This is a genomic window from Amnibacterium flavum (genome assembly GCF_003097495.1).
Taxonomy (GTDB): domain Bacteria; phylum Actinomycetota; class Actinomycetes; order Actinomycetales; family Microbacteriaceae; genus Naasia; species Naasia flava.
This window is the reverse complement of sequence record NZ_QEOP01000005.1, coordinates 1-114,573: the sequence shown is the minus strand read 5'-3', so window position 1 is coordinate 114,573 and position 114,573 is coordinate 1. Positions and strand designations below refer to the sequence as shown.

The window sequence follows — 114,573 nt, the reverse complement described above, 5'->3', positions numbered from 1 at the left end:
TTGTGCGCGGTGGTACCCAACGGGAGGTAGGTGACACCCATCAGGCGGTGGTGGGTCACGACCCCGTCGCCTGCTGACCAGACGTGGGGCAGCCCGGTGCGCATGGCCTCATCGACCACGACGGCGCCGCCAGCGCCCAGGGTGGCGCCGGCACGCTCGAGCAGGTCGGTGTTGGGGCGCACCCCGACAACAACCAGAACCAGATCGGCGGTCCTGCTGATCTGTTCGCCGTGTTGGTGACCATGCACCACCAAGCCCTCGGCGTGTTTCTCGACCTCCACGATGGTGGTGCCGGCGAGGACTTCAACGTGGTGGTCGGTGAGTTCTCGGTGAACCAGGGCGCCGAGTTCGGGATCGAGGGTGGAGAGAACCTCGGGTCCGCGCTGGATCTGGGTGACCTGCAGGCCGCGCACGGTGAGCGCCTCGGCCATCTCGAGTCCGACGTAGCCGGCGCCGACGATGATGGCGGTCTTCGGGTCGCGGTCTTCGAGGTGTCGGTCGAGAGCGAAGGTGTCACCCATCGAGTGGATGACATGCACGCCATCGTCAGGCCCCAACGTTCCGAGACCCGCGATCCCCGCGAAGGAAGGCAGGGCGCCGGTGCCGACCACGAGCTCGTCGTAGCTGATCTGCTCCTCAACGCCGTTTTCCGCTCGGACGGTCAAGCTCTGCCCGGCGACGTCGATGCCGGTGGCGAAGGTATTGAGTCGCAACTGCATCCCCGTGGCCTCAAGATCCGCGTGGGTGCGGTGGGCGAGGGATTGCCACGGCTGGACTTCTCGGGAGAAGTAGTAGGGGATCCCGCAGATCGAGAAGTTCGGGTACGCGTCGGCGACGACGACGGTCACCTCAACGGACGGGTCGAGTTCGCGGGCGCGGAGCGCGGCAGAGATGCCGGCGTCGCTGCCGCCGATGGCGACGAGATGCATGGGTGATGGCCCTTTCAGGAGGTGGAACTGATGGAAGAAGGGATGACCGCTGCGCCGGCGGCACGGCCGACTAGGGGATAGAGCAGCACGATCAGGGCAGCGCCGACCGCGGCGCCCACGAGCTGCGCGCCGATATAGGGAAGAACCGAGGTGGGGGCGATGCCGGCGAATGTGTCAGAGAAGACGCGACCAATCGTGACGGCAGGGTTCGCGAACGAGGTGGAGCTGGTGAACCAGTAGGCCGCGCCGATGTAGGCGCCAACCGCCGGTGCCGCCCATGCGCCCCGATCGCTCCGCGCCAACGCGAAGATCAGGAAGATCAGTCCCGCGGTTGCGACAACCTCACCGAGCAGGTGACCGGTTGTGACCCGGTCTGTCGTCGCGATCGCTGCCGGAACCTCGAACATCGCATTGGCGAGAACAGCGCCACCGATCGCCCCGACGATCTGAACTACAACGAAACCCGCAAGCTCGACCGGTCGGAGACCGGCGCCGTGTCGCCGACCAAGTACCCAATCAACGGCGGACACCACCGGATTGAAGTGAGCGCCAGATATCGGCCCAAGCGCGAGAATCAGCACTGTCAACCCGATAGCGGTGGTCGTCGAGTTCTCCAGCAGCTGCAGTCCGGTGTCCGCAGGCGACAGGTTTTGGGCGGCAATGCCGGAGCCGACGACGACCGTGACAAGCAGGCCGGTCCCGAGAAACTCGGAGGCCAGTTGGCGCAGCAGCGGAGAACGGTGAGAAGTCATGGCTGGCCCATCTTGACCGCTGGCGTTCACTCAGTCAAGATTGAGTCAATGAACAAAGAGCGAAATTCCCTCGAGGTGCGGGCTGCGAAGCACGCCGCCCTCGCCGACCCGGCACGGCTTCGCATCGTGGACCTACTCACCCTCGGCGACCTCTCACCCCGCGAACTGCAAGACCGGCTCGGCATGCCCTCGAACCTGGTCTCTCACCACCTCGGAGTGCTCGAGCGAGAAGGAATCATCAGCCGTCACCGCTCGGAAGCGGACAAGCGGCGCAGCTACGTTCGACTCGAACCCGTCGGCCTGGAAGGGCTAGGACCGTCAGCGGGAGCAGCTGCCCGACGGGTGCTATTCGTCTGTACCGCCAACTCCGCCCGATCTCAGATCGCCGCCGAGCTATGGCGGCGAACAAGCAGCATCCCCGCCGTCTCGGCAGGCACCCGTCCCGCCGAAAAAATCGCCTCAGGCGCGATTGCAACCGCTAAACGGCACGGAATCGAGCTCCCCGATCTCGCACCACAGTCTCTCGGCGATATTGCCGACGACACCGACCTCGTTATCACCGTCTGTGACTCCGCTCACGAAGAACTCGGCACCGGCGCACTGCACTGGTCGATCCCAGATCCCGTTCCGGCAGGAACCGACGCAGCCTTCGATGCGGCGTTCGACGAAATCGCGCGCCGCATTCACGGCCTCACAGAACGAGTCAGCGCTACGGATTGGATTCGGACGCCTTCACCCAGAGGCTTGCCCATGCAACCGATGTCTAGCTAGAGAGGGTCGGGCAGATAGCCGCCCAGACTGCGCCAGTGGCTTGCGAGTTCTGATTTTGGGGCCTGCGCGAGTTGGGCGTCGACTTCTTTCACGGCCTCCGAGATCGCGGCCTCGACACTGGTGTCAACCCGTGCGTTCAACTCGCGGGTTTGCTCGGTCCACCCCGGCAACAAGGCTTCCATCATGGGACCGTTCACTTCCTCGAGACGCGTGTGAGCTGAATCGGCGTCATGATGCGTCTTGATCATCTGGCCGACTCGCACGTACTCGCCGACAGTGCCTCCGTCGACGACCAAGCCGCTGCGCACGGGTAGGCCGAAGCGGACCGCGAGGCGCACGAGCGTCGCGTCAACTTTTAGCTCAGCTGGCTTCCAGTCGAAGGTCTCCAAATCAAGGTCGTTCTCCAAAGCAAATGATGCGCTGATCGAGCGAGGAAGATCGAGCCACCTCGCTTCTCCGGTGGGCATCAATAGATACAGCATTGGGATCACTCCATTCGTGTCACCTGCGGACAGGTCGCCGAGATCACTATGAGGGTCACCGCCGACACGCCGCACTAGATAGACCTATGTCGAAACCTACCTAGGTATGTTTTCGGTATGAAGCTCACGCCGAACCTCGTGGCCGTCGCTGCCGAACTTCTGACGGCACCGGAAAAGCGCCATTGGGGCTACGACCTGTCCAAGTCCACTGGCATCCGCTCCGGGGTTCTGTATCCGCTACTTGGTCGGTTGTACGACGAAGGCTGGCTCGACGACGGTTGGGAGGACCCCGTGGAGATAACGACAAAACGCCCGCCTCGTCGCTATTACACGATCAGTCAATACGGGCTCGAGCAGCTGGGAGCAGTCGCCGCGAAGGCTGCGCATGATCGCCGGTTCGTGGCGGTCCAGCTGAGGCCGGTGGCATTGTGACCGAGATTGTGGACCTCCTGTCAACCACGCCGCTGGCCGCGCTGATATCCATCGGGACCCTGGTGCTTGTTGTCTGGGGCATCGCCCCTGGCCTCGTTCTTCGGCTTGCTTCACTCTGTTTCGAAAAGGAAGACCCTAAGCGACGAGAAATGATCGCTGAGCTCTACGTGGTGCCCCGGTGGGACCAGCCATTGTGGGTCGCGCAGCAGGTGGAGCGTAGCTTGATGGACGGGCTCGGTGGCCGTGTGATTGACGCGGGTCGCGGTCGACTTTGGGATCGATGGGAGTACATGGACGGCATAGCGATGAACGCGATGGCTCCCGACACATTCGAGATTCCAGAACAGCGCCACAAAGACCAAATCCGTGTCGGAGATCTAGTGAAGGTTGGCTTCGACAGCTTCCGTGAAGGCGGAGAGCGCATGTGGGTCGAGGTCACCAAGGTGAAGGGCGACCGATACTGGGGGACACTCGCCAATCAGCCCGCCGTCGTGTGGGGAGTGCACTACGGCTCAAGGCTGCGTTTTCGCGGCAAACACATCATCTCTCTGTACGAAGACGAACAGTTTGAGCGTGCCAACCTGGCGCCTGCCGCTGGTCTCAGCCGATAGGGCTGATCCTCGCGGGGGAGTGTGCAGCATCGAGATGAATGTGTCCTCGCGGGTGACGCGAGAATCCCAGCGGCGGAAGCGGAGACATCGATGGTTGTCACGAATCTGACATAATAGTTATTATCGGTCAAACGTTACACCTGATCAAAAGCCCGTTTGGATGATCGATTTAGCTTGCATGGCATGCGTAAGAGATCCTCTGAGCCCGCGTCGGGTTTTAGACGCGCGGCGCGATGGCTGGGTGATCGGCTCAGTGGGTGAGCGCCTTGGCGAACCTGAACGCCATGCGACCATGGGCGAACCCGCCGCCTACGCGAATGGCTGAGGCCACCCATGATGCTTCGGCGATCTCGCCCATGGTGGCGCCGGCGGCTACGGCCTTCGCAGTGGGCGCATCGAAGCCGACCCCGCCACGTTCGTGGGGTAGAACGACCCCGGACCTGGTCTTTGCCCTCAGTGCGATACCGGAACGAATCGTCCTGCGGAATGACTTTTGGCGACGGCATTGGCAGCGAAGACTGTCCCGTGCATGACGATGTACACCCCTGCCGGCAAGGTCCGCGCGGCGATGATTGCGGCGCCGAGGTTGAAAGCGGCATCACTGCCGATCATCGATGCTGGCCGCATGGCTCCCGTCAGAACAACGGTTCGGTCGGCAACGACTCCGCTCTCGAGTAAAGCAGCAGCGGTATCCGTCATCGTGTCCGTGCCGTGAGTGATGAGTAGCTTGGTCGCCTGTCGGCTACGCACGTGATTGACGATCGTCGCTCGATCAACATCGGTGAGGGTGAGGGAATCTTTGGAGAGGATGCTTTCGATCGAGATTTCGATTCCCGCCGCTGCCAGGAGTGCGGCGGCCGCTGGTGGGCCGATCTCGAGTTCCCCGCGAAGGCCGTAGACCTTGTCGATTGTGCCTCCCGTGGCGAGGAGGAGGATTTCTTCGGCGTCGATCACGAACGGCCCTCATCGAAGATCGTGGTCATGCGGTCGGCCGATTTCAGTCCGGATCCGGTGAGGATCACCACCGTGGTCTGATCGGGCGATATCTCGCCGGCTGCAAGGAAGCGGTCCAGTGCGGCTGCCGCGACCGCGCTGGTGGGTTCCGCGTAGAGTCCGCGAGCAGTCAGGGAACGCACGGACGCCCGGATCTCGTCGTCCGAGACCGACACGGCCGCACCGCCGGAGCGGCGGACAGCGGCGACGGCCTCGGGAAGCCGAATGGGGCGAGCAATCGATGCACCCTCCGCGATCGTCGGGACGCGCTCACCGCGAGATGCGGGGTCGATGCCGTTAATCGCGTCGGAGATGGTGCCCCAGTGCTCCGGCTGGCCAACCAGCAGACGCGGCAGCCGCTGGATCTGGCCTGCATCGAGTAATTCCCGGAACGCCAGGTCGCAGCCAAGGATGTTGCTCCCGGCGCCCGCGACGAGCACGACGTTGTCCGGTGCCCGGAATCCGAGCTGCTCCCAGATCTCGTAGGCGATCGTCTTGACGCCCTGCAGGAAGAAGGGATGCCAGTTGTGGCTCGCGTACGGGATCGTCTCCGACTGGCGGATCGCCTCGTCGGAGACCTCGTCACGGGTTCCGGCGACGAGTTCGATCTCAGCCCCGAAGGAGCGGGCCTGCATGATCTTCGCGGGCGAGGTGGCTTCGGGAACGATGATCTTCGCCGCTACCCCTGCCGCGGCGGCGTAGCAGGCGACCGCGGATCCGCCGTTGCCGGAGCTGTCCTCGAGGACGTGCGTGGCACCCTGGCTGCGCAGGTGCGACATCATCACGGAGACGCCCCGGTCCTTGAAACTCGATGTGGGATTGAACCATTCAAGTTTGAATCGGACGTCGCCTGCGCCCCAAGGGACGTCGATCAGGGGAGTGAAGCCCTCTCCGAGGCTGATGCGGTACGACCGCTCGACGGGCAGGGCGCGAGCGTATCGCCACAGGGAGCGCTCGCTCGCGTCGATGTCGGTCGGCGTCAGACCCCGGATCGGAGTGAGTGCCAGCGGTGCGCCGTCGTCGCCCCGCCAGCGCCGGTCGGTGAGCGGATGCAGCGCGCCCGAGCGCTCGACGAGCGCGACGTCGGCGAATGGATCGGGTCCCATCGTGTCGGCGTAGGTCATGTACGGGTCCTCTCGTTGTCGGCACGACTGATCAGGGCGTCAGCCAAGGTGAGGTCCTGAAGCGCGAATCCCGAGCTGTCGAACACGGTTATCTCCTCGTCGCCTGTTCGCCCTACCCCGACGCCGTTCAACACGTCGCCGAGCGTCGTGATCGCCACGCCGTGCGGTGCGTGCTGGAACTCGCCGATGCTGCGGGATTGGTCGATGACATCGCAGAAGAGCCGCGCAGACGCGTACAAGCCGGAAGGCAGTTCCTGCTTCCCGGGTCCGTCGGCTCCCATCGCCGACACGTGCGTACCGGGGCGAATCCACTCTGCGTCGAACAACGGTTCCCTCGCGGTGGTGACCGTCGCGATGATGTCCGCCTCCCCGCACGCCTCTTCCACCCCCGCGGCTCGCGCCCGCACGCCGGTCTCGACGTGCACCCGCGCGGCCAGGGCCTCCGCCGCTGCTCGGTTGCGGCCGGCGATGAGGATCTCGTCGATCGGTCGAACGCGGGCGACGGCACGCGCCTCGTACCGGGCCTGGTTGCCGGTGCCGAGGACCGCGAGGATCCGGGCATCCCGGCGGGCAAGGATCTCGACGGCGACCGCGTCCGCTGCTGCCGTGCGATACGCGTTGCCGGCGCCGGCTTCGACGACAGCGGCCACGCGTCCGGTGGATTCATCGAGCAGGATGACCGTCGAGCTGTGCCGAGGTAAACCCGCAGCCGCATTATTCGGCCAGAAACTGCCGATCTTCGCGCCTGAAAGACCGGATGCGGAGCCCGACTTGATCGTGAAGCGGTTCTGCGTGCCGGCCACGAATCCGACCACGACGGGGAAAGGCGTCGAGCCACCCACCGAGGTCAATGCCAGCCGCGCTGCCTCGAGCGCCAACTCCTCCGAGACCAGACTCGCCGACCGCTCTTCGGTCATGACGATCACCACGATGCCTCTTCAGCGAGCGAAGACAGGTGATTGACCAGCGCAGCGCTCATGCCACGCGCTCCTTGACGCGGTCCACGATGCTCACGAAGTCCTCGTCGTAGCCGAACGCGCGGGGGCCGACGACGGCAAGAGCGCCTTCGGTGCGGTAGCGCGGATCGCACGGGGCCGCAATGACGCGGGTCCGCACCCCGTACCGCAGCGCCTCTGTGGTAACCGCCAGGCCCGATGCCGCATCGACGATGATGATGAGATCCGGCGTCGTAGCCAGAGTCGCATCCGCCGTGCGGATGAGGAGGTGCTCGTTCTGACTCTCGATCTCTGCGGTCCGGCCGAGGCTGGGCCCTGTTCCCTCGAGGAGGGTGCGAACGAACGTGAACCCTCCTTCGGTACGTCGCTGAAGGTCGATGACCTTGCCCTCGAAGACCACCGTGCCCTCGATCCGCTCCGCCACGGCAGCGGCGGCATCCTGATGGTCGCGCGATGCGTTCCGGACGAGCGCCCCGAGATCCGCTGCCCGGCTGAGCGAGCCGGCGATCGTGTGCGCGAGCACCTGTTCCGCGTCGACCGGGTAGAGAGCGATGAGAGCTGCGGCACCCATGGCCACGCAGACTGCGCGGGCAAGGCGTTCGGTGTGAGCGTTGTCGTCGGACCTCAGCACCACCGTGTTCGCGAACTCGTCGGCCAGGACCATCGGCGTCGCCGAGACCCCGGCGAGCGAGGGGATCACCATCTGAAGTTCCGGGAAGGCGCGGCCCATCATGTCGGCGTCGACGAGCGGTAGCCCCAACTGCGCGGCGATGGCGATCGGGATAAGTGCGGCGATGCCACCGATCTCGATCGGCATCAGGTGCGTGGGTCGTCGACCGGCGGCATCGGCGAAGGCCCGGATGAGCTCCTCGACCGGCTCGAGCGAGGGGAGCTTCTCGTTCGCGGCTGTCGGTGCACCCATCGTCGCGACCGGCAGCACGAGGCTGTCGGGGGCGAGTTCTTCGGGAGTGACGACCGTGACGGGGCCGTGCCGGCGCAGCGCCTCGCGCGCGATGAGACGACCGAGAGCGGGATCGCCTCCTCCTCCCGTACCGAGCAGCGCAGCCCCGATCGCGATGTCACCCAGATCATGCTCAGTGAGTTGGTACACCGGCTTCCTTTCCTTCCAGCGGCCCGACCACACGCACCCGAACGCGGAATCGCCCACCGCCGAGGTAAGGGACGACGGACTCCTCGATATCTACGACCCGAAGGCCCGCCTGGTCGGCGCCCAACGCCCGCGCTTGCGCGCGTGCGGCTTCCGTGACGGCGGCCATGGCCGATGCGCGTTCGGAGTCGGTGTATTCCAGGAGCCGTTCGACCGTTGCACCGATCTCGCCGGTGGCGGCTCCGATCGCGTTGGCCACGGCGAGATGATCGGGTCGGATGACTCGTCCGATCCCGGCGAGGGAGTCGGAGACGAGGATCGAGCCGCCCCCGGCGAGCACCACCGCGGGGCGGCCCGCCCGCAGCTGCGCCCGGTCGACGGCCGCGGCGACATCATCGTCTATCTGGCGAAAGCCGCGGCTTACGAGGTCGGCAGGAAGGTCCCGGACGCGGGCGGGATCCCCGATACGCGCGCGTCCGCCCGCTACCGCGAGATCGGTCGCGGTGAGAGTGTCGCCGCCGAAGACGAGTGCGCGCTCCAACAGCCGGTGGCCGACGCTGCGTCGGCTGATCGGTCTCTCACTGTCGGGCTCGACGACACTCCCCCCGCCGATGGGCAGGGAGACCACGTCGGGCAGGCGGAAGTTGGTGGCGACGCCGCCGATCTCAGCGGTGGTGGACGTTTCACGAGGGAACCCATCCGCGACGACGCCGATGTCAGCGGTCGTCCCGCCCACATCGACGACCGTGCAATCGCTCAGGCCCGAGAGGAATGCGGCGCCCCGGAGTGAATTGGTCGGGCCGGAGGTGAAAGTGGAGACAGGGAAGCGACGTGTGGTCGCGAGATCAGCGAGGGTGCCGTCGTTCTGGCTCATGTAAACGGGTGCCTGCACCCCGATCTCCGTCATGGCGGAGTGGATGGCCGCCACCGTGGAACGAGCGAGCAGACGAAGAGACGAGTTGATGACTGCCGCGTTCTCTCGAGCCAGGAACCCGAGCTGCCCAAGATCTGACGACACAGTGATCGGGATTCCCGGCAGATGGGCCGCGAGCACCGCAGCCGCGGCCCGCTCGCTGCTCGGTTCAAGAGGCGCGAAGACACCCGTGAGGGCCACGGTTTCGAGGCCGGCGCGACGGATGCGGTCGGCCACTCCGATGAGCTCGGCCTCGTCGAGAGCGGTGCTCGGACGCCCGTCGAACTCCCGACCGCCGCGGCAAAGGAACCATTCCCACGGGATCGCCGCGGAAAGCGTCTCCGGCCAGTCGCTCAAGGGCGGAACCGAGGTGGTGGCCGGATAGCCCAGGCGGACAACGGCGACCGAGGCGAGGTCGCGCGCCTCGACGAACGCGTTCGTGAAGTGAGTCGTGCCGACCATGACGGCCTCGAGGTCGGTCGGCGAATAACCGCTCTGACCGAGCAGGGTCGCCAGTGCCGCCACGATGCCCGAGGTCACATCCTCGGTCGTCCTGTCCTTGTGGACCGCGACGACGTGGCCATTGTCCAGGAGGGCGGCGTCGGTGTGGGTGCCTCCGACATCGATGCCGACACGGATGCCGCTCGTCACCGCGCCTCCGACAAGGCCAGGTCTTCATACCCCACCGCGGTGCGCCGAGTCGGCGCAGGGTAGCTGCGCTGTGACGGCGCGAGGCCGAGTTCGGACAGTGCCTCCGCGATCTTCAGCGTTGTGGGGGCCGGATCGATGACCGGGATCCCCGGGTAGCCCTCGGCTGCGAGGTGCTCGCGAATCGCGTCGGCCCAGCCCCGCATCCCTGTGCATCCGAACACGACGGCATGGGCTCCGTCATCGCGGACGGCAGCAAGGGACTGCGCGAAGAGCGCGGTCCGGAGGCGCTCCTCGTCGTGAAGATCGAGTACGGGAACCTCGACGGATCGAATCGACCGGAGTTTGTCGCTGAGCCCGTACACCGTGACCAGGTCGGCCAGTACGGGCACGACCGCAGCGCTCGTCGTGACGATCGAGAAGTCGTGCGCCAGGAGGGAGGCGACCATGATCGAGGTCTGCGCGGCCCCGAGAACGAGCATTCCCGTCGCCTCGCGGGCCGCACCCATGCCGGGGTCGGTCATGCAGTCGATCACTGCGGCATCCGCGCCCTCCTCGCGCGCGACGATGAACTTGCGCAGGAGGTCGGGGACGGCGAGTGCCTCATCGAAACGCGATTCGAGCGAAGCTGGCCCGGAATCGAGGATGTCGTGGGTCAGTGAGGTCTCGGGATTTGCATAGGGGGCGAAATCCGAAATCCCGGACAGCCCGGGGGTCGTGATGGGGGCGACGATGTGGATTCTCATTGGGTGTCCTTCTGTAGGGTCATTTGCCGCGACGCGCCCAGGCGTCCACGCCAACGGCGAGGAGGATGATCACGCCCTCGACGATCTGTTGGAACATCGGGTCGACCTGCATGAGGTTGAATCCGTTGCTGATGAGGGCGAGTAGCAGGACGCCGAGCACGGTCCGCCAGACTGCGCCTTCGCCGCCGAGCATGGAGGTGCCGCCGACGACGATGGCCGCTACGGAGCCGAGCGCGAGTGACGCTCCGACGTTCGCCTGCCCGGTCGCCACTTGGGACGCGGACAGCACCCCGGCGATTCCCGCCGCCAAACCTGACAGGGCGTACGCGGCCGTCCTCACCGTCGTGACGCGGACGCCCGAGAGCCGTGCGGCCTCGGCATTGCCGCCCACGGCGTAGATGTGCCGACCTAACGCGGTGAAGGCGAGGATCAGCCCGCACACAATCGCGAAGCCGATCCAGATGAAGGTCTGCAGGTAGATTCCGAGGAATCGACCCGTGCCGATGGCTCGGAATGCTTCGTCCGTGACATTGATGAGGCGCCCCTGGGTGAGAAGGAACGCCAGGCCTCCGATGACGATCGATGAGGCGAGCGTTGCGACCAGGGGATTAATGCGTCCCACGGTGACCAGCAGACCGTTGCACGCGCCGATGAGCGTTCCGACCAGCGCACCCGCCGCCAGCGCGATCGGAGCTGGCAGGACCGATGCCGCCATGGCGGCGACGACTCCGGAGAAGGCGAAGTTGGCTCCCACGGACAGATCGAAGCCGCCCGAGATGAGCAGCAGGGTTCCTGCGCAAGCGATGAGCCCGACCGAGGTGGCCTGGAAGAGGAGATTGCCGATATTCGCGGCGGTGAAGAACACGGGGCTGAGCAGAGCGAGCGCGACCACGAGCAGACCGGTGGCGGCGACGATCCCATAGTCGCGAACGCGTTCGATGACGTGTCGGGAGGACCGGGTGGGCTCCGCGGCCTCGGGGGTCTCGGTGAGCGTGGTCGTAGCGGTCATGACAGGTCTCTTTCGTCGGACGTCGCGGTGGTGTCGGCGGCACCGAAGGCAGCTCGGAGCACTGCCTGCTCGGTCGCTTCGGTGCCGGTTAGTTCGGCCTGGATGGCGCCGTCGCGCATCACCAGCACACGGTGGGAGAGGCCGAGCACTTCCTCGATCTCCGAGGAGACGAGGAGCACGGCGTTGCCGTCGGCCGCGAATCGGCGGATGAGGTCGTAGATGGTCTGTCTCGAGCCGACATCGACGCCGCGGGACGGCTCGTCGACGATGAGGACGCGCGGCGACCCCATCAGCCATTTGGCGAACATCGTCTTCTGCTGGTTGCCACCGGAGAGGCTGGAGACGGACTGGGTTGGGCTCGCGCCTCGTACGCCAGCCGACTTGATCGCCGCGTCGGTGCTCCGGCGCTCGCGTCCGAGACGAAGAACACCGGCGACGCTCAGTGCCGAAAGGTGCGGAAGGGCCACGTTGCTCCGGATGGACGCCAAGAGGAGCAGGCCGTCGTCCTTCCGAGATTCGGGGATCATCGCCATGCCCGCGGCGATGGCCGGCCCGGGACGTCGGACACGGCGCTCGACGCCGTCGATCCGGATCCGTCCGCCGCGCGAGGGGTCGGCGCCGAAGATGGCTCTCACCAGCTCGGTCCGGCCCGCGCCCACGAGGCCGGCCAGGCCAACGATCTCCCCCGCGCGCACAGTGAGCGACACCGGCTTCGTGCTTCCGTTGGCGACGATGCCGTCGACCTCGAGCACGGTGGCCGCTGAATCGGCGACAGGGGCCGGGGCGCTGAATGTCTGGTCGAGTGATCTGCCGAGCATCGACTCGACCAGCGAGTCCGCCGTCTCTCCCCCGGTCGTGCCCTGGCGCACGATGTGCCCGTCACGCATGACAGTGACGGTGTCGGCGACGGCGAGCACCTGGGAGAGGAAGTGGGAGACGAAAATCACAGTGCGGCCCTGAGCGCGGAGCAGGCGGATGACGTCGAGCAGACGGTCGGCCTCCGCCCCCGTGAGGCTGGCGGTCGGTTCGTCCATGACGATGAGCCGCGCATCGCGCGCGATGGCGCGGAGGATTTCGACCTTCTGCTGGTCAGCGATACGCAGATCGCCGACCGCGACATCAGGAGGCAGGTGGAATCCGGCCGTCTCGCAGAGCGCCTCGTATCGGGGCCTGAGGCGTCGGCGGGTGACGGCATCACCTGACGTGCCGAGGAAGACGTTCTCGATCACCGAACGGCGCGGGACGAGCAGCAGCTCCTGAGCGATCATCGTGATCCCGTCAGCGAGAGCCTGCCGAGGTGTGCTGTAGTGCACCGGGTTGGTGTCGATCAGGATCTCGCCGGAGGACGCCGCGTGCACACCGGCGATGAGTCGGCCGAGGGTCGACTTCCCTGCTCCGTTCTCCCCGACGAGTGCGTGCACGCGCCCGGCCTCGAAGGTCGCGTGCAGGTCGTGGAGCACTTCCACGGATCCGAACTTCTTCGTCACCGCACGCAACTCAACCGCCGCCCCGGCGCCGGCCGCCTCCGGGAGGGGCCTGAACGAAGCGCCCCTCCCGAATGGACGTCTGATCATCAGACTCAACCCTCGTACTCTCCTACAAAGTCCACGCCGTCACCCGTGCTGAGGGTTTCCTTCGTCGCGATCGGACCGATCGGCGAAAGGTCGAGCGAGTTGAGGAACGGCGGGACGTCGCCTTCGCCGAGCACGGCTTGGATGGCGTAGCGCGTCGAGTAGACACCCTCGCTGTAAGGCAGAGCCACGATGTCGGCGAACAGGCTCCCGTCACGCACCATCTGCACCGTCTTCTCGCTCGTTCCCGCCGAGATGACTTTGATCTCGTCCTGACGTCCGGCGTCCTCGACCGCGGACACGATGCCGAGCGCCATCTGGTCGCCGGGCGTTGCGAAGACGTCGACACCCGGGATGGCGAGCATCGTGTCGTTCGCGGCCGCCTGGGCGGCGGCAGTCTCGAAGTTCCCGTCAGCCGAGGTGTGGAGGACGATGTTCGGGTAGTCCGCGATGACGGCGGACAGGGCGTCGATGCGTACCTGCTCGGACCTCTGGTTGAACGACCCGGGCATGTATACGGCATCGCAGGGGTCGATGTCTTCGCACCCCGACACGATCGCCTCGGCGATGTACTGACCCTGGTCGCCGAACGGCTGCGCGACGACCGAGGTGATTCCTTCGACCTGCGGCTCGATGGAGGCGAGGTCGGACCCGATGTTGTTCCAGTCCGCCACGACCACAATGCCAGCCTCGATGGCCTGCTTGACGGTGTCGGCGACAGCGACACCGTTGACCGGCATGACCACCCATGCGTCGTACTGCTGCGACGCGATGGCGTCCTGCATCTGACTGATCTGCGTCGCCTGGTCGAAATTGGCATCAAGGCTGGTGACGGTGGCGCCCCACTTGGCCGCCTCGTCTTCGACGCCCTTCAGGTTGGCTGCTGTCACCACGTTGGCGCCGATCGGATTGAAAAAGCCAATCCGCACGACATCCTCGCCGGTATCGGACGCATCCCCGGCGGACGGACCCCCACTGCTGCACGCGGTGACACTCAAGGCCATCACCGCCAAGACTGAGGTGGCGATCGCGCGATTGACTCTCATGTCTCCTCCTTCGCGACCGGACGTTCCGTCGCTTGAAGCAGAGTGGAACAGGTGAAAAGGATCGTCAAGCAATTTACCGAGTCTGGTCAATAATGTTTACCATCACGAAACAAACGATGACCAAACTTGGCAGTGCTACGCTCAGGCGAGTTGGTAAGAGAGGGGCGGACGGCATGCATGATTTCCGGCCGATCACCCCCTATCGCACCTTCGAGCAGGTGGTCGAACAGATCGCGCGAGGCATCCGGCTTGGTGTGCTTCGCGTAGGCGACCGCATCCCCTCCGAACGCGAACTCGCGACCGAGATGCAGGTAAGTAGGCCGACCCTTCGCGAAGCGATTCGAGTGCTGGAGGACGTCGGCGTCATAGAGGTGCGCCGCCAGCCGTCCCCCGGCATGTTCGTCGCGTCGACGAATCTCCCTCCTGATCTCCTTCAATCCAAGGTGGAGATGCGAGGAGAAGAGGTGCGAGGGGTCCTTGAGGCGAGACGCATGTTCGAGCCGCGCGTCGCCCATCTCGCTGCTGCGCACGCAGGCGAAGAGGACTTCGCGCGCATGCAGGAAACCATAGATATCCAGCTCCAGATGCTTGCAGACGGCAGCCATCGCGAGGACACCGACAAGTTCCACGGGCAAGACGTCCTTTTCCACCACCGCATGGCCGGTGCCACCCATAACTCGACGATCGTGCAGCTGATGGGCATCGTGCAGGGCAAACTCGTGTTGGCCCGTGATCTCATCTCGCACCAGCACCACAATCAGGAATGGGTCATCGACATCCACCAGCGCACGCTCGCTGCTATCCAGCGCGCCGATCACGCTCTAATCGAGACGGTGATGGAAGAGCACATCCACGAACTTGAGATGGCGTGGGAACGCTCGAGGGACATCGCCCTCGTGAGAACACTCCCCGAGTTCATGGTTCCTTCGAAAACCGACGCGTAGCACCTCGCGCTCAAGCGTGCCCCGCTGACCGCGCCTCGGACCTATGGTGGCTAGCTCGGTATATGGAGTCGGTCCGGTCACGATGGACGCTCTCGGTGAGGTCTCGCCTCAGCTCTCGTGCGCCTCATGTTGCGGAATTTGAGCTGTGCATCCACCCACAGCGTTCACCCGCTCGCCCCCCACTGCTGGCGCCAGCGACGGAGATGCCCTAGGGAAACCAGCCCTCTGGTGGTTCTACGTATGGGAGCGGTTCGCCGGGCGGATTAGCGTCCTTAGCGCGCGCGAATGGACCTTCCGGGCTGAGTAGAACTCCCATGTGGTGGTCTGCATGATCAGCCCACCAAGTACTCGCGCCGGTGGCGCCATCTTGCCGCAGGTGTTCCCACGCGCGCCATAGTGCTTCGATCCTCGCGACGGCCTCCGGGTACCTCCACCAGTCGGCCGCCCACCTATAGCGAGCATTACCCGGACCTACCGGCCGGGTGTACATATACCGGAGGTACTCACGGACGAACTCATCAGCCGACTGGTACACCAACGCCGCAGATCTGCGATGGCCCGAAGCAACAGAGTGTTCGTCGCGGAACTGGTCGAGTGCGTCATTCATCCCGACGCGCCCCTGGTCTGGGAACGGGAAGAGCCGCTTGGTCGGTGCGTTGCGAAGCGGTCAGAGTCGTGGCATGGGGTCCTTGCATCCAGGGAATTGTGATGACGAGGGTTGCAGGGGCGCCGGATGAGAGAACCACCGCCCTCCCCCGTGGCAAAGCGCCTAGATCAGCGACATCGAGCGTACGTTCGCGCTGTAAAGCGTGTGAGGACGACCTCGTACCGCGGCCAACGTTGGTAGAGGTGGTGTGGCGTTCGAACTCCCCGATCATCTGCGACAGCTCGTTGAGAAACTCCGGTTCCCTCACACCTCCCCCGTAGATGGCGACGTTGGAGGCGCTCCAAAGTTTCCGCATGCCGTCGCGTCCCCAGACATGGGTGCCCTGCGACCAGGACTGCAGAATGGTCATTAGGACCACACCGCGGGAGCCGTAGTGGCTGTATAGATCGGGAAGGTCCTTCCAGCGGCACACGTTGGCGGCTTCATCCAGGACCCCCAGCATCGGTACCGGGAGGCGCCCGCCAGAGTGTTTTGTCGCGTACTCCTCGGCTGCTTCCACGGTCGCCGCAGTCAGCGCGGTCACCAGAGGACCAGCGGTTCCTTGCCCTTCTTTCGAGAGGCTGTACAAAGTGTCGCTACTGCGCGCGAAGGCCTGCGGATCGAACTGAGGTCGCCGATCGAGCTCGTCACCTTGTGGGGTGACCCACCTTGCGATTGCTCGGACTTTGAGGCAGGCAGCCATCTGTGATGCGGTGCCATAAACGCTGTCCCGACGCCGAGATTCGCCGTTGACGTGCCCCGAAACGGAGTCGGCCATCTGGTCGTAGCCGAAGCGGCGCAGGATGCTCACGGGTTCGTCGTCGCCCGGACTCGTCGTCCACGTGAAGGCGGTCGTGATCGGAAGGTTCTCGAGTGCTGCCGCTAGCAAGAACCCGGCGAGGAGGTCTTGCCCAGCGCCGTCAAAGTACGCGTCACCGCGACTGTCCGAGGCTCGAGATCCTGAGGCGAAATGGGCGGCGAGTTTTGCGGCTTTCACATCGTCAGTGACGTAGCTGAGCGGGTTCCACCACCAATTAGCGGGCTCTGCCGCGATCTGTTGGGGATCGAACACCCACACGTTGCCTACCTTCGAGCGCAGCCCTCGCGTCACATCGAGGACATCGCGTTTGTTAGAGGTGGTCAACACCGCGCCGGGCGCGTCAGCGATGGCGGGGATGACGTAGGCCGTGGACTTCCCGACCCTTGGGCCTGCGATCAAAGTCAGCATGTCCTCCGGCGAGGCGTACAACCGCTGCCGACCAGCGACAGAGATCCCGAGGAAGACGCCGACCCAGTTCTGCACGCCCAACCGCTCCGCAGTCGCCTTAGCGCCAGCCAAGCTCAAAGATCGGAGCTGCTTGCCCTTACCCATATGAGGCGCGGCGGCATCAACCGCCGTCCGTCGTTGCCCTCTCTCCCTGAGCAAGAAACCTGCCCCCAACCCCAGGAGGAGGATGACGGCGGCGATGGCGGCCAGCACCGCCGTCGCTGACGCGGGCCAGGTAACCGTTCCGCTTAGCAGGCCGAGGGTGACCGCGAACGGATCGGCAGGGAGCGCACCGTTCACCCCATCCATGCGCGAGCCAACGTCAACTGCCGCCCACACGCTCCCCACGATGGCCAGTGCGATGAGAGCCAAGACCAAAGGTGCAGCTTGGGTGCCTCCCGGATGTCGGCGCCGGTGGGTGGCGCTCACGGAAGTACTTCCACATCAACCTCTGATGGGGTGCGACCGGCTCTGGATCTCGTGTGCCAGAGCTTGTTGGTGTCGTTGACCGCGAGCTCCGCACTGGTCAGCTGGACACGAATAGGGATGCCGGGTCTACCGCCGACTTTGATGAGAAACTTTCCGCGACCAGGGGGCTCGGCCTCGTGTCCTGAGACGGGATCCCATGCAGGCGGGTCTTGCCACGAGGTCAGCATGTCCTGCTCGGCCCGCGACATCGGGACCGCAGAGGTGAGCATCGGCATCTCAGCTCCCGGGAGTCCCCCGCAGATCACCATCCCAGATCGCTCGACGAACCCCCGCGCCTTCATCTGATCCTCGGCCGTGGCCAAAGCCAGCAAGTCGCTCATGGTGTGGGAGATCATCGCGAGCCCCACTCCCCGGGCTCTGTTGAGCCGGGTGAGCGCGTCGACGCGGTCGACCATCCCCCGTCCGGCCCGCAGTGCCCGCCACAACTCGTCCAGGATCACGAAGTAATGCCGACGCGGTTCAAGCTCCGCGTCCGCCAAGGCGGAGGCGACATTCACGGTGCCAAAGCCCGCTGACCAGCACGCGAGCAGGATTGCAGCCTGCAGGTCGCCCTCGGAGTCATCGATGGAGGAGACGTCGTAGACCACCGGCCGGTCACGCCGCATCGGGGTTGTCGTGGGCCGGGAGAAAATCTCGCCCAGTCGTCCCCCGCTGGTGAGCCCAATCAGGGAGGCCTCGAGGTTCTCAGTGATTGCCTTGTACCGAGCAAGGTCACCGCGATCGAGGGCAACTTGGCGCACCTCATCGGGAGCGTCCTGAATCACCCGAAGCAGATCCGCCAGCACCGGGACGCCCTCGTGGTGCTCATCCAGCCACTTCAAGGCCCGGTCGATGATCGTCTCCTCCCGATCGGTGGGCGGTTCCGATCGGAGGATGGTCAGCAGGGCCGCGACCATGGTGTGCCGGCGACCATGAGCGTCCGCCAGTACCTGCAAAGAGAGCCGCTGCAGCTTCTGACCGCGTCGACGCAGCTCCCCGATCGAGTCGGCCACCTCCTCAGCGGTCGGACTCTGTTCAAGCTCAGCCGCCTCGGCTAGTGCTTCATTGGCTTCTGCGACTAGCCGGCTGGCGGCCTGGGTTGCCTCTCCCGGGTCGAGGATGTTCAGGTATCCGCGCCCTCGACCAAGCGTGATCACTTGCCCGTCGAGGGCTTCGATCAGGTCCACGTAGTCGGGCTTGAGGTCGCCCAGGACCAACGGGATACTGCCGTACCCGGCTAAACCTGTCGCCATTCGCCGAGTGAGTGAGGACTTCCCCAGGCCCGGTTTCCCTAGGACGAACATCGATGGGTTGCTGATGAGGTTGGCGCGTTGGAACCACGACACTGGATCGCAGCACACGCTCGCGCCAGTGGCCAGGTTCTTGCCCAAGGGCACCCCGATCATCGGAGTGCCGGTACCAACAGAGAACGGGTAGAGACCGCAAACCTGCACCGTTGTTCCCCGGAACTCATCCGCCGCCTGCACATTCACCGCCTCACCGCCGCCGCGACCCAGCCACCCTCGAAGAGGCGGACGCAACGGGCGAACCACGGTCGCCCGCTTAGAAGGCTTCCCCCCGCCCGCATGGGGAATGGTGCGCTTCTTCTTCCCACTCCCGTCCACCGCGCGAGGAAGTTTGCGCTGCCCGGAGGCCGGCTTGTCATCCGTGGTTCGTTCGTCGGCGGCAACGTAGTTGACCTTTGCCGGTAGGGCCGCTGGGCGGTCGGGGTGCCAGAACGGGTAGTCGTTGGTCGTCATAGCGACTCACGCACCTCCGTCGGCAGCCGCAGGTGTCGAGGCAACACCAACCCCAGGGGCAGCGCCGCCGCAAATGCAGTGTCCTGGGACCCGTAGGCCGGACGCATCTGCAGCCGGGCCGCCGCCGTCAGGGTGTCCACCGCCGCGCTCGCATCCGCGACCCGAGCGAGATCAGTGGAAGTAGCGGTGACGATGAGACCGAAGTTCAGCAGCCCAGCTCCAGCTGCTTCCTCGGCCGCGGTCGCCTGCGCTGATCGAGTGGACATCGTCGACCGTGCGGTGGGTTTCGAGCTCGAGCTGGAGTTGAACGCGGCCGCATTCAGGTCCGCCTCAACGATCGCCGCCGTGCGGGCAGGATCGATCGGCCGATACAACAAGGTCACTCGCTTCCGAGCAATATCTCGGTGCGGAGCCAGTAGGCGTCCGAGAATGCCCGACTGCACCACCCCACGCGGAGGGCTCGTCATCGTCCACGACGTCGACGCCGCAGAATCATGCCGATAAGAACCCCACGACGCCTCTGCCGCCGCCGGCCCCACCTCCGACCAACTCAGATCAGGGGTCTCCCCCGCGGCCCGCGCCTCATCAATCAGCGCAGCGGCCGCTGGGTCATAGGCGACCCGAATTACCTCGCACAGCTCCTGCGCACCTAACGGACGGGCAGCACCCGCACCCGTCGCACCAAGCGACGACGTCAGACCCGGCAAGCGGGCAGCGAGATCCCGCCCCATCTCCTCTGCATCCCGCCGCTTCCCACCCAGTCTCGAAGACGCAGAGAAGGTCAAGGAGATGTAGGCGCGAATGGTGGCTGACCCAATCGGATACGCCTCGACCACCTCGAGAAGCATCGCCTTCGCAAACTCCGGGGCCTCCGCATCCATGGCGCCATGGACCTCCGACCGCAACCGGGTGCCCGTGTCAGGAGACGTCTCGATCGTCACCGCGGCCGCCTCAAGGCCCGGCTCATCCCCCAGATTGGCAAGCCAGATCCCGTACTGCGCTACCTGCGAGTCCACCTCCGCCTGATCAACAAGCGCCGCACCGTCCGGTTCAGTCGCAATGACCACCGTGAAGTGACGGGTCGCGGGCGTATGAATAAGGGCGAATGCGCGCCCGTGCGAGTCGTGATGCTCCGAAAGGCGCGACCCAGCGGCAAGGCCCGGGAGTTGATGAGTTCCCCACTTCCCCCGCCCCGCGGGGCCTGAGCGGTACAGGTTCGCTCCCGTGATCTTTGTCCGCCACCAACTCACGCGATTCACCGTTCTTCCCAGGGCCGACTGGCCGTGCTTGTCCTTCACCGCCACCATCAACAGCACCCCACCAAAGAGGCCCGCCACGACCAGAGCCGTCCCCAGGCCGCTGAACATCACCGCCAGAATCGACGACGCGATCCCCGCGAACATCACCCCGGTCGCCATCTGCCCCAGCGCACCAAGACCAGCCGTCGTCGGACGACGCCAGTTCCCATACGTCCGAGGCCCCGTATCCAAAGAAGTCACGATCCCTCCCTACCGGTTCTCGCTGCCAGTGGCATCGTCAGCAAACGACTTCGCCGCCGCACCGGCCTGCTTCGCGCCCTGAGCTACCTGACCCGCAGCCAGCCCAACAGCCATACCCGCCGCCATCCCAATCGGCCCCGCCCCAGCGCCGGCAGTCGCACCACCCACCGCAGCCGAACCACCACCACTCGCCGCACTACCCACGGACGCAGCGCTGCCCCCACCGGTGGCCACTCCCCCGCCGCCGCTCGGACCTGTCGGAGGCGCAGGAGAAGACGGCGGAGCCGGGGTGCTGCCACTCGGCGACGAACCGAAGCCCCCGCCACTTCCTCCGCCCGACCGGATCGCTCCCGTCGCCACCGCCCCGGCAGCGGAAACACCTGCACCCACAAGAGCCAGCGAGGCTCCCCCGCCGCCCCCACCCGACATCGCACCAACTGCAGGGACAACGAAGCGCATCAACGCCGGCAACGCCACTAACGCGATCAGCATCAACGCGAGACCGGTGAGCAGCTGCACCAGCCCCGATCCATCAGTCACGAACAAGTCGGCACCCGTGAGCCGGAACGCCGTCGCATAGACGATCGCCGCCGCGGGCTTGTAGAGGATGAACGCGATCGTCCAGCCCAAAGACCGGCGGAACCAGTTCCGACCCATCTCCGTATTGGTGAAGGATGCAGTGATCGGCAGGATCCCGGCCAAGACCACCAACATCCCGCCTCGAACAATCATCAAAGCGATCTGCCCGAAGGTCATCAGCAGAGCAATCAACCCAAGACAGAACACCGCGATGACTCCCAGCGCGTTCTGCGACCCCGCCGTCAGCCCAATCATCATGAACACGTTCGTGCCAAAGCAGTTCGACTCCGAGTTCGTGACATCGCAGTCAGTGGAGTTGTTGAGGATCCAGACCGAGAACGCATCCGACGCCATGACCGCCAACACGATCCCCGTCAGCCCGGCACCAGACACTGCAATGAGGGTGAGTAAGGACTGCAGGAGCTCACGTGCCGGTTGGGCACGCTGCGTCCACGCCATCCGGGCAGCGGCAATCAGCACCGACAAGACCGCGAGGCCTCCGGTGTACCACCACAGCTGATTCTGGATAAAACCAACCACGGATGAACTTCCCGCAGGCGCCGCGCCAGGCAGAATCCCGGCAACCAACGCCGACGCAGAAGAGACCAAGATGACCGACGCCAAGATCACCCCAACTCGACCCAAATGAGCCTCACCATCCCCGCGACGTCGACGAGCTGCCATTAGAGCGCCCGCAATGATCAGCGAGACCACCGCGATCCCAAGCGACACCCACACCACGTACTGCAGCAGCGTCTCGAACCCACCCGAAGCAGGAGGGGCACCCTCCACAGCCGCGCCACCAGCGCCGGACGTGATCGTCACAGGCGAGGGAACAAGCACCCACAGCGTTCCAAGGCTGGCAACCGCCTTGCCATACCCCTCCAGAATCCGATTCACGAACTCCTGCAACGCATCATTCGACGCTTGCGAAATGACGTCGCCGGCAAAGCTGGAAGACCAACAGGTCCAGTCAGTCCATTCGCACGTACTGGACTCTCCGCCCATCACAGACCCGACCAGGGGACGTAACCGCCGAGACTCTGGAGAAGGACCGGTCGGTAGGGTGGCTGGCCCTTGTCCGTAAGGAGGACTTTCCAGTCGCCCTCAACCCACCTGAGGGCGATCGCAAAGCCGACGAGCTCGCCAGTCCTGAGCTGAAACGCCGTGTCGACCACTGCCTCGTCCTCGGTGTAGCTGAGTACCTGCACTCCCGCGATTTGGCCGGAGATACCGCGATCTCCGCGGACGGTCTCGGCGAGGAGCGCCGCGTCCCTCCCCGGGCCCGGCACAGTCATTCGGTCCGAGAGAAGCGGTGTCAGGCGTGCGTCCGATCCCATTGCCCAGATGTTGGCTGCTGCGAAGGCTGCACCTTCGGCGGAGTGCGCGAAGCATCGACGAACACCGTCTACGTCCTGCAGACCTGGACCAGACGCTGACGAGGCTGGAGCCGCCATCGTCCCGACGATCTCCCACTCCGCGTCCGGGGCTTGCGACAGCGACCTCTCCAATGAGTCACCGGTAAGTCCGCAGATGCTGCTGGCGGGGCCCTCCACTCTCCCTGTCGAGCTCGTGGTTGGTTCCGGGATGGGACCGGCTTCAGGTGCGTCGGAAGCGGCGGCCACCGCTAGCGCAATTGCTGCCAAGACAATCAGTGCGACGACGAGCGCACTCAATACGTATCCACGGCGCTGGATTAGACGCGCGATTCGCTGGTTAGCCATTTCTATGTTTCGCCAGCGTCCTAAGTGCCGACGAGGAAGCCAACGAGGGTGGCTGCCGAGGCGATGATGATCACGCCGATGAGGATGCGGCCGAGCCAGCCGCCGATTTCCATACCCTCGCCTCGGCGGGAGCTGATGGCCATGGTCGCTCCGAGGATAAGGAGGCCGATGACGGCTACTCCAAGTGCGAGCCATTTGATCCAGCCCATGATGACGACGAAGCCCTCGAATCCGGGGGGCATTGTTCCATCTCCGGGATCTGGGACCGCCGCAGGAAGCGCAGTGAGAAGGTCGGCGGTCAGCGTCAGAAAGGTCATCGCTCGGGTGCTTTCGGGTCAGTTATTCGCGGGGTAGGTGGAGTGGATCAGCTCAGGACGAGGGGGTCATCGGTGTAGGCGACGTCGAGGTGGAGGTGGTCGCAGCTGTCCGTGAACTGGGTGAAATGTTGAAGCGCGGTTGCGGGGCGGCAACCGACCTGTCCGGCCCTGGTGCCGGCGGGCACCATCGGGTCGAGGATGGCGAGAAGCTGCAGGGACCGCGCGTCGCCGCCGGTCACGGGAAGGCCCGCCAGGGAGTAGAAATCAACCGCCCGGCCACCGTTACCGATCCAGTGCGACGAGGTCGTGCCGGCACCGAGCAGCATCCCGGTGCATTGTCGGTTCAGATCCGAGACACCAACGCGGGTGAAGTTCTTCAGCGCGATGGTGATGATCTGAAGGGTGCGGACGTCGAGTTCGCAGTTAGGGGTCGCCGTTCCGTCCGCGACATCGCGTATCTGGTCGGCGTAGCGAGGTTCGACGATTGTCAAAGTGCCGTCCTCGATGGCAGTGACCAGGTCAGTAGCAAGTGTTCGAGCGTCGCCCGCGACGTCGCACGTTGCCGTCGGGGCGGAGGGGGTGCCGGGCGTCTTTCCGGTTTGCAGCTGTGCGAGGTAGCTGACGACACCGGTGGCCACTGTCCGGTAGGGCTTGTAGTGGGAGGGGTCGGCGTTGCGCTGCACTGAGTTGATCGCAAGCGATGGCTCGAGGGACTCCCAATCGGTCACGCGTTGAAGCGCGGCGAAGAAGTTCGTGGCCGACACCGTCGGGTCCATGCGGTCCTCGTAGCTACCCCAAGCGCCGTTATCGCGCTGCTGAAACAACCCTCGAGAGTCCGGCCCTGCAACGTCGCCCGAGTCCAGCACGCGCAACGAAGACTCACCCAGCGCGGCCTGCACACCCAAAATCTGTCCGGCGGAGTCCATGCCGAGGGCGATGGCGGCGTTGACGATAAGTGCAGCGTTCACGATCTGCTCGCGATCCAGATCGCCAGCGGAGGCATCCGTAGGAAGTCTTGCGACGTCGATGGGCTGTCCGACGCCGGGCGCGCAGGCTGAGGCGGAGTTAGAACCGAAGAACATCACGAAGATCGCCGCCCCGAACACCAGAACCGGGACAAGAACAAAGGAAAGAACGACGCCACCTCTCGGATCCACGTCACTGCCCCGCCGCCGGGCGGATCTCGTTGACAGCCCACTCATCACTGAGCTGCTCCCGGTGCAAATAGACCTGGTACTCCCCCGCATCAGTAGGCACCATGACCCGCATAGTGAAAGCCCCGTCACCATTCACCGGATTAGCTGACCCGGTCACCTCTCCGCACGGAACGTTCACCGGATCGACGGTCTGAAGAGCGAGCGCTGCCGATTGAGTCAAATACGGGTACAGGTCCCCGATCCACCGTCGGCTCTCGAGCTCAGGACGGCAGTACTTCGCCACCACTTCCAAAGCGAGTGAGGACGACTCCTCGAACGCCGACTCAACCGGGCCCGCCTCGCTGTCACCGCCCACCCGCTCAGGCAGCGAGACAAATTCTTCGGAAGAGGATGCCGTGGCAGGTACCGAAACCGACGCATCAGGTACCGCTGTGCAGCCAGCGAGAGCGAGGCAGATGGCGAGCCCAGACGCAGCTATCCCCGCGGTGCGCGCAAGAGGGCGCTGCTGGGTGTTGGGGAGCTGGGTGAGCAAGGTGGGGGGATCCTCACATCGGGCCACCCCACATGTGGCCAAACGAGTGCTCCGGCATCCCCTCCGGGAGATTCACGCCATCGCGAATCTCGGCCCTCAGCATATGACCACCCGCCACGACACCAAAAACCTATCCACAGGATGAGCTACACAGCGTCATAATATTACTTGCACGCTAATATGGAGCACGGAGGCGGACATGAGCGCTGCAACACTGGTCAAGCAAGCACGCCGTGCGGGCGGGCTCAACAGGAAAGAGCTGAGCGCACGCAGCGGCGTCGCGCAGTCCTCCCTGTCCCTACTGGAATCCGGACAACGCAACCCCAACACCGACACTCTCGAGCGTCTACTCGCCGCTGCCGGCCACCAGCTCATCGCTATCCCGACGCAAAGAACCGACGCGGCAACCACTGCCGCACATATCGCTGACAGCCTCAGCGACGGGCGCCGCAACGACGCTGTCCGGCACTTCATCCAGTTGGCAGACAACCTCGCTGCCGAACACGACGAGACCAGATTCGCGCTCACCATCTCCGCCCCAGACAAGACCGGTGAAAAGCGGTGGGACGCCGCTATTGCTGCACTGGTGGAGCACCGACTCGAAGAAGAGCACCTCCCCCTGCCCCGCTGGACCCGCGACGAAGCGCGCACCCTCACCCGGTCGTGGATATTCGGGACAGGTCTCTACGACATCCCCGTCGAGCGCTCTCGTGTGCCGGCAGCGTTTCTGCGCCACGGCGTCCTCATCGACCCCGACACCCTCGCCAGCATCTGATGGCACTTCTCACCCGGGACGACCTCCTCGAGGGACTGAACGAGCTCATCGACGAACTCGCCCACAGGGGTGTCCGCGGTGGCATTCAGATCATCGGTGGTGCCGCCCTCGCGCTTCGCTACTTCGACCGATCGAGCACCGAAGACATCGATGCCCGATTCCAGATCACCGGCGACGCATCCGCAGCAGTCGCAGCGATCGGACAACGCCACGGATGGGGCGGCAGCTGGCTCAACGACGCCGGCGCCAAATACATCCCCTCATACGGAACCAGCGTCGATTGGGAAACGCTCCTCGAGCGCGACGGCCTCACGATCCAAGTCGCCTCCGCTGAGGCGCTTCTGGCCATGAAACTCGGCGCAAACCGGCCCGGACGAGACAACGACGACATCGCCCACCTCATGGTCATCTGCGGCATCAACACGGCTGCCGAAGCTGAGGCGCACTTCGAGCGTTTCTACCCCGGAGACGCCCTCAGCGACCGCGCCGAACGAATGGTGGAACGCATCCTTCTCATCGGACTTCCCCCGCTCCCCCACCCGCCGACGGCCGCTAGCTGACCTATACCTCGGCTGCTACGAGTTGCTGAACGGGTACAGCGCCGCGTAGCCCGCCCTGAAAAGGACCGCGATCACGAGCGGCAGTGATTCATCGCGCCTTCAGAAACAAGGGACACGAGACTGGTAGGGGCGACACGCGCCGCAAATGCTGAGCCGTATGCATACACACGAGCAGTATTGCCGCATGGCTGCACAGTTTGGTCGCGCACGACGCCCCGACAACGTCCCTACAGTCCTCCTGCAGGGCCGCGTCGCACCCGACGCGCGCGAACGAGTTGCCCAGGCAGCCGAGGAAAGCGGCGTCTCAGTCTCCTACTACCTCGAGCGTCTCATCAGAGACCTCGTCATGGAACACGGCGCCTTGCCCCTAGTCGACAAGCCCGTCCCCCAGCGTGAGGAGCTGCCCATTCCCGCAGCTTAAAAGCAGGAAGCCCGTCCTTGGCGGGACGGGCTTCCAACAAGTCTTTCGATCCGGTTTCGCTTACCAGGCCCTAGGCCGGATCGATATGTGAAGAACTCGGTTGGCGCCGAGGCCTTCGTTGTACCCACTGGAGACGAATCCTGAGGTGACCACATCGTAACCCGACAGTCTGAAACTTGGCGAGCATTTAGCGCAGACACGCGTGTCGTGTCCCCAATCGACCCAGCATCCGCCTGGGACCTCACCCGTACCCTCAGCCCCCGCAGCCGCGTCCGCATCGCAGCGCGCATGGCCAGCGGCGAGATCCTCAACGACTACAGCGGCCTCGACTGGTCCCTCAGCGACCCCCTCCCCACAACGCCGTGGGCGATGTACCTCGCCGGTGACCGCACCCGATTCGACTTCATCTGCTTCGACCTCGACAGCTCCCGCGGCAACGCCCCCTACGACGCCGGCCGCCTCTCCCACTGGCTCGACGAGCTCAACATCCCCCACCTGGTCTGCAACTCCGGCCCCACCGGCGGCCGCCACGTCTGGCTCGGACTCACCGACCCCGCCGACGCAGGCCAGGTCAGAACGGTGGCACTCCTGGCAGCCCAACTGCTGCCATCCCTTGACCCCACACCTCTGTCCAACCCCGCCACCGGATGCGTGCGTCCTCCCGGCGCCCCCCACCGGCTCGGCGGAACCTCCGAACCCCAGGGGCCCCTCACCCCCCTCACCAGCACCCCCGTCGCCGCCGAGTCAATCCAAGACCTGCTGGCATTCCTCGTCGACGCCGGCGCCGAACTGGCAACCCCCACAGGGGCTCTGCTTCGAGGCATGACTGTCGACCCCGATGGGCACCCCTACATCGCCGGCCCCAAACGCGAACTCAGCACCCGCGTCGCCGCCCTCATCGACACCGCCACCACCGGAGACACTTCCTACACGCTCGCCGCAGTCCTCGCCGGCTGCGCCCACGCACGCTGGCGATACTCCGACATCCTCACCCTGGTCGACACCCCCGCGTTCGAACACATCCGAACCCTCCGCGGCAAAGCCGGCAACGAACGTGTGCCCCGCACCCCCGCCGGCCGCATCCGCGCGCTCAACTCCGCCTGGAACAGCGCCGTCCGCTACGTCGCCGCCCACCCCCTCAACGGCACCGGAAACGACGCCGACTACCAAACACGCCTCACCACCGTCCTTGGCAGCATCGAACGCGCTCAAGAACGAGCCGACGCCATGCCCGGCCTCTGGGGCGCCGACCGAGCCTCCTCAGCCAGCAGAACCCGCCGAGGAACCCACAGCACCCGCGCCGTCCTCGACGCCCTGTGCCTCTACCTCGCCCAATCAGCCCAACCCGTCATCGAAGCCGACCTGCGACGCCTCTCAGCCGACACCGGCTACGGACGCAGCACCGTCCACACCGCCCTCCGGACCCTCACCACCTCAACCTCCGACGACCCCGAGTCGGCATGGGTGATTCCCATCGGTGACGCCGAATCCCCACACGGACAGCGATACCGCCTCTCCAAGAGGTTCTCCACAGAGGCAGAGAGTACAAACCGGACACAAGTGCTTGCACGCCCGGCCGCTCTCTCCCCCGCACCCAACCTCAGCTACTGGACCACACGCTTAACCCAAGAACTCCAGCCACTCAGACAAGACGTCTTCGCAGCTCCACGAAGCCTCGGACGTACCGCAGGACTTGTGTTTAAACACCTCGCCGAGAACGCTCTGGCCACCGTCGACGACCTGACCAAACGCACAGGCCTAGACCCTGCTCGAGTCCGCTCCGCCCTCCGCCGGCTGCACTCCAACCGAATCGCACAGCGACTCCCGCACGGCTGGACCCGTGGACAAGACACCGCAACCGACAGAACCGCCGACGCACTCGGAGTACACGGATACCTCCAACACCGACGGGACCGCTACAGCTTCGAACGGGCCGTCTGGGGATGGTGGCAAGCCGAATACACCTGGATGACCAAGACCGGCAAGAAACGTCGAGGCCGCCGCTCCCCCACCGGGGTCGCACTCTTCACACAAACCGACCGACCCGAATACGCCCGCTACCCGCGAGGCCCCGGCCATCGAGGCGATCACCGCGAAGCCCGACGCCTCATCGAAGCCGGCGCCCTCAGCACCCCCACACTCGCAGCTGCCTAGAAACCATCAGCTCACCAAGGTGAGGGCACGGCAGATCGGCGGGGCGTAGCAACCAGTGTGTAGGCGTTAGTGACGATGGGGAGCCGGTGTCTAGGTCCCAATGAACTCGACTCCCTGTCCGCTAAGTCACCTCATCTGGGGGGACCAGTGACCTGGCCCTGTCTTCGGGTCTCCGGTTCACTTAACGGGTGACTTTCGGCGCAGACGAGATGTCCCAGGTGTGGGAGCAGATGGAGGCGACTCTGCCAGCCAGAGCGCCCTGGCTCTGGGAATCGTTCAATCCGCCCGCGAGCAAGGATGACCTACTAAGCCTGCAGCGGGCTTTCGACCCAATACCGGTCCCGCCTGCCCTCCTTGCATACCTCGCCAGGGCTGACGGACAGCGTCTCGAAGGAATTCCACCCTGGTTGCCCTCCCTGGATCTGGGACGGCTTCTCTCGGCACGAGAGATCATCGCTGAGTACCAAGACCTCTTCACCTATGTGGAGGACTGGCAGTGGAGCCGGCGGTGGCTTCCCATCAGTCGTGAGGGGTGGTGGAGTGCTGCTGTAGAGATGGTTGACACGCGGCCGGCCATGGTTCTGAACGTCAGCTGGCCCGACGCCCCCTCGCTCAGGGCGCCATCTCTTCCTGCCCTATTCGCTGCGACACTCGCGCTCGTGGAGGATGGGCTAGTACCTCACCCAAGCTCCGATGAGGCGCTCGTGCTCAACGATCCCGAGACATACAAGGTCCACCTGAAGCGCGTGGAGACCATCCTTCAGGAAAGCTACCGAGCCATGTGGGGCACCCCACCGTTCCCACCCGGAGCCGCAATCGACTCAGCTCAGTGGATCCAAGCCTGGGGCGGACCGACACCGCCTCCCTGGCGGGTCTGACCTGCCTGAGCGACCTCAAAGGGTGGGGCTTGTTGCTTCAGTGGCTGGTGGTCGATTGAGCCGCTCCCGCCTGCGACGTCGGTAGCGAGACGACCCACCCGGCCGAAAAGGCCCACGGTGCCACCCCGCTCTCGAGACGCTGCGCACTTGTTGTGAGCGGGCAAGGCCGATTCGGGATTGGGTTGCCCCACCGCGCCTGATCCGGCGCGGGCGAGGGGCCGAGCCCCTCGCGCACCCCGGGTCGGCGCACCGACAGCGGGCCGGCGCTAAGAGCGCCGGGCGTCTATGCCCTGACGGGCATCAGTTTTCTTGCCGTGAAGCCTGCGGCAGCATACGGTCCCCCGCCCGTCGCGCAAACGCCCCTGCGGGCCGCCGGTTCCGCCGAGAACCTCGGTACGCGGTCGCCTGGCGGCTCCCTTATTTCGTCCCGAAGTTCTCTCCCCCACCGCCCTACGGGTTGCACTCCGACCGGCCTCCCTAGCGGCGACTCTGTCGCCTTCACGGCAAAAAAACGTGGAGGGGACGAGATACGAGGGAGCTAGCCATGGTCCGTAAGGTCGCCACTCAGAAGAGCATCGAGGAACGCCGCGAGCAGGCCGAGGCGCTGCAAGCCTCCATCGGCGTACAGGTCGAGCAGCTGCGCCAGTCCGAACAGTGGACGAGGTTCCTGCAGTTCGCGCAGGCATTCCACGCCTACAGCCTCAACAACGTGCTGTTGATCCTCAGCCAGAACCCGACCGCGACCCGCGTCGCCGGTTTCCGTAAGTGGCTCGAGCTGGGCCGAGCGGTTCGAAAGGGTGAAAAGTCCATCAAGATTTTCGGCTACCGCGAACGGAAAGTGACCGACGGGGACGACCACAACGACGCCGTCGACGTGCTCGGAACCGGCGAACGAGTGGTGCGCTACTTCCCGATCCTGTCGGTGTTCGACCAGTCGCAAACCGACCCCACCGACCCCGAGGCCGGAGACCCGACCCAACTAGCGCAGCAGCTCCACGGCGAAGACCCCACCGGGATCCTCCAAGCAGTCACTGACTACCTCACCGGACAGGGCTGGACCGTCACCCGCGAACCCATCGCAGGATCAGTCAACGGCTACACCACGACCGACGGCACCCGCCGAGTCGTCATCGACGCGAGCCTCTCCCCCGCCCAGGCCGCTAAGACCGGACTGCACGAAGCCGCACACGTGCTCCTGCACGCCGAGGAAGACCACACCGAATACATTGAGCACCGCGGCGTCAAAGAGACCGAAGCCGAAAGCGTCGCCTACATCGTCGCCGGAATCCTCGGCCTCGACACCAGCAGCTACAGCATCGGCTACGTCGCCGGATGGAGCCACTGTGACCCCGAAACAATCCGGAACACCGCCGCACGAGTCCTCCGCACCGCCCACACCCTCGCCGACGCCATCACCACCACCGAGGAACACGACGCCGACACGGCATAGGGCCGAACGGAGTGGGGCACCCTGCCCCACTCCCCCACCTCCCAACTCTGGAGTTGCCGCACCAATCGGAACCGCTCCGCGGTGCTCTACTCTCACCGAGACGACTCATCGTCTCCGCACCACACCCAGTCCCCACTGCGGCAAGCAAGGCAGGAGCAACGGCGGGCTATCACGCAAGCACAACTGCCGCACGTAACGCCATAAGTACAGCCATAAAACGTGCCAGCCATCACGCGGTAAAGTGGGCAGTAGCGCCCGCTTTGAAGGTAACCCGTCATCACGCCATAACAACAACGCTCTATACGGAGGGAGCAACTGCGCTACGTGAGGTGTAGCGCCCCGCATCAACACTTGTTTGTTGATCCACGGCGTGGCAAACAGGGGACCTCGCCACAACACGGGTGAATAGTCCTGCACACCAGGAGGCACCATGGCAGTCGGCCGCACACTCGTATTCGCCCAAGGCAAAGGGGGAGTGGGTAAGACCACTCTCACCAGCAATACCGCCGCTCTCGCCGCCAGTGCCGGCCACCGAGTGCTCGTCATCGACCTCGACCAGCAGGGCAACGTCGCCCGCGACCTCGGCTTCCCACCCAACAGCGGTGACGACCTCATGAGCTCACTCCTCACCGCAGCCCCACTGCCCATCAGCAAAGACGTCCGCCCCAACCTCGACGTCGTCGCTGGCGGCCCCGCCATCGGCGACGCCGCCTCCGTTTTCGCCTCCCGCAGCGCCCGAGGAAGCAGCGACCTCGCCGACGTCCTCGAAGCCAAACTCCGCCCCATCGAAGCCGACTACGACCTCATCCTCATCGACACCCCACCAGGGGACCGGATCCTCGTCGAAGCAGCCCTCAGCGTCGCCCTCGCCGTAGCAATCCCCACCCGCATGGACGAAGCCAGCATCGACGGCGTCACCCGCATCGCCGAACGCTTCCTCGCCGTCACCCCCCGAAACCCCCAACTACGCCTCGCCGGCGTCGTCCTCTTCGCCATCTCCTCCCGCACCACCCGCCTCGAACGCGACGTCCGCAACGCCCTCGCCGAAACCCTCGGCGACGCAGCCCCCGTGTTCACCACCCGCATCCGCCACCTCGAATCCGCCGCCGCCGACGCCCGCCGCCGAGGCCTCCTCATCCACGAACTCGAACAAGCCGCCGTCGCCGACCGCACCGCCCGCATCAACGCACTCCGCAACAAAACCAGCCTCACCGACGGCCTCTACGCCCGCGACGCCAGCGGCCTAGCCGAGGACTACCAAGAACTCACCCGCGAACTCCTCACCCGACTCATCGAAATCGAAAACGAAGCGGTAGTCACCACATGACAATCGAACGCCCCCACCTCGCCGACGCCTTCAAACCCCAACCCACTAAAAAAGAACCCGTCGACCGAAGCGCCGGCCTCGCCGGCCTCCTCCCACCACCCCGCCGCGTCACCCCACCCGCCGCCCCTGCCGTCGAAGCACCCGCCGAAGCGGCACCGGCAGCGGGGGAGAAGGCGCCCGAACCCAAGCCCGCCACCGCAAAGAAACCCCGCGCAACCGCCGCTCGCCCGCAGGCCACCGAGACTGACGTCACCAGCAACGTTGCGGTCTACCTCGAGCCCGACCTCCTCGAGCTCGTCAAGACAGCACGACGCACCCGCGGCCTCAACTACGACGACCTCACCGTCGAAGCCTTCGCCGCCATCAGCGACGACACCCTCCGCAACCACTTCACCCAAACCCGGACTGCCCAGACCAGCGGCGGCATGCCCACCCGAGTGCGCCGCCCCCGCGGAACGTCCGGCATCCAAATCCAACTCCGCCTCGACGGCACCCAACGAGCCTGGCTCGACCAAAAACAAGAAGAAGTCGGCGCACCCTCACGCAGCGCACTCGTCGCCGCAGCCCTCCGCCTCCAACTCGGCTAAATCTCCGTGACTCGCACTGCGTGGTCTTCGCGCTGTGGCGGGGACCGGAAGCATGCCCTGCGGTGGTCAGGGGTGGGCTAGGGTAACCGACACAGAGATGCATCCTCTGGGTTAGATTCACCACCGCAGCTGCATACAACGTGCCTCCAATCGGGCTCCTCGCTTCAACGTTGCAAGAGTCGTCGTCGATGATTGGCGCAACCCGCATCCCCACGTAGCAGGCCAAGAGACGCCGCAAACTGCCGGCCTCGACGAACAGGCCATCCTCGGCGTGCATCACCGCTACCAACGCAACTGCGTGTCGATCACACGCGACGGATACCGAGCCCTAAACTGCGGGCCTGATCCGGTCGGTGACGCGGCGATCCTGGCACACATGCGCACCCTTCATAAAGGAGCACCGTTGCGTCCCTTCACTCGAATCCGATCCACCCTTCTCCCCTCCCTCCTGGCCGTCACCCTGGTCGCGACCCTCGTGGGCACTACCGCACCCACCAAGGCTGATGCGGCCGTCCTCCCCGGTAACTGGTCACTCGCCAGCTCCGCCGCACCTAACCAGCCCTGCGCGGATGTCCTCTTCATCGGAGTACCCGGATCCGGTGAACTCGACGACATGGGCAAAACCGTCCGAGCCGTCAGGGACAACTTCAAAGCACGGCTCGACCAAGCTCCCAACCAGATCAAAGTCCGACAGGTCTACATCGACTACCAGCCCGCAGCCGTAGCCATCCTTGGCTTCGACCTGCTCGGACTGCCCCCCGCCGGCCGATTCGCCTACTTCGAAAGCATCGACCGCGGCGCAGCGGAACTCAACAAAGTCCTTGCCGACTCAGCCAACCGCTGCAAGACAGAGAAATGGGTCCTCGCTGGCTACTCGCAAGGAGCCCTCGTCACCAACCTCGCAACCACCTACGACCCGAAGTTCTACGCCGGAATCTACTTGCTGGGCGACCCCTCCCAATACCCCTACCGGGCAGGCACCACCTACGGCGGCGCCCCCAAAGCCACCGCAACGGGAATCTACGACCAGCTCGGGCGACTCAAGCTCAACAAAGACCTTCGCCTCCTCACCTACACCGCATGTCATGCCAGAGACGCCGTTTGCGACAACTCAGGCTGGCTCGGCCTCTTCACCAAGATGGGGCCCAAGAAAGCCGTCGACACCGGCCTCGCCGCACACACCAACTACGCAACCAAACCCAACGAGATCTATCCCACCACCACCGCGATCGTCCAGCGCCTCCTAAAAATCAACAAGCCACGACCCACCCCACCAGTCGAAAACGGCGTCATTTCAGACCCGGCCCTCGCGGACTGCATCAAACAGGCCCTCCAGGTCATCGGGGTCGCCACGGCAAACCCCACCGCTACCGAAGTGGCACAACTCGCCAACTTGAGCTGCACCCACGATCAGATCGGCCAGCCGAACTTCGATGTCGCTTCACTAGAAGGGCTCCAACACGCCACAAACCTGCAACTACTCACCATCAACAGCACCAAACTCGCAGACCTCACGCCCATCCAAAATCTCCCCAACCTGGAGATCGTCGAGGTGCACGCGCTGATAACGGATCCCTCCCCGCTAGCGACGCTCCCCAAACTGCGACGCGGCAACCTAAGCGGAAACCAAATCGTCGACATCCGGTCAATAGACGTACTCGTCCGCTCCCGCGTCATCATCGCGGCAAACCAGGTCGTCTCACTTCCCAACGTCCCGGTCAACGCCACCTACCCCCTGCCAGACATCTGGGGAACCTCATCCCCATACTCAGAAAGCTCCCAACTGACACCCGGGCTCCTCCTCTCCGGAATGCCCGAAGGACTGCCACGTAACTTCTCCCTCAAGGACAACCACTTCCTCGTCACCTGGACAGAAACGGGCCTTGGAGAACTTTGGTGGTACAACAGCGACCTCTGTACCCAATGCTTCGACTTCGGCTTCTCCGGAAAATTTGTCCAGCAAGTCGACTGACAACACCCCCGAACCAGATCCCAGGACGAGACTCCTCGACCGCTCGGGGCGTACGTAGCGCGGGCCTAGCCAACCTTCGCTATAGCGGTGCGCCAACTAACGACTCAGTTAGCGCAGATGTTTCGCCGTGCGCGGCTCGGGAACACCCCCGGCAGCACATCGGCACCGGCAGTAGCAGAGGCTGGGCACGAGAAGCGTCATCGTCGATGTGCCGATCCGGCGCGATCCCCGGCCCCTGATACAAAGGGCGGCGCGCTCACTGTCTTGCATCAACCTCGGGAAAGCTCTCCCCGACGGGGCCCTAGTCGCAACCCGCACCACCTTCGCACTCCAAGCCGAGTCCACCCGCTTCGCCTTTCGCGGCAAACCCGACGGCCGAACCGAAGTAGAAGCCGTCTCCACCGTCTGGCCCGGCCTCAGCGCAGGACGGACCAGAGGCCTCGTAGGAGAAGCCGGACGCGCTGTCCTCGACGCCCTCGTCCGCATGGCACGCGAACCCCACTAAGCCCATGTGTGGATAACTTCCTCCATGCCGGTAGCCGGGGTGCAAGGGTGAGCCCCGTGAACGGTGACCTGCGCCTCCTGCTCAACAGGGATGACGCCGCCGAGGAGCTCGGCGGCGATGAGGACTGGCTCTCACCCCACCTCACCGATACCGGGCACCGCATCAACCCCATCACCGACCCACAACTCCATCAACAGACCGCACCACGAAACGACCCGACAAGAGGCGTACTGGGGGAGTGGGTACAGGTGGCGCTCGAGGATGCAGGCGTCAAGGGTGCTGCGCAGATTCGAGACCGAATCCAGCCCGCCGGGTTGCCCCTGACACCAGCATCCTCGAGCGCGTCATCTCAGGTAGGAGCCGAAAGCAGCAGCTTCGGCACCCACCGCAACAACAAAGGAGCAACCGATGGATGAGATCACCGTCTACAGCAAACCCTCCTGCGTGCAATGCACCGCCACCTACCGCGCCCTCGACAAAGCCGGGATCACCTACACAATCGTCGACGTCACCCAAGACCCCGCAGCCCTCGAATACATCAGCGAAGACCTCGGCTACCGGCAAGCACCCGTAGTCGTCGTGACCGACCAGGACCACTGGTCAGGGTTCCGCCCCGACCACATCAACCGCATCGCCACCAACACCAACAAGGCCGCCGGATGAACAACCCACTGCAAATCAACCAAGCCCACTACCAAGCCGGGTTCATCGACGGCGCTGCCAGCAGACAGACCGAGATCGACCGCCTCGAGGACCTCGCCGACCGCTACTACCGCGCCGCATTCAACGACGAACGCCGCATCCTCGCCCCCGCCCTCACCGCCATCCAGCTCGAACAACACCGCCGCCTGCAGGACCCACCCCCCAGCATCACCCCCACCGATGCACTCGCCTCCTGGGGCATCGACAACGAAACCCCAGCACCCGAACCCTCAGCACCCGAACCCAACCCGGCAATACCCGCACCCCGACGGAGAAACACCATGACCACCCGAACCATCACCGGACACCTCGCAACCGACCCCGAAGCAGTCCAGGCCGGGAAGATCCGCATCGCGAAGCTCCGCGTCATCGAAAACACCGGCGAGTACCGGAAAGGCGAATGGGTCGCCCACGAACCCACCACCCACTTCATCGACGCCAAGTTCGAACTCGCCGACAACACCCTCACCTCACTCCACAAAGGCGACCCGGTGATCGTCATCGGCCAGGAACACACCATCACCTGGGACAAAGACGGCCACAAACAACACGGCCGCGTCATCGACGCCGACGCCATCGGCATCAACCTCGCCCGCACCCCCGCCACCATCCCCCCGAAGGCCAACAGCTAGGAGTAGCTCGCGGCCCATCCCGCTACCGATGCCGAGCAGGTATCTCCACAACGCAGACATTCGAATGTATGTTCGATTGTGTGGATTCGGGACGGGCGCGGTGGCATCCGATCTTCGCCGCTTTCGAGCCGAAAGCGGGGGAGTGGTGGCTCCGTGACGCCTTCGATCGCCCCTACGCCATCGTCGCGATCGTGCGCCGAGGCGACGAGGTCGGCTACCGAGCCGTCACCTACGCGGAACGGGCCGAAGAGCGCGAGGTCGTGGGCTACTACCGCCGCCTGCTCCCGGCGCTCGAGGCGGCCCATGCGCACTGGATCGCCTCCCACGGACCCAAAGGCGGCGTCAACGGGCGAAGTGCGTTCCAACGCCCTCTTGCATGAGGTGGAGCACGCGCGGCTAGTTTCAGCTAGACGAAGGCGATGGGCATGAGAGAAGAGTGTCGTTGCCATTCGGGTCTCGTAAACAGACGAGGCCCTTCTTCTTCATGCTTAGCCAGAAGCCGTGGCTACCCTCTTTGAGGCCTGAGGCTCGCCAGTCAGTGCGATCGGGGTACCTCTCTCGAAGCCAGCGCACCATGCCCTCGGCCCAACCGCTGGGTTCATTCGGGTGCTTGCTCTGAATGTTCTCTATCCAAATCTGTCCCTCCCCGCGTAGCTCGTATTTGAGTCTCACTCCGTCGGCGGCGGAATCGCTTGCGGTGCACCGAGCGCACGGGGTGAGGCGCTGCATGGTTCCGAGGGGGTCGAAGGGGTCATCAGGGCGTGACACGAGACAGCTGGGGCCGCCGTTCTTCGGGGCGGGGTGGAAGGTGGGCACCGGTGGACGATACCGCCGTTCAACGACGATATAGATGCTCCCGCTCGTGCTCGGGCGGTGGCCGAGGGCACAGGTGCCTATCGCTCGAGGGATCTGTCCCGCGTTGGCATGGATGGCCGTTTCGGATGCTGCCTGACGGTGGGGTCGAGTTGCGCGTAGGGGTTGGGGCGGTTGGCGGCGCGCAGGCGTTCGTTGATTCCGCCGAGATCATTGCGTGGGGGAGTGTCGCGAGCAACGGCGAGGCTTTGGAAGACCGGAACTAGCGGGGATGGGTTGGGTTCGTAGCTGGTTTTTTCGGTGGGGCGGCTGAGTTGGGATGCGGTGTTCCAGTGGCCGGGGAGCACTCGGCGGAAGTCGAGGTCGAAGTGTGACTGCTCGGCGAGGTGGGCCAGGAACACTTTGGCGGTGCGTCCGTTGCCCTCCCGGAACGGGTGCGCCTGGTTGAGGAAGGCGAAGACCCGGGCGGTTCGGGTGCCGAAGTCGCGCTGATCGAGGGCGGCCCAGTCGGTGGTGGCGATGATGCGATACATGTCATCGAGATACCGGGGGAGTTCGCCGTTTCGGGGGTTGGCGAAGTGTCGGCGGTCGTCGCCCTTGGTCATGTTTACGGCGCGGTAGTCGCCCGCCCACTCGTAGACGTCCTGGAATAGGTGCCGGTGAACAGAGCGCAGGTGCTCGCCGTCGAACGTGCGAGGGATCTGGACCTCGCCGGCGAAGAGTTGTCGGGATCGCTCGCCGGCGGCTCGGTGCTCGATCCAGGTGAGACGGTCCTGGTCGCGTTCGTTGAGTCGATTGATCAGGGTGCCGGTGCCGTCGGCCTGGATGGTGTCGGGGTAGAAATACGACGGCCAGGTGGAGAAATCGCTCGAGCTCACGACTGCTGTGCGGGAGATGCCGACTCGGTGATGCGCCTCAGGTACTCGGTCTGATCAATCTGCCCGGTGGCCTTGGCCACGAGGTTGGCGACATCGTCTCGGGTTGGATCCCACCCCTCATGCCACCCGGCGGTGAGGGCCTGGACGATACTTCGTCGGTCATCGCCGCTTAGCGGGGTGAATAGATCAGGCCAGCGGGCTTCCGGATCAAAGAGCACTGGCGAGTGGGATGGCGAGGTCACAACAGTTCCTTCAGACAGGATGCGGGTGGTCAGCGTGAGGCCGGCGCGGGGATGGCATCGAAGTAGACATCGGAGACAGGGCCAGTGCCGGTGTAGAGGCGGGCGTGCCACATGGCCCTGTTGTCCTGCATTGGTAGGAGTTCCACCGTTTTCACCTTGATGCCCCATTGTGACCACACCGATGCCCAGGGCACTGCTGCTCCGTAGTCACGGAACGAGTCGATGTCGGCCGGGTCAACGCGGCTGCGGAGGTTGGGTTCAGGGTTCTCGGCGAGGAAGCGCTGCGCCTGCTGGGTGTATATCGACGAGGGCAATGCCTGTTGTTCGAGCGCAGCGTTCGGCTGCGGTGGGGGAGTGACGCCGGCGATGGTGACAACCAAGACCGCCACCATCGTGGCCGCGTTCCACCGATACCGTTCGCTGAAACTGGCCTCCACTCCGACGGGCTCGGGAGAGAAGAAACGGGCCCGAAGTGCGACGATCACGGCGGTCATCAGCAGGTCACGTCGCGAGATGCCCATGGCTGGCCCATCGATGAGGTCGGCCATCAACGATTCGGCCCGATCGCGACGGGTCCGCTTAGGGTTCGCCGCAACCGCGAGGGCAGCAAGTACTTCAAGCCACTTGCTCATGCCAACCTCGGTTTAGTGCGGGCTTGCGTCTCCTGCCGTGCGTGAAACACCTCCACCGCGGCGGCGGCCGCGGCTTTACCGTCATCGGTGAGGGAGTAGAAGCGGCGCCGGGGTCCGTTGCGGTCGGGCGCTTCCTCCCATGACGCCTCGAGCCATCCGAGGTGTTCAAGGCGCTCCAGGATCGGGTACACCGTCCCGGTTGGGCGACCGGTCTCCTTGACGATGAAGAGCCCCCACACCGACCCTGCCGGCCGAAGGAGGACCTCGAGCACGTCGACTGTGGGCGCAGTCACACGCTGAAGGGGGTCCATCACGCGAATCTACCCGCCCAGATCTGAAGTTCCCGCATCCACATCGATTTAACCTACATACGTAGAGTAAGTTTTCCCCCATGTCTCGTCGGCGGGTTGGTGGAGGCAATGGTGAACGAGGAACTGACGGTTAGGGTCGTCTCTGTTCTGACGGGTATCGGTCTCGTCGCGGCTGGGGTGACAGCTCCGGCGAATGTCGGCGAGGGTCCGATCAGTGCTGCGGAGCAGGCACGCTATGCGGAGCAGGTGGCGGCGTTTGTGCACACCTACCCTGAGCCGGTGGTTGACGCGCTCGAGGGGAGCGCGGCGTGGGATCGGCAGGTGGCTGCCAGGGGTAGGTACTGGCTGCAGGTGCCGTGGGAGGCGGTGCTGGGTCAGTGGGGCCAACGCGCGGACAGCGTCGATGTCGCTGTGGCCGAGGACGGGTTGGGGGTCCTTCGCGCGAGCACGGCGATCTCCTTCAGCGATGCCTCGGGTGCGGAAGACGTGCATATCGAGGTCAAGGCCCGCGCTCATCTTGCCGCTGCGTGGCTTGGTGCTCGGCCGCAGGGAGTGCCTTCGGGGCTGGCGTGGCGCGGCGATTCCTTTCCCGCCGCACAGCCGTCTCGGAACCCGACACGAACTGGTGAGGATTCCAGATGACTGGCAGCGCTTTCTCGCAGGCTTTCCGAGCTCAACTCACGCCTGTGTTCTTTCTCACCGCTCTCGTGCTGATTCTTGGGCCTCTCGCGATAGGAATCGTTGGTGTTCAAGGCGGCGCGCTGCGCAACAATGTCGACCTCTATGGCGAGGTCATGGGCTCCGCGGTGGTGCTTGTGGCGCCGCTGCTGGCGGTCCTGATTGGATGCCTCCCGTTGTTCTCCGCGACTCGGCGCCGTGTGGTGGGTCACACGAGAACCGACCTCGATCCAGAGGTCTATCTGGGAACGAAAGCGGTAGCCGCTGTCACCTGCACCTTCGTGGTGTTTTTCTTGTCTGCCTTCCTCCCTTACCTACTCCTGGTCCTCGTCTGGCCTTCCCTTGGTAACCCGGGCATAGATCCGAGTCTTTACGGGCTGACGGCGGAGGAGGGCCGGGCGGCAGCGCAGTCGGCCGCCAGCTACACGCAACTGCTGAGCATCGGAGAGGTGGCCTACGGCGTGATCTACGGGGCTTGGGTGGGACTCGGCGGGGCCACCTACTGCCTGCTCGGATTGCTTGCGTTGATCGTGGTACCCAACCGGTACCTGGCTCTGACTCTGCCCTTCGTCATCTACGTCCTGCAGTCCCTGGTGTGGGGGCTCATCGGTTTCCCGACCGGAGCTTTGCTGTTCTCGCTCTACCCATTCGGCCTCGAACAGCAATCAATCGCGTCAGCTGCTGCACCGACGCTTCTTCTCATGGTCATCGCCTCGGTGAACTGCTGGCTGCTCCGCGAGCGGCATTTCGGGAGCAAGCTATAGAGTTAGGTGCCCTAACTCTGGACGACCGCTTCGCTGGTCGGCATACTGGTCGTATGGTCCCCGCCAGGAGGCGGGTTCGCTGCGCTGGGCCGGAAGGAAGATTGGACGTGTCGGAGGAGAGTGAGCGGCGTTTGTTCGGTCGCCAGCGGCGCGCGAACTCTGACGCCCCGAGGGATCGCCGGTACGTGGTGAAGGTCAACGCTGACGAGGACGCGAAGTTGCGTGCACGGGCAGTGGTTGCGGGGGTGACTGTGCCGAGGCTCATGTTCGAGTCAGGGATGAACGCGAACGTCGAGACCAGCACTGACCGCAAGCAAGCCATCGCCGAACTGTTCGCGGTGTCCCGGTTGTTGGGCACGGTGGCCAACAACGTGAACCAGCTCGCGAAGTTCGCCAACACGGAAGGTCAGTTCCCGGTCGAGGCTGCCTCTGTGGTCGAGGAGTACCGGCAGCTCACCGCCCGCATCGACGAAACGATTCGACGGTTGGCGGGCGCGTGATCCCCAACATCACTCGCGGATCCGACATCGGCGGGCTCATGAGCTACCTCGCCGGCGGTGGCCGCCACAACGAGCACGCCGAGCAGCACCTCGTCGCTGGGGACTCAGCGATCATGGCGATGCACGGGTACGCCCAACTAGACCCTGCGACTGCCCGCGCGATCGGGCGCAGCCTCGACACCCCACGCCTCGCCTACGGGGTCGAAATCACTCGCCAGGTACGTGTCGAAGACCCGGAGACAGGGGAGCTGCTCAACGACCGGGTCGCCGCTGACGTGTGGCACTGCTCCCTCTCTCTACGTGCCGAGGAGGGGCAGCTCAGTGACGAGCAGTGGGGTGCCATCGCGCAGCAGTTCGTTGACCGGATGGAGTTCACCGAAGCATCCGGCAAAGCCGCCTGCCGATGGGTTGCCGTGCGGCATGGACTGTCGACCAAGGGCAACGACCACATCCACATTGCCGTGTCCCTGGTTCGTGAGGATGGCACGAAGGCGAGCACGCACAACGACTTCCGTCGAGCACAGAACCTTTGCCGCGACCTCGAGCGCGAACACGGACTGATGCGCCTCGAATCCCGAGACCTTGGCATGGGGGAGCGGGGTGTCAAGCCAGCTGAGCAGGCCCGAGCGAACAGGGGGAGCGGAGCCGAGGTGGAAACCCACCGCCTCGAACGAGCCGTCCGTGCCGCTGCGATCGCATCCCTTGATGAGGGCGAGTTCGTTCGTCGGTTGCGCCAGGAAGGGATGCTCATCCGTCCCCGGTTCGCCGCCGGCCGGGACGACGTCATCGCCGGCTACTCCGTCGCCCTCCGCCCAACCGGTACGGAGCGGCCCATCTGGTACGGCGGGGGACGGCTCGCCAGGGACCTCACTCTTCCGCGGCTTCGCCAAGGATGGCCCGACAACCCGCACGCCGCGCAGGTCGGCGTCGACGAGTGGCGAGCCACCAGCAAGAACCCCTGGAAGTACCGCCCCGCCGCCCCGGGAAGGGAAGAGCAGGCACCAAACCCCGAGCTGTGGAAGCAGTACACGCGCGAGCTCAGTGAACTCCGCGCCGAGCTACGTCAAGTTCCCGTCACCGATCGGGCCGCCTGGGCCCATGTCGCCCGTGAGACCGCCGGCGCGTTCGCCGCATGGTCGCAACGCGTCGAAACCGCCCCGGGACCACTCGCCGACACTGCCCGAGAGCTTTCTCGTAGCGCGCACATCAGAGCACATCAATCCCGACCGAAATCGGCACAGAGGGGCTCTGCCGCAGGGGCAGCCATGTTGCTCCTACAAACAGGCGCCGCGAGACGCAACACCGCCGCCGAGGCTGCGCTTTTTCATCAACTGGGGCGGCTTTCGGTGGCGCTCGTCGACGCCCACCACGCTGCGGGAGATGTCCGACGGGCCGAGCAGATCGGATCGACCTTGCGGACCAAGCTCACCGCCATCCAGGAACAGCTGCCTGTAACCGCCCCGGCTGTGGCGCCGGCGAACGATCTCACCGCCGAGCAGCAGGCAGCACGGAGAGCGCAGCAAGGATTAGCGGGTCCCAGTGCCGGCTCTCCCTTGCCCACCCCGATTACACCCCGTAGACGGACCAGCTCCGACTCGACCCAGGGTCGCGATACCCATGACAGAACTTAGGAGACCGCCACATGGCCGATGAGACCGACGGTGTCAACGAAGCCTTCGACGACAGCCTCCGTGTTGCCCTCACCGTCGCGGCGCAGCTCGGAGAACGCGTCGCCCGACTACGTGAAGAACTCGCCAGACAACGCGAGGCCACAGCTATTCAAGAGGGCCGCGAGTTACAGGCCCGTTTCGACGCCGAACGAGCCGCCGCCCGGGCCCAACTGACCGTCGTCAATCAACCCGCCTGGTGGGACAACGCACGAGTCGAAGACATCGCCGCAGTCCATGAGACCGCGACCAGCTGGAGCGACCATGACGCCGCCGCAGAAGAGGCACGGGCCACAATCCGACGCGAAATCCAGCACCGATACGGCGTTGATGCGACCCAACCAGGCGCGAACCCGGACCTCCTAGCCGAGGCGCTCCACCGGGCGGAAACGGACCATGCCGGCGCCGGCGGCGAACGTGAACCTGCTGGCCAGGGCCGATCAGACACTCGCTCACAAGCCCTCGGCTACGACAGTGCCGAACGCCGCGACCGGTTCGCTCACTCGCTCGAGGGCACCGCAACAGCGGAAGAGATCCAGGGTCGCGTACTGGCCGACCTAGGAAATGCCAAACCCCCACGCGAGGCGCTTCGGCCCGTCAGCGATCCCACACCCAGCGCGTTACGCAGTGTTAGAGGCCTAGGCAAGACGCGAGACAGCGAACGCACCCGCTAACCGCACAGAGCCACAACGGAAGCCGGCGGGTCCTCGCACGACTTCCACTGCGCTCACGTGTGGCGGAGCCGGGGCATCGTCACGGGCGGAGGGACCACTGTTTCTCAACTCCGTCTGCAAAGCGTGCTAGATATCAAAGGCAACGATCGAGGCTTGATCAGCGTCGCCGCGAGCGAGTAGCTCGATCAGCTGGTTGTGCATTGCGACGGAGGAGGTCCCGTCGCGGCTGAAGTGCTGACGTTCTGCGCGGCGGACGAGTGGACCGAGGTGATCGAGCACCGACTCGACGGCGTGATTGCCGAGGGCGAGCACCGGGATCCGGTGTAGTTCCTCGTCTGCATCGGGCTCCGTTCACGTCGCCTGCCGCCACGGTGTCGGCGAAACGTTCATGGGCGCCCCGCATTCGGGCGAAGTTCCCGTCGTTGAGCTTGCCGGCCATTTGTCGCACGACCATCGCGTCCATAGCGGCGACGAACGAATGGCTCGCCTCCCTGACCGGCGGAGGAACACTGACCACAAACGCAATCGTCGGCCGACTGTCCCGGCGCGGCTTGAAGGAGATTGCTCGCTTCAACACCGCGCCCGGAGGCCCGTCCTCGTCGCCGCCCTTGCCCCCAATAGCAGGACTCGGCAATCTTGCTTGCATCGATTGTGTACTCGATGACGAAGGTGACCGCCATGTTCGGAGTCTAGGACGCGCGCTTCGACGCGAAGGCTGGCACCGGAGGATTGGTGGGACGTTCCGTTGCTGTGACGCCGGGTTGCGGGGTGAAGGCGTCTTCAGCCAGCTGAGGGGGCCCCGATTACTCCGTCGAGAAGGACGGTGGTCATGCGTCCGGCTCTGTCGTCGGCGTCGCCAGGGTGGCTGTCAGCGAGGCGGGTGAGAGCGTGGATGAGGTCCTCTGCGCGGATGTCGCCACGTATGGTCCCGCTAACAGCTCCAGCATCCAAGATGCTCTGAACTCTTGGTGCGAGCACGCCGATGAACTGCCCTGGCAACAGGTTGTACGCCGGGTCGCCCGAATGCAGCGCGCCGGCGAATCCGCGTTTGGTCGCCACGAATCGAGCGAGACTCTGCGCCCACAGCCGTAGGGCCGTCGCCGGCGAGTGCTCGGATGCGAGGTGATCTGCTTCGGCCGCTGTCGCGTCGAGCTCTCGCCGAAAGACGGCGATGATCAGGTCGGAGCGCTGCGGATAGTTCCGGTAGATCGTTCCTACGCCCACGCCTGCACGGGTCGCGATGTCGCGCATTGCGGCATCCACCCCCAACTCGGCGAAGGCCGCCTTGGCGGCCTCCAATACGGCCTCCGTATTGCGAACAGCATCCGCCCGTTTGCGGCGGGGAGCCGCGATTGGCTGATCCAGCCCAGTCATCTTCATTCCCTGCGTGACAAGCGGAACATTGTTCCGTATAGTTGCGGACGGATGTTCCGCTTAAGACCAGCGTACCCGCCGGGGCGAGAAGCACCAACTGGAGGAATCATGCACTACCGCCCACTTGGCCGCACCGGCATCAAGGTCTCGCCCTTGGCACTCGGCGCGATGATGTTCAGTTCATTCGGGAACGGAAACCAGGATGAGGTGGACCGGATGATGGCGCGAGCGCTCGATGCCGGGATCAACTTCGTGGACACCGCGGACGCCTACGGCGACTCTGAGGAGATGGTGGGCCGCGCGCTGAAGGGCCGACGCGATGACGTGGTGCTCGCGTCGAAGTTCTCCCGCCCGACCAGCGACGAGGTCAACCACCAGGGTGGCTCGCGTCGCTGGATCACGACCGCGGTGGAGAACTCCCTGCGCCGTCTGCAGACCGACCATCTCGACCTCTATCAGATGCACCGTCCCGACCCCGAGACTGACATCGATGAGACTCTTTCGGCGCTCACCGACCTCGTCAGAAGCGGGAAGGTCCGCGCCATCGGATCCTCCGACATGCCCGCTTCCGAAATCGTCGAGGCGCAGTGGGTCGCGGAGCGGCGGGGGTTTGAGCGCTTCCGTACCGAGCAGCTGCACTACTCCCTGCTTGACCGGACGGTCGAGCGCGAGGTGCTGCCGGTGGCGCAGCGCTACGGCATGGGCACGCTGATCTGGAGCCCTCTCGCCAGCGGCATGCTCACCGGACGGGTCCGCCGTGGCCAAGAAACCGACCTGCGCCGCACCCGCATGTTCGCCGCCCTTCGAGACGAGCGCCGTATCGATGCTGTCGAGGAACTCATCCCCCTCGCCGAAGAGGCAGGGTTGGCGCTTACTCATATGGCGCTCGCGTTCGTGATCGCCCACCCGGGCGTCACCGCGGCGCTCATCGGGCCGCGGGTGATGGAGCAGCTCGACGACCTGCTCGCCGCAGCCACAGTCGACCTCTCCGACGAGCTGATGGACCGAATCGATCAGATCGTCGCGCCCGGTACCGGCGTTGGTCGGATGGACCAGGAATACAACACTCCGCCCATCGGGTCTGCAACACTGCGCCGGCGACCCGTCAAAGATCGAGCAGCGTCTCCGTCGCCGAAGTAGAGGTCGAGCGCACTACAGCGGAATCGTCCCCATATAGGTTTCTGGCCCGGTGGATGTGCGACTGATCCGGCGAAGTGGCTCAATCTTCTCAAGGGGCAGGGGAGGTTGGATCCGCCAGAGCTTCCGGTCTTGAGCAGAAATGGGGCAACGCATCCTGCAGCTGCTGCGTTACGCGGAGTCCTGGGCGAGTAAGAGGTCGGTGGTGGGGAACTCGGCAACAAAGAGCCTGCCGAGCTCGACCCAGGTCTCGGCTGACGCGCGTTCATCGGCGACCAGGTCCAGGCACTCCTCTGTGGTCCAGGAGTCGAAGAGGATGAAGGGACGGGTCCAGCGTTGCCGGTCCCACGCCGCGCAGACTCCGCGGCGGCGTTCGGACCTGCCAATCCCGATCCAGAGCAGGTTGCCCGGATCGTTTCCGCCTATTGCGGGGATTGCGCGCGATGCGGCCACTCCGACCATGCGCCGCTGAGCGCGAACTCGAGGGTCCTCTTTTGGCTGGTGACCGCGACTACTCCGTTAGCCAGGGTGCCCAGCGCAAGACCAGTGACGACGTCCTTCAGCTGATTGTCCTTCGTGTGCTGCAACGAATCTCCCGAATCGCCAGGTCCGCCCGAGCGAGTGTTTCTAATCCGACGTTGTCAGATAGGCGCCCGCTAGTCGCCAAGATGAAAGGTGCGGTACGAGCTCCGCACAGCGAATCGGCGACCCCCCTTGTGACGCTGGAGGAAGCCGGCGACCGTATCCACGTCGTTCGGACGCATTCCTAACTCGCGACACTTCGCCCGCACCCACCGCTGCGGCCGATTCATCATGTCTGCCTTGAGCTTGTCCTCTTCACCACTTCAAACCGGAGTGATACCCGGCAGCCCATGGGGCGGCGCTCTCGAGGATCGCGGTCACATCATGGGGAAGCTCGGGCAGCGCGTCGCGAGGAGGCTGCGGGGTCGGTGCGAGAGACAGGATTACGTCCTCGCCGTCAGCGTTGAAGGACTGCAGCGGCCGATGGGCGCCCGGGAAACATGGCTGAACGTCATGACAAATGGCACGACGGCGACCAATGGGCCTAAGTACCTGCCCGACGATTGCGAGTTCTTTCCACACGATGAGCTGGCTAGCGAAGCTACGTCGAGGAGCGCTCTGCAAGGTGGGTTAGGGTGCGATGCTGAGTGACTTGGCGAGACCGCGTTGAGAGAGGGCGAGATGGCCGCGACCATGGCAGACGTCGCCCGCGTTGCGAGAGTGTCGAAGAAAACCGTTTCGAACTACTTCAACGGTTATCGATATATGACCGCCGACACTCGATCGCGCATCGAGGCAGCGATCGTCGAGCTCAACTACAAGCTCAACCTCTCTGCGCGCAGCCTCAGTTCCGGACGCACAGGCACGATCGCGCTCGCGATTCCCGAGATCGCGCATCCCTACTTTGCCGAGCTCGCCGAGGCGGTCGTATCAGCTGCTCAGCGGCGCGGAATGTCGGTGGTCGTCGAGGTCACTGCCGGCCAGCACGATCAAGAGCTGTCGGTTTTGCGGGGTACGCGGGGGCGATCTGTCGACGGCTTAATCGCTCATCCCATCGCCCTCGGAGCCTCTGACATCGACTCCGCAACCGTCGACATCCCGGTCGTACTGGTCGGCGATCGAGTGCACTCGGGGCCATTCGATTTCGTAACCGTCGCCAACGAGCAGGGCGCCTACGACATGACCCGGTTTCTCTTTGAGCACGGGAGGCGACGCATCGTCGCGCTCGGTATGGAGGAGTCGCCCGTTCCCACTGCCGCGGCACAGAGGTTCGACGGATTTCGTCGCGCCCATCATGATGCGGGAGTCGAGATGGTGCCTGAACTGCTCGTCGGACCCATTCCGTGGAATCGCCTGTCGGGCGCAGAGGCGATAGCGAGAGCGATCGACGCGGGTCTTGAGTTCGACGCCGTGTTTGGGCTCAATGATGCCATAGCGCTGGGCGCGATGGCCGAACTGCAACGACAGGGTCTCACCATCCCGGGCGACATCGCCGTGGCGGGATTCGATGATGTCGAGGAGGCAGCCCTCGCCTTCCCCCCCCTTACCACAGTCGACTCGGGTCGCGAGTGGATTGCGGAGACGGCGGTCAATCGGCTCGTCGAGTTGATTGAGGTCGGAGCCTCCGAAGAGGTCCCGACGGTAACGGTAGCGAGCCACTCCGTAAAATATCGCGCCTCTGTCTGAGCTGGAACGCGGGCCCAACTTGGTTCTTGCAGATTTAGTACACCGGTGTACTATCGACCACAGTGCACCGGTGTACTGCCGAAATCGCCACACCGATACACAGGCTCAATGAGGAGAAGCATGGTCAGCGCGTCCGCATCGCTTGCAGTTCCCGCAGCACCCGCCCGCCCCTCGGCGAGGCGCCCGATCGATACGCGCCGAGTTCGACTCGACGGCGGTTTCATCGGCGACTGGCAGCGCGTCAACCGTGACGGCACGATTCCCCATTGCATCGAACGCATGGAGACATCCGGGGTCGTCGATAACCTCAGGCGCCTTGTCGGCGAGAGTGATGCCGCGTTCAGAGGGCCGCTCTTCGCCGATTCCGACCTCTATAAGACCCTCGAGGCCATCGGTTGGGAGGCGGTGCGCGGCGACGTCGCAGAGTTCATACCTTTCGTTGACGAGGCCATCCGACTGCTTGGAGCGGTGCAGGAGCGCGATGGCTACCTCGACAGCTATTACCAGGGTCCGCGCGTAGGGGAGCGCTTCACCGACCTCCCGCAGGGCCATGAGATGTATAAGCTCGGTCACCTCGTGCAGGCTGCCATCGCCTGGGCGCACAGCGGGCGTACCGACCTGCTCGAGATCGCGCTGCGCTATGTCGAACTCGTGCACACCACTTTCGGTGGCGGTGGTCGCGACGACATTGACGGGCATCCCGAGATCGAAACCGCGCTTGTTGAGCTCTCGCGCTTCACGGGGGACGACCGGCACCGAGAACTTGCCCGGCGGATGGTCGAACTTCGGGGATATCGAACCATCGGCGAGGGCCAGTTCGGCGGAGCCTATTACCAGGACTACACGCCCGTCCGCGAGGCTCGGGAAGCGACTGGCCATGCGGTGCGCCAGCTCTACCTGCTCGCGGGTGTCACGGACCTCGAACTCGACGTAGCCGATGCTGGCTACCGCGACTCGCTCGATGCCCTGTGGTCGAGCGTTCACACCGAGAAGCTCTACGTCACCGGAGGTCTCGGTTCACGTCATCGTGGCGAGTCATTCGGCGATCCATACGAGCTTCCGGCCGATCGCGCCTACTCAGAGACTTGCGCGGCCATCGCCAATCTGCACTGGAACTGGCGCATGCTCCTGCTGGATGGGGGAGGGCAGTACGCGGACGAGATCGAGCGAGGACTGTACAACGCGATCGCTGTCTCCACCTCGCTTGACGGCAGGGCCTACTTTTACTCGAACCCTCTCCAGTTGCGCACAGGGCACACCCACGAGGAGGACGCGCCGTCGACCCGACTCGACTGGTACTTCTGCGCCTGCTGCCCGCCCAATCTGGCCCGTCTGCTGTCGTCCATCAACGCCTATCTGGTCACCGAAAGCGACGATGCGGTCCAGTTCCAGATCTACACGCCCGGTTCGTTCGACATCGGCGACGGCATCACCGCAACGGTCGAAACGAACTATCCGTGGACGCCTGACGTGCACCTCTCCTTCGATGCACCCACGACCCGCACCACGCAATTTCGCATACCCGCTTGGGCAGTCGGCGTCACGGTCTCCGTCGACGGCGAATTGGCCCGCCCCGTCTCCCCAGGGTTCCTTGACGTTCCCGCCGGGGCCTCGTCGGTTTCGCTGCACATTCCGGTTGAGCCCGTATTCGAGAAGGCCCACCCGTGGGTCGATGGAGCGCGTGGTGCACTCGCCCTGCGTCGGGGGCCCGTCTACTACTGCCTCGAGGAGGCAGATCTGCCCGAGGGTACGCGTCTCGAGAATGTCGTGATCCCGGAGCGCCCGACGGCGACCGAGGCCGGACAGGACGACGGGCTAGGTGTGCCGGTTCTAGCTATCGCCGACGCTCGCGGCCATGCCGCACCCGCCGACCTCTACCCCTCCGACCTGACCGAGACGGCGGACTCCGTTATCGGGTCGGTGCGGGCGATTCCCTACTTCCGGTGGGCCAACAGGACCGCCGGTGCCATGCGCGTCTGGATGCCCACTACCTGAGCATCCGGGTGCGGCCGGCATGCCGGCCATCCCATACACAAGAGAGGAAACACGCAATGAGGCGTCACACCACTTCGCTCATCGCAGCGGCCGCCCTCGCGGCCACCGTGGTGGGCTTGAGCGGCTGTTCCAGCTCGGGAACCGAGGCTCAGAGCGGCGGCACGATCAGCGTCTGGGCCCGCGACTCGCAGTCCGCGTTCATGAATACGCTGGCAGACGAGTTCAACAAGACCCACCAAGACCTCAAGGTCGAGGTGACGCTCGTGCCGGCCGCGGACTTCGTGCAGAAATTCGGAACCGCAGCCGCTGGCGGTAACGCACCCGACGTCGCATCCATGGACCTCGTGTACGCGCCGTACTTTGCTTCCGTGGGTGCACTTGCCGACATCACCGACAAAGTCGACGGCCTGTCTTACAAAGACAACATGAGCCCGGGGCACGTTGCTCAGGGGCAGTACGAGGGCAAAACCTACGCCCTGCCTTTCACCGGCGACGTGTCGGTCATGTACTACAACAAGGACCTCTTCGCTGCGGCCGGCCTCGATCCCGAGAAGGCCCCGACGACGATGGCCGAGGTCCAGGCGGACGCAGAAGCGATCGCCGCGATCGGCGATGGCTCCTATGGCTTCGCATTCTCGGGCGCCTGTGGGGGTTGCAACATCTTCTCGATCACTCCCTACATCTGGGCAAGCGGAGGCAACGTGCTTGCGGATGACGGCACAGAAGCACTGCTTGACAGTGCTGAAGTGACGGACACCATGACGATGTACCGCGAGCTGTGGGAAGGCGGCGCCATGCCCGAGCTCGTGCAGTCCGATAGTGGGGCCAGCGCGGGAGATGCCTTCAAACAGGGCAAGGTTGGCATCTTCAACTGGGGCGACTTCTACATCAGCTCCCTCACTGACCCCGCCGAGGGCGCGAAGTTCGACTGGGGGCTCGCTCTCATCCCTGGTGCCGAAGAGGGCCAGGGCGCCTCCTTCGCCGGCGGCGACGACATCGCCATCACCGCCGGTGCCAAGAACCCGGAAGGCGCGTGGCAGTTCCTCGAATGGGTCACCGGCAATGAAGGCCAGCAGGTGATCGCCGATAACGGTGTGATGCCCGTCCGCCTCGACCTGCTCGACAGCCTCTACGTGCCCAAGGATGAGCGATACCAGGTGTTCGCCGACGCCCTCGCGGTGGGTCAGGTTCCCTACAGCGTCATCGAGAACGAGCTCTTCAATGATCCGAACGGGGTGTGGTCGACCATGATCCAGGAGGCCGTGTTCGGTTCCGGATCAGTCGCCGACGCCCAAGCCAAGGCCCAGGAGGCCGCGCAGGCGCTGCTCGACGAGTCGAACGGCTGACACATCATCCCGTCGATCGGGCGGGCCGGAAGGCCCGCCCGATCCAATGAGGAGCATCCATCATGACCGCACTCCAGCAAATCACGCCCCCACCACGCGTCAAGCACGGCCGCATAACGCAGCGTAGGGGAGTGCTCGGCCTGTTGCTCAGCCTTCCGGCGTTTGCGCTGCTCGGGCTGTTCTTCATCTGGCCGTTCATCCGAACCATCTACATGTCGCTGAACGACTGGCCGTTGCTCGGCACACCCGAGTTCATCGGCTTCGGAAACTACGTCAAAGCGTTCGGCGATGACCAGTTCATCAGAGCTGTCGGCTTCACCTTCTTCTACACGATCGTCATCACGCCGATTCTGATCATCCTGGCGTTCGGGTTGGCCTTCCTCGTCCGGAAGGGCACTCGGGCCCATCGCTTCTTCCAGACCGTCTATTTCCTCCCGGTGGTCATCGGTCTCGCCTCCGGCAGCTACATCTGGATGTTCATGTGGCAGTCCGACATCGGTCCGACCACCCAGCTTCTCGGGTCGTGGGGGCTGGTCGATCCGCAGAAGAACTACTTCGCCGACTTCTGGACCGCGTTCGCGATAGTGCTCGGCATGGTGACCTGGAAGGTGGTCGGCCTGCAGATGCTGCTCGTACTTTCCGGAATCCAGGGCATCCCGGACGAGGTCAACGAAGCCGCGCGCATCGACGGCGCGACTGGGTGGCAGAGCTTCTGGTACATCACCGTGCCGCTCCTGCGCCCCACGCTCGCACTCGTGCTGGTCTTCTCGGTCGCCGGCTCGCTGCTCGCGTTCGACCAGTTCTACATCATGACCACGGGCGGACCCGCGGGCTCAACCCTCACCGCGGTCTATGAGATCTATCGCAACGGATTCGTGAAGTTCGACGTCGGATACGCGTCGGCTCTCTCCATTCTCCTCATGCTCGTTCTTGGCGTCGTGAGCGCCGGCCAGATGCTTCTTCTCAGGAACTCCGACAACGCATGACCGCCACCATCACACCTGCCTCTACCGCTGCTGCGGGCAGTGCCGCGCGCATCGGAGCGAGCGAGCGTCACTCGCGCACCCGACTGCTGCCAAAATCGGTCTGGTGGATCGTCTCCGCCTGCCTAGCGGTGCTGTTCCTCTACCCCATCTGGGTGATGGTGTCTCACGTCAGCTTCGACGACATCGTTCGTCTGTCCGACGCCAGTCGAGGTCTCAGCATCGTGCAGAGCATCGGCAACTCGGTATTCGTCTCGGTGACCGCTACCGCGGTCGCGCTTGTGGCCAGCACCCTCGCCGGGTATGCATTCGCGAAGCTACCGTTCCGGGGCAGCAAGGCGGCATTTTTCGTGATCCTGGTCACCTTCATGGTGCCGTTCCAGGCCGTCATCACGCCGCTGTACATCGTCCTGAGAGACATCGGGCTGCAAAACAACCTCATCGGTGTAGCCCTTGTGCTCGCCACATTCAACCTGCCCCTCGGCACGTTCCTCATGCGCAACTCATTTGCCGCCATCCCGTCGTCCTTGGAGGAGGCGGCGCAGATCGACGGTGCGAGTGCGTTCAGCGCAATGTGGCGCGTCATGCTGCCGGTGGCCGTCCCAGGCCTCGTGTCGACGACCCTCCTATCGTTTTTCGCAGCTTGGAACGACTTCTTCGCCGCTTTGATCCTCATCACCGACCAAAAGCTCTATACGCTTCCGGTCAGCATTGGCATCCTGTCCACCGATAGCCAGTTCGGGGTGAACTTCGGCTTGATGCAGACGGGCGTGACCGTGACCGTCATCCCATGCGTGGTCATCTACCTCGTCCTGCAGCGCTACTACGTCGCCGGACTTCTCGGCGGCGCGCTCAAGTAGCCGCCCTCCCGCCGCATTTGTCGAGCGATCTCGTGAACCGAGGTGGCCGCGAGCGAGCACAATCTCTTCGGAGTCCCACCCTTCTCGCCCTGTAAGAGGAAGCTGACCGCATGATTGTCGACCGCACCGTTATCTCCGACTGGACGGTGGAAGGCAGTGGCACCGCAGTGCCGCCGGACGTGCGCTCAGCGGGTCCGATCGCGGCCAGCGTCCCGGGATCCGTGCACACGGATCTCATGCGCGCCGAGCTCATCCCTGACCCGTATCTCGATGAGAACGAGAAAACCCAGTCATGGATCGGTCTAACGGATTGGACCTACCGGACGACGGTGACCTGGGCGCCCGACGGCAGCGAACGCCAGGAGCTCGTGTTCGAGGGAATCGACACGATCGCCCGCATCAGCCTTGGAGGTGACGACATCGCCGTCACCCGGAACATGCATCGGACTCACCGCATCGACGTGACCGGGCGGCTGGCATCGGGCGACAACCAGTTGCAGGTCGCGATCTCGTCACCGATCAAAGCTGCAGATGCCGCAAGCATGGCACTCGGCTATCGACCACACGCCAATCACCACCCGTACAACTCGATCCGCAAGATGGCCTCCAGCTTCGGCTGGGACTGGGGGATCGACACCTGCACCTCAGCACTGTGGAAACCGGTCGCCCTCGAGACCTGGAGCCAGGCGCGCCTGGCAGAACTCCGAATCGGCGGAGACGTCGTCGATGGTGTACCGCGATTGCGGGTCACCGGCACAATCGATGTGACGGGATTCGATGAACCGCTCGAACTCGCGGTCAGTGTCGCGGGGCACGTCTTGACCGCGCCCGTACGTGCGGGCGTCGCTGAGATTTATGAGGATGTACCTAATGCCGCCCTCTGGTGGCCCCGAGGTTACGGTGAACCCGCGCTCCACCATGTCGTGGTCACGCTGCGGTCGGGTGATGAAGTGGTCGACGACCGCAACTATCGAGTCGGCTTCCGGTCCGTCGAGGCGCGCACCCAGCCCGACGCCACCGGTGTCGGATTCAAGATCGTCGTCAACGGGCAAACAATCCATGTACGGGGTGCGAACTGGATCGCGGACGACGCGTTCCTGCACCGGGTCGATCGAGCTCGGTACTCGCGTCGCCTCGCGCAGGCCGAGTTCGCGAACGTCAACCTCATCCGCGTGTGGGGCGGTGGCATCTACGAGTCGGAGGACTTCTACGCGGAGTGCGACGAGCGGGGCCTTCTCGTGTGGCAGGACTTCCTACTGGCGTGCGCCGCCTACGCCGAAGACGAACCCCTTTGGTCGGAATTCGGTGCTGAAGCGCACGAGGCGATCGTCCGCCTGAGTGCTCATCCTTCGCTGGTCCTCCTGAACGGAAACAACGAGAACATCTGGGGCTTCCAGGAGTGGGACTGGGAGAAGCGCCTCGACGGCCGCACCTGGGGTGCGGCGTATTACTACGAGCTCTTCCCCTCCCTCGTCGCCGAGCTCGCACCCCACGTCGCGTACACCCCGGGCAGCCCGTTCACTCCGGACCGCAGTGCGCGCCAGAACGATCCGAGCCAGGGGACTGCGCACATCTGGGACATCTGGAATGAGAAAGACTGGCCGCACTACCGCGACTACCGTCCCCGATTCGTCTCCGAATTCGGCTGGCAGGGCCCGCCCGCCTGGAGCACGCTGATGCAGTCGGTCTCCGATTCGCCACTGACTCCCGAGTCCCCGGGAATGCTCGTTCACCAGAAGGCGATCAAGGGCAACGACAAGCTCACCGACGGGCTGACGGCCCACTTCCCCCTTCCGAACGAGATGGGATTGTGGCACTGGGCGATGTCGCTCAACCAGGCGATCGCGGTTCGCGCTGCCATCGAGTGGTACCGATCGTTGACGCCGCACTGCACCGGCACGATCGTGTGGCAGCTCAACGACTGCTGGCCCGTCACCTCATGGGCGGCGATTGATGGGTACGAGCGACCCAAGCCGCTGCTCTACGCTCTGCGACACGCCTACTCGGACAGGCTGCTCACTATCCAGCCCGACGAAAGCGGCGCCCTGCGAGTCGCGATCATCAACGACAGCCAGGAGAAGTGGATCGCAGAGCTGACGATCGAGCGCCGCGATTACGCCGGACTTCTGATCGATCAGCAGGTACAGACCCTTCGGGTGGCACCGGACACAGCGATGGACGTAGCCATCAATAAAGCCCTCGCTACGCCTGGGAGGCCGTCAAACGAGCTTGTAATTGCGCGACTGGGCGACGCGACCGCCCTGTGGTTCTTCTCTGACTATCGCGACTCCGAACTGACGTCAAACCCCTGTACGGCGATCGCCCGTTTCCGCGAAGGCGGGTGGGATGTCATCGTCCGAGCACATTCGCTCGCCCGCGACGTCGCATTGCTTGTTGACCGCGTGCACCCCGACGCGGTCGCATCAGATGCCCTTTTTACACTGCTCCCGGGGGAGTCGACGACCATCCGCGTCGTCGGTGCTCTTGATGCGGATGGGGCGGACTTCTCCGCCCCCACCGTGCTCCGAACAGCAAACGATCTGCTCTCCAAGCGCGATGGCACCTAGAAGGCTCTTCTGCAAGCCAAGTGAAGGCAGGACGGGGGTCAGCTCGACCCCCCCCGGGCTCGATCGGTCCTACGCTGGATGGAATCAGAACGGTAGACGGCCCGGCCGGTCTTCTACTTGAGCAAGAGTGTTCGGCCACCGTCCGAGGCGTAACGCTCGACGGCATCAAGCACCCGCTGCACCGCCGATACCCAGAGTTGCACCAATCGCAGCCTGTTGCGTCACCTCCGCGCCCCAGGCATAGAACCACCTCCTCACCTGGGGGTCTCGAGAGGGGTGGTCAGTACGCTTCTCTCGAGGGGCGCCAATCCGGCGTCGACAATTGCCGATGATGTGTCCCTCATCGTCGGTAACCCGGGACGGGGCCGGGGTCAAGCGGGTGGGATATCAGGCTCCGTCGATGCACAGTGATGTGTATGAAGTTGCTTACCTATAGCGGGCGCGGCGCCATAACCGACGAGCGCGCCGCGCAGGCGGTACTGGATTACGCAATAGAACTCGCCCTCGTTCAGCGCTCTGACGTAGTGTCCGTGCCCGCCGTGACCGCGGAAGGACTACCTGAGGAGCCGGTCGACATGCTGATCGGGCCCGGCCAGTCAGCTCTTGTCCGAACCAACTGATGTGACTGGCGAACTCGACGTTGACGTTCTCGTCCGTGATCTCACCGGTCGCATCGACGACCTGTACCCGATCGTGAGCCCGTTGGGCAAGTAGAGCCCTCAACCGACAGCCGGCTTTGCGGCGACTCTCGACGGGAGCCGGATTCCGCGCCCGTGGCCTCGGTGGGTCTGCTGGCATCGTTGTCAACGCTGTTCCCGCCCAGCCCTCCCCGACTTGATTTCAGATGATGGAGGGTTAGATTGGGATCGTGAGCGACATCGTCACCGGACCCGTTGAGCCGACGAGTCAGACGCGAATCCAGTCGGTCAGTCGTGCAGTCGCCCTCCTGCTCGCCGTGGCTGAGAGCCCTAATGGGATCACAGCGCGCCTCCTCTCTGAGCAGCTCGAGCTCTCGCTTCCCACTACACACCATCTTCTGACCACCCTGTGGGCCGAAGGAATGCTGCTCAAGAGTGCGGATCGCAACTTTCAACTCGGACCCAATGCCGGGATCATCGCCGATGCATACCAGCGTCTCGACTCGGTGCCCGAGTCATATCGTCACGCCTTACGGCGGTTGGTGCGCGACACGGGGGAGACCGCCTACCTCGGAGTCCTTCGCAACGGTGGAGTGCAGGTGTTGGCTACTGAAGAGGGCGCGCACGCCGTTCGGGTGGTCGGCCTCGACGTCGGCTATACGAACGACATGCATGCTCGTGCGAGCGCGAAAGTCCTGCTGGCGTTCTCTTCTGAGGAGGTCCGCCGTTCAGCTGTCGACCAGATGTCGATGAAGCGGCTCACACCCCAGACGATCACCTCGCATGCTGCGTTCCTCAAGCAACTCGACGAGGTAAGGACGACGGGGCTGGCGTTCGATCGCGAGGAATTCCAAGCAGGCGTCCAATGTGCGAGCGTGCCAATCTGGCGTGGCGGTCGCGCCGTCGCCTGCTTCACGGTTTCGTCTCCGAGTCAACGCTTCTCTGAGACGGAGCAGGACGTCATAGCCGCCCTCACACGCGCGGCGGACAGCCTTCGGGAGGCATGATGTTCCTCACGCCGCAGGCCTGACGTCAGCTCCGCGTTGTGATCTCTCCTAGGCGGGTGAAGAGTTCGAAGGAGACATCGAGCTCGGTACCCAGGTCTGCCTCGACGTCCGCCGCCCACTGTCGCCAGCCGAGGTCGATTGCGGCTATGGCTGCCGAGGCCACCGCGAGCGCGTCCCGCTCCTCTGTCATTCGCTCGGCCAATGCGGCGGTCAGTTCGGTGCGATCCATCAGCCTGTCGGACGCCAAACGGGCGCGCAGGGAGTGCGTGGTGGTGATCAATGCCATTCGCGAACGGAGTTGTGTCGAATGCGAGCGCGCCCAATGCACTGTCGAATCCATCGCCCGACGAGTGGCGACCCAAGCCGATGTCCCGGGTTCGAGCGAAAGCCCTCGCAATGCGTCCGGCAGCGACGGCCGGGCCGCCAAGGCGCCGACGATGATCGCATCCTCCTTGGAGGAAAAGTAGCGAAAGAAGGTCGCTTTCGAGATCCCCAGCTGGGCAGCTATTTCCTCTGCGGTCACCGATTCGAACCCGTGACCCGCACAGAAATCGGCGGCCGCTTCCGCCAGCTCGCCGCGAAGACGCTCGCGGCTGCGGTGTCTGATGTCGACCGCCACCCTCGTAGTCTAGAGCTGATACTAACTCTCACTATTGAGACAAAGGCTCCCAATCTCTGAAAGAGCGATAGAAATGCGCACTCGCCGGTCGCTTACTCGCCCGCCTGCATTCACCGCGATCATCGCCGTGCTGGCGTTCGCCGGGATGGGCGCGTCGTTCATGCAGACGATCCTCATCCCGATCCAATCCGAACTGCCTCGGCTGCTCAGTGCTTCCAGTGAGGACACGCCGTGGGTGATCACCGCAACGCTCATCTCCGCCGCCATCTGCACGCCGATAGCCGGGCGCCTCGGTGACATGTACGGCAAGCGTCGCGTCGTCATGGCGCTGCTGCTGATCCAAGCGTTGGGGGCGATCATCGCGGCTCTTTCCGTGGCGCTTGTCCCGATGCTCGTGGCGCGCATCCTGCAGGGTGCCTCGGCCGGGGTTATTCCGCTGGGCATCTCCATTCTTCGAGACGTCCTTCCCTCGAAGCGGCTCGGCTCGGCCATCGCTTTGATAAGCGCCACGCTCGGTGTCGGGGGCGCTCTCGGGCTACCCATTAGTGCTGCCGTCACCGAGGCGTTTGACTGGCATGTCCTCTTCTGGGTTGCAGCTGGGATCGCACTGCTCAACTTCATCCTCTGTGCCCTGGTCGTGCCCGTGAGTGTCCTTCGGACGCAGGGACGGCTGGATGTCATCGGGATTATCGGGCTCTCCCTCGGGCTCGTGTCGCTGCTCGTGGCGATCACCCGCGGTGGCTCATGGGGATGGGGAGACCCGCGGATCATCGGCCTGCTCCTGGGCGGTCTGGTCGTGCTCTTCGCCTGGGGCGCCTATGAGCTGCGGGTCCGGGAACCTCTTGTCGATCTGCGGGTGAGCAGTCGCGGTCCCGTGCTCCTCACCAATCTGGCGTCCATAGCCATGGGCTTCGCGTTGTTCGCGTCGAGCGTCGTATTCCCTCAGCTCCTCGAGCTGCCGGTCGCCACGGGAATCGGCCTGGGACTGTCGTTGTTCGTCGCTGCCCTTGTATTGGCCCCCTCCGGCATTGCGATGATGTTGATGTCCCCAGTCGCCGGCCGGATACAGCGTCTGCGCGGACCGAAGCCGCTGCTGATCGCAGGTGCGGGAGTTATAGCCATCAGCTATGTAGTCGGGCTGCTCTTCCATGCGTCGATGTGGCAGATCCTCGTCGTCAACTTCATCCTCGGAATCGGGGTGGGTCTGGGTTATGCGGCGATGCCGACTCTCATCATGCGAGCAGTTCCCGCGGAGGAGACCGGCGCTGCGAACGGACTCAATGCGTTGATGCGCTCCTTAGGGACGAGTGCGGCAGCCGCTGTGGTGGGGGCATTGCTGGCTCAGTCCATCACCACGGTCAACGGTGTCGTTGGTCCGAGCGAGCAAGGATTCCTGGGGGCGCTAACGCTCGGACTCATCGCCGCCATCTTGTGCCTCGTCCTAGCGCTGTTCATCCCCGAGCCGAAAGTGACGGAACACCCCTCACTACCTCGACGAAGTGCGTGACCTCCGCCTCGTATCTGTTTCGATATTAGGAATTATGTCCTATCATCTGAAATTGCATGACCAAGGCCGGTGATGCGGGAACAAGCACTTACGTGCCAGGTGTCTCAAGACCAGTGGCGGGAGCGAAGTGCCAGACAACGTCGTGTGGTTCACAGAGATCGGGATGGAAGATGTCGATCGAGTAGGCGGAAAGAACGCATCTCTCGGCGAGATGATCCGACATCTGGACAAAGCGGGCGTGCGGGTTCCTAGTGGATTCGCCACAACTGCGGACGCCTACCGCCGCTTCCTCGCGTCCTCGGGGCTCGATCAAAGGATCGAGGAGCTGCTCGACGCGCTCGACGTCGAAAACCTCGAGCAGTTGGCGTCCACAGGGTCTCAGATCCGAGAGGCCATCCGAGTTCAGCCCTTCCCGGCTGATCTTGAGGCTGACATCCGCTCGGCCTGTGCCACCCTCATGGCTGCAGGCGACAGGTCCTTCGCTGTTCGGTCATCCGCTACCGCCGAGGACCTGCCGGACGCGTCATTCGCCGGACAGCAGGAAACGTTTCTGAACATCCGAGGAGCGGACGCGGTCCTTCGTGCAACGCAGGAGGTCTTTGCATCCCTCTACAACGATCGGGCGATCGCCTACCGCGTGCATTCCGGCTACGACACGATGGCCATCGCCCTCTCCGCCGGTGTTCAGTTGATGGTGCGGTCCGACCTCGCCTCGTCTGGCGTCATGTTCACGGTCGACACTGAATCCGGATTCGAGGACGCGGTCTTCATCACGTCCTCCTATGGTCTGGGGGAGATGGTGGTGCAGGGCGCGGTCAACCCGGACGAGTTCTACGTCTACAAGCCGTCGCTGCGCGCAGGCAAAGCATCGATCTTGAAACGATCCGTCGGGTCCAAGGCGGTAAAGATGGTCTTCAGCTCCGACTCCAGCGTCGGCAAGACAACCTCGGTCGTCCAAGTCGATCCCGAACTCGCCGGTCAACTCTCCCTGACGGATGTCGAGGTGGCACAGCTGGCACGGTACGCCGTCGCGATCGAAGACCATTACGGACGCCCCATGGACATCGAGTGGGGCAAGGACGGCGTCGACCACCTGCTGTACATCCTGCAGGCGAGACCGGAGACGGTTCAGTCGCGCCGAGCCCGGAACACGGTCACCCGCTACCGACTCGATTCAGCGGGGACGATCGTCGCGGAGGGCCGGGCCATCGGCCAGAAGATCGGGGCCGGTGCAGTGCGCGTCTTGGACTCGGTGGACCAGATGGCCGAGTTCGTTGCGGGCGAGGTGCTGGTAGCTGATATGACTGATCCCGATTGGGAACCGATCATGAAGCGCGCCTCGGCGATCGTGACCAACCGTGGCGGACGCACCTGCCACGCCGCCATCATCGCCCGGGAACTGGGAATCCCTGCTGTGGTCGGCACGGGATCGGCAACGTCAGTCCTGGCGTCCGGACAGCCTGTAACCGTGTCCTGCGCCGAGGGAGACACCGGATTCATCTACGACGGTGAGCTTCCCTACATCGTCGAGCAGACCGATACCGGCGACATGCCGGACCTTCCTGTCAAGATCATGATGAACGTCGGCACTCCAGAGCAGGCCTTCTCCTTCTCTCAGCTTCCGAATGCGGGTGTCGGCCTCGCGCGCCTGGAGTTCATCATCAACCGGCAGATCGGCATCCACCCCAAAGCACTCCTCGAGTTCGACTGTCTCGACGAGCCGCTGAAGTCGCAGATCGCTCGGCTCACGAGCGCCTACGCGAATCCTCGACAATTCTTCGTCGACCGCGTCGCGGAAGGGATATCGATGATTGCGGCGGCCTTTGCGCCGGCGCCCGTCATCGTGCGGCTGTCTGACTTCAAATCGAACGAGTACGCCAACCTCATCGGTGGTGAAAAATACGAGCCTCATGAAGAGAACCCCATGATCGGCTGGAGGGGCGCATCCCGCTACCTAACGCCCTCCTTCGCCGAATGCTTCGCGCTCGAGTGTGCCGCAGTGCGCTATGTGCGGGAGTCCATGGGTCTCACCAACGTCAAGATCATGATCCCCTTCGTGCGCACTGTCGCAGAAGCCGAAGGCGTCATCGCTCTGCTGGCGAAGAACGGTATCCGGCGAGGTGAGGGAGGACTCGAGGTCATCATGATGTGCGAGCTGCCTGCCAACGCGATCCGGGCGGACGATTTCCTCGACCATTTCGACGGATTCTCCATCGGATCCAACGACATGACGCAGCTCACGCTGGGCCTTGACCGAGACTCGGCGCTGGTCGCGCAGTCCTTCGACGAACGAGACCCGGCAGTCAAGGATCTGCTCGCCATGGCCATCCGAGCCGCCAAAGCGCGGGGCAAGTATGTGGGCATCTGCGGTCAGGGGCCAAGCGACTTCCCGGATTTCGCCGATTGGCTGGTCGACCAGGGAATCGATTCGATCTCGCTCAATCCCGACACCGTGGTCGACACCTGGCAGCGACTCGCGTTGTCTGCGAACCCAGACGGCGAGGTCGTCACCGCATGACGGACGACCGCTGTCTTCGCCGTGGCTATGCCAAGCATCTGACGAATGTTGCCGGCGATGGATGATGCGCCGGAGGTCATGCAGGTGTTTTTCCTATCGGACAGCACAGGAATATCCGCTGAGACGATGGGAAATGCGCTGCTCCTTCAGTTCCCACATCTGATCTACGAGCGCCGGCTCATCCCCTTCATCATCACTGTCGACGAAGCGCGTCGGGTCGTCAGCCTTCTCGACGCGGCGGCGGAACACGGAAAGGTGGTGGCCTTCTCCACAACGGCCGTCGAGGAGGTAAGGCAGGAACTGCGACGCACCTCTTGTCCGTTGATCGACTTCTTTGACGTCCACATTCACCGCCTCGAAGGGATATTCGGTCAGCCTGGTGTTCGCCAGGCTGCGCGACTGCATGGAATGGGCGACGTTAAGCGCTACAACGCCCGGATGGCCGCGGTTGAGTACGCCCTGGAGCACGATGACGGCCAGAGCATGCGCGCGCTCGACAAGGCGGAGGTCGTTCTGCTTGCTCCATCTCGTTGTGGGAAGACTCCGACGGCCATGTACCTAGCGCTGCAGCATGGTGTACTCGTCGCAAACTACCCGCTTCTCGAGGAGGATCTTCAGCGTTCGGAGCTTCCTCTCCCAATCAAAGGTCTCGGAGCTCGTTGCTTCGGTCTCACCACTACACCGGCGCGTCTAGCTGCGGTCCGGGAGCAGCGGATGGCGCAGTCAGAGTATTCCTCGCTGCGCCAGTGCGCGAGCGAACTTCGCCGAGCCGAACGTCTCTACCAAGCGCACGGGATTCCGACGATCGACTCATCGACTCGATCCGTGGAAGAGATGTCGACTCAGATCCTGCAGGCTCTGTCGCAGTCTTAGCGAGCGCGCAGGTCCTGACGAAGCGAGCTTCTGTCGGCGCGGCCGTGACCGCTCTGCAACATCAGCCGTGCGCCTCCTGCAACAGCCGCGCCACTACCGTCTCGGCATCCTCCGTGCCTCCCAGGTCGAGGATCAAGTTGAGCGGCATGCCCAAGGCCATCCGATAAAGGGCTTCATCCGTGTTCTCGAAGGCGGAGCCATGAAGACGCACGAACAGGGCATTAACCAACGGCCCTCCGACCGGGTGACGGAACCACTCCTCCAGGGTCGAATCGGGTCGAAGAGGGGTGACAGGCATGGGGACATCCAGTTCGATGTCGAAGGCCTCGACGATTTGACGCGAGGAAGTTCCCACCTCGACGCGGAACGTACCCGGCTCCACCGTCCACCCGCTCGGCCCCCAGAAGGCGAATGCTCGTTGGTCGAGCAGAAGACGCATCCGCCGGGTCTCACCCGGCCCAAGCTCTACCTTCTCGAACGCCTTCAGCTCACGAAGCGGTCGATCGAGACTAGCGACGACATCACCGACGTAGACCTGGACTACCTCTGAGCCCACACGCTCGCCGGTATTGCGGACGGACGCCTCCACCCAAACCAGGGGCTCGGTCGGATCCGGAATCGAGACGGAGACTTCCTCGATACTGAAAGTCGTATATCCCAGGCCGTGGCCGAACTCGAAAGCGACATCGCGCCTGGTCCGGTCGTACCATCGATAGCCGACGTAAATCCGCTCGCCGTAGATCACTGTCGTACTGGTGCCCGGCCAGTTCACGAAGGCAGGAGTGTCCTCGAGTCGGATGGGAATCGTCTCCGCGAGTCGCCCGGATGGCTCCGCGACGCCGAAGAGGACCTCGGCGAGTGCGGCACCGGATGCCTGTCCGCCCAGCCAGGTCTCGAGCACTGCCCGAGCCCGGCCGACGATCGGCTCGAGCTCGACGACCGAGCCGTTGCTCAGAACGACGACGATGTGATCGGTGACCGCCGCGATTCGCCGAAGAAGCTCGAGCTGCTCGGTCGGCAGGCGGAGATGATCACGGTCGAAGCCTTCCGATTCGTCTGCTTCCGGCAGCCCCAGCATCAGGATGACCGTCGAATCCTGACTCACCAGTCGGACGGCCTCGTCCACGAGCGCAGCATCCGCAACGCCGTCCAGCCGGAATCCTGGGGCGAAACGAACACTCCTCGGGGTGACCGAAGAGATCGCGCCCAGGAGTGTGTCCAGCCGAGTCGGGACGACATGCGAGCTTCCCGCCCCCTGATACCGCGGGGTGCGAGCAAATTCCCCGATCACGACAACGTCCTCGCGGGCGGTGGGTGAAAGGGGGAGCACGCCGCCTTCGTTGACGAGGAGGACCATGCTTTCGATGGCGGCGCGCTTGGCCAATGCGTGGTGCTCGGCGAGGTCTACGTCGCTCAGGACGCCTCGTGTCGCCCGGACCCGGTCGTGAACACTCAGAACCCGGGAGACGGCTTCGTCTATAGCGGCGAGGTCCAGGGCGCCGGCATCGAGCGCCGCTTGCACTTCCTCGGCGTGGCTGTCGGCCGATGGCATAGCGACATCGGTGCCTGCGGCCACTGCTTCGGCTGGGCGTCTGACGGCGCCCCAGTCCGAGACCACATATCCATCGAAGCCCCAGTCGGCTCGGAGGACGTCGGTGAGCAGCCAGCGGCTCTCGGATGCGGGAACCCCATTTATGGCGTTATAGGCGCACATCACCGAGGCCGGCCGCGCCGCCCGGACCACTCTCTCGAACGCCGGGAAGTAGATCTCACGCAACGTGCGCTCGTCCACCTCCGCGCTAACTCGCATCCGCTCGGTCTCCTGGTTGTTCGCGGCAAAGTGCTTCACGGAGGCCCCAACGCCTTGAGACTGGACCCCGTCAACCCAGAAACGGCCGAGCTCTCCGGAGAGCAGCGGATCTTCCGAGAAGTACTCGAAATTGCGGCCGCAGAGCGGCGATCGCTTGATGTTGACGCCGGGGCCTAGCAGAACATCGACGCCCCTCGCCCTGCTCTCGCGTCCGAGAGCGACGCCGATCTCGCGCAGAAGCTCCGGGTTCCAGGTGGATCCGGTAGCGGCACCCGTAGGGAACGCGGTCGCCGGCTCGCTGTTGTTCAAGCCCAGGTGGTCAGCCTCCGCGGCCTGATATCGCAGCCCATGGGGTCCGTCGCTGTAGCGGGCGCCGACCACATCGAGGCGCTCGACATCTGCGGAGGTCCAGAAGGTGCCACCGGACAGTAGGGAGATCTTCTCCTGCTCGGTCAGTTGAGATACGAGTGGGTGCACGGCTTCACCGTTTTCTTCGAGGGCGGAAAAGGGGGGCGAGCGCTCAGCGCACCGCTTTGATCGGGATCACGGTCAAAGCGCCGAGGACAGCGACTATGCCCGCTCCTATATATAGGGCTGCGTAGTTTTCGGTGCCGCCTCCGATGGCGAGCACCAGTGGAGCCAGTGCGGGGGCCAGCGATTGCGGCAGCGCGCTGGCGATGTTGAACACGCCCATGTCCTTTGCGGCCTGCGTCTGCTTGTTCGGGAGGACATCAGTTACGAGAGCGAGGTCGACCGCGAAGTACGCACCGGTGGCGATCCCCAGGATTGCGGCAGCCACGAAGTACACCCACATGTCAAGGGCGAACGCGGTAAGAAGGCTTGACACCGCGACCAGGCCTGAGGCTGCGAACACGAAGATCTTGCGCCGATGCAGTTTGTCGCTCAGAGTGCCCGACACCGATGCTGCGATCGTGATCATGATGACGCTCAACAGCGAGAGGCCGAGTTGCAGTCCGGCAACAGCGCTGAAGGGGATGCCGAATCGAGCGTTGAGAAAGTACACCTGATAGGTAGCTCCCGCGGCGAATCCCAGTTGCATGAAGAACCTGCCGAGCCATGCCCAGCCGAAGTCTGGGTTGCGGCGAGGGTTGAAAGCGAAGGCCTTGGCCAGATCGCTCACTCGGAAGCTTGAGCGCAGGTTCGGAGAGAGCACCCGGTCCCGCGCGACGATGACATAGACGACGATCAGAATCAGACCGAGAGTTGCCGGCACGATAAACATTCCGGGAGTCCCGGTCCCGAAACTGAGCGCGAGGTTGGCGACCGCCAGGCCGATGAGCGGCGAGAACTGCTGCACGATGCCGCTCAGCGCGGACACGGTGGCTCTCTGAGCCTCGGGGACGCGGTCCGGAAGGAACGCCGCGAGGCCCGCGAACATGGCGTTGCAGGACAACTGCACAACGCACCACAGTGCGCCCACCGCGAGCGCGTCAGGCGCGAACGCCAGGGCGATCAGGGAGAGAACGCTGGCGGTTGCGCCACCGAGGATCCAAGGCCGACGCATGCCGAATCGCGAGGTCGTCCGGTCACTGAGCATGCCGAAGATCGGATTTGCCAACACAGCCACGAGTGCGCCGATGCCCGTGATCACGCCGAGGGTCGCTTCCCGCGAGTCGGGAGCAACCTCCGCGACCTTGATCGCCAGCGTCGTGATGACCGGAATGAGGATGATCAGGTAAGACCCGAGGTAGGCGCCCAGGAAAGCGGCGAGGATCCGCTTCGGGACGCGGGCGGGCTCGAAGAGATGCTCGGCGGGGATGCTTCCGGGGGGTGTGTCGGCGATGGCCACGGGCCGCTCCTTTGAGGCTGACGAACTGTAACTTGCACGCGCAAGCGAAACGAGTCGAATGTACACACTGCGACTTGCGCGCGCAAGTGGTGCGAGAATCTGTACATGCGGCCTACAGATGACCGTCGACCAACGGCCAGCGATGTGGCTCTCCTGAGCCGGGTATCTCGGGCCACGGTCGGATACGTGCTCAATCAGACGCCCGGACAGACGATCTCGGAGTCCACGCGTCAACGCGTGCTGCACGCCGCCGAGGACCTCGGATATGTTCCCAGTTCAGCAGCACAGGCCCTGGCCCGGGGACGGACGAAGACGGTCGTCATCGATGTCTCGGATTTCCCATACGGCGAGAAAGTAGCTCGGGCCGCCCAGAGCCTGGCCGACGGGTTTTCAGAACGGGGATACGACCCGGTCGTGAATCAGCAAACTCCGTATGCGGAGCCGTACTCCGCGCTCCTGCTTCTTGCCCGCACGCTCATGCCCGAAGCCGTCATCTCGCTGGGCGAGCTTCCGAAGCACATTCGGCGGGTCCTCGCTCGATCCGGCGTTAGACGAGTCGCCTCGATGTCCCGTGGAAACGACGGCTTACTCTTACGGGAAACCTCCGCCGCGGAGGTCCAGGTCGGATACCTGGCAGAGTGCGGCCACAATCGCATCCTCTACGTCGGCTCGACCGACTCCAGCCTCGCTGCGATCAATGAAACGCGGCACGCTGCGGTGCGCCGATACGGCGATCAGCTCGGCATGCAGGTCGTGACGACCGTCGCCGCCATTGAGTCGGACGCTTTCGCCGAGGAATTGAAGGCGCGATCGGAGGACGGTTTCACCGCGGCTGCTGCCTACAACGACGAGATTGCCTTCGCGACTCTCGGTGCGGCGCACCGTGGAGGTTTGCGTATACCGGACGAACTCGCCGTCATCGGCATCGACGACCTTCCGCTTGCCGCGGTCAGCTACCCGCGTCTGACCACTGTCACCAACGAGCCTGCCGACATGCCTTCGCGTGCTGCGTTCATCGACAGCATCCTCGCTGGCGCAACCATCCAGGCGACGCTACTCCAGCCGCGAGTGATCGTCCGTGAATCGGCTTGAGCGAACAAGGTCAGTAGGTTGCTCGTCCACCGCTGATGTCGTACACCGCTCCCGTCGAGAAGCTGCACTCCTCTGAGCTCAACCATGAGACGAGCGCGGCGACCTCCTCGGCCCTGCCCACCCGTCCCATCGGGATCAACGAGGTGATGTGAGCCAGCACCTCCGGTGAGGTCGTCGCGTTGAACGGAGTCTCGATGACCGCAGGTGCGATGACGTTCGCGAGCACCCCAGTCTTGGCGAGCTCCTTCCCCAGGGACTTGGTGAGTCCGATCACCGCTGCCTTCGAGGCCGAGTAAGCGCTGAGATTCGGATTGCCGTCCTTCCCCGCCATGCTCGCCATGCTCACAATGCGGCCCCACCCTCGCTCCACCATGCCGGGCACAATCGCCTTCGTCACCCGGAAGATGCCATGCACATTGACATCGAAAGTTCTCTGCCACTCCTCCGGCTGAACCTCCCAGAACGGTTTGTTCGGCCCGACAATGCCCGCGCTGTTGACGAGGATATCGACGGGGCCGACAGTGGCGACGGCATCGTCGATCGACTGCTGGTCGGTGACGTCGACGACGTAGTCCGCCTCGGTCGACACGTCGAAGGTGATGACCTCCACGCCGTCCGCTCGAAGGCGCAAAGCGCACGCCGCACCCAGTCCGCTCGCTCCGCCCGTGATGATGGCTCGCTTCATTTCGTTCTCCTTATCATGGCGTCCAGCACTTCCAGGACGTGCTGGTATGGGTGGCCTGTGGCGCGCGTCATGCCGATCTCGCACGTCCGATTGCACGACACGTAGGCGTCGTAAGAACTGGAGTTGACCTCCTCGCCCTCACGCCGGGTGGCGCTTCGCGTGAGCTCCGGATGCAGCATTCCCCGATCACCCGCGAAGGCGCAGCAGCTCCAGTCGTCGGGAACGGTGACGGTGTCGGATACTGCGGCCGCCAGTTCCAGGAGATGGGTGTTGGAGCCAGCACGAGTGGAGGAACAGGTGGGATGCACGACAATTCGTGCGAGCTTGCGGTCAACGTCGAGCCGCGGCAGCAATGCCTTCGCCGTGTAGTCGACGGCGTCGATCAGCTTCATCGCCGAGTACTCGGGATGACCTGCAAGAGCTCCCTCGAGCGCGAGGATCAGTCCCTCGGAACAGGAGGAGTTGTCGCAGACGATCGGGAGCCCTCCATGGTCGGATGCCCGCCACAGTGCCGTGAGAGTGCGGTCGACCATCACCTTGTAGGAATCGACGAGGCCCTTAGACTTCCACGGGGTCCCGCAGCACAGGCTCTCGACCCCCTCCGGTCGAACAAGTCCGATACCCGCTCTGGCCGCCAGCGCCTCGAAAGAGGTAGCCACTCCGGGACCGCCCTCGCTCGGTCCGAACATGGTCCCGACACACGCCTGAAAGAAGACCGCCTCGACGTCGGTCGACGTCGAACCGGAGATACGCCGCGCGCCGCCTCTCGGCAGGTCGGGAGACCACAGGGGCACCGTGTCGTCCCCAAGCAGGTGACGGGCGACCCGATTAGGGCCCTGGATGAGAGGAGGGGGCACTGCTGCAGCCAAGGTGAGAGCCGTCGAAGCGACACGCGTCATGGGCTTCCACGCTGTGACCGCGGTGTTCCACACCGCGCTGGAGCCGGCTCCCACGGTCTCGGACCGGAGACGGCGCACCAGATCGCCCGTGTTGATGGAAACCGGACATGCGGTCTGGCACATTCCGTCGACGGCGCAGGTGTCGACGACCTCGTACTGCTGCGCGCGACTCAGCTCCCGAACGAGGGCGGAATCGCCTTTGGCATCCGCCTCGGCGATCGCCCGTCGGACGACGATCCGCTGGCGCGGCGTCGTGGTGAGGTCCTTGCTCGGGCAGACGGGCTCGCAGTATCCGCATTCCACGCAGCGGTCTACTTCCGTCTCGACAGACGGAGTGGACTTCAGGTTGCGTAGGTGAAGGTCGGCGTCTTCAGTGAGGACCGTATCCGGGTTGAGCACACCCATCGGGTCGAAAGCTCGCTTGATCGTGACCATGAGCGAATAGATCGCTTCGCCGTACTGCCGAGATACGAACGGAGCCATGATCTTGCCGGTGCCGTGTTCGGCTTTAAGGGTCCCGCCGGCGCGCAGCACGAGGTCGACCATGTCCTCGGTGAACGCTCGGTAGCGCACGAGGTTCGTGGCCGAGCCGAAGTCCTCGTTGATGAGGAAGTGGATATTCCCGTCCTTGGCGTGGCCAAAGATGACCGCGTCGGCATAGCCGTGCACCGCGAAGAGCGTCTGCAGCCCCGCGCAGGTCTCCGACAGCTTCCCGACCGGGACGGCGATGTCTTCGAGCAGGGCCGTGGTGCCCGAGGGGCGGGCGCCCGCGATCGTCGCGTAGAGACCCTTGCGGATGTGCCAGAGAGAAGCCCGGAAGGTTGGGTCTTCCGACAGCCGCGGTCGCTCGACGAGCGGCAGGCCGTCGAAGATCGTGGCGGCAGCAGCTATGTGCTCGGCTAGCCCTTCCGGAGTAGCCGACTGGTACTCGACCAGCAGCGCGCAATTATCAACTATCTGGAATGAGGGAAGGGCAGTTCGTGACTCCGGATCCATCAGGGCCGCGCGCAGTGAGGCTGCGTCCATCAGCTCGACCGTTGCGGCGCCCGACGCGACAATCCCGACGAGCGCGTCGGTGGCTGCCCGCAGCGTCTCGAAGACGAGGAGCGTCGTGGCAGCGTGCTTGTGCAGGGGGACCGTGCGGAACGTTGCTTCGGCGACAAATCCAAGCGTACCCTCGCTGCCGATCATGAGGTGGGTGAGCATCTGAACGGGTGTCGCGTGGTCGATGAGGGCGTTGACGCCGTATCCCATCGTGTTCTTGATGGCGAACTGTCGGATTATCTCGCCACGGACAGAATCATCCTCATTGGCCTTCTGTCGCAGATCCGCGAGCGCCTGCCAAAGCTCGGGCTCTTGATGTCGCAACCGGTCGTCGGCATCCGGAGCGGCCGAGTCGAGGATCGTTCCGGATGCGAGGACGATGACGGCAGATTCGAGGGTCTGATAGGTGTTCTGTGCGATGCCGCACGCCATCCCGCTTGAGTTGTTGGCGATGACGCCGCCGATCGTGCAGGCGATTTCGCTCGCCGGATCGGGCCCCAGTTTCCGTCCGTGCCGGCGAAGGCGGGCATTCACCTGTCGGACGGTGGCCCCTGGCTCGACGCGCACCCGCGCACCCGAATCCAGCACCTCGATTCCGCGGAAGTGGCGGCGAGTGTCGACCAGAATGTTTCCGGTCGTGGCCTGGCCGGAAAGACTTGTCCCACCGGAGCGGAACGTGACGGGCTCTCCCGTTCGGCTGGCGTGGTGGAGGAGCCGGGCTACCTCCTCCTTGTCGCGAGGGGTCACCACGGCCGCAGGCGTGATCAGGTAGTGCGACGCGTCCACCGCAGCGATCACGCGATCGAACGCGCTGACGGATACAGCGTCCGCGCGTCCAATAGCGGCTGAGAGCGCAGCTCCGAGTCCGTTATCTGGTTGGATCGTCGTTCGCGAGCTGACCGAGGCGTATGCCTGGGCTGCGGAAGAGGGGAAAGTCACAACCTGCAGTTTTCCACTAAGTCGAATTTGGCGCTAACATTTCGAATTATGGCACGCCGCGTTCTCGGCGCAGAATCTGCAGGCGGGCCTCGGTTCTGAAGCAGGGAGTGTCGATGAGACTGGTGCGTGTCGGAGAAGCGGGGTCCGAGACCCCCGGGGTCCTGGTGGATGAGGGCAGCTTCGTCAATCTTTCGGATGTGGTCGACGATTTCAACGAGGCGTTCTTCGCCTCGGGCGCGCTCGAGGGGCTTTCGACCGTCGTGGCGGAGCGTGTCGACGCAGGTCGCGTCGAGTCACTCGACCGTCGACGGTTCGGTGCGCCGATCGCGAGGCCGCACCAGATCCTGTGCATCGGCCTCAACTACAGCGATCACGCCGCGGAGACCGGACAGGCCGTGCCGTCCGAGCCGATCCTGTTCACCAAGTCGCCAAACACACTGATCGGGCCCAACGACGATGTGATCGTGCCTCGTTTGTCCGAGAAAACCGACTGGGAGGTGGAGCTCGGCATCGTGATCGGCCGCAGAGCCTCCTACCTCTCTGATGAGGTCGAAGCTCACGAGGCCATCGCCGGCTACGTGCTCGTAAACGACGTCAGCGAACGCGCATGGCAGATCCAGCGCAATGGGCAGTGGACGAAGGGCAAGTCCGCTCCGACCTTCAACCCCGCGGGTCCGTGGCTTGCCACGAAGGACGAGATCGGCGACGTCCTCGCCTTGGACATGTGGCTGGATATCGACGGCGCACGCCGTCAGACCGGTTCCACGTCGACCATGATCTTCAGCCCGACGTTCATAGTGCATTACCTCAGTCAGTTCATGGTCCTGGAACCCGGCGATCTGATCAACACCGGCACTCCACCCGGAGTCGGCATGGGCATGAACCCACAGGTCTATCTGAAGGGCGGTGAGACGATGACGCTGGGGATCAGTCGTCTCGGCTCGCAAACCCAACACGTGAAGGCCTACAGCGCCTAAAGGGTTTCTGAGGTTGAAAGCGCCTCCGACAACGGGTTTCGGCAAGCGATCGACGCGGCGCGAAGAGGTCCGCTGCAGCGGGATGAGTGCAGGTGTTCAGGTGCACCCGGGCGCTTACACAGAGTCATCAACACGCGCAATCACCCATATCGCGAAACTCGTAGCCATATCGTGGAAGTAGCTGGTATCGTTCCGGCATCATCAGGGTCGATGCGGTCTACGGGCGGGCGTGGGCCGGCTGGTGAACACAGCAGACAAAGGAGTCACAATGAGTTCCATTCGAGGTGCGCGCGTCGCGGCACTGTCCGCGGTTGTAGTGGCCGCTTTCGCGTTGTCCGCCTGCTCGGGCGGGGCGACGGACGATCCCCCCGCCTCCGCCGAGCAGACGCTGAGGCTGTCCGCGCAGGCACCGCCATCGAGCTGGGCGATCGGCAATGCGCCCGGCGGCGATGCGACCATGTATCTGTCGGTCTACGACACCCTCCTCCGCACGACCCCGGACGCGGAGATCACGGAGGGTCTCGCCGAGGAGTGGGAGTACAACGACGACCTGACCGAACTGACGCTTCACCTTCGCGAGGGTCAGGAGTTCACCGACGGAGAGCCCGTTGACGCGGATGCTGTGGTCGCATCGCTCAACGTCTCTCGTGAAGGTCCCTCCACGGCGACCAACCTGACGGCGGTCTCCGACGTCACGGCGACGGATGAGTCAACGGTCGTGCTCACGCTCAGTCAGCCCGACGCCGCTCTCCTGCCCAATCTCGCGGACGTTGCGGGCGCAATCGGCGCCCCTGATGTGTTGACCGCTGAGAGCAGCACACTCGAGCCGGTCGGATCGGGGCCCTACATCCTCGACAGTTCATCGGTCGCTGGTTCCAACTACGTCCTCAAGAAGAATCCCGACAACTGGGACGCGGACTCCTTTCCGTTCGAGACGGTTCAATTCCAGATCATCGCCGATCCGACAGCGATCACGAACGCCATGCAAGCCGGGCAGCTCGATTGGATCGCGCTGAACACGCCTGATCAGCTCGCCCAGTTCCCGGAGCCGAAGTACACATCCGGATCCAACAATGCCAACGGTCTTGGTGTCCTCTGGCTGGCGGACCGTGAAGGGACAATCGTTCCTGCGCTCAAGGACGTCCGCGTGCGGCAGGCCATCAACCTGGCGATCGATCGCGAGTCGATCGCCGAGAAGCTGCAGGTCGGCAGCCTTCACCCCACAGAGCAGGTGGTGAACCCCAACGGCGGTGCGTGGAGCGACGAGCTCAACGAGACGTACAGTTACAACCTCGAAGAGGCCAAGGCGCTCATGGCGGAGGCGGGCTATGCCGACGGCTTCGCAGTGACCATGCCGAGCACGTTCCTCTCGACACCCTACGAGCCGACGTTCTCCCAGCAACTGGGCGACATTGGCATCCAGGTTACGTGGGAGACGGTGCCGTTCCAGGACTTCCTCACCAAGGTCTTCTCGCAGAACTACGGCATGTACTTCATGTTCAACGCGTTCCGCTCGGCCGACTCCGTAGATGTGAGGGGTGCCACCACGGCGATCTTCAACCCCTTCAACTCCACCTCGCCTGAGTACGAGGCGCTCATCGCCGAAGCGAACTCCTCTGAGTCAGCGGACGCCTTCGCGCCGGTGAACGAATACTTCGTGAAGGAGGCGTGGTTCGCGCCAATCTTCTACACGGCGGGACCGTGGGTGGCGTCCGACAAGGTCACCTACACGCCGGCGAAGACCTTCTACCCGTCGCTGAAGCCGTGGGCTCCCGCTAACTGATTTGCCGAAGGATGACGCGGGGGCCCTCGGTCCCCGCGTCATCACTCCTGACTGGAGCACCGTGATCGTCTTCCTTCTGCGCCGGCTCGGCGCTGGTCTCGTCCTTATCTTCGTGGTGACGGCTGCGACCTTCTTCCTCACCTACGGGGCCAACATCCCCGTTGCGCGCAACATTCTGGGGCCGAGCGCCACCCAGGATCAGGTAAATCTACTCAACACGCAGCTCGGACTCGATCAGCCGATCCTCCAGCAGTACTGGACCTGGCTGACCGGGGTCCTGACCGGAGACCTCGGCACCTCTTACTTCACGAGCGAGCCCATTGCGAGTGCGCTGGCCAGCCGTCTGCCGGTGACTCTCTCCGTCGTCCTGGTCGCCTCGATCATTACCCTTCTGTTGAGCACCGTTCTTGGCATTGCATCCGCCGCTCGAGGCGGATGGCTCGACACCCTGCTCCAATCGGTGGCGACGTTCTCCTATATCTTCCCTGCGATCGTGCTCGGCATCGTCCTGGTCTACGTCTTCGCGATCGCGCTCAGGCTCGTGCCGGCCATCGGGTTCGTTCCCTTCGCTCAATCTCCGGTGGGGTGGTTCCTCTCGGTGATCCTTCCGGCAGTGGTGCTGGCCATCGGAGGGATCGCCTCCCTGGCGGCGCAGATCCGCGGCTCGATGATCGACGAACTGAGTCGCGACTACATCCGCAGTCTTCGGAGCAGAGGGTCGTCAGAGGCGTCGATCCTCTTCCGACATGCGCTGCGCAACGCCGCCGGTCCCGCGCTGACGACCTTCTCGCTCCTTTTCATCACGATGTTCGGCTCGTCTCTCTTCATTGAGAAGATCTTTGCCCTCCCCGGCTACGGCACCTTCGCGTTCACATCCACGATTCAGGGCGACCTGCCCGCGATGCTAGGTGTGACGCTCTTCAGCGTGGTCCTCGTCGTGATCGTGAACCTGCTCGTCGATGTGTTGCAGGGCTGGCTCAACCCGAAGGTGAGGACCTGATGTCGGTATACGACCCCTCAGACACGACCACTCCGGCAGCCGTCGAAGGCGGCGCCGAGACAAGACGGGCGGGCGCGTTCCTCCGCCTTCTCCGGAAGCCGATGGGGCTGGGCTCGCTGCTCGTGCTCGCCGTCGTCGTCGTGCTTGGACTGCTCGAACCGGTCCTCAGAACCCACAGTCCCAACTTCACGTCCCTCGACTTCATCAACGCGCCGCCCGGAACGCCGGGCTGGCCGCTTGGTGCGGATCAGTACGGCCGCGACATCTGGGCGCGCGCTCTGTCTTCGATTAACGTCTCGGTCATCTCGGCGCTCATCGGCGCGTCGGTCGCCATCCTGATCGGCACGGTGTTCGGTCTCATTGCCGGCTACCGCGGCCAGAGGACCGATGCTGCGACATCGTGGGTCTTCAACCTGCTGATGACGTTTCCTGCCCTCGTGCTGGTCATCGTCCTCACCCCGCTGACCGGCGGCGCATATCAGATAACGATGGCCATCTTCGGCTTCTTTCTGGCTCCGGGCATCTACCGCTTGGTACGCAATCTCGTCGTCGGCGTCCGCAACGAGCTCTACGTCGATGCCGCGCGGGTCTCGGGGCTATCCAACCGACGGATCATCTCCCGCCACGTGTTCTACGTGGTGCGGGGGCCGATCATCATCTCGGCTGCGTTCATGGCGAGCGCCGCCATCAGCGTTCAAGCCGGACTCGCGTTCCTTGGACTTGGCTCGACACAGGTGCCGAGCTTCGGCGTTATGACCAATGACGCTTTCCTCAACATCTACGGACAGCCCGTGCAGCTCGTCTGGCCCTCGGTATTTCTCGCGCTTCTTAACGGGGCGCTCGTGCTGCTGGGAAACGCCTATCGCGATGTGCTGGCTGGTCCGCAGGCGGGGCGCAAGCGCCGCCGGACCAGACGGCTGGTAGGGGAGGCGGTCCCAATGGCGGCTCCCGGCGCGCAGAGCAGCGCCGTCTCAGCCGCTACGCCTGACAGGGGTGAGGGAGGGCTTCTGACCGTACGCAATCTGCGCGTGGCCTACCCGTCCACCGATGGGTCCGAACGCGAAGTCGTCCGCGGACTCGACCTCGAAGTGAACCCAGGAGAGATCGTCGGTTTGGTGGGAGAGTCGGGTTCGGGCAAGACGCAGACCGCATTCTCCATCCTCGGACTGCTCCCCAAGGAGGCCAGGGTTTCCGCGGACGAGCTTCGCGTGGCCGGTGACTCCCTCCTCGACGGGAATGGGGCTGCGCAGCGCAATCTGCGCGGCGGTGTTGTCTCGTACGTGCCGCAGGAGCCCATGTCCAACCTGGACCCCTCGTACACCATCGGGAGCCAGCTGATGGAGGGGCTCAAGCGGACGATGCCTCGGAAGGAGGCAAAGGCCGCCATCCTCGCACTGCTCGAGCGGGTAGGTATTCCGGATCCGCCGCGGACCTTCAAGGCCTATCCGCATCAGATCTCCGGCGGCATGGCGCAGCGAGTACTGATTGCGGGCGCGGTCGTGTCCCGGCCGAAACTGCTGATAGCGGACGAGCCGACCACCGCCTTGGACGTCACCGTCCAGGCGGAAATCCTGGACCTGCTGCGCGAATTGCAGCGAGAGCTGGGCATGGGAGTACTGCTCGTGACCCACAACTTCGGCGTTGTCGCCGACCTCTGCGACCGTGTGGTCGTCATGCGAAATGGCGAGCTCGTGGAGGAAGGTGCCGTCCGGGACATCTTCCATGCTCCTTCCCAGACCTACACGAAGGAACTGATCGCGGCCATCCTCGACGAGGAGACCACGCGCTCCGACGCGCCGGCGTCACCGATGGGAAGTGGTGTCTCGTGAACTCGATCCTCGAAATCAACGATCTCCGACTGCGATATCCAGGACGAGGATTCCGGCGAACGATGCCCGAAGTGCTCAAGGGGATCTCGCTCAATGTCGCCGCAGGCGAGACGGTCGGACTCGTCGGTGAATCCGGTTCGGGCAAGACGACCATTGGTCGCGCCGTTCTCGGCCTGGCCAAGCCGACCGGCGGCTCCATTAAGTTCGAAGGTGAGGACATCACGCACCTGCCCTCCGGAGAACGGCGCCGGCTCGCCAAGGATGTCCAAGTCGTCTTTCAAGATCCGTACACATCGCTGAACCCAGCGCTACAGGTGGCTGACACGCTGTCCGAACCGCTGATCGCTCAGGGTATCCGAGGAGCCGATGCCCGCAAACGAGTGCTGGAGCTTCTGGATCGGGTGGGGCTGCCGACGGACTCTGCTCAGAGGTATCCCCGAGAGTTCAGCGGCGGCCAGCGCCAGAGAGTGGCGATCGCGCGCGCACTGGCGCTGCGCCCCAAACTCATCGTCTGCGACGAGCCAGTCTCAGCGCTCGATCTGACCACCCAGGCTCGCGTATTAGATCTGTTCATTGAGTTGCAGCGCGAAACCGGTGTGGCTTACTTGTTCATTACACATGACCTGTCCGTCGTCCGTCATATCAGCCATCGCGTCGCGGTCATGTTCCGCGGCGAGATAGTCGAGAGCGGGCCCACAGGGAAAGTCACGACGGCCCCCGATCATGACTACACGCGTCGCCTCCTGCTCGCCGCGCCCACCGCTGACCCCGACCGGCAGGCCGAGCGTCGAGCCGAGCGTCGAAAGCTGCTGGCCACGACGGGGGCCTCGGGCGCAGCAGTCAACCTCGATTGAGAGGAACAGAAGGGTGAATTATGTCGAGTGAGCGTGCTTGGGCTCCCGCGTCCGGCCTGCCAGGCCGCACCATTATCATCACGGGCGCAGCGTCAGGCATTGGCCGAGTCACGGCTCGAGAGGCGAGCCAAGCGGGGATGAAGGTCGTGCTGGTGGATCGGGATGCCAGCGGACTGGAGCATGCACAGGATGAGATCCGGCAGGAGACGGCGGGAGAGGTCTCGATAGTTCAGGCGGACCTGGCCAAGGTGTCCGACCATGAGCGGATCATCGACGAGGCGCAATCGGCGACACACCTCTTCCACGCGGCCGGCGTCATTGTTCGCAGGCCGAGCCCCAGCGATGTCACTGAAGAGGACTGGGACTTCCAGGTCAACGTGAACCAGAAAGGCTCGTGGTTCCTCACCCGCGCATTCTGCGAAGCACTCAGCCGCCAAGGAAAGACGGGCTCGGCGGTACTCGTCGCGTCCGTCTCGGCCAACCTCGGACTCATCTCCGGCTCCTGGGTCTACGCGAGCACGAAGGGGGGCATGGTCTCGATGGTCAAGGGCTTCGCGAAGACCTACGCCACCGCGGGCATCCGAGTGAACGCGCTCTCGCCGGGGATCGTCCAGACGCCGCTCGTCAGCGGCAGCGTCCAGAACACCGAGATTGATCGCATCATCGATAACAACGTGCCCCTAGGTCGGACCGGGCGCCCGGAGGAGATTGCTCAGGCGGGTCTCTTCCTACTCAGCGACTACGCCAGCTATGTGACAGGAACGAACCTTGACGTCGATGGTGGCTGGCTTCGTCGCTGAGCCACTCACCTCACTCTTTATGCATGCTCCAGTTTGATGTGGCCAGTTCATATCGTGAAATTGCTAATCACCATATGGATAATCTGCTACCGTCAACTCGCTCGCGGTGTTGCGAGCGCTGGAAGGACACCAATGATGTTGGATAGCCAGACGGCTGGCCCGAGGGTCCGGTCGATGTTCCGGTCGGCAGGTTGCCAATGACGGCCGCTGAGGCCGGAGTGCCTGCCCTCGCGCTGCATGACGTCACCATGCGCTTCCCGGGTGTGATCGCCCTGAAAGGCATCAGCCTTGAGGTGAACCGGGCCGAGGTCCATGCCATCTGCGGCGAGAATGGCGCGGGAAAGTCGACCCTCATTAGCATTTTGGGTGGCATCTTGCCGCACGGCTGGTACGAGGGCGGGCTGACACTGCATGGCGAACCATACGAGCCGAACGGCGTGCGTGCAGCCGAAGCCCAAGGAATCGTCGTCATCCACCAGGAGCTGGCCCTCTGCGGCAACCTGAGCATCGCCGACAACATCTTCCTCGGACACGAGCTGACCGGCGGCATGCTTCTCAAAGAGGAAGAGGCCCACGAGCGGACCAGTGCCCTGCTTGCCAGAGTAGGACTGGCGGTCGAACCAGGACGACCCGCCGCTGACCTGGGGATCGGTCAGCAGCAGCTCGTCGAGATCGCGAAGGCCCTAGCCAAGGATGTACGGATCTTGATCCTTGACGAGCCTACGGCGGCTCTCAACGACGACGACTCCGATCACCTGCTCGGCATCATCGCCCAGTTGCGAGGTGAGGGGACCACCTGCATCCTCGTCAGTCACAAACTCGCTGAAGTCCGCCGCATCGCGGACCGTGTCACAGTCATCCGAGATGGCGCCGCCGTCGAGACTCTCACCATCGAGGAGGCGACAGAAGAGCGCATCATCCGCGGCATGGTCGGTCGAGACCTTGAGCACCGCTACCCCCCGCGCGAAGTGTCGATGGGCGCAGAAGTCCTGCACGTCAAGGACTGGACGGTCCCTACGCTCGAGGACCCCGAGCGGATCAGCGGGGTGAATCTCTCGATTCGAGCAGGCGAGATCGTCGGACTCTGCGGACTTGTCGGTTCTGGCCGAACAGAACTCGCCATGAGTATCTTCGGCCGATCCTTTGGAGGCAAGCCGAGCGGCCATCTTCGTATCGGCGGCCTCGAGGTGTCGACACCTACCGTGCCGGACGCCATCCGTGCAGGGCTCGCCTACGTGACAGAGGACCGCAAGCAACTTGGTCTCGACCTCGGATCCGAGCTGCGCAACAACCTGACCATCGTCGGACTCAAGAAGATCCTCCGCCGAGGTTTCATCGATGACGAGCTCGAGGCGGGGGTTGTGAAGAAGCTGATGTCGCGATTCGGCATCCGCGCCGCAAACCCTTCCGTGGCCATCGGCACGCTCAGCGGAGGGAACCAGCAGAAGGCTCTCCTCGGCCGCTGGGTGCTCACAGACCCCAAAGTCCTCATCCTCGATGAGCCAACCCGTGGAGTGGACGTCGGAGCCAAGTACGAGATCTACTCCGCAATCAACGATCTCGCGTCACGCGGGGTGGGCGTCCTGCTCATCTCCTCGGAGATCGAAGAGCTGCTGGGCATGGCTGACCGCATCATGGCCATGAGCGAAGGTCGCATCAGCGGCGAACTGCCCGCACGCACGGCCAGCCCCGAATCCCTTATGCAACTCATGACCAAGGAAATGCGATGACACTCGACGACAAGCAGGCAAGCGTCAAGACTCGGCCGGCCTACGGCTTCGCGCCGATGATCCTGCGAGATTTGCGACGCAACAGCATGGTGGTAGCCCTCGTCATCGTGGTCGCGCTTTTCTCCTTCCTCACGGACGGAACCGTGGTCCGGGATGCGAACATCTCGAACCTCATCGCCCAGAACGGCTACGTCCTCATCCTGGCGGTCGGCATGGTGATGGTCATCATCGCCGGACACATCGATCTCTCGGTGGGCTCGGTGGCTGGGTTCGTGGGAGCAGCCGCAGGCGTGATGATCGCGTACTGGAGCATCCCGTGGCCGATCGTGATCGTCCTTGCTCTAGCAGTCGGCGGTCTCATCGGTGCCTGGCAGGGGTTCTGGATCGCATACGTCGGGGTCCCGTCGTTCATCGTGACGCTGGCCGGGATGATCACCTTCCGCGGCCTCACGCTGGTTGTACTCGGCCGAAACAACATCGGCTCGTTCCCGGAGGGCTACCGAGCACTCGGCAACGGATTTCTCACCGACCTGGCGGGGGAGTACGAAACTGATCCGGTCACGGTCGGCGTGTTCGTCCTCGCGGCCGCAGTGATCGCACTAGCCGCAGTCAGATCTCGGAAGAGGAGACTCCGGCTGAACGGAGCGGACGAGCCCTTCGCCTGGTTCCTGACGAAGCTGGTCATCCAACTTGGGGCACTGCTCTTCGTCGGGTTTGCACTCGCTCGGTACAAGGGCATTCCCGTGATCCTGATCATCGTCGTCCTCATCGTCATCATCTACACGGTTCTCACCCGCCGGACAGCGTTCGGGCGGCACGTCTATGCGATCGGCGGCAACCGCCGGGCGGCCGAACTCAGTGGTGTCAAGACCAAGCGCGCCGACCTCCTCATCTTCGTCAACATGGGCGTCCTAGCTGCACTAGCGGGACTGGTATTCACGGCACGACTCAACCTGTCAAATCCGTCATCCGGAACCGGTTTCGAGCTCGAAGCCATCGCTGCGGCTTTTGTTGGCGGTGCGGCCATCCAGGGCGGCGCAGGCACGGTGGGAGGAGCCGTCATCGGTGGAGTCGTCATCGGCTTGCTCAACAACGGCATGTCCATCTTGGGCTTGGGCACCGAGTGGCAGCAGACCGTAAAGGGGCTCGTGCTCCTTGCCGCAGTCGGCTTCGACTTCTGGAACAAGCGTCGACTTGCGCGCTCCCGCGCGTGAGCCGTTCGATGTGCGCCGACACCGGCGTCACGCACTGAGAGAATGGAATGACACAGTGAAACGATCGATCGCACTCGTGGTGGTAGCGCTGACAGCTGCCGCCGCTCTCACCGGCTGCAGCTCATCCGGAGGTGGCGGCGGCGATGCCGGCACCATCGGAATCTCCATGCCCACTCGCGACAACGAACGGTGGATCAAGGAGGGTGACATCATGACCGGCATCTTCGATGATGCCGGCTATGAGACCGAGGTCCAGTTCGCGAACAACGACGTGCCGACCCAGGTCAATCAGATCGAGAACCTGATCGCGAAGGGCGTCAAGGCGCTGGTGATCTCCTCGGTCGACGGATCGGCTCTCACGTCCGTCCTCGAAGATGCGGAGGCTCAGGATATCCCGGTGTTCGCCTATACCCGGCTTATTACGGACACCACCGCTGTGAGCTACTACGCCACGTTTGACTACTACTTCAACGGTAAGGACAACGCGACGGCTGTGCTCCAGGGGCTTGGAGTACTCGATGCCGAGGGAAACCCCACCGACGTGAAGGGCCCGTTCAACATCGAGATCGTCAACGGCAGTCCCACGGACAACGTCACGCAGTACATGTACAAGGGCGCCTTCGACGTCTTTCAGCCGTTCATCGACGACGGAGTGATCACCATTCGCTCGGGACAGACGACTTTCGAGCAGACGGTCACTCCGAACTGGGATGGCGAGCTTGCGCAGAGTCGGGTGGAGGACATCCTCGCCGCTCACTACGCTGACAACGCTCACCTGGACGCGGTGTGGACCCCTTACGACGGTCTGAGCCGCGGCATCATCTCTGCCCTCCAGGGTGCCGGCTATACCGTCGGCTCCGACTGGTCGATCGTGACCGGAGGAAACGCTGAACTCGACTCCGTCAAGGCGATCCTCGCCGGCGAGCAGTACTCATCGTCATTCGATGACTGGCGCGACCTCGCGAAGGCCACCGGAGATCTGGTCGTGGATGTCCTCGACGACGGCGAGACCGACGTGGAGCTCAACACGGAGGACTATGACAACGGCGCCAAGGTGGTGCCGACCATGCTGTTCGGCCTTCGCAACGTCACGAAGGCGGACGTGGAACCCGTGCTCGTCGAGTCCGGCTTCTACACGGCCGATCAGCTCGGGCTCTAGCCCTACACATATCGCTTGGCGGTCGCGGCCATCGCCGCGGCCGCCAAGCGGCGCCCCGATCCATGCGGACTCATGGGGGGCGGACCACCATACAGGAACGGGAAGTGACCGAATGAGCAAGAAGGTAGTCGTCGTAACCGGAGTATCGAGCGGAATCGGTGCATCGATCTTCTCCGACCTTCAGAGTCACGGCTATGCGGTAGTGGGCGTGGCCCGGACTCCTCCGGTCGCCGAGCTGCCCGATGATGTCGAGTGGGTTGTCGGAGATGTCGGAGACTCGACCACAGGGGAGGAAGCGGCGCGGGTGGCGGCGAAGCTGGGAACGCTCCACGGCTGGGTCAACAACGCTGGCGTCCTCGAGGACGTTCCACTGCATCTCATCTCTGACGAGCGGATCGACGCAACCCTTCGCACCAACCTCCGGGGCACGCTTCTCGGCACTCGCGCCGCGTTGCGCGAGTTCATCCGCACCGCTACGCCGGGGGTGATCGTCAACATGGGATCCATCCACGGGCGCGCGGGGTTCCCGGGCACGCCGGCCTATGACGCGACCAAGGGCGGCATCGAGGCGGTCACCCGCTACGCAGCAGCTGAGTACGGGCATCTCGGCATCCGCGTCAACACTGTGGCCCCTGGAGCCATCAAGACGGAGATGCTGGCGCAGGCCTTGCTCGATGCCCCGGATGGCGAGCAGCTCGAACGGGATTTCTCTGCGCTACACCCCCTGAATCGACTCGGCGAGTCGATCGAGGTAGCGAATGTCGTCCGCTTCCTGCTCTCCGACGACGCCAGCTTCGTCAGCGGTGCCACGATCCCCGTGGATGGTGGAGCCGCCGCACGTGTCTTCAACTTCCCGCCCCACCACCAGGTGCCGAGTGCGATCTCGCGCGCGGATCTCGACGCCTGACCACTCGACACCCGAACCCTCTCTTGAGAAAGGAAGCACAGTGCGAACACTGGCTTTGGTAAGCTCCTCCAACCGTGAGCTGCCCTACTTCGAGGCCTCCAACGGCAAAGGAATCGCCGTCTACGACTACGACGAGGAGACGGGGCGCTTCACCTTCCTCTCTGAGAAGGAGGGCACCGACAACCCGCACTTCATGTATGTGGACGAGGACAGCCTCGTGGTCTACGCAGTCAGCGAGGTCTGGGGCTGGAACGAGGGCATCGTGACCGCCTATCAGCTTGACCCGGCGGCCGGCACTCTGCGCTACATCAACAAGCAGGCAACCCTCGGGAGCATCACCTGCTACGTCAGTCTCGACACGACGGGCAAGTACGCTCTCGTCGCGAACTACTCATGGTGCGCCGAGGACGACGACAAGCTGCCCGACCAGGTGGTGGCAACATTCCCCGTCCGCCCTGACGGGGGCCTCGGAAGCCCCATCTCCAGCTACGCCCACGCGGGCAAAGGCCCGGAGCCGCGTCAGCAGCAGTCTCACGCGCACTTCATCCAGGTGACTCCCGACAACCGCTTCGTCATCGTGGCAGACCTCGGCATCGACCAGCTTCTCGTGTACCGATTCGATGCAGTGACCGGACAGATGCACCCCGCGGAAACCCCCTCGTTCAGCCTTGCTCCCGGATCGGGGCCCCGGCACTTCGCGTTCCACCCGGGCGGCCGCTTCGCGTACGTGATCAACGAAATAGCGTCCACCATCGTGGCGCTGGAGTTCGACCCGGTCGACGGCACCTTCAAGGAGCTCCAGGTAGTGTCGACGCTGCCCGAGGACTACACCGGAGCCAACGACAGTGCCGATCTTCACATCTCCGAGGATGGGCGCTTCATCTACGGATCGAATCGGGGGCACGACAGCATCGCGGCCTTCAGCATCGACGCCGAGACCGGGCATCTCTCCCTCGTCGGACACCAGTCGTCCCTCGGCCGGAAGCCCCGTAACTTCGCGCTCGATCCCTCAGGACGCCGGATGGTAGTTGCGAACCAGGACTCCGACAGCCTGACGATCTTCGACGTCGATCCGATCACCGGTGCTCTGACGCCCACATCCGATCAGGTGGAGACCGGCACGCCATTGTGCGTGAAGTTCGTGAGAGTAGCGGCAGCTGGCAGCTAGCACTTCTTCCATCGGCCTCTGAACAACGAAGCCGTTCCCGCACGTGCGTGGGAACGGCATCGTCATGTCGGGCGAGGAGCGCGCCAACGACCGTTCAGTCGTCCGCGCTGCCCTGACGCCTTACTGGAACTGCGCGGTAGCCGTCTCTTCGATGCTGGGCTTCGACGACCTCTGCGGTGAGTTCGATCCATCGCCGGCTGGGCGTGGAGCCGCCATCCGTAGTCACCGCACTGGCCCGAAGCATGCCTGGCCTGCCCTGCGGCGGCAGCGTGACGGTCAGACGGACTGTGATCTGCCCGATCGCCTTCAGTCGGATGGGCTTACTCTCGAGTTCGAACTCTCCATCGGCCGTGTCGAAGGTCAGGTGCAGAGTCCCTTCGGTCCTCAGCGCTGTCGTTGCAGATCATCACGTGTTGGCTCTGGACCGAGCCCGCCTGCAACTGGCGCTGCCAAAGGTTGATGTGCACCCCGACCGGCTTGAATGCCTCGCCCACATAGTCGGTGAACGGTTCGTGGAATCGGAGCTGCTTCACATAGGCGAAGTAGTCCGAGGTGTACGTGCGTCCCAGTGGCTTGCTGCTCGGCAGACACCCGTAGAAGATGAGGATGCTCTGGTTCGTGAAGGAGCGCCAGTACTCGGTCAGCCCTGCGAGCAGGTGGCGGGCCGTCTCGATCCCTCGGTCCGTGTGGCAGTGGGGTACGGTCGTGAGGGATACCGGTTCTGCGTCAGCAGCGTAGGGTCACCGAGACGGTTGAGCCAGAGCCAGCAGTATTCGCCGATGACGAATGCATGACCACGGCGTCGGCATCCCATGCCTCCGTAAACTAGTGCCCGCCTCTGATCTCTAGGGTCAGCTCGCGAGGGAGTCGTCGTACATCCAGCTCTCCGCGACAGCAGGCTGAATCTCGCCGCCAAGGGAGCCCCGAGGACGGAGCCGTACACGGCGTGGAACAGTGTCGGATTTCCTCCCGACCAATTGTCGATGCAGAAGTTTGATGGTGGCGCCGTCAACGACAGCGTGAGCGTGTTGCAGGCGGCCGCGGGAACGAGCCGTCTCCTGCGCAGCCGGCCGGTGCCATTGCCATGACGCGGCATATTGCTACCAGCTTCAAGGCCTGCTCCGTCATCGATGAAGAAGCTCAGTCACGCCTGCGTCACTGAGGCGATGATCGCGAACCCGTACAAGATGACAACCATCCGTTTCATATAATGATTTGGGATGAGTTGCTGTGCTTCCGTCTCCAGCGCGACTTGGACGCGCACGCGATCGTTATCGCGGATTCCCGTACCCGATAGGAGAACTCTCCGTTGCCATATCCGCTGTCCTCCGTTGATGCTTACCGTCGCATGTCCCTCATTCGGAAGTTCGAAGAGCAGGTGCTCGAACTCGGACGAGAAGGCCACGTCGCGGGCTCCGTACACCTCTGCCTGGGGCAGGAGGCGATTCCGGTTGGGGCCATGTCGGTGCTGCAGCCTGGTGACAAGGTCCTGTCGACCTATCGAGGCCATGGGTGGGCGCTCGCCTGCGGCGCAGATCCGTTCGCTCTGATGGCGGAGATCGGCCAGCGCGAAGGCGGCGTGAATGGCGGTCGTGCCGGATCGCCCATGCTGAGCGCCCCGGAAGTTGGCTTCCTCGGCGAGAACTCGATTATCGGAGCCGGGCTTCCGATCGCCGATGGGGTCGCCATGGCCGACCGGCTTCAAGGCGGAAGTGGGGTGGTGCTCGTCTCCTTCGGCGACGGGGCGATGAATCAAGGCAGCACGACCGAAGCGATGGTTTTTGCGGCAGCGAAGAATCTGCCCGTCATCTTCGTGTGCGAGAACAACGGCTGGTCGGAGATGACCCCGATCAGCGCAACCACCCGCGGCGAGCATCTAGCCCGTCGGGGTCAAGGACTCGGCATCGAGAGTCGGGTATACGACGGCAACGATCCGGCGGCGGTGGCAGAGGCCGTTGCCGAGGCTGCCGCCCTGTGCCGGTCGGGCCAGGGGCCGGTCCTACTGGAGTTCAAGACGGTCCGGCTCTCGGGACATTACAACAAGGACATCCAGCACTACCGTCCTGCGGATGACATCGAGGCAGCCCAGCTAGCGGACCCCCTGCTTCGCCTCCGCGAGCTTAAGGACCTCTCGGAGGAGGAGATGGCCCGCATCGACGTGGAGGTCGCGAACGAGATCCGGGAAATCGCCGAGAGGGTCCGGCAGGCGCCCGCGCCGTCGCCGACCGGCGTCCTCGAGCATCTCTACGCCCCCGATCTTCCAATCCCGGCTCCGCGCGAGGCGGTGGTAAAGGACATCCCCTACTTCCGGGCCGTCAATGAGGCGCTTAAGGATGCCTTGCGCCGTCGCGGCGAGGTGATGGTCTACGGGGAAGATGTCGGATTCGCTGGAGGCATCTTCGGCGTTACCAGGGGGCTGCAAAAAGACTTCGGCGCGGACCGGGTCTTCGACACTCCTATCGCTGAGGCGGCGATCCTCGGATCCGCTGTCGGCGCGGCCATCGCCGGCATGAAGCCGGTCGTCGAGATCATGTGGGCGGACTTCGTGTTTGTCGCGCTGGACCAGATCATCAATCAGGCTTCGAATGTTCGCTACATCAACGAATCCCGCCTGTCCGCCCCACTCGTGATCCGCATGCAGCAGGGAGTGACGCCCGGATCCTGCGCGCAGCACTCGCAGAGTATCGAAGCCATTCTCAGCCACATCCCGGGTGTGAAGGTTGGAATGCCCTCCACCCCCCACGATGCCTACGCGATGACGCTGGCTGCGATCGAGGATCCGGACCCGGTCATCATGATCGAGCACCGATCGATGTATCAGGACAGCGGGCCGGTGTCACTGGCCGGTCCCTCCGAGATCGCGGCGGGCGCAGTCGAGCGGCGCAGCGGCAACGACGTGGCGATCATCACCTGGGGCGCGATGGCAGCCGCCGCTACAGCAGCGGCTGATGCTCTCGAGATGGAGGGCGTCCACGCTGGCGTGCTCGACCTCCGGTGGTTGCGGCCGCTGGATGATGAAGCCATCGAGCGCATCGTGAAGCGCTGCGGCGGACGAGTGGTAATAGCTCACGAGGCATTCGTGACTGGCGGTTTCGGAGGCGAAGTGTCCGCCCGCATCTCGGAGAGACTCTTCGAGACCCTGCGAGCACCCATTATCCGCGTGGGAACGCCCGATGTCCGGATGCCGTCCTCGCCTTCGCTCCAGGAAGCTGTCCTGCCGGGCGTCGCGGATATCATCGCGGCGGTGAACCGGGTCCGCTCGTAATGGCCGACCTTGCCGAGTTCCTCGTGCGGACCGACATCGACACGGGGGATCTGACTTTCTCGGAAGTGGATCGCCTGCGGTCCGCCGAAGCGGCACGCGCCGCAGAGCTGATAGCCGAAGGCCGGATCGTAGCATTGTGGCGGCTCCCTGGTGAGTGGGCGAGCTACGGACTCTGGCGGGCGGCGGATGAGGATGAGCTGCACACGGCCCTCGAATCGCTCCCTCTTCGTGCGCACATGCAGATCCAGGTTCAGCTGCTGGCTCGCCATCCGAGTGACCCGCGCTCTCGAGGAGATCTCGGTTCTGACGCTGCTCCGTCATGGCAGCTCGAACCTCTGCCCGAGCTTAAGCTGCGTGACCGGAGCGCGCCCCGGAGGCCCGATCCATCGCGCGCGATCGAGCTTCCGGCCCTCGAACCGCTGCAGGTGCGCGTGAAGACGTCGGTGCCCGATGCCGCGGGGCCAGTCCACCCCCAGAGCCGGGAGATGGCGGGCGTGGCCCAGTTCGTGGTCCAGGTACCCGCTGCGGCGAATTGGATTTCCGACGACGATGTCTTCTCCGCCATCAAGACGATCGCGCAAGCCGAGGCGCCGTTGCTGACAGCGTCAGGGAGCATGATTTCCTCGAGGGATGGGCTGACGTTCGATGGTCCGTTGGACCGACCATTTTCAGTCACGATCTCGGGCCGCGTCGGCCTCGCGTCATACGCGTCACCCGGCAGCGGCTCGGGCGCACACGCGTACCAGCTCGACATCGGCGCCGTCTCTCTGGAGGCGGCGGTGGTCGTCTCCCCTGAAGGTGATTCCGCCATTCAGATACGGCGGCGCTGCCACCTCACTCTGATAATTCCTGATGGAGTGCCGATGGCTGTGGTCGGAACGTTCGCGCAGAGGATTCAAGTGGGTGTGACCAACCGCTGGAGTGCGATCCGCGATTGACCGATGGATCGAACGATCCATGATGCTTCACCGTATCGCTCGGGGGCTCAATCGAGCCGTCTCGGTCTGAAGCGGTGCCGCCGCGTGGGCCTCCACACACACTCTCTCAGCCCTTCGAGACTCGCCCTCAAGTCCGTGATAGCCGATTTCTTTCATCATCGAGGCGGATGGCCTTGCTCGGCACGAACGGCGTCAGATCGGTGAGTGGACACTGCAGAAGCTGCACCAGGGCATCTTCAGGGGGCTGCACGTAGCCCGCCAGCGGTTCTCCGAGAACGACCTTTGCATCTCCTCACATCAGTCGTCAACCTGTCCGTGAGGTCCTCCGGCAGCTGAAAGCGGATGGCCTCATTCAAGCCACAGCGGGAAACCGGGGGCGATAGGTTGTCGCCTTCGGCCGCGCGCATCTCCTTGAGCTACTTGACATTCGAGCTTCGCTGAGCGGCGTTGCGGCTCGGGCAGCAGAGCCGCTCATCCAGGAGGACCAGATTGCCGAGCTGCGTCGGCTTCTTGCAGAGCAGGGCGTCGGGTCCATCGGATAGTGCGGGATCGGCGCGCGACTGACTTCCCCTCGGACTTTGCTTCCGTCGCGTGATCGCTGAGGGGGGCGATGCCTCAGCTGATGTCCTCCTCACCCAAGACAGGGATACTGATCTGGGCGGTATTCAATCAGCTCGATGTGGCGGGCATGTACCTGGATGCCGTCGATCGGACCGCTTCTATTCATGACAGGTTTCGACCCTGTCAGCTCTTGGACGCCACGCCAGCGAGGAGGCGTCCAGGGCAGCGATCGCCCATGTCTCCATCGCAGGGAGGATCTGCTGTCGGCCCTAGCTATAGGCCGAGGACCCGTCCGATCTGTGGCGGAGGGCTTGAGCAGTCAACGGGCCTAGCTACGCCTCCCTGATTCATCATCTTGACACCTCTGATCAGCATCCGTAATTATGTCCTGGGTCCAGAATCTCAAAACAGCGAGGAGGCTGCAGTGAGTGAGCGACAACATCCCCGCGTTGAGGCAGTATCAAGGGGTCTCGGGTGAGCGGGACGAGGATCGTCGGCCTGTTGCATGCGGCCTTCATTGTGAAGGACATCGACGTGTCGGTCGATTGGTACACCCGCGTGCTCGGCCTGCAACTCGTCCACCGTCAGCGTGGGGACAACGACTACACCCGAACCTTGGTCGGCGTCGAGGACGCCGTGCTCGAGGTCGCGCAGTTCAGAGTGCCTGGTGCTTCGGACGGGATCTCAACCCACATGCTCGAGCTGATCCAATATGTCACCGGGGCTATTCAGTCCTCCGAAGCGGCCCCACCGGTCAACCGCGTCGGGGCGGCGCACGTTGCTTTCGTCGTCACCGACCTGGGTCTCCTGCACCGCCAGATGCTCACCGCGGGCGCGCAGTTCGTGAATTCGCCTGTGATTGTCACGGAGGGCGCTAACAGGGGCGCTTCGGCGTGCTACCTGCGCGACCCAGATGGGAACGTGCTCGAGCTGATGCAGTTCGACGAGTCACGAGCTGAGCGACTCGGGATCCTATCGACATCGTCTCACGGCTGAATGAGTCGCTGACGGCCTCCGTCAGGACCCTCGACCCGGGCTTCAAGCCCCTCCACGCGTCCTCTCCACCGCGTCTGATCTCTCTCCCGCAGAGGAGATCGCCCATTTTCGGAGCGACCCTTACATGGCGACGGCTCGGGTCGACGTCGACATCTCCCCTCTCCATGGATGGCATACTCGCTGGGGGCGGGCCTAGGGGCCAGGAAGGCTATAGGCAATGAGCGAACCGAATGGGGTGGACGTCCCTCGCCACCATCGCGTCCTCGCCGTCGTGAAGGCCATGCACCTCCTGGTCCGCATCGGCGAGAGTGGCGATGGTCTGCCGGTCGCCGATGCGGCGCGGGAAGCCGGAATCCCGCTCACCACTGCCTACCACCTCATCAACACGATGCTGTCCGAGGGGTTTCTCACCCGAGACACATCGCGGCGCTACATGCTCGGGCCGAAGATCGCCACCCTCGTTGTGGGCTACGAGCGCGGCGGCCCGCCCCCGGCGCGGCTGGCCGAGGTGCGCCGTCTGGCAGAGGAGACAGGAGAGACGGCATACCTCTCGGGGTGGAGAGACAACCAGGTCGTCGCACTGGCGACCATCGAAGGCTCCAGCGCAGTCAGGGTCGGAAGCGCCATTCATACAGAGCTCTCCGGGTTGGAGCACGCGCGCGCCGCGGGTAAGACGATGCTGGCGCACCTCTCGCCCAGTGATCTGGACGCTTACCTGGCGTCCCATGAGCTCACGAAGGTTACCGCCAACACCGTCACCGATGTGGCCGTGCTCCGCGAACAGCTGCAGACCATCCGCCATGTCGGATATGCAGTTGAGGAAGCCGAATTCACAGACGGTGTCGGTTGCGTGACCGCACCGATCCTGCAAGGTCGCACCTGTGTGGGGTGCTTCACCATTTCGGCGCCGATCGATCGATTCCATCGCGATCGGGAGGTACTGATCCGCGCAGCGGTTGAAGCCGGAGAGAGGCACTCGGCGCAGTGATGAGCCACCCGATGACGCGATACTTGTCTTGTGAGACAGAAACGGAACCCCCAGACGGGTTCGTGGACAGTGAAGCGCTCCTCGCTCCACCAAGGTATGCGACCTGGAGGGCGGCTTGAGTGATCTCGTGGCCGCGGAGGGAGAGCAGAAGGTCGTCGGAGCCGACCGCGTCCTGGCGGTGCTCATGGAACTCGCAGAACACCCGAACGGCGCAACGCTCGAGGAACTGTCGCTGCGACTGAACAGCTCCAAATCGACGGTGCACCGAGCACTCGCCTCCCTGCGACGTGCGCGCCTCGCATCGCAGGTTGGCCGCGGAATTTACGTCGTCGGAGACGATTTCATTCGACTTGCCTTCCAGAACTACTCCGCGCGCTCCGACTCCGCTCAGGTTGGCCCCGCTCTGCTTGCGCTCTCTGATCTCTTCGGCGAGACAGCGCACTACGCGGTCTTGGAGGGATCGGAGGTTGTCTATCGAGCCAAGCGCGATCCCGAAGCCGGAGCGATCCGACTTACTTCTGTCGTGGGGGGACGGAACCCCGCCTATCGCACCGCGGTCGGCAAGCTCCTGCTCAGTCAAGTGATCGCGACCGAGGCGCAACTGTTCGACCTTTACGGCGACGGCGCTCTCCCACCTCGAACGCGGAACACCATCACCACGTTGCCGGCTTTGTGGGATGAGCTGGAGCAGACGCGAGAGCGAGGGTATGGCGTCGATGATCAAGAGAATGAGGATGGCGTCAACTGCATCGCGGTGCCGATCTCATTGACCGGAGGCACCTCTCGCCGAGGGGCGGTAAGCGTCAGCGGACTGGCCTTCCGAACGCCTCTGAGAGTGCTGATCGAGAAGGTCCAGGACATTCGCGGGATCGTTCGTGACGCCGAAGCATGGTCCACGAATGACGACGGACGGGGGCTACGCGACTGATCTTCCCTCTTGCCAGATAATGGAAGACTTTCCGCGCATGTGGAACTCCGTGTAGCATCGTGTTCGCTCAGGCGGACCATCCTGCGCGCGGCGCAGAGGTTCGGCCCTCGGCGCCCGAGCCTCTTCGTGCGGTCACCGATGGCGGTCATAAATGACCTGCTGCGAATGCTCGGTCGCCCGTGATCGGTGAGTGAGCACAAGTCGCTTTATGACTGCATCGCGACAGCAACGTTGCTAATCGGAGGTACGGAATACCATGAAGATCGTCTCAGTCGAAACATTCGTCGTGCCGCCACGGTGGCTCTTCTGCAAGATCACCACGGACGAGGGCATCGTCGGCTGGGGTGAACCGGTCGTGGAAGGGCGAGCGGACACCGTGCGGACCGCCGTCGACGAACTTTCGCAGCTGCTCATCGGGCAGGATCCCCGGCGCGTCGAAGACCTGTGGCAGGTCATGAGCAAGGCCGGATTCTATCGAGGCGGCGCCATTCTTGCGAGCGCCGTCGCCGGCATCGATCAGGCTCTGTGGGACATCCTCGGCAAGGCCCTGGGAGTCCCCGTGCATCAGCTGCTCGGGGGCGCCGTGCGCGAAAGCGTGCGGATGTACGGTTGGATCGGCGGTGATGAGCCCTCAGAGGTAGCCGATCAGGCGGCTGAGCAGGTCGCGGCCGGGCTGACCGCCATCAAGATGAACGCATCCGGCCTCATGAACCGCATTCCGACGCCCGCAGACGTCGACGAGGTGGTGTCTCGGCTATCAGCGGTTCGGGATGTCATGGGTGACCATCGCGATATCGCCATCGACTTCCATGGTCGGTTCACCGTCGCCGGCGCGCGGCGCGTGATTCCCGAGCTCGAGCCGCTGCGACCGATGTTCGTCGAGGAGCCTGTGCTTCCCGAGTACAGCCACAGGATCGCCGAGGTGACAGCCAGCAACGCAGTACCAATCGCGACTGGTGAGCGACTATTCTCCCGCACGGATTTCCTCCCGGTGCTCCAGGGTGGGATCGCCGTGGCGCAGCCTGACCTCTCGCACGCAGGCGGCATCTCCGAGGTGCGAAGGATCGCATCCCTGGCTGAGACCTTCGATGTCCTGCTCGCACCGCACTGTCCGCTCGGCCCCATCGCTCTCGCGGCCAGCCTTCAGGTCGCTTTCGCGACGCCGAACTTCCTGATCCAGGAGAGCAGCATAGGCATGCACTACAACGGAGGGATCGAGCCATTCGACTACATGCTAGACACGGGACCGCTCCAGTTCGACCAGGGCAGCGTCCTGCGGTGGGAGGCGCCCGGCCTCGGAATTGACATCGATGAAGAAGCCGTTCGCCAGGCCGATGAACGAGGATCCGACCGGTGGCATCCGCCCGTCTGGCGTCATCGTGACGGCTCATTCGCCGAATGGTGACGCTCGGCCTCGTCGGATGCGTTCGCCGTGCCGTTCATCCGCTTCCCGCGAGATGAACGGCACGGCCGTCCAAGTTCAGCTTCCGACGAGCCCCGCGCTGGTTCCGCCGTCGATCACGAACTCGCTTCCAGTGGAGAAGCTCGATTCGTCGCTCGCCAAGAACACGACCATAGCTGAGATTTCCTCGGGTTCGCCGAGGCGTTTGAGCAGGCTCGTCTCGACTACACCCTCGCCGCCGCCGAAGGCGCTCAACATGGGTGTACGCACACCGCCGGGGTGAACCGAGTTGACCCGCACCCCGCTGTCAGCCAGTTCCAGTGCCGCAGACTTCGTGAGGCCGCGCAGCCCGAACTTCGACGCCGTGTAACCATGCGCGGCGGGGATCCCTCGGAGGCCAGCTGCCGAGGAGATGTTGATCACCGAGGACGGACGCGCACGCTTAAGAGCTGGAAGGGCAGCTGTCAGCCCGAGGAACGGCCCAGTGAGGTTAATGGCGATGGTGCGGTCCCAGGCCTCCACGGCGTCCTGCCCCAGCGGAGCGAAGTTCAGGATGCCGGCGTTGTTGACGAGAACGTTCAGCAGGCCGAAGTGAGATTCCGTGCGCTCCACGGCAGTCGCCCAGTCTTCTGCGCTCGTCACGTTCAGGCGAACGTAGAGGGCCGTGTCCCCCAGTTCAGCGCTCAGCTTCTCGCCGGCGTCATCGGCGATGTCCGCGATCGCGACGCGTCCGCCCTCTCGGACGATGGCTCGGGCGTGGGCCGCGCCCATGCCGGAAGCGGCTCCGCTGATCAGAGCTACCTTGCCTTCAAGACGACCAACCATGAACAGACTCCTCTATCTCAGTGCGGCGTGGGATTTGATCCGGACTGCTGCGCATAGCCGCTCTGCTCGCGTCCGAGCTCAACCCCTCCGAGGACAGCGAGGGTCCGGGCGTGGGATTCCGCGATCTCGAAAATCGGCAAGGAGTGGCGAGCGTCGAGAGTGCCGACTAGTTGCTCATAGTTGCCGCGCACCTCTGCGCAGTCATCCGTTTCCGTGCTCGATCAGCCGAGGATCCTGGTGCTACTTTCGCCCGCTGAGTTTAAGTCTCATCATATGGGTGTTTCTGCTAGAGTCTCGATGCTGCAACGAAGCATCGCTCGAAGGGAACTCGCATGCTGGAAACCCCAACGCGGACAACGACAGGACTAGACCTGTACCGGACCATGCTCGAGATCCGCACTTTGGAAGAACGAGCCCTGGCGCTGGGCACCGACGGCACCATCTCGGGGTCGATGCACTTTTGCGCCGGTCAGGAAGCGATTCCGGTCGGTGCCCGCGCTGCTCTGCGAGACGGCGACAAGGTCGTCTCCACCTACCGTGGTCATGGTTGGGCAGTCGCATGGGGTGTCCCCATGGTGAAGGTCCTCGGCGAGATCGCACAGCGTTCGGGCGGCATCAACGGTGGACGAGCCGGCAGCCCCTACTTCATGGCGCCGGAGTACGACTTCGTGGGTGAGAACTCCATCGTCGGAGCGGGAATCCCCATCGCTGATGGTGTGGCGATGGCAGCTCAGCGGGCGGGACGCGGCCAAGTCTGCGTCGTCACCATCGGTGATGGGGCGATGAACCAGGGTGCCACTCACGAGGGCCTCAACTTCGCGGCCGTTCAGGCACTCCCCGTCATCTTCATCGTGGAGAACAACCTCTGGTCCGAGATGACGCCGATCTCGAGCACCACCCGCGTGATCAACCTCTCTGAGCGCGCGAGCGGATACGGCATTCCGGCGATCACCATCGACGGGAACGATCCCGAGACGGTTCGTCGGGCTGTCAGCGATGCGGCCGATCGGGCGCGTTCCGGAGGCGGCCCCACCCTCATCGAGGCCCGTACCGTGCGACTCATGGGTCACTACAACAAGGACGGGGAGCACTACCGGACCCTGGAGGACCGTGAGGACTCGCGGTCCCTAGACCCGCTACCGCGCCTGCGCACGCAGCTGCTGGCAGGCGGTGTGTCGGAAACGGATATCGCGTCGTTGGAGGGCGAGGTCGTGCAGCTGCTCGATGAGATCGTCGCCGAGGTGCTGGCGATGCCGCTGCCGGATCCTCTCACCGCACTCGATCACGTCTACACGCCGAGCTCCGCCATAGGAGCGATCGAGACGGAGACTCGCCATTGGCCGTACTGGCGCGCCGTGAACGAGGCATTGCGTGCGGAGCTGCGGGAGCGGCCCGAGACGTTGCTCTACGGCGAGGACGTCGGGTTCGCCGGCGGCATATTTGGGGTCACCCGTCAGCTCCAGCGGGAGTTCGGTGAGGATCGCGTCTTCGATACGCCAATCTCTGAATCGGCCATGCTCGGATCCGCCGTTGGTGCCGCCATGGAAGGGCTGCGGCCGATTGTCGAGATCATGTGGGCAGACTTCATGTTCGTCGCCTTCGACCAGCTGATCAACCAGGCTGCGAACATTCGCTACATTTCGGGCGGCACTCGATCCGTTCCCATGGTCGTCCGCACCCAACAGGGCGTGACAGCTGGATCGTGCGCGCAGCATTCTCGGAACGTCGAAGCCCTGCTCGCACACATCCCGGGTATCCGCGTGGGCATCCCCTCGCGACCGGCCGACGCGTACAGTATGCTGCGGGCCGCCATCGCCGACGACGATCCCGTCGTAATCATCGAGTCCAGGAGTCAGTATCAGGTGAAGGGCGACGTCACGACGACCGAGAGCGCGGGTCCAATCGGCGGCGCAGTACGCCGTCGTCAGGGAACCGATGTAGCCATCATCAGCTGGGGGCCGATGGTCAATACTGCTGAAGAGGCTGCCGTGATTCTGGAAGCCGAAGGCGTCTCCGCGTCGGTCCTCGACCTCAGATGGCTCAATCCTCTCGACGAAGCGGCCGTGTTCGCGATCGTGGAAGAGGCGGGCGGGCGAGTCGTCGTCGTTCACGAGGCGGTCACGAGGGGCGGCTTCGGAGCAGAGATCGTGGCCCTCATCTCCGCATCGGCGCACTTGGCAACGCCCATCGTCCGCCTCGGAACGCCGGACGTGCCGATGCCAGCTTCACCGGTTTTGCAAGCCGCCCTCATCCCGTCCGTGGGATCCATCGTCGACGCGGCGAAGCGCGCGATTGCTGGCAACTGACCTGAAGTTGATCGGCGAGGGCAAGGGCGATTAATTGGACCCGAATGCAAAGGTGCATGGATGACTGAGAAGACCGTCGTGAGGGCAATCACGGAATCGCTGGAACGCGAACAGGCCGGTGAAGGCAAGAGCGCCGCCGTGTACGAGTTGTCCACTGCATACGATTCGCTGACGATCGAGCGGATCGAGGTTTTCAAATGCGTGTTCCCCCTCGCGAGGCCCTTCATGCTCGGCCATGCCTCCGTGGATCGTCGGGAATACGTCGTGATCCGAATCACCGACTCGAGCGGTGCGAGCGGAGTCGCATTCGCGCTTTCGCGTGGGGCGCCGACAGACACGGTCATCAGTGAGCTCGTCGGCCCCCGGTTCCTGGGGCGGGGCTCGGTTGACATCGAAGGCACCATGCAGCAGGTTCGCCGAGGCCTGCAGCCCTTCGCCGCTGAAGGCGTAGTGGGACGGGCGCTCTCGCTGATTGACATCGCTCTGTGGGACCTTAGGGGGAAGCACCTCGACTCCCCGGTGTGGAAGCTGCTAGGCGCCACTCGGTCAACGGCGCCGATCCAGATCGTCGAGGGCTATCCAATAGACGGCGAAACAGATTCTCAGTTCATCGACCGGATCTGCGCGAGGGTGGACGAGGGATACAAGCACATCAAGATCGCCTACGGTGCCGCCCAACCAGACGCTTTCACCAACCGCTTAGAGGCGATGATGAAGGCTGTTCCTGACGAAGTGTCGGTCAACGTCGACGTGGCGTGGTCCTGGTACGACCTGGACGTCGCCCGACATGTTCTCGGGCGATGGAATCATCTGAACTTGGCCTGGATCGAAGATCCAGTCGCCGCCGATGACCTCGAAACGCTAGCGGCGATCCGCAGCATGAGTCGGCTGCCGATCGGCGTGGGCGACGAGGTCTCACGGGCCGCAACGCTACGAACCGCTGCCGAGAGCGGCCTCGTCGACGTCCTTCGCGCCGACCTCACCTGTGCGGGAGGATTCAGCGCGCTTCCCTCTCTCGTCGACAGTGCACACGCGATCAGCCTGTCCACGCACGTGTACCCGCAGATTCACCGGCATGCCGTTCTGGGCGCGACAGCGAACGGGCCAGTCGAGATGTTCCCGCCGGTCTCCCCGTGGGACACCTGCGCGGAGTTCGTTGCACCGGCCGAGTGCGAACTGATGGACGGGGTGGTCTCGATCACACCGCCCACTCGACCGGGACTCGGCATCGACATCGACTGGCAGAGGGTGGCCTCGGCATCCGTGCGATCTGCACGAATCACCGCATGATCGACGACAGCGGCAACCAGAAGGAGGGCCAGATGGGGCCAATAGTCATCACGGGCGCGGCAAAAGGAATCGGCCTTGGCGTAGCCTCAGCGGTGCGCGCAGCGGGCATGGATGCGGTCATCTTCGATGCGGATACAGACGGTAGCCGGTCGGCTAGCGAGATCGGAGCCGGCTTCCACCGAGTGAACGTGACGGATCGAGACGAGCTCGAGGCTGCGTTCTCTCGAGTCGCAGAGGAGCGTGGACCGATCAGCGGACTCGTGAACAGCGCGGGTCTTACCCGGACAGGGCCATCAGCGGAGCTGTCGGTCGCGGATTGGAAGCTGGTTATCGATGTCGACCTGACAGGCACTTTCTTCGCGTGCCAGGCAGCGTTCCCCTATCTCGCCGAAACCGCCTCGATCGTGAATCTCGCTTCGATCGCGTCGGCACGCGCCTTACCGGAACGGGTCGCCTACACGGCGGCCAAGTTCGGCGTCGTCGGCGTGACCCGGGTGCTGGCAGTCGAGTGGGCTGAGCGAGGGATCAGGGTCAACGCCGTCGCTCCCGCGTGGACCGAGACATTGCTTGTCACAGAGCTGGTCGCCGCGGGCAAAATCGACCGTGAGGACCTGAGCAGCCGCATACCAATGAAGCGCCTTGCGCGGGTGGATGATGTCGCTGGCGCGGTCATGTTCTTCCTGGGAGCGGATTCTCCCTACATAACTGGTCAGACACTGTACGTCGACGGCGGCTATACCTGGGCCGGTTAAAGTCTCAAACGGAAAGGGGCGGGTGAAGGTGCAAACCTTCACCCGCCCCTTGTCGTTATCGATCAGCCCTAGGCAGGCTGGGTGAGGCTCACAGTCAGAGACTGCGTCGGAAGCCCATCAGCCGCGACCGTGATCGTCGCCGAGGTTGCGTCCTCGCCGCCGATGCCTGCATACCTGAGCACCGCAAGCGCGCGGCCCTGGTAGGTGGTGCATGCCGAATCCAGGAAGGACTCAGTCGTACTCGGACGAGCGGTTCCGAGTCCCTGAAGAATCACGGGACCTTCGACGCTCACCGTGACGGGCACTTCAGCCGACCTGTCCAGCGTGCCGTTCTCGTCGAGGAGTGAGATATCGACGTAGAGGACGTCCTGAGTGTCCGTTAGCAGCTCGTCGGACTCCGCGAGCAGACCGATCTGCGTCACCTCAGCTGCCGAACTCAAGGCGAATCGACCAACCTCGGCGCCGGCCTTGTAGGAGACCGCCTCGATGGCTCCGCGCCGATAGGGGATCTCAGCAGTGGCCATGAACGGAAACTCGGTGCCTACCTCAGCGCGTGCTACCTCGTCACCGTTCAGAATGAAGGCGATCTCGTCCGCATCTCCATAGGCTTCGACCGTCACCGGCGAGTCCTCCGGAAGGTCCCACGTCCAGCTCTCGACGGTGTCCGACCACGCCCACGCGTTCGGGCGTGCCGGGTGGTCGCGATGCTCCGGGCGCTGAACGCTCAGGTACGGGTCCTTCCGAAGTCCGAACACGATCTCCCGGTAGTAGGAGACCGGGTTCCGGTTGCCGCTCAGATCGATGTCGGCACAATTGCCGGTCAGACCGGGGTAGGGCTCAGTGAAGCCCGCGTCCTCTCCCGGATACTTCGGCCGTCCCACCCCCGGCTCGCCCAGGTAATCCCAGCCGACCCAGGTGAAGTCGCCGATCACGTGCTCATTGTCCAGGATCATCTTCCAGGTGAGAGCGATGCGGCTATTGAAGGTCTCCGTGCCCAACATGACTCGATTGGGGAAGGCGACCTTATCCAGCTCGTACCGCACGTCGCCGTAGTTAAGGCCGAGGACGTCGAGAGCGGCGGCCGGCTCAGCAAGCACCTCGCCCACGCGCGGAGCCCCGATCACCTGCTCGAAGATCACCGCCAGCGAAGCGTTGAAGCTGTCGTCGGCAGCAGCTTCAACGCCGACGTCCGATTCGAGATCCGTGGACGTCGCAGGAGCCACCGAGTCCGGTTCCGCTGGCCCGAAATCAGCCTGAGGTGCCGGCGCTTCATGCGAAGGTGCCTGCACCCACATCGTCATCATCCCGTTTATGGAGTTCGTGATGAACCGCGAATCATCCTGGCTGCGAATGCGCTCCGCGATTTGTCGGCTCCAACGAGCGCCATGCGGGGTGCCGATCTCGATAATCTCGCTGCCGATCGAGTACCCGATCACACTCGGATGATTGAAGTCCTTCGCCACGAGGGCGTCGACGTCCCGCTCCCACCATTCGTTGAATCGACGGGAGTAGTCGTCGTGAGTCTTGGACATGTGCCACATGTCCCACGTTTCATCGAGAACGAGCATGCCCAACCGGTCGCAAGCATCGAGGATGGCACGGCTGGCCGGTTTGGCGGCCGAACGAACCGCGTTGAAACCCGCCGCCTTCAGACGCCGAATGCGGCGCTCGGCCGACTTGTCGAACTCGGCTGAGCCCAGGACACCGTGATCGTGGTGGAGGCAGGCGCCACGCAGCTTCACGGTCTCCCCGTTGATTCGCAGGCCCCGGATGGGATCGACAGAGGCGGTGCGGATTCCGAACGAGGTTGTCGCCTCGTCGAGCGCAGCGCCGGACGACTCAATCCGCACCCTGGCGCTGTACAGCGTCGGCTCCTCCACATTCCAGCGGCGCGGACCATGGATGTAGCTCCGATGGCGTAGCGTCGCCTTCTCACCCGGAAGCAGAGTGATCGCTCGCGCGTCCGTGGCCACAACGTCGCCCGATGCATCTCGCACCTCGAGAACCGTGTCCACAGTCCTCGTGATCGGACTCTCATTGATCACCTCGGTGGAGGCGGCGACAGTGGCGACATCGTCATCGATCTCGGGGGTGGTCACGCGCAGCCCGGTGGGCTCGATATGAACGAGGTCGCCCACCAAGAGGTTGACAGGGCGATAAATGCCTGCTCCGCTGTACCAACGCGAGTCCTCGAAGGCCTGCACCTCGACGAGGACCTCGTTCGTCCCGCCGTAGAAGAGGTACGGATCGATCGCCATATAGAAGGTCGAGTAGCCATTGGCCCACTGGCCGGCGAACGCGCCGTTCACAAACACCATGGCCTCGCGATAGGCGCCCTCGAACTCGAGCGTCACACGCTTTGATGCCCACTCCTCGGGGACCTCGAACTTTTTCGAGTACTGCCAGGTTCCTTCGTGGAAGTACCCAAGATGAGGGTTTCCGTCGGCCGAGCGCCCCGTACCCAGCATCGCGTCGTGGGGGAGATTGACGGTGGTCCCGCCCGTCACACCCGACGAGCGTTCGAACAGGGAGCCTCGTACCGAGACGGTCCATTCGTCGGTGAATGTCTGTCGTTGCATATTTAGTGCTCCTTAGATGGGAAGGCAAAGAGGACAAGAAGAGCGGACGCTCTTGGGACCCGGTGCCGCACGATGTCGACGCTTCGGTCGGTGACCGGCCATGCTGAGCGCCGGGTGTGCTTCGGCTGGCGGCCATTAGCTCGTATGCGAAAAGTGCGGACGCCGAGTCGCGCAACCGATGCGTCTGGCATCGAGGCCTCCTTTGGCGTGCGCGGTCGTGCTGAGCGGTGGTACCGCCGCTAATAATCACATCATGAAAGCAGGTGAATGCATATGAAAGCAATCCCAAGGAGGTGGGATGCGCTGAGGTGCGTCGCCACCGACGCCGCGCACGGCCTGCGAGCCACCTTGTCGAGTCTGGGTCATTAGCGAAGCTGAAGGGGTGCAGAGGCGGCCCGCCGCCAGACGCAAGCCGCCCCTCTCCGCGCTAACTGGCTGCCGGTGTCCAGGGCTGGATAGAGGAGCTCAGCACCTTAGGTGGGGTGAAGGCGATCTTGCTGGACACCACATAGGCGCCACCCGCGGTCGTGATCGGGGCGAACCAGGCCTCGTTCACCAGGTATTCGTTGAGCGGCTCGAAGGCATCCTCCGCCTGAGAGGCGTTGGCTTGGGTGAGGAGAGCTTCGTACTCGGGGTTCGTGGTACCGAACGGGTTGAATACAGACACCGTCGAGTTATTGAGGTCGATGGCATCGGATGACCGGAAGAGGTTCCCCATGAGAAACATCGCATACGTCTTGGTGAAGACCTTCGTGTAGAAGTCCTGGAACGGAACCGTCTCCCACGTCACGGTGATCCCGATATCGGCGAGTGACTGCGTGACGATCGGCTCGTACTGGATCGACGCGAATGTGCTCGGCATGGTCACCGCGAAGCCGTCGGGATAGCCGGCCTCGGTCAGAAGAGCCCTCGCCTCGTCGACGTCGTAGGGATACGTCTCATTGAGCGCATCACTCCACGCCCCACCCGCCGGGTTGACGACCTGCGCAGTCGGAGCGGACAAGCCGGGATTGATCGCCGCGGCAATGCCTTCGCGGTCCAGCGCGAGATTGATGGCTCGGCGTACCCGCACATCGCCCAAGGCTGGGACGACCTCGCCTCCGCGATCCGCGAGCCACAGCACCGAGAGAGAAGATGGGGGAGTGGTCCCGGTCGTGTACCGGGGGTCGTCGAACTGAGTCAGCAGGTCGGACGAGGGAAGGTAGGCGAAGTCGAGCTGATCCGCTCGGACTGCGCTGAGCGCCGCTGTCTGATCGGCGATCACCTGGAACTCGACGCGATCGAATGGATACGCGTCGGCGTTCCAGTTCTCATCGTTCTTTACGAGCACGTACTTGGCGCCGGTGGTGGTGAGCTGCGGATCGAGGGAGTACGGCCCAGAGCCGATCGGCTCGGTCTGTGCGCTCTCAGTGCCCAGCGAGCTGGGTGCTCCGACCGCACCTGGAACGTCGGCAAGATTGGAGATGAGCGCCCCATCCGGTTCTGAGAGCCTCACGACGACGGTCTCATCGTCCGGTGCCTCGACGGAGGACACCGACAGCAGACGACTGGCCGTCGACGGTCCAACCCGAGATGCCTCGAGCGACGCCGCGACCGCGGCGGCGTCGAGGTCTTCGCCATCGGTGAAGGACTGACCGGGTCGGATGTGGAAGCTGAGTTCGGTCAGGGTGTCGTCGTACGACCATTCGTCGGCGACTCCCTCAACGATGGACCCGTCGACAGCTGTGTCGAGCAGGGTGTCGTAGACCGTCTGGAGGATGATGGCGTCTCCGCTGTCGTATCCGACCGCGAAGCTGCCTGGGGGCGCCTGCAGTGAGAGCCGGAGAACCTTCTCGCCTTCGGCGCTGTTCGGGCTAGCTGAGCATCCGGAGAGCGCGCCGGCTGAGATCAGCACCGCCGCGATCATCACCTTTCGCCGTGTTCCATTCATGGCTGACTTCCTCGTCTGTTGGTGGTGGAGGCCTGATCGCGCAGAACGCTTGATCCTGCCCGAAGCCGGGGCGAGCGTAACAGCGAGATCCACAGGATGGAAGATGGTTTCGACATTTGGATTGGACGACGAAAATCGCGAACTTCAATGCCCTGAAAAAACACAAAGTGGGCTAAATCACACCTTGATACAGTTCCCGCAGAACCAAGGCGGTTCCCGGAAACGCGACCCGGTTCACCCGCCGGCCAGGCGAACCTCCCGTCGCGCAGGAGCAAGCGAATGATTATAGAAAAGCCACTCCGGGTCGGCATCATCGGTGCCGGTCCCGTCACCCAGGCCGTTCACCTGCCTACTCTTGCCCGCCTCCCCGGCCTCTTCGAGGTCGCGGCGGTGATGGATGTCTCAGCGGAGTCGGCCGAAGCTGTGGCGCGACGGGTCGGTGCACGATCGACTACGTCGTTCGAGGCCGTGCTGTCGGATGACTCGATCGATGTCGTGGCCATCTGCACCCCCGACCTCCTCCACGCGGACCAGGTGATCGCGGCCATGGAAGCGGGCAAGCGTGCAGTCTTCTGCGAGAAGCCGCTGGCGACCACGCTCGAAGAGGCCGATCGGATAGCGGAGACCGCGCGTCGGCTCAGCGTGCCGCTGGTCGTTGGCGCAATGCATGTGCACGATCCGGCATGGCAATCTGTCCAGGACGTCGTTGCGGAGCTGGCCGTCTCAGCGCATACGGTCCGATCGAGCATCGTGCTTCCATTCAACGAGCGCTTCCAGCACCTCGTCACCGAGCTGCTGCCCAAGCCGCCTGCTGCTCCTCCTGCCGAGATCGACGCCGAGGTGCTGGCAGGCCTCATGGAGCTGGCGGTCCTCAGCCTCGCTGTTCACGATCTGCCCCTCGTGCGGGCATTCCTGCCGGCCTCGGCCGATGTCGAGGTCGCTGCAGCAGAGCTGCTCAGCCCCTTCGGATATGCCCTGACCGTCACAGCGGGAGGACGCATGCTCGACCTGATCGGTCTAGTCAACGCCCAGTGGCATCCGAGCTGGGAGCTGGAGGTCTTCGGCGACAGCACCCGGCTGCATTTGGCGTTCACTCCGTCTTTCGTGCATGCAGGCTCCGCCGTCGCAACCGTGGAACGCGCTGGAGTGACCTCGGTCTTCGGTCCGTTCGCCTCAAACGGATACGAAGGCGAATGGCGATTGATTGCCCGGATACTCACGGATCCCGATGTCCGGGCTCCCTCTGTGGAAACGCTCGTGTCTGACCTCCACTTGGCGGTCGACCTCGCGAATCAGGCATCCGCGAAGGTGCGAGAGGCGGCTGGGGCATGACGCAGTCGCGGACTCTGGCGGGTGTCCACGGCGGCGAGATGCTCGCCCGGCAGCTCGCCCTGTCGTTGCCTCTGAGCTTCTCGCCGGCGCCCTCCGCGTCAGACGCCGAGGTGATTCTCGTGGGGGGCGGCGAAGGATGGGCCCGTACGGGACGGCACCTCCTCGATACCGGAGTGAGGACGCTGGTGATCAGCGCCCCGACCGCAGATGACCTCGAAGACGTCCTCGCGTTCGCCGCGACCGCCGAATCATCCCAAGCCAAGGTGGTGCTCAGCGAGCCCTTCGCCGGAGATCCCGCCCTCTACTCCATAGCCGATCAGCTCGTATCCGTCCCCTATATAGGCCTCGTCGGACTCGCGGCCCATGGGATCGACCAGGTCACCCTCGAGCAGCTGCGGCTGCTGCGCGCTCTCCGATTCACGGATCTGTCCGTCGAGGTGGTTCGGCGCGAACGTCGCAGTGTGAGCGTCACCATGCGAGGGTCCAACTCCAAGATCGATTGCCTGGTCCGATCCCTTGGCGTCCTGTCTGCGACCAGTCGGCAACAGCATCGCGTGCGCGCGTATGACCTCGACTCGGTGGCCGAGGCGACCGTGTACGGTTCGGACGATGCGACCCCCGCCATCGTCACCTTCTTCTCTTCGGAGGGTTCCACCACGATGCCGACCCTCTATGAGACCGCCCATCGCTCTGATCTGAGGCGGCTCGATCGCTTCCCTTCGGGCGGCGCATCGCTGACGGGTTTCGCTGACGACCTTCGCACTCTGTGTGCGATCCTCGAGCTCGCCGCCAGGAGTCAGCCCGAATGAACCGCGGGGACAGTGCGGCGATGGGGTACATCCCCGGTCGCCCCAGCAACTCATCTGAAAGGAATCACATGTCCCCCGAGGCGGAATCGCTCCCAAACTCTGTATCGATCTTCGACGGTAAGACACTGAGCGGCTGGCGGCCAGTGCCTCGCACGTTCGGCGCTGCATATCCCGGCGGCCCCAGCATCATGGATGCCCTCGATCTCATCGGAATGGACAAGCTGGAGATCGATATCGCGGGACCGATCGTCTGGGAGCCGGAAAAGAATGCCGCGGTCTGGACCGTCGAAGATGGTGCGATCGTCGGGCGGCAGAACTTTCCCGGCAGCGGATACGGCGGCTGGCTCGTCAGTGAGAAGACCTACGGCGACTTCGAGCTCGTCCTCGAGGCGAAGCCGGACTGGCCCGCGGACACCGGCATCCTGCTGCGGCGGAGGGCGGACGATTGGGCGGGTTTCCAGGTCCTGCTCGACCACCGCGAGTACGGAGGAATCGGCGGCTTCTACGGCAACGGCCTGGCGAGCTTCTCGGCACTGCCGTTCTCGATCCGATCAGTCGTGGACGGCGACGGCGCCGTGATCGGCATCGAAGCTGACGATCCGGCGACCAGTCTCGATCCAGTAACCGACGAGAAGATCTCCCGCCTCTCCTACGCAGCGAAGGCCGAGGACTTCTTGGACGTCTGGAGATGGAACGACTGGAACGAGATTCGCATCAGATGCGTCGGGGCCAGCCCCGTCCTCACAACTTGGGTCAACGGCCTGAAAATCGCCGAACTGGATACTGCGACCATAGACTCGCCCCACTACTCCCCCGAGGGAGTCCTCGAGTGGCTCGGACCGCGTGGGCACATCGCCCTGGAGGTTCATGACAACGACCCGATCATGGGTGAGGCTCGTTGGGGTCGAGGAGCCGCATGCCGCTGGCGGAACATCACGATCACGGAGCTCGGCTCCGAAGGAGCACTCGCGTGAGCAAGCTGGCAGTCTCGAGTTTCAGTCTCTTCCGTGAGATAGGACCTCTGCACTTTGAGCCCCGGGGCGAGAACGGCGAACTGTTCTCCTTCTCAATGCCGTTCCCCAGTGAGTACACGCTCGAGGGCTTTGTCGGGTTGGTGAAGGACCGGGCCGGCGTGAGCGCGATCGAGCTCTGTCAGATCCAGTTCGAGCGAACCGATGCTGCGACTATTGAACGGCTGCGCGCCGCCCTCGAAACTCACGAGGTCGCATTGCGTACAGTCCCCATCGACCTCGGTGACCTCGGAACGGGCAATCCCGTTCATCGCGCAGAGGACGTCGAGCGGATCATTCGCTGGTTCGGCATCGCCGAAGCGTTGGGTACCGAGTTCGTCCGCGTCAACACCGGCACTCCGGGGCCGGGGACGACCTCCCACGATCATGACGGGGTGGCCGAGGCCCTCAGGCGACTATCCGACGAGGCGGGCGCCCGCTCGATGCGGCTCCTCATCGAGAATCATGGCGGTGCCAGCTCAGATCCCGGCTACCTCATCGGGCTGCAGGACGCTGTGGGTCCCGACCGCGTGGGCATTCTGCTCGACCTCGGCAACTTTGAGCCACTCGTCACGATCTCGACGTCCCGTCTGATGGGCGGCCAGGATGAATCTGAAGCGATCGACGTCGAGCCGATCTACCGCAGCATCGAAGAGCTGGCCGGCCGTGCCGACCTCGTGCACGCGAAGGACTTCGACCCCCGTTCCGACGGAACTCCGATGTTCGATCTCGATCGAGCTCTCGGCATCGTTTCCGCAAGCGGATTCATCGGCCCGATCAGCATCGAATGGGAGGGTGCTCTCGGTGACCCGTGGATGCACGTGCGGGACATGGCGGGCGCCGTAAGGCGCTGGTTTCCCGGTTATTAGCTCCAGGCCGTCCGCCAACTGACTCGCTGTCAGGCTTCGATCTGCTTCGCCAGTGAGGGAGCGCTTCGAAGCCTTCCGACCAGAGCCTCCGGTGACAGGGTCGCCTCAATGCCCACGGCGAGCCCGCCGGCCATGCCGGAATCGGCTCCTAGAGCCGGGCGCGCCACCACGAGGTTGCGGGTCGCTAGGGAAAGCGCCCGACTGTAGACAATCGACCGGATGACGGCAAGGAGATCGTCGCTCGCCGCCGCCAGCTGGCCGCCGATCACTATCCGCTCGGGGTTGAGGAGTTGAATGGTGGTGACGATCGCCTCGCCGATGATCGCGGCTCGTTCCTTGACGATCATGGTGGCTGCCGGGTCCCGGCGTCTCACCCGGGAGACGACTTCTTCGACCAACTCTGCTTCGCCTGAATGGTCGACCTCCAGCGCCCGCCCGACAGCACGGATGGAAGCCACCGCTTCGAGACATCCGGAAGAACCGCAGAGGCAGGGTTCCTCTGAGCCGGCGACCCGAATGTGTCCGATGTCGCCGGCCGCGCCATCAGCGCCCCTGACGAGTAGCCCATCCGGTCCAACAATCCCCATTCCGATCCCCGACCCCACCTTTACGTAGAGCAACGGACCGCGAAGAGCGGGAACGGAGCGTGCTTCCCCGAGCGCCCGTAGGTTCACATCGTTCTCGAGAATCACCTCACCCCCCAGAGCGTCGCGCAGGCCGGCGACTATGGGAAAGCCGTCCCACCCCGGCATGATGGGGGGTCGCACCACCGTGCCCCCCCAGTAGTCCACAGGACCGGGTAGGCCGATGATCGTGGTGCGTGCGGGCGCGGTAAGGCCGAGCTCGCTGAGCATCTCCTCGAAGGTAGCGACCACCTCGGCGAGGAAGGCGTCCGGACCGACGCCGATGGGAATCTCGATGTCGCGGACGCCGAGGCGTTGCTGACCGATGTCGAAGACGCCGCAGCGGCTGACCGTTGCGCCGCAGTCAGCCACCAGGATCAGGCCGAAATCAGGGTTGAGAACGAGGACCTCCGCAGGGCGTCCCCTTCCGGGAGAAGGCTGAAGGCCTGAGACCCGCACAGCATTCGCCTCGACGAGCGCACGCACTCCGGCATCAATCGTGGTCCGGGACAAACCTGTTGCTCGACCGACGTCCGCCTTTGAAGCGACGCGTCCGCCGGCTATCAACTTGGCGATCAAGCTGGCGACGGTCTCGCGACTCAGTCTCGCCGTCACCGTCGGCGCAGCTATGAAGACGGGCTGTTGCATAGTATCTCCGCTCTGGCCCGTAGTTGCTCTCAAAAAAAGCGTAAAAAGCGCACGACAGAACTCATGTCGGGCCGCACAGGTCATTAATAAGAGTACTGAGGTCGCTCGTAGATGTGTTGTATCGATGAGGTCTGCGAATGTTCTTCGAGGCACCGGCAAGCACTCGTTCACCGGCCAAAAGACCGACCTACCTGCCGAGGAGGTCACCGCGCACGCGCACGAGTGGGGTGCGACGGGCTGGAGGTCGCGTGCGGTGCGGATAGGGCACGCCGTCGAGATCGTGTGCGACTTCTGGTAACGGGTGCGGGCGCTCGACGGGCCGAAACCGGTGCAACCGTCTCCGGTACCGGCTGGAACGCCCTTACGGCACTCGTCGCGGCCGACAAAGCGAGGCCCCCTGGCGCCCGTGCAGTGATGGCCGCAGTCATCGACGACCTCGGTGCCGCACTCGGCAACCTCACCAACCCAGCTCGCGTCCTCATCGGGGGGCGGGTCAGTGAGAAGCTCATCGCCGAGTGCTTCACCGAGATGGATGCCGCGATCCGCAATCACACCCTCTCGCGCCCGGCCTCGCAGTACTCCCTCGCTGGCACTGACTTCCCCGGCGACGCCGTCGCTGCCGGGGCCGGCCTGCTCCCTTGGAATCCTCCATACTCTCCGGCTGGACCACCGGAGCATCCGCCTCGTCGTCGTCCCGCACAGCCGAGGTCGCCGATCCATAGCGTGGAGGTCCGCTACTCCCAGGACCGGCGGCACCGGCTGGTCTTCCTCCTTTGGCGTGTCCGTAAGGGGATCCTCATACGGGACTGCCGCAGTCGGGTAGATCGGAGCGACGTGCGCGCGAGTTCTCGCCAGAGTCGAAGGATCCGCTACTCAGAGGGAACGGGCCTGCGTCGCTGCGCCAGGCCCGCCCATCAGCGGGGTCTGGGCCGACAACGGTGAGCCTACGCGTGGACACTGCTTGCCCCCCATGCGATTCGGCCGGGGCCATCCCGTGGCGGTTTTGCGGTGGGGCCTCGAGGTGGGGGAGTGGTCGTCCCGTAAGACCCGTCCGGAAGGAATCCCGCTCAGGGGTCCCTATCTGAACCGCACTCAGGGATTGGTCCGGGTGGACAGGATGCGTGAGCGTCGATAGAACGAGGCCCGCGACATCCCGAGATCGCGAGCCACCTGGGCCGCAGGTTCACCGCTCCCCACGAGTCGGATGGCGTTGCGGATCTGACTGTCGGTGATGCGCTGGGGGCGGCCGCCGAGGTCCTTGCCGGCCTCGCGCCGCTTGCGGACGGAGTCTGTGACCCGCTCCCGTTTGATCTCGTACTCCATCTGCGCAAGAGCAGCCATGATGGTGAAGAGCATCGAGCCCATAGGAGTCGAGGTATCAACGTCACCCCCGCCGAGGTTGAGGACGCGGAGGCCGGCGCCGCGGCTGCGGAGCTCGTCGGCGAAGGCGAGCATGTTCTGGGTTGACCGGCCGAGCCGGTCGAGCGTGGTGATGACCATGGTGTCGCCCTCGTGCAGAGCGCCAAGTGCTCTGTCGAACTGCGGGCGAGACGCTCGGGCGCCCGAGACGCCGTGATCGACATAGAGGTCATCTCGGCGAATGCCGGCAGCGAGCAGATCGGCCTCCTGGCGATCGGTCGATTGGTTTCGGGTCGAGACCCGCGCATACCCGATGAGCTTCCCCACTACCAACCTCGATCTGTCTCGTAACCAACCTTGGCGTCACCAGAGTAGGACGACAGATACGATACATAGTTGTGAGACTCGCGGTGTCGCGCAAATGCTCATCCGGCCGCGCTAGCCGACGCCCACTGATGAGACGTCTCGTATCCCAAGGGATACGAGACGGCACTCGATGCCGCTCAGTTCTCCGCTCGACGGCGCTCGACCAGGATGGTGTCTCGCCATTGTCCGGAGGCCGGGCCGTAGGTCATCTGGGCGATCCGCTCCCTGGTGCCCACCGGACGGAAACCGAGACTTTCGTGAAGGCGGAGGCTGGCCCCGTTCTCCGGAAAGATGCTCGACTGGATCGTCCAAATGTCGGTGCTCTCCGCGGCGGCAATGAGTTCCGCCAAGAGTGCGCGCCCCACCCCGTTTCCGCGGGCGCCGGGGGAGATGTAGATAGAATGCTCGACCACTCCTCTATAGGCAGCTCGCGCGGAGACCGGCGAGGCTGCCGCCCACCCCGCGATCGTGCCGTCGAGCACGGCTACCAATCGCAGCTCCGGGTGCTTTGACTCGATGAATGCTTCCCAGTTGGGTGGCGGTGACGGGTCGAAGGTCGCGTGACCGGTCGCGATGCCGTCGGAGTAGATGCGCTCGACATCGGGCCAGTCCTCCGCGGTCATCGTTCGGAGAATGACGCTGCTCATGCCGGCAGGAGAGTTTTCGCGGCGGCCATGAGGGTGCCGTCGATGACCCTGAAGTAAGCCCATCGGCCGCGCTGTTCCCGGGAAACCAGGCCCGCCTCGGCGAGTTGCTTCATGTGGTGAGACACCGTTGGCTGACTGAGCCCGACCGGATCGGTGAGGTCGCAGATGCACATCTCACCGCTGTCGCTGGCTGCGATCAGGGAAAGCAGGCGCACCCGATTGGGATCTCCGAGCGCCCGGAACACCTTGGCGAGCTCTTCCGCGGCAGGCGCTTGCAGCGCCTCCCCTGACGGGGGAGCGCAGCATGCTGCCCTCAGTTCCAGAGCGGGACTTCCTGAACCAGTCATCATCACTCCTCGCATTGACAAACGTCGATGTGTCGACCAGCCTCAATGTATCGACCGTAGTCGATATGAGGAGTTGTTGTGGAAGAACTGCCTGTCGTCGTCATCGGAGCCGGTCCGCAAGGACTGGCCGCCGCCGCTCACCTCGTCGAGCGCGGGATTGAACCGCTTGTGCTCGAGAAGGGCGCCACCGCGGGAGCCGCAGTGACCGATTGGAGTCACGTCCGGCTGTTCTCGGAGTGGCCCGAACTCATCGACGGCGCAGCGGCACGTCTCCTGCAGCCCACCGGCTGGACCCAGCCGACAGGGTATCCGCGCGGCCGTCAATGGGTTTCGGCCTATCTCGCCCCCCTCGCAGAAGCACTGACGGGTCGGATCCGTTACGGCACCACCGTTACCGGCATCGGACGTCGCGGCCGCGATCGTCTGGTCGACGAGCAGCGAGGAACGACCCCGTTCACGCTGCACATCGTCGACGCCGAAGGAGCGGAGTCCCGCATCGAGGCGCGAGCGGTGATCGACGCGTCCGGAACTTGGAACCGACCCAACCCGGCAGGGGCCGACGGCCTCCCCGCCCTCGGGGAAACATCATCCCCATTCGTTTCCTACCGGATTCCGGACTTCGGCAGCCGTGAGCCGTTCGCCGGCGCCCACACGATCGTTCTCGGCAGTGGGCACTCGGCACTGACGGCCATCATCGAACTGTCACGGATCGCCCGCTATCACCCGGACACCCGCATCACGTGGGTGCTGCGTCGGGGCGACGCCGCGAACGCGTTCGGCGGCGGAGACGCCGATGAACTGCCCGAGCGCGGCGCTCTCGGACTTCGCGCCCGCGCTCTGGTGGAAGCAGGAGCCGTCAACCTGGTCACCGGGTTCCGGGTGCAAGAAGTGCGCTCCACCCCCGCCGGCGCTGTCCTCATCGCCGAAGACGGCCGCGAACTGCCGGCAGCCGACCAGGTGGTGGCCCTCACCGGGTTCCGCCCCGACCTCTCGTTCCTCAGCGAACTCCGCCTCGAACTCGATGCGACCCTGCAGGCTCCGGTACGGATCGCGCAGGAGGTGGACCCCAATCTGCACAGCTGTGGGTCGGCCGCGCCACCGGCGCGGCCGACCTTGCCCACCCCGAGCCCGGGCTCTACATCGTCGGGGCGAAGTCCTACGGTCGGGCCCCGACCTTCCTTGCCATGACCGGCTACGAACAAGTTCGCAGCGTCGTGGCCGAACTCGCCGGCGACCACGAAGCCGCCCGCCGCGTCGAACTCGTCCTTCCCGAAACCGGGGTCTGTGGCGGTTCCGGCTTGTTCGACAACCCCTCCGCCAGTGCCGGCGCCTGCTGCGCCCCGCCGGCGCTTCAGCAGAACGTGACGATCGGGCGTCGCCCGATCGAGGGTCTCGTCAGCCTCTCCAACTGAGGTCAGGTAAGGAATGCGTCGCTGATCTTGTGGGCGACCGCTTCGCGCAACGGGCGGACGGCCTCCACATCCCAGGCCTCCGGGTTCGGAAACGACCACTCGAGGACCCTGCCCGTCGGAGCCGCCGGTAGCTCAAGCCCTGGCTTCATGAGCACAACAACGTCGGCATCCTCAAGATCCTCGACCGTGACAGCTCGGGGCGTGCGACCACTGATGTCCATGCCGAGTTCCGCGACCGTGGCGGCAACGGCAGGGTTCACCTCATCGGCAGGCGATAGCCCGGCCGAGTCGACGGAGTATCGGTCGCCGGCGAGGTGCTCGAGCAGGGCGGCGCCGAGCTGCGAGCGGCCGGCGTTGTGCTGGCAAATGAACAGAACCGATTCGGCGCTCATGCGTGCACTCCAGCCTGCAGGGCGCGAGTCCATTGCTGAGTAGCGACCTGCACCGCATCCCACGGGGACCCCAGCGGCGGCGTGTAGGACAGATCGAGTTCGCTGACCTGCTCCATCGACAGCCCTGCATAGAGCGCGGTGGCATAGATGTCGACCCGCTTCGCGGTCTCGGTGCCAAGTCGGCCGACCAGCTGAGCACCGAGTAGCCGCCCGTCACCGGTGTCGCCGGTGATGCGAATAGAGATCGGCTGCGCGCCCGGGTAGTACCTCTTGTGATCATCCGCCACCGCGGCCACCGTCTCGGGAGAGAACCCGTGGGCGAGGGCTTCGTGATCGCGGAGCCCGGTACGGGATGCGACCAGGTCGAAGACCTTGACCACCTGAGTGCCCACGGAGCCGGCGAAGCGCACGTTGCCGCCGAGCGCGTTCTCGCCCGCGACGCGACCCTGCTTGTGCGCGGTGGTACCCAACGGGAGGTAGGTGACACCCATCAGGCGGTGGTGGGTCACGACCCCGTCGCCTGCTGACCAGACGTGGGGCAGCCCGGTGCGCATGGCCTCA

General features: G+C 64.2%; 99 protein-coding genes and 2 pseudogenes. 60 read left to right on the top strand and 41 right to left on the bottom strand.

Annotation, left to right across the window (positions count from 1 at the left end):
- Nucleotides 1-929 (bottom strand): NAD(P)/FAD-dependent oxidoreductase (locus tag DDQ50_RS16535; protein WP_116757898.1); only part of this gene is annotated, 929 nt, incomplete at its 3' end.
- Nucleotides 930-943: 14 nt separating this feature from the next.
- Entirely contained in the window at nucleotides 944-1,681 is a 738-nt protein-coding gene (locus DDQ50_RS16530) for an aquaporin (RefSeq protein WP_116757897.1), read from the bottom strand.
- A gap of 48 nt (nucleotides 1,682-1,729) precedes the next feature.
- On the opposite strand from DDQ50_RS16530, the gene DDQ50_RS16525 reads away from it, so the two are divergent.
- Complete coding sequence (locus tag DDQ50_RS16525; RefSeq protein ID WP_116757896.1) at nucleotides 1,730-2,452, top strand: arsenate reductase/protein-tyrosine-phosphatase family protein; 723 nt, start codon at nucleotides 1,730-1,732, stop codon at nucleotides 2,450-2,452.
- Here DDQ50_RS16525 and DDQ50_RS16520 read toward each other — a convergent pair.
- Nucleotides 2,449-2,934: a hypothetical protein gene (locus DDQ50_RS16520; protein ID WP_116757895.1), complete on the bottom strand. Its 486-nt coding sequence runs from the start codon at nucleotides 2,932-2,934 to the stop codon at nucleotides 2,449-2,451. The genes DDQ50_RS16525 and DDQ50_RS16520 overlap by 4 nt on opposite strands.
- 117 nt (nucleotides 2,935-3,051) lie before the next feature.
- On the opposite strand from DDQ50_RS16520, the gene DDQ50_RS16515 reads away from it, so the two are divergent.
- Both DDQ50_RS16515 and DDQ50_RS16510 read left to right on the top strand, forming a co-directional pair.
- Nucleotides 3,052-3,366 (top strand): PadR family transcriptional regulator, encoded by a 315-nt coding sequence (locus DDQ50_RS16515; RefSeq protein ID WP_116757894.1) that lies wholly within the window; start codon nucleotides 3,052-3,054, stop codon nucleotides 3,364-3,366.
- Nucleotides 3,363-3,977, top strand: a complete 615-nt coding sequence (locus DDQ50_RS16510) for a hypothetical protein (protein ID WP_116757893.1) — start codon at nucleotides 3,363-3,365, stop codon at nucleotides 3,975-3,977. Before DDQ50_RS16515 ends, DDQ50_RS16510 begins: the two co-directional genes overlap by 4 nt.
- Nucleotides 3,978-4,430: 453 nt before the next feature.
- Here DDQ50_RS16510 and DDQ50_RS16500 read toward each other — a convergent pair whose 3' ends face one another.
- The 9 genes from DDQ50_RS16500 to DDQ50_RS16460 all read right to left on the bottom strand — a co-directional run bounded on the left by DDQ50_RS16500 (nucleotide 4,431) and on the right by DDQ50_RS16460 (nucleotide 14,091).
- The gene (locus DDQ50_RS16500) at nucleotides 4,431-4,931 is read right to left on the bottom strand and encodes an asparaginase domain-containing protein (protein WP_205663693.1); all 501 of its coding nucleotides are present in this window, start codon (nucleotides 4,929-4,931) and stop codon (nucleotides 4,431-4,433) included.
- Entirely contained in the window at nucleotides 4,928-6,094 is a 1,167-nt protein-coding gene (locus tag DDQ50_RS16495; RefSeq protein ID WP_205663691.1) for a threonine synthase, read from the bottom strand. Before DDQ50_RS16495 ends, DDQ50_RS16500 begins: the two co-directional genes overlap by 4 nt.
- The gene (locus DDQ50_RS16490) at nucleotides 6,091-7,023 is read right to left on the bottom strand and encodes an ornithine cyclodeaminase family protein (RefSeq protein ID WP_205663690.1); all 933 of its coding nucleotides are present in this window, start codon (nucleotides 7,021-7,023) and stop codon (nucleotides 6,091-6,093) included. Before DDQ50_RS16490 ends, DDQ50_RS16495 begins: the two co-directional genes overlap by 4 nt.
- A 46-nt stretch (nucleotides 7,024-7,069) precedes the next feature.
- Nucleotides 7,070-8,161: a DUF917 domain-containing protein gene (locus DDQ50_RS16485; RefSeq protein ID WP_116757891.1), complete on the bottom strand. Its 1,092-nt coding sequence runs from the start codon at nucleotides 8,159-8,161 to the stop codon at nucleotides 7,070-7,072.
- Nucleotides 8,145-9,722, bottom strand: a complete 1,578-nt coding sequence (locus tag DDQ50_RS16480) for a hydantoinase/oxoprolinase family protein (protein WP_240614490.1) — start codon at nucleotides 9,720-9,722, stop codon at nucleotides 8,145-8,147. Before DDQ50_RS16480 ends, DDQ50_RS16485 begins: the two co-directional genes overlap by 17 nt.
- Nucleotides 9,719-10,465: an aspartate/glutamate racemase family protein gene (locus DDQ50_RS16475; RefSeq protein ID WP_116757890.1), complete on the bottom strand. Its 747-nt coding sequence runs from the start codon at nucleotides 10,463-10,465 to the stop codon at nucleotides 9,719-9,721. Before DDQ50_RS16475 ends, DDQ50_RS16480 begins: the two co-directional genes overlap by 4 nt.
- Before the next feature lie 19 nt (nucleotides 10,466-10,484).
- Entirely contained in the window at nucleotides 10,485-11,474 is a 990-nt protein-coding gene (locus DDQ50_RS16470) for an ABC transporter permease (RefSeq protein WP_116757889.1), read from the bottom strand.
- A complete protein-coding gene (locus tag DDQ50_RS16465) occupies nucleotides 11,471-12,961 on the bottom strand; it encodes a sugar ABC transporter ATP-binding protein (RefSeq protein WP_205663689.1) in 1,491 nt (496 codons plus the stop codon). The genes DDQ50_RS16470 and DDQ50_RS16465 overlap by 4 nt, the downstream gene beginning before the upstream one ends.
- A 92-nt stretch (nucleotides 12,962-13,053) precedes the next feature.
- A complete protein-coding gene (locus DDQ50_RS16460; RefSeq protein ID WP_116757887.1) occupies nucleotides 13,054-14,091 on the bottom strand; it encodes a sugar ABC transporter substrate-binding protein in 1,038 nt (345 codons plus the stop codon).
- Between the two features lie 92 nt (nucleotides 14,092-14,183).
- On the opposite strand from DDQ50_RS16460, the gene DDQ50_RS16455 reads away from it, so the two are divergent.
- Nucleotides 14,184-15,035, top strand: a complete 852-nt coding sequence (locus DDQ50_RS16455) for a FadR/GntR family transcriptional regulator (RefSeq protein WP_205663688.1) — start codon at nucleotides 14,184-14,186, stop codon at nucleotides 15,033-15,035.
- Between the two features lie 208 nt (nucleotides 15,036-15,243).
- Here DDQ50_RS16455 and DDQ50_RS16450 read toward each other — a convergent pair whose 3' ends face one another.
- From DDQ50_RS16450 to DDQ50_RS16410, 9 genes are all read right to left on the bottom strand, one after another.
- A complete protein-coding gene (locus DDQ50_RS16450; RefSeq protein WP_116757886.1) occupies nucleotides 15,244-15,642 on the bottom strand; it encodes a DUF4913 domain-containing protein in 399 nt (132 codons plus the stop codon).
- Nucleotides 15,635-17,320, bottom strand: a complete 1,686-nt coding sequence (locus DDQ50_RS16445; protein WP_240614489.1) for a type IV secretory system conjugative DNA transfer family protein — start codon at nucleotides 17,318-17,320, stop codon at nucleotides 15,635-15,637. Before DDQ50_RS16445 ends, DDQ50_RS16450 begins: the two co-directional genes overlap by 8 nt.
- 53 nt (nucleotides 17,321-17,373) lie before the next feature.
- The gene (locus DDQ50_RS16440) at nucleotides 17,374-19,176 is read right to left on the bottom strand and encodes an ATP/GTP-binding protein (RefSeq protein WP_240614488.1); all 1,803 of its coding nucleotides are present in this window, start codon (nucleotides 19,174-19,176) and stop codon (nucleotides 17,374-17,376) included.
- Nucleotides 19,173-20,675 (bottom strand): SCO6880 family protein, encoded by a 1,503-nt coding sequence (locus tag DDQ50_RS16435; protein WP_116757885.1) that lies wholly within the window; start codon nucleotides 20,673-20,675, stop codon nucleotides 19,173-19,175. Before DDQ50_RS16435 ends, DDQ50_RS16440 begins: the two co-directional genes overlap by 4 nt.
- Nucleotides 20,676-20,684: 9 nt before the next feature.
- On the bottom strand, nucleotides 20,685-22,262 hold the full coding sequence (locus DDQ50_RS16430) for a TrbL/VirB6 family protein (RefSeq protein WP_133246005.1): 1,578 nt from the start codon (nucleotides 22,260-22,262) through the stop codon (nucleotides 20,685-20,687).
- Nucleotides 22,262-22,978, bottom strand: coding sequence for a DUF8175 domain-containg protein (locus DDQ50_RS17710; RefSeq protein ID WP_465252665.1), 717 nt, complete (start codon nucleotides 22,976-22,978; stop codon nucleotides 22,262-22,264). The genes DDQ50_RS16430 and DDQ50_RS17710 overlap by 1 nt, the downstream gene beginning before the upstream one ends.
- 20 nt (nucleotides 22,979-22,998) lie before the next feature.
- Nucleotides 22,999-23,220, bottom strand: a complete 222-nt coding sequence (locus DDQ50_RS16420; protein WP_240614487.1) for a hypothetical protein — start codon at nucleotides 23,218-23,220, stop codon at nucleotides 22,999-23,001.
- A 122-nt stretch (nucleotides 23,221-23,342) separates the two neighbouring features.
- Nucleotides 23,343-24,452 carry a hypothetical protein gene (locus tag DDQ50_RS16415; RefSeq protein ID WP_116757881.1) on the bottom strand — a complete coding sequence of 370 codons (1,110 nt, stop codon included), beginning with the start codon at nucleotides 24,450-24,452 and terminating at the stop codon, nucleotides 23,343-23,345.
- A gap of 1 nt (nucleotide 24,453) precedes the next feature.
- Nucleotides 24,454-24,984 carry a hypothetical protein gene (locus tag DDQ50_RS16410; RefSeq protein ID WP_133246003.1) on the bottom strand — a complete coding sequence of 177 codons (531 nt, stop codon included), beginning with the start codon at nucleotides 24,982-24,984 and terminating at the stop codon, nucleotides 24,454-24,456.
- A gap of 199 nt (nucleotides 24,985-25,183) precedes the next feature.
- Here DDQ50_RS16410 and DDQ50_RS16405 point away from each other — a divergent pair, with 199 nt between their 5' ends.
- The 13 genes from DDQ50_RS16405 to DDQ50_RS16345 all read left to right on the top strand — a co-directional run bounded on the left by DDQ50_RS16405 (nucleotide 25,184) and on the right by DDQ50_RS16345 (nucleotide 37,327).
- On the top strand, nucleotides 25,184-25,759 hold the full coding sequence (locus DDQ50_RS16405) for a helix-turn-helix domain-containing protein (protein ID WP_116757879.1): 576 nt from the start codon (nucleotides 25,184-25,186) through the stop codon (nucleotides 25,757-25,759).
- Nucleotides 25,759-26,319, top strand: a complete 561-nt coding sequence (locus DDQ50_RS16400) for a DUF6036 family nucleotidyltransferase (RefSeq protein ID WP_116757878.1) — start codon at nucleotides 25,759-25,761, stop codon at nucleotides 26,317-26,319. The genes DDQ50_RS16405 and DDQ50_RS16400 overlap by 1 nt, the downstream gene beginning before the upstream one ends.
- A 184-nt stretch (nucleotides 26,320-26,503) precedes the next feature.
- Entirely contained in the window at nucleotides 26,504-26,740 is a 237-nt protein-coding gene (locus DDQ50_RS16395; RefSeq protein ID WP_133246002.1) for a hypothetical protein, read from the top strand.
- 207 nt (nucleotides 26,741-26,947) lie between these two features.
- Nucleotides 26,948-28,894, top strand: a complete 1,947-nt coding sequence (locus DDQ50_RS16390; protein WP_133246001.1) for a hypothetical protein — start codon at nucleotides 26,948-26,950, stop codon at nucleotides 28,892-28,894.
- Nucleotides 28,895-29,082: 188 nt separating this feature from the next.
- A complete protein-coding gene (locus tag DDQ50_RS16385; RefSeq protein ID WP_133246000.1) occupies nucleotides 29,083-29,772 on the top strand; it encodes an SMI1/KNR4 family protein in 690 nt (229 codons plus the stop codon).
- Nucleotides 29,773-30,316: 544 nt separating this feature from the next.
- On the top strand, nucleotides 30,317-31,222 hold the full coding sequence (locus DDQ50_RS16380) for an ArdC-like ssDNA-binding domain-containing protein (RefSeq protein WP_116757874.1): 906 nt from the start codon (nucleotides 30,317-30,319) through the stop codon (nucleotides 31,220-31,222).
- Between the two features lie 430 nt (nucleotides 31,223-31,652).
- Nucleotides 31,653-32,549: a ParA family protein gene (locus DDQ50_RS16375; protein ID WP_116757873.1), complete on the top strand. Its 897-nt coding sequence runs from the start codon at nucleotides 31,653-31,655 to the stop codon at nucleotides 32,547-32,549.
- The gene (locus DDQ50_RS16370; protein WP_116757872.1) at nucleotides 32,546-33,136 is read left to right on the top strand and encodes a hypothetical protein; all 591 of its coding nucleotides are present in this window, start codon (nucleotides 32,546-32,548) and stop codon (nucleotides 33,134-33,136) included. Before DDQ50_RS16375 ends, DDQ50_RS16370 begins: the two co-directional genes overlap by 4 nt.
- A gap of 403 nt (nucleotides 33,137-33,539) precedes the next feature.
- Nucleotides 33,540-35,108, top strand: a complete 1,569-nt coding sequence (locus tag DDQ50_RS16365; RefSeq protein WP_165829872.1) for a cutinase family protein — start codon at nucleotides 33,540-33,542, stop codon at nucleotides 35,106-35,108.
- A 561-nt stretch (nucleotides 35,109-35,669) separates the two neighbouring features.
- The gene (locus DDQ50_RS17090; protein ID WP_133245999.1) at nucleotides 35,670-36,029 is read left to right on the top strand and encodes a hypothetical protein; all 360 of its coding nucleotides are present in this window, start codon (nucleotides 35,670-35,672) and stop codon (nucleotides 36,027-36,029) included.
- Nucleotides 36,022-36,276, top strand: a complete 255-nt coding sequence (gene nrdH / locus DDQ50_RS16355; RefSeq protein ID WP_116757869.1) for a glutaredoxin-like protein NrdH — start codon at nucleotides 36,022-36,024, stop codon at nucleotides 36,274-36,276. The genes DDQ50_RS17090 and nrdH overlap by 8 nt, the downstream gene beginning before the upstream one ends.
- Nucleotides 36,273-36,947 carry a single-stranded DNA-binding protein gene (locus DDQ50_RS16350; RefSeq protein WP_116757868.1) on the top strand — a complete coding sequence of 225 codons (675 nt, stop codon included), beginning with the start codon at nucleotides 36,273-36,275 and terminating at the stop codon, nucleotides 36,945-36,947. Before nrdH ends, DDQ50_RS16350 begins: the two co-directional genes overlap by 4 nt.
- A gap of 80 nt (nucleotides 36,948-37,027) precedes the next feature.
- Nucleotides 37,028-37,327: a hypothetical protein gene (locus DDQ50_RS16345; RefSeq protein WP_116757867.1), complete on the top strand. Its 300-nt coding sequence runs from the start codon at nucleotides 37,028-37,030 to the stop codon at nucleotides 37,325-37,327.
- A gap of 513 nt (nucleotides 37,328-37,840) precedes the next feature.
- Here DDQ50_RS16345 and DDQ50_RS16340 read toward each other — a convergent pair.
- From DDQ50_RS16340 to DDQ50_RS16325, 3 genes are all read right to left on the bottom strand, one after another.
- Nucleotides 37,841-38,638, bottom strand: coding sequence for a Fic/DOC family protein (locus tag DDQ50_RS16340; RefSeq protein WP_165829871.1), 798 nt, complete (start codon nucleotides 38,636-38,638; stop codon nucleotides 37,841-37,843).
- A 271-nt stretch (nucleotides 38,639-38,909) separates the two neighbouring features.
- Entirely contained in the window at nucleotides 38,910-39,512 is a 603-nt protein-coding gene (locus DDQ50_RS17560; protein WP_133245998.1) for a hypothetical protein, read from the bottom strand.
- On the bottom strand, nucleotides 39,509-39,823 hold the full coding sequence (locus tag DDQ50_RS16325) for a PadR family transcriptional regulator (RefSeq protein WP_116757909.1): 315 nt from the start codon (nucleotides 39,821-39,823) through the stop codon (nucleotides 39,509-39,511). The genes DDQ50_RS17560 and DDQ50_RS16325 overlap by 4 nt, the downstream gene beginning before the upstream one ends.
- Before the next feature lie 111 nt (nucleotides 39,824-39,934).
- Here DDQ50_RS16325 and DDQ50_RS16320 point away from each other — a divergent pair, with 111 nt between their 5' ends.
- The 5 genes from DDQ50_RS16320 to DDQ50_RS17085 are packed head-to-tail and all read left to right on the top strand — an operon-like array spanning nucleotide 39,935 to nucleotide 44,106.
- Nucleotides 39,935-40,465, top strand: a complete 531-nt coding sequence (locus tag DDQ50_RS16320; protein WP_133245997.1) for a hypothetical protein — start codon at nucleotides 39,935-39,937, stop codon at nucleotides 40,463-40,465.
- A complete protein-coding gene (locus DDQ50_RS16315) occupies nucleotides 40,462-41,265 on the top strand; it encodes a hypothetical protein (protein ID WP_116757862.1) in 804 nt (267 codons plus the stop codon). Before DDQ50_RS16320 ends, DDQ50_RS16315 begins: the two co-directional genes overlap by 4 nt.
- A 53-nt stretch (nucleotides 41,266-41,318) precedes the next feature.
- Nucleotides 41,319-41,765: a MobC family plasmid mobilization relaxosome protein gene (locus tag DDQ50_RS16310; protein ID WP_116757861.1), complete on the top strand. Its 447-nt coding sequence runs from the start codon at nucleotides 41,319-41,321 to the stop codon at nucleotides 41,763-41,765.
- Entirely contained in the window at nucleotides 41,762-43,396 is a 1,635-nt protein-coding gene (locus DDQ50_RS16305) for a relaxase/mobilization nuclease domain-containing protein (RefSeq protein ID WP_116757860.1), read from the top strand. The genes DDQ50_RS16310 and DDQ50_RS16305 overlap by 4 nt, the downstream gene beginning before the upstream one ends.
- A gap of 11 nt (nucleotides 43,397-43,407) precedes the next feature.
- Entirely contained in the window at nucleotides 43,408-44,106 is a 699-nt protein-coding gene (locus DDQ50_RS17085) for a hypothetical protein (protein ID WP_133245996.1), read from the top strand.
- A gap of 126 nt (nucleotides 44,107-44,232) precedes the next feature.
- On the opposite strand, the pseudogene DDQ50_RS17700 reads toward DDQ50_RS17085, so the two are convergent.
- Together DDQ50_RS17700 and DDQ50_RS16295 are read right to left on the bottom strand one after the other, a co-directional pair.
- Nucleotides 44,233-44,436 (bottom strand): annotated as a pseudogene (locus tag DDQ50_RS17700) (FCD domain-containing protein); the annotation flags it as partial.
- A gap of 450 nt (nucleotides 44,437-44,886) precedes the next feature.
- Nucleotides 44,887-45,357 carry a TetR/AcrR family transcriptional regulator gene (locus DDQ50_RS16295; RefSeq protein WP_420808503.1) on the bottom strand — a complete coding sequence of 157 codons (471 nt, stop codon included), beginning with the start codon at nucleotides 45,355-45,357 and terminating at the stop codon, nucleotides 44,887-44,889.
- 231 nt (nucleotides 45,358-45,588) lie between these two features.
- Between DDQ50_RS16295 and DDQ50_RS16290 the strand changes: the two genes are divergently transcribed.
- A complete protein-coding gene (locus DDQ50_RS16290; RefSeq protein ID WP_116757858.1) occupies nucleotides 45,589-46,620 on the top strand; it encodes an aldo/keto reductase in 1,032 nt (343 codons plus the stop codon).
- A 168-nt stretch (nucleotides 46,621-46,788) separates the two neighbouring features.
- Here DDQ50_RS16290 and DDQ50_RS16285 read toward each other — a convergent pair whose 3' ends face one another.
- Nucleotides 46,789-47,070: a hypothetical protein gene (locus DDQ50_RS16285; protein WP_133245995.1), complete on the bottom strand. Its 282-nt coding sequence runs from the start codon at nucleotides 47,068-47,070 to the stop codon at nucleotides 46,789-46,791.
- 750 nt (nucleotides 47,071-47,820) lie between these two features.
- Between DDQ50_RS16285 and DDQ50_RS16275 the strand changes: the two genes are divergently transcribed.
- From DDQ50_RS16275 to DDQ50_RS16240, 8 genes are all read left to right on the top strand, one after another.
- Nucleotides 47,821-48,825: a LacI family DNA-binding transcriptional regulator gene (locus DDQ50_RS16275; protein ID WP_116757856.1), complete on the top strand. Its 1,005-nt coding sequence runs from the start codon at nucleotides 47,821-47,823 to the stop codon at nucleotides 48,823-48,825.
- 120 nt (nucleotides 48,826-48,945) lie between these two features.
- On the top strand, nucleotides 48,946-50,820 hold the full coding sequence (locus DDQ50_RS16270; RefSeq protein WP_165829867.1) for a glycoside hydrolase family 127 protein: 1,875 nt from the start codon (nucleotides 48,946-48,948) through the stop codon (nucleotides 50,818-50,820).
- Between the two features lie 56 nt (nucleotides 50,821-50,876).
- Nucleotides 50,877-52,166: an ABC transporter substrate-binding protein gene (locus DDQ50_RS16265; protein ID WP_116757854.1), complete on the top strand. Its 1,290-nt coding sequence runs from the start codon at nucleotides 50,877-50,879 to the stop codon at nucleotides 52,164-52,166.
- Nucleotides 52,167-52,297: 131 nt separating this feature from the next.
- Nucleotides 52,298-53,152, top strand: a complete 855-nt coding sequence (locus tag DDQ50_RS16260; RefSeq protein ID WP_240614484.1) for a carbohydrate ABC transporter permease — start codon at nucleotides 52,298-52,300, stop codon at nucleotides 53,150-53,152.
- Nucleotides 53,149-54,009 (top strand): carbohydrate ABC transporter permease, encoded by an 861-nt coding sequence (locus DDQ50_RS16255; RefSeq protein ID WP_116757852.1) that lies wholly within the window; start codon nucleotides 53,149-53,151, stop codon nucleotides 54,007-54,009. The genes DDQ50_RS16260 and DDQ50_RS16255 overlap by 4 nt, the downstream gene beginning before the upstream one ends.
- Before the next feature lie 110 nt (nucleotides 54,010-54,119).
- A complete protein-coding gene (locus tag DDQ50_RS16250; protein WP_116757851.1) occupies nucleotides 54,120-56,576 on the top strand; it encodes a glycoside hydrolase family 2 protein in 2,457 nt (818 codons plus the stop codon).
- 416 nt (nucleotides 56,577-56,992) lie between these two features.
- Nucleotides 56,993-57,196, top strand: coding sequence for a hypothetical protein (locus DDQ50_RS16245; RefSeq protein WP_133245993.1), 204 nt, complete (start codon nucleotides 56,993-56,995; stop codon nucleotides 57,194-57,196).
- A gap of 248 nt (nucleotides 57,197-57,444) precedes the next feature.
- Nucleotides 57,445-58,221: an IclR family transcriptional regulator gene (locus tag DDQ50_RS16240; RefSeq protein ID WP_276308421.1), complete on the top strand. Its 777-nt coding sequence runs from the start codon at nucleotides 57,445-57,447 to the stop codon at nucleotides 58,219-58,221.
- 25 nt (nucleotides 58,222-58,246) lie between these two features.
- Here the strand turns inward: DDQ50_RS16240 and DDQ50_RS16235 are convergent, their stop codons facing one another.
- On the bottom strand, nucleotides 58,247-58,840 hold the full coding sequence (locus DDQ50_RS16235; RefSeq protein ID WP_116757849.1) for a TetR family transcriptional regulator: 594 nt from the start codon (nucleotides 58,838-58,840) through the stop codon (nucleotides 58,247-58,249).
- A 73-nt stretch (nucleotides 58,841-58,913) separates the two neighbouring features.
- Here DDQ50_RS16235 and DDQ50_RS16230 point away from each other — a divergent pair, with 73 nt between their 5' ends.
- The 3 genes from DDQ50_RS16230 (at nucleotide 58,914) to DDQ50_RS16220 (ending at nucleotide 63,738) form a co-directional block, all read left to right on the top strand.
- Complete coding sequence (locus DDQ50_RS16230; RefSeq protein ID WP_205663687.1) at nucleotides 58,914-60,347, top strand: MFS transporter; 1,434 nt, start codon at nucleotides 58,914-58,916, stop codon at nucleotides 60,345-60,347.
- A 127-nt stretch (nucleotides 60,348-60,474) separates the two neighbouring features.
- Nucleotides 60,475-62,865 (top strand): phosphoenolpyruvate synthase, encoded by a 2,391-nt coding sequence (gene ppsA / locus DDQ50_RS16225; RefSeq protein ID WP_116757848.1) that lies wholly within the window; start codon nucleotides 60,475-60,477, stop codon nucleotides 62,863-62,865.
- 57 nt (nucleotides 62,866-62,922) lie between these two features.
- Nucleotides 62,923-63,738, top strand: coding sequence for a pyruvate, water dikinase regulatory protein (locus tag DDQ50_RS16220; protein WP_205663686.1), 816 nt, complete (start codon nucleotides 62,923-62,925; stop codon nucleotides 63,736-63,738).
- A 61-nt stretch (nucleotides 63,739-63,799) separates the two neighbouring features.
- Here the strand turns inward: DDQ50_RS16220 and DDQ50_RS16215 are convergent, their stop codons facing one another.
- Together DDQ50_RS16215 and DDQ50_RS16210 are read right to left on the bottom strand one after the other, a co-directional pair.
- Nucleotides 63,800-66,025, bottom strand: a complete 2,226-nt coding sequence (locus DDQ50_RS16215; RefSeq protein WP_116757846.1) for a glycoside hydrolase family 3 C-terminal domain-containing protein — start codon at nucleotides 66,023-66,025, stop codon at nucleotides 63,800-63,802.
- Between the two features lie 43 nt (nucleotides 66,026-66,068).
- Nucleotides 66,069-67,358, bottom strand: a complete 1,290-nt coding sequence (locus DDQ50_RS16210) for an MFS transporter (protein WP_165829866.1) — start codon at nucleotides 67,356-67,358, stop codon at nucleotides 66,069-66,071.
- 105 nt (nucleotides 67,359-67,463) lie between these two features.
- On the opposite strand from DDQ50_RS16210, the gene DDQ50_RS17080 reads away from it, so the two are divergent.
- Complete coding sequence (locus DDQ50_RS17080; RefSeq protein ID WP_133245992.1) at nucleotides 67,464-68,450, top strand: LacI family DNA-binding transcriptional regulator; 987 nt, start codon at nucleotides 67,464-67,466, stop codon at nucleotides 68,448-68,450.
- A 10-nt stretch (nucleotides 68,451-68,460) separates the two neighbouring features.
- Here the strand turns inward: DDQ50_RS17080 and DDQ50_RS16200 are convergent, their stop codons facing one another.
- Both DDQ50_RS16200 and DDQ50_RS16195 read right to left on the bottom strand, forming a co-directional pair.
- A complete protein-coding gene (locus DDQ50_RS16200) occupies nucleotides 68,461-69,135 on the bottom strand; it encodes an SDR family NAD(P)-dependent oxidoreductase (protein WP_116757844.1) in 675 nt (224 codons plus the stop codon).
- The gene (locus DDQ50_RS16195) at nucleotides 69,132-72,017 is read right to left on the bottom strand and encodes an FAD-binding and (Fe-S)-binding domain-containing protein (RefSeq protein ID WP_240614480.1); all 2,886 of its coding nucleotides are present in this window, start codon (nucleotides 72,015-72,017) and stop codon (nucleotides 69,132-69,134) included. Before DDQ50_RS16195 ends, DDQ50_RS16200 begins: the two co-directional genes overlap by 4 nt.
- Before the next feature lie 164 nt (nucleotides 72,018-72,181).
- Here DDQ50_RS16195 and DDQ50_RS16190 point away from each other — a divergent pair, with 164 nt between their 5' ends.
- The 17 genes from DDQ50_RS16190 (at nucleotide 72,182) to dgoD (ending at nucleotide 94,519) form a co-directional block, all read left to right on the top strand.
- Nucleotides 72,182-72,994: a fumarylacetoacetate hydrolase family protein gene (locus DDQ50_RS16190; RefSeq protein ID WP_338065171.1), complete on the top strand. Its 813-nt coding sequence runs from the start codon at nucleotides 72,182-72,184 to the stop codon at nucleotides 72,992-72,994.
- 268 nt (nucleotides 72,995-73,262) lie between these two features.
- Nucleotides 73,263-74,777: an ABC transporter substrate-binding protein gene (locus tag DDQ50_RS16185; RefSeq protein ID WP_116757842.1), complete on the top strand. Its 1,515-nt coding sequence runs from the start codon at nucleotides 73,263-73,265 to the stop codon at nucleotides 74,775-74,777.
- 1 nt (nucleotide 74,778) lies between these two features.
- Nucleotides 74,779-75,777 (top strand): ABC transporter permease, encoded by a 999-nt coding sequence (locus DDQ50_RS16180; protein WP_205663685.1) that lies wholly within the window; start codon nucleotides 74,779-74,781, stop codon nucleotides 75,775-75,777.
- Entirely contained in the window at nucleotides 75,777-77,606 is a 1,830-nt protein-coding gene (locus DDQ50_RS16175) for a dipeptide/oligopeptide/nickel ABC transporter permease/ATP-binding protein (protein ID WP_116757841.1), read from the top strand. The genes DDQ50_RS16180 and DDQ50_RS16175 overlap by 1 nt, the downstream gene beginning before the upstream one ends.
- Nucleotides 77,607-77,668: 62 nt before the next feature.
- Nucleotides 77,669-78,460 (top strand): ATP-binding cassette domain-containing protein, encoded by a 792-nt coding sequence (locus tag DDQ50_RS16170; RefSeq protein WP_116757840.1) that lies wholly within the window; start codon nucleotides 77,669-77,671, stop codon nucleotides 78,458-78,460.
- A 20-nt stretch (nucleotides 78,461-78,480) separates the two neighbouring features.
- Complete coding sequence (locus DDQ50_RS16165) at nucleotides 78,481-79,260, top strand: SDR family NAD(P)-dependent oxidoreductase (RefSeq protein WP_116757839.1); 780 nt, start codon at nucleotides 78,481-78,483, stop codon at nucleotides 79,258-79,260.
- Nucleotides 79,261-79,457: 197 nt separating this feature from the next.
- Nucleotides 79,458-80,990 (top strand): sugar ABC transporter ATP-binding protein, encoded by a 1,533-nt coding sequence (locus DDQ50_RS16160; protein WP_116757838.1) that lies wholly within the window; start codon nucleotides 79,458-79,460, stop codon nucleotides 80,988-80,990.
- Nucleotides 80,987-82,204: a multiple monosaccharide ABC transporter permease gene (mmsB, locus tag DDQ50_RS16155; RefSeq protein ID WP_116757837.1), complete on the top strand. Its 1,218-nt coding sequence runs from the start codon at nucleotides 80,987-80,989 to the stop codon at nucleotides 82,202-82,204. The genes DDQ50_RS16160 and mmsB overlap by 4 nt, the downstream gene beginning before the upstream one ends.
- A 55-nt stretch (nucleotides 82,205-82,259) precedes the next feature.
- Nucleotides 82,260-83,363: a substrate-binding domain-containing protein gene (locus DDQ50_RS16150; RefSeq protein ID WP_240614478.1), complete on the top strand. Its 1,104-nt coding sequence runs from the start codon at nucleotides 82,260-82,262 to the stop codon at nucleotides 83,361-83,363.
- A gap of 112 nt (nucleotides 83,364-83,475) precedes the next feature.
- Nucleotides 83,476-84,270 (top strand): SDR family NAD(P)-dependent oxidoreductase, encoded by a 795-nt coding sequence (locus tag DDQ50_RS16145; protein ID WP_165829865.1) that lies wholly within the window; start codon nucleotides 83,476-83,478, stop codon nucleotides 84,268-84,270.
- Between the two features lie 40 nt (nucleotides 84,271-84,310).
- Nucleotides 84,311-85,438 carry a lactonase family protein gene (locus tag DDQ50_RS16140; RefSeq protein WP_165829864.1) on the top strand — a complete coding sequence of 376 codons (1,128 nt, stop codon included), beginning with the start codon at nucleotides 84,311-84,313 and terminating at the stop codon, nucleotides 85,436-85,438.
- Between the two features lie 1,348 nt (nucleotides 85,439-86,786).
- A complete protein-coding gene (locus DDQ50_RS16135; protein WP_116757834.1) occupies nucleotides 86,787-88,703 on the top strand; it encodes an alpha-ketoacid dehydrogenase subunit alpha/beta in 1,917 nt (638 codons plus the stop codon).
- Nucleotides 88,703-89,641, top strand: a complete 939-nt coding sequence (locus tag DDQ50_RS16130) for a muconolactone Delta-isomerase family protein (protein ID WP_116757833.1) — start codon at nucleotides 88,703-88,705, stop codon at nucleotides 89,639-89,641. Before DDQ50_RS16135 ends, DDQ50_RS16130 begins: the two co-directional genes overlap by 1 nt.
- Nucleotides 89,642-90,676: 1,035 nt before the next feature.
- Complete coding sequence (locus DDQ50_RS16120; RefSeq protein WP_165829863.1) at nucleotides 90,677-91,198, top strand: VOC family protein; 522 nt, start codon at nucleotides 90,677-90,679, stop codon at nucleotides 91,196-91,198.
- Between the two features lie 217 nt (nucleotides 91,199-91,415).
- A complete protein-coding gene (locus DDQ50_RS16115) occupies nucleotides 91,416-92,186 on the top strand; it encodes an IclR family transcriptional regulator (protein ID WP_116757831.1) in 771 nt (256 codons plus the stop codon).
- A gap of 127 nt (nucleotides 92,187-92,313) precedes the next feature.
- Complete coding sequence (locus DDQ50_RS16110) at nucleotides 92,314-93,114, top strand: IclR family transcriptional regulator (RefSeq protein ID WP_116757900.1); 801 nt, start codon at nucleotides 92,314-92,316, stop codon at nucleotides 93,112-93,114.
- A gap of 256 nt (nucleotides 93,115-93,370) precedes the next feature.
- Nucleotides 93,371-94,519: a galactonate dehydratase gene (dgoD, locus tag DDQ50_RS16105; RefSeq protein ID WP_116757830.1), complete on the top strand. Its 1,149-nt coding sequence runs from the start codon at nucleotides 93,371-93,373 to the stop codon at nucleotides 94,517-94,519.
- A 75-nt stretch (nucleotides 94,520-94,594) separates the two neighbouring features.
- Here the strand turns inward: dgoD and DDQ50_RS16100 are convergent, their stop codons facing one another.
- Nucleotides 94,595-95,341: a glucose 1-dehydrogenase gene (locus DDQ50_RS16100; protein WP_116757829.1), complete on the bottom strand. Its 747-nt coding sequence runs from the start codon at nucleotides 95,339-95,341 to the stop codon at nucleotides 94,595-94,597.
- A 332-nt stretch (nucleotides 95,342-95,673) separates the two neighbouring features.
- On the opposite strand from DDQ50_RS16100, the gene DDQ50_RS16095 reads away from it, so the two are divergent.
- The 3 genes from DDQ50_RS16095 to DDQ50_RS16085 are packed head-to-tail and all read left to right on the top strand — an operon-like array spanning nucleotide 95,674 to nucleotide 99,689.
- A complete protein-coding gene (locus DDQ50_RS16095) occupies nucleotides 95,674-97,647 on the top strand; it encodes an alpha-ketoacid dehydrogenase subunit alpha/beta (RefSeq protein ID WP_116757828.1) in 1,974 nt (657 codons plus the stop codon).
- 60 nt (nucleotides 97,648-97,707) lie between these two features.
- Nucleotides 97,708-98,937 carry a mandelate racemase/muconate lactonizing enzyme family protein gene (locus DDQ50_RS16090; RefSeq protein WP_116757827.1) on the top strand — a complete coding sequence of 410 codons (1,230 nt, stop codon included), beginning with the start codon at nucleotides 97,708-97,710 and terminating at the stop codon, nucleotides 98,935-98,937.
- Complete coding sequence (locus DDQ50_RS16085; RefSeq protein ID WP_116757826.1) at nucleotides 98,934-99,689, top strand: SDR family NAD(P)-dependent oxidoreductase; 756 nt, start codon at nucleotides 98,934-98,936, stop codon at nucleotides 99,687-99,689. Before DDQ50_RS16090 ends, DDQ50_RS16085 begins: the two co-directional genes overlap by 4 nt.
- Before the next feature lie 68 nt (nucleotides 99,690-99,757).
- Here DDQ50_RS16085 and DDQ50_RS16080 read toward each other — a convergent pair whose 3' ends face one another.
- Both DDQ50_RS16080 and DDQ50_RS16075 read right to left on the bottom strand, forming a co-directional pair.
- Nucleotides 99,758-102,268, bottom strand: a complete 2,511-nt coding sequence (locus DDQ50_RS16080) for a glycoside hydrolase family 2 protein (RefSeq protein WP_116757825.1) — start codon at nucleotides 102,266-102,268, stop codon at nucleotides 99,758-99,760.
- 427 nt (nucleotides 102,269-102,695) lie between these two features.
- Nucleotides 102,696-104,198 (bottom strand): ABC transporter substrate-binding protein, encoded by a 1,503-nt coding sequence (locus DDQ50_RS16075; RefSeq protein WP_116757824.1) that lies wholly within the window; start codon nucleotides 104,196-104,198, stop codon nucleotides 102,696-102,698.
- 279 nt (nucleotides 104,199-104,477) lie between these two features.
- Between DDQ50_RS16075 and DDQ50_RS16070 the strand changes: the two genes are divergently transcribed.
- The 4 genes from DDQ50_RS16070 to DDQ50_RS16055 all read left to right on the top strand — a co-directional run bounded on the left by DDQ50_RS16070 (nucleotide 104,478) and on the right by DDQ50_RS16055 (nucleotide 108,218).
- Nucleotides 104,478-105,530: a Gfo/Idh/MocA family protein gene (locus tag DDQ50_RS16070; RefSeq protein ID WP_116757823.1), complete on the top strand. Its 1,053-nt coding sequence runs from the start codon at nucleotides 104,478-104,480 to the stop codon at nucleotides 105,528-105,530.
- Complete coding sequence (locus DDQ50_RS16065; protein WP_116757822.1) at nucleotides 105,527-106,339, top strand: hypothetical protein; 813 nt, start codon at nucleotides 105,527-105,529, stop codon at nucleotides 106,337-106,339. Before DDQ50_RS16070 ends, DDQ50_RS16065 begins: the two co-directional genes overlap by 4 nt.
- Nucleotides 106,340-106,482: 143 nt before the next feature.
- Nucleotides 106,483-107,313: a 3-keto-disaccharide hydrolase gene (locus tag DDQ50_RS16060; protein WP_240614477.1), complete on the top strand. Its 831-nt coding sequence runs from the start codon at nucleotides 106,483-106,485 to the stop codon at nucleotides 107,311-107,313.
- Nucleotides 107,256-108,218, top strand: coding sequence for a sugar phosphate isomerase/epimerase family protein (locus tag DDQ50_RS16055; RefSeq protein ID WP_116757820.1), 963 nt, complete (start codon nucleotides 107,256-107,258; stop codon nucleotides 108,216-108,218). The genes DDQ50_RS16060 and DDQ50_RS16055 overlap by 58 nt, the downstream gene beginning before the upstream one ends.
- A 29-nt stretch (nucleotides 108,219-108,247) precedes the next feature.
- On the opposite strand, the gene DDQ50_RS17350 is transcribed toward DDQ50_RS16055, so the two are convergent.
- From DDQ50_RS17350 to DDQ50_RS16035, 4 genes are all read right to left on the bottom strand, one after another.
- On the bottom strand, nucleotides 108,248-109,489 hold the full coding sequence (locus DDQ50_RS17350; protein ID WP_165829862.1) for an ROK family protein: 1,242 nt from the start codon (nucleotides 109,487-109,489) through the stop codon (nucleotides 108,248-108,250).
- A gap of 1,092 nt (nucleotides 109,490-110,581) precedes the next feature.
- The gene (locus DDQ50_RS16045) at nucleotides 110,582-111,175 is read right to left on the bottom strand and encodes a recombinase family protein (protein WP_116757818.1); all 594 of its coding nucleotides are present in this window, start codon (nucleotides 111,173-111,175) and stop codon (nucleotides 110,582-110,584) included.
- A 176-nt stretch (nucleotides 111,176-111,351) separates the two neighbouring features.
- Complete coding sequence (locus tag DDQ50_RS16040) at nucleotides 111,352-111,861, bottom strand: GNAT family N-acetyltransferase (protein ID WP_116757817.1); 510 nt, start codon at nucleotides 111,859-111,861, stop codon at nucleotides 111,352-111,354.
- Nucleotides 111,858-112,223, bottom strand: coding sequence for an ArsR/SmtB family transcription factor (locus tag DDQ50_RS16035; RefSeq protein WP_205663684.1), 366 nt, complete (start codon nucleotides 112,221-112,223; stop codon nucleotides 111,858-111,860). Before DDQ50_RS16035 ends, DDQ50_RS16040 begins: the two co-directional genes overlap by 4 nt.
- Before the next feature lie 63 nt (nucleotides 112,224-112,286).
- On the opposite strand from DDQ50_RS16035, the pseudogene DDQ50_RS16030 reads away from it, so the two are divergent.
- Nucleotides 112,287-113,620, top strand: a pseudogene (locus tag DDQ50_RS16030) (NAD(P)-binding domain-containing protein).
- A gap of 2 nt (nucleotides 113,621-113,622) precedes the next feature.
- Here DDQ50_RS16030 and DDQ50_RS16025 read toward each other — a convergent pair.
- Both DDQ50_RS16025 and DDQ50_RS16020 read right to left on the bottom strand, forming a co-directional pair.
- Complete coding sequence (locus tag DDQ50_RS16025) at nucleotides 113,623-114,012, bottom strand: arsenate-mycothiol transferase ArsC (protein ID WP_116757816.1); 390 nt, start codon at nucleotides 114,010-114,012, stop codon at nucleotides 113,623-113,625.
- Nucleotides 114,009-114,573: NAD(P)/FAD-dependent oxidoreductase (locus DDQ50_RS16020; protein ID WP_476692339.1), on the bottom strand; the 565-nt coding region annotated here is incomplete at its 5' end. The genes DDQ50_RS16025 and DDQ50_RS16020, both read right to left, overlap by 4 nt.

What these genes read in the sequence shown, in the direction of transcription:
- DDQ50_RS16530 (WP_116757897.1), bottom strand. Translation starts at nt 1,681, where the DNA reads ATGACTTCTCACCGTTCTCCGCTGCTGCGCCAACTGGCCTCCGAGTTT.
- DDQ50_RS16525 (WP_116757896.1), top strand. Translation starts at nt 1,730, where the DNA reads ATGAACAAAGAGCGAAATTCCCTCGAGGTGCGGGCTGCGAAGCACGCC.
- DDQ50_RS16520 (WP_116757895.1), bottom strand. Translation starts at nt 2,934, where the DNA reads ATGCTGTATCTATTGATGCCCACCGGAGAAGCGAGGTGGCTCGATCTT.
- DDQ50_RS16515 (WP_116757894.1), top strand. Translation starts at nt 3,052, where the DNA reads ATGAAGCTCACGCCGAACCTCGTGGCCGTCGCTGCCGAACTTCTGACG.
- DDQ50_RS16495 (WP_205663691.1), bottom strand. Translation starts at nt 6,094, where the DNA reads ATGACCTACGCCGACACGATGGGACCCGATCCATTCGCCGACGTCGCG.
- DDQ50_RS16475 (WP_116757890.1), bottom strand. Translation starts at nt 10,465, where the DNA reads ATGAGAATCCACATCGTCGCCCCCATCACGACCCCCGGGCTGTCCGGG.
- DDQ50_RS16470 (WP_116757889.1), bottom strand. Translation starts at nt 11,474, where the DNA reads ATGACCGCTACGACCACGCTCACCGAGACCCCCGAGGCCGCGGAGCCC.
- DDQ50_RS16460 (WP_116757887.1), bottom strand. Translation starts at nt 14,091, where the DNA reads ATGAGAGTCAATCGCGCGATCGCCACCTCAGTCTTGGCGGTGATGGCC.
- DDQ50_RS16455 (WP_205663688.1), top strand. Translation starts at nt 14,184, where the DNA reads ATGTTTACCATCACGAAACAAACGATGACCAAACTTGGCAGTGCTACG.
- DDQ50_RS16450 (WP_116757886.1), bottom strand. Translation starts at nt 15,642, where the DNA reads ATGAATGACGCACTCGACCAGTTCCGCGACGAACACTCTGTTGCTTCG.
- DDQ50_RS16440 (WP_240614488.1), bottom strand. Translation starts at nt 19,176, where the DNA reads ATGACGACCAACGACTACCCGTTCTGGCACCCCGACCGCCCAGCGGCC.
- DDQ50_RS16430 (WP_133246005.1), bottom strand. Translation starts at nt 22,262, where the DNA reads ATGGGCGGAGAGTCCAGTACGTGCGAATGGACTGACTGGACCTGTTGG.
- DDQ50_RS17710 (WP_465252665.1), bottom strand. Translation starts at nt 22,978, where the DNA reads ATGGCTAACCAGCGAATCGCGCGTCTAATCCAGCGCCGTGGATACGTA.
- DDQ50_RS16420 (WP_240614487.1), bottom strand. Translation starts at nt 23,220, where the DNA reads ATGCCCCCCGGATTCGAGGGCTTCGTCGTCATCATGGGCTGGATCAAA.
- DDQ50_RS16405 (WP_116757879.1), top strand. Translation starts at nt 25,184, where the DNA reads ATGAGCGCTGCAACACTGGTCAAGCAAGCACGCCGTGCGGGCGGGCTC.
- DDQ50_RS16400 (WP_116757878.1), top strand. Translation starts at nt 25,759, where the DNA reads ATGGCACTTCTCACCCGGGACGACCTCCTCGAGGGACTGAACGAGCTC.
- DDQ50_RS16395 (WP_133246002.1), top strand. Translation starts at nt 26,504, where the DNA reads ATGGCTGCACAGTTTGGTCGCGCACGACGCCCCGACAACGTCCCTACA.
- DDQ50_RS16380 (WP_116757874.1), top strand. Translation starts at nt 30,317, where the DNA reads ATGGTCCGTAAGGTCGCCACTCAGAAGAGCATCGAGGAACGCCGCGAG.
- DDQ50_RS16375 (WP_116757873.1), top strand. Translation starts at nt 31,653, where the DNA reads ATGGCAGTCGGCCGCACACTCGTATTCGCCCAAGGCAAAGGGGGAGTG.
- DDQ50_RS16370 (WP_116757872.1), top strand. Translation starts at nt 32,546, where the DNA reads ATGACAATCGAACGCCCCCACCTCGCCGACGCCTTCAAACCCCAACCC.
- nrdH (WP_116757869.1), top strand. Translation starts at nt 36,022, where the DNA reads ATGGATGAGATCACCGTCTACAGCAAACCCTCCTGCGTGCAATGCACC.
- DDQ50_RS16350 (WP_116757868.1), top strand. Translation starts at nt 36,273, where the DNA reads ATGAACAACCCACTGCAAATCAACCAAGCCCACTACCAAGCCGGGTTC.
- DDQ50_RS17560 (WP_133245998.1), bottom strand. Translation starts at nt 39,512, where the DNA reads ATGAGCAAGTGGCTTGAAGTACTTGCTGCCCTCGCGGTTGCGGCGAAC.
- DDQ50_RS16325 (WP_116757909.1), bottom strand. Translation starts at nt 39,823, where the DNA reads ATGGACCCCCTTCAGCGTGTGACTGCGCCCACAGTCGACGTGCTCGAG.
- DDQ50_RS16315 (WP_116757862.1), top strand. Translation starts at nt 40,462, where the DNA reads ATGACTGGCAGCGCTTTCTCGCAGGCTTTCCGAGCTCAACTCACGCCT.
- DDQ50_RS16310 (WP_116757861.1), top strand. Translation starts at nt 41,319, where the DNA reads ATGGTCCCCGCCAGGAGGCGGGTTCGCTGCGCTGGGCCGGAAGGAAGA.
- DDQ50_RS17085 (WP_133245996.1), top strand. Translation starts at nt 43,408, where the DNA reads ATGGCCGATGAGACCGACGGTGTCAACGAAGCCTTCGACGACAGCCTC.
- DDQ50_RS16295 (WP_420808503.1), bottom strand. Translation starts at nt 45,357, where the DNA reads ATGCGCGACATCGCGACCCGTGCAGGCGTGGGCGTAGGAACGATCTAC.
- DDQ50_RS16290 (WP_116757858.1), top strand. Translation starts at nt 45,589, where the DNA reads ATGCACTACCGCCCACTTGGCCGCACCGGCATCAAGGTCTCGCCCTTG.
- DDQ50_RS16275 (WP_116757856.1), top strand. Translation starts at nt 47,821, where the DNA reads ATGGCCGCGACCATGGCAGACGTCGCCCGCGTTGCGAGAGTGTCGAAG.
- DDQ50_RS16270 (WP_165829867.1), top strand. Translation starts at nt 48,946, where the DNA reads ATGGTCAGCGCGTCCGCATCGCTTGCAGTTCCCGCAGCACCCGCCCGC.
- DDQ50_RS16265 (WP_116757854.1), top strand. Translation starts at nt 50,877, where the DNA reads ATGAGGCGTCACACCACTTCGCTCATCGCAGCGGCCGCCCTCGCGGCC.
- DDQ50_RS16255 (WP_116757852.1), top strand. Translation starts at nt 53,149, where the DNA reads ATGACCGCCACCATCACACCTGCCTCTACCGCTGCTGCGGGCAGTGCC.
- DDQ50_RS16250 (WP_116757851.1), top strand. Translation starts at nt 54,120, where the DNA reads ATGATTGTCGACCGCACCGTTATCTCCGACTGGACGGTGGAAGGCAGT.
- DDQ50_RS16245 (WP_133245993.1), top strand. Translation starts at nt 56,993, where the DNA reads ATGAAGTTGCTTACCTATAGCGGGCGCGGCGCCATAACCGACGAGCGC.
- DDQ50_RS16230 (WP_205663687.1), top strand. Translation starts at nt 58,914, where the DNA reads ATGCGCACTCGCCGGTCGCTTACTCGCCCGCCTGCATTCACCGCGATC.
- DDQ50_RS16220 (WP_205663686.1), top strand. Translation starts at nt 62,923, where the DNA reads ATGGATGATGCGCCGGAGGTCATGCAGGTGTTTTTCCTATCGGACAGC.
- DDQ50_RS17080 (WP_133245992.1), top strand. Translation starts at nt 67,464, where the DNA reads ATGCGGCCTACAGATGACCGTCGACCAACGGCCAGCGATGTGGCTCTC.
- DDQ50_RS16200 (WP_116757844.1), bottom strand. Translation starts at nt 69,135, where the DNA reads ATGAAGCGAGCCATCATCACGGGCGGAGCGAGCGGACTGGGTGCGGCG.
- DDQ50_RS16185 (WP_116757842.1), top strand. Translation starts at nt 73,263, where the DNA reads ATGAGTTCCATTCGAGGTGCGCGCGTCGCGGCACTGTCCGCGGTTGTA.
- DDQ50_RS16175 (WP_116757841.1), top strand. Translation starts at nt 75,777, where the DNA reads ATGTCGGTATACGACCCCTCAGACACGACCACTCCGGCAGCCGTCGAA.
- DDQ50_RS16170 (WP_116757840.1), top strand. Translation starts at nt 77,669, where the DNA reads ATGCCCGAAGTGCTCAAGGGGATCTCGCTCAATGTCGCCGCAGGCGAG.
- DDQ50_RS16165 (WP_116757839.1), top strand. Translation starts at nt 78,481, where the DNA reads ATGTCGAGTGAGCGTGCTTGGGCTCCCGCGTCCGGCCTGCCAGGCCGC.
- DDQ50_RS16160 (WP_116757838.1), top strand. Translation starts at nt 79,458, where the DNA reads ATGACGGCCGCTGAGGCCGGAGTGCCTGCCCTCGCGCTGCATGACGTC.
- mmsB (WP_116757837.1), top strand. Translation starts at nt 80,987, where the DNA reads ATGACACTCGACGACAAGCAGGCAAGCGTCAAGACTCGGCCGGCCTAC.
- DDQ50_RS16145 (WP_165829865.1), top strand. Translation starts at nt 83,476, where the DNA reads ATGAGCAAGAAGGTAGTCGTCGTAACCGGAGTATCGAGCGGAATCGGT.
- DDQ50_RS16135 (WP_116757834.1), top strand. Translation starts at nt 86,787, where the DNA reads ATGTCCCTCATTCGGAAGTTCGAAGAGCAGGTGCTCGAACTCGGACGA.
- DDQ50_RS16130 (WP_116757833.1), top strand. Translation starts at nt 88,703, where the DNA reads ATGGCCGACCTTGCCGAGTTCCTCGTGCGGACCGACATCGACACGGGG.
- DDQ50_RS16115 (WP_116757831.1), top strand. Translation starts at nt 91,416, where the DNA reads ATGAGCGAACCGAATGGGGTGGACGTCCCTCGCCACCATCGCGTCCTC.
- dgoD (WP_116757830.1), top strand. Translation starts at nt 93,371, where the DNA reads ATGAAGATCGTCTCAGTCGAAACATTCGTCGTGCCGCCACGGTGGCTC.
- DDQ50_RS16100 (WP_116757829.1), bottom strand. Translation starts at nt 95,341, where the DNA reads ATGGTTGGTCGTCTTGAAGGCAAGGTAGCTCTGATCAGCGGAGCCGCT.
- DDQ50_RS16095 (WP_116757828.1), top strand. Translation starts at nt 95,674, where the DNA reads ATGCTGGAAACCCCAACGCGGACAACGACAGGACTAGACCTGTACCGG.
- DDQ50_RS16090 (WP_116757827.1), top strand. Translation starts at nt 97,708, where the DNA reads ATGACTGAGAAGACCGTCGTGAGGGCAATCACGGAATCGCTGGAACGC.
- DDQ50_RS16085 (WP_116757826.1), top strand. Translation starts at nt 98,934, where the DNA reads ATGATCGACGACAGCGGCAACCAGAAGGAGGGCCAGATGGGGCCAATA.
- DDQ50_RS16080 (WP_116757825.1), bottom strand. Translation starts at nt 102,268, where the DNA reads ATGCAACGACAGACATTCACCGACGAATGGACCGTCTCGGTACGAGGC.
- DDQ50_RS16075 (WP_116757824.1), bottom strand. Translation starts at nt 104,198, where the DNA reads ATGAATGGAACACGGCGAAAGGTGATGATCGCGGCGGTGCTGATCTCA.
- DDQ50_RS16070 (WP_116757823.1), top strand. Translation starts at nt 104,478, where the DNA reads ATGATTATAGAAAAGCCACTCCGGGTCGGCATCATCGGTGCCGGTCCC.
- DDQ50_RS16065 (WP_116757822.1), top strand. Translation starts at nt 105,527, where the DNA reads ATGACGCAGTCGCGGACTCTGGCGGGTGTCCACGGCGGCGAGATGCTC.
- DDQ50_RS16055 (WP_116757820.1), top strand. Translation starts at nt 107,256, where the DNA reads ATGCCGCTGGCGGAACATCACGATCACGGAGCTCGGCTCCGAAGGAGC.
- DDQ50_RS17350 (WP_165829862.1), bottom strand. Translation starts at nt 109,489, where the DNA reads ATGCAACAGCCCGTCTTCATAGCTGCGCCGACGGTGACGGCGAGACTG.
- DDQ50_RS16040 (WP_116757817.1), bottom strand. Translation starts at nt 111,861, where the DNA reads ATGAGCAGCGTCATTCTCCGAACGATGACCGCGGAGGACTGGCCCGAT.
- DDQ50_RS16035 (WP_205663684.1), bottom strand. Translation starts at nt 112,223, where the DNA reads ATGCGAGGAGTGATGATGACTGGTTCAGGAAGTCCCGCTCTGGAACTG.
- DDQ50_RS16025 (WP_116757816.1), bottom strand. Translation starts at nt 114,012, where the DNA reads ATGAGCGCCGAATCGGTTCTGTTCATTTGCCAGCACAACGCCGGCCGC.